This window comes from Streptomyces sp. B5E4 (assembly GCF_039871555.1).
Taxonomy (GTDB): domain Bacteria; phylum Actinomycetota; class Actinomycetes; order Streptomycetales; family Streptomycetaceae; genus Streptomyces.
Genome location: NZ_JBDPMI010000032.1, coordinates 1 through 97,293, shown reverse-complemented (window position 1 = coordinate 97,293; position 97,293 = coordinate 1). Strand labels below are relative to the sequence as shown.

The window sequence follows — 97,293 nt, the reverse complement described above, 5'->3', positions numbered from 1 at the left end:
CCCACCCGGGCCTGGGGAAGATCTGCTCGTGTTCCTTCTGATCCACCGACACGATCCGGCCATCGGTATCGAACACGATGCACCGGCTCGAAGTCGTCCCCTGATCGATAGCCGCAATGAACGGGCCTGCAGTGTGTGCGTCGGTCATGTCGCTCCGATACGTCGTTGGTCCGGCATGGGTCGAGGTGGGGCCCTGCGCCGTCCCGCCCGGCGGGCGGGCGGGACGTCCGGCTCAGGCGAAGACGGCTTGGTACAGGCCGCCGGCGGCGGCGCCGCCGATCAGCGGACCGACGACGGGGACCCACGCGTAGGCCCAGTCCGAGCCGCCCTTGTTGGGCAGCGGCAGGAGGGCGTGGACGATGCGCGGCCCGAGGTCGCGCGCGGGGTTGATGGCGTAACCCGTGGGGCCACCGAGCGAGAGGCCGATGCTGACGACCACCAGGGCGACGATCAGCACGCCGAGCGTGCCGAGCCCGTTGCCCTCGTCGTTGAGCCCCTGGGTGAGGATCGCGATGACCAGGACGAAGGTGCCGATGATCTCTGTCATGAGGTTCTGCACGGCGTTGCGGATCTCGGGGCCGGTGGAGAAGATGCCGAGCACCGGGCCCGCCCCCTTCTCATGGGCCTCGATCGCCTTCGCGTCCGCGTTCTCCAGGTGACCGATGACTTCCCTGTCGGTCAGGTGGTCGTGGAACTGGCCGTAGTAGGCCAGCCAGACGAACGCGGCACCGATCATGGCACCGAGCATCTCGGAGGCGAGGTAGAGCGGTACGTCGCCCCAGTCGGTGTCGCCCTTGATCGCAAGCCCGAGGGTCACCGCGGGGTTGAGGTGGGCGCCGGATACGCCGGCGACCGCGTAGGCACCGACCAGGACCGCGAGACCCCAGCCGAAGGCGATCGCGACCCAGCCCGCCTGATGTGCCTTGGACTTCTTGAAGGTGATGGCGGCGACCACGCCGCCACCGAGGACGATCAACAAGGCCGTCCCGAGCACCTCGCCGCTAAATATGTCCCAATTGGACGGGTCCATCCTGCGACTCCTTTGTCCTGGCTGGTCCGTACAAGGAATCCGCTCCGCGCATCACACCCTACGTCAAAATTATCGTTAGGTGTTCGACAATGCCGACCGGTGCACGGCAGTGTTCCGCCACGTCACAGGCGCGTCAAGGCCCGGTGGCGGGAAAACGGGGAATCGGCCAGTCGGAGGAGGCCCGCGCGGTCAGAAGCGCCCGGCGCCCAGGTCCCTGGCCACCGCACGGGCGCAGTCGCGCACCGCGGCCACCAGCTCGGGCCGCAGCTCGCCGCCGGGGCAGACGCGCTCCACCGCACCGGTGACGCCCACGGCGCCCACGGGCATGCCGCGGCGGTCGCGTACGGGGGCGGCGACGGCGGCGATGCCGTCCCAGGTCTCCTCGACGTCCGAGCCCCAGCCGCGGGCGCGGGTCAGCTCCAGGATCCCCTCGAAATCGGCCGCCTCGGTGACCGTGGCGGGCGTGAGCGCCTTGCGGTCGCTCTCCGCGGCCTCGGCGTGTGCCACCGGGTCCACGGCGCACAGGACCTTGCCCAGCGCCGTGCTGTGCAGCGGCAGCATGGCGCCTATCTCCAGCACCTGCCGGCTGTCGTCGGGCCGGAAGACGTGGTGGACGATGAGCACGCCCTGGTGGTGCAGCACGCCCAGGTGCACGCTCTCGCCGCTGGCCCGGGCCAGGTCGTCGGTCCAGGGCAGGGCGCGGGCGCGCAGCTCGTGCACGTCCAGGTAGCTGTTGCCCAGGCGCAGCAGCTCGGCGCCGAGCTGGTACCGCCCGGAGACCGGGTCCTGCTCGACGAAGCCCTCCTGCTGCAGCGTGCGCAGGATGCCGTGCGCCGTGCCCTTGGCCAGGCCCAGCGTCGAGGCGACGTCGGACAGGCCCAGGCGCCGCTCCCCTCCGGCCAGCAGGCGCAGCACCGCAGCCGCTCGCTCGAGCGACTGGATGTTCCGTGCCACGGAAGATCCTCCTCAACGAGACCGGCGGTTCGACAATGCTGAACAGTATCGGTCATTGTCCCGCCGCTAGGGGGTGGTCGGGGAAGACCCCGGACGTGCCGATCACGCCCGAGTCTGCCGGAAAACCGCGCAAACCTGCGCCGTCCGGGTCGTGGGACAGCCCGCGCCGTACCGGCTCCGGCCGATACCCTTGGCCCGTGCACCGGTCCCCGCGGGCCGCGCATAGCCGACAGCCGTCGCACACGAGGGAGTATCCCCATGGCCTCGCAGCCGTCCCAGCCCGCCGCCAGCCAGCAGACCCGCGCCGACGCACTGCGCGAGGCCCTCGCCACCCGCGTGGTGGTGGCCGACGGCGCCATGGGCACGATGCTCCAGGCGCAGGAGCCCACGCTGGACGACTTCCAGCAGCTCGAAGGCTGCAACGAGATCCTCAACGTCACCCGCCCCGACATCGTGCGCTCCGTGCACGACGAGTACTTCGCGGCCGGCGTCGACTGCGTGGAGACCAACACCTTCGGCGCCAACCACGCGGCCCTCGGCGAGTACGACATCGCCGACCGGATCTTCGAGCTCTCCGAGTCCGGCGTCCGCATCGCCCGCGAGTCCGCCGACGCGCACACCGCGGGCGACGGCAGGCAGCGCTGGGTCCTCGGCTCCATGGGCCCGGGCACCAAGCTGCCGACCCTCGGCCACATCGCGTACGACACACTGCGCGACGCCTACCAGCAGAACGCCGAGGGCATGATCGCCGGCGGCGCCGACGCGCTGCTCGTCGAGACCACCCAGGACCTGCTCCAGACCAAGTCCGCCGTCCTCGGCGCCCGCCGGGCGCTGGCCGCGACGGGCGTGGACCTGCCGCTGATCTGCTCGGTGACCGTCGAGACCACCGGCGCCATGCTGCTCGGCAGCGAGATCGGCGCCGCGCTCACCGCGCTGGAGCCGCTGGGCATCGACATGATCGGGCTGAACTGCGCCACCGGACCGGCCGAGATGAGCGAGCACCTGCGCTACCTCGCCCGGCACTCCCGGGTGCCGCTGTCCTGCATGCCCAACGCCGGCCTCCCCGTCCTCGGCAAGGACGGTGCCCACTACCCGCTGACCCCTGGCGAACTGGCCGACGCCCAGGAGACGTTCGTCCGCGAGTACGGGCTGTCCCTGGTCGGCGGCTGCTGCGGCACCACCCCGGAGCACCTGCGGCAGCTCACCGAGCGCGTACGGGACCTGCAGCCGGGCGGGCGCGAGCCCCGGCCGGAGCCGGGGGCCGCGTCGCTCTACCAGACGGTGCCGTTCCGGCAGGACACCTCGTACCTGGCGATCGGCGAGCGCACCAACGCCAACGGCTCGAAGAAGTTCCGCACCGCCATGCTCGAAGGCCGCTGGGACGACTGCGTGGAGATGGCCCGCGACCAGATCCGCGAGGGCGCCCACATGCTCGACCTGTGCGTCGACTATGTCGGCCGCGACGGCGCCGCCGACATGGCGGAGCTGGCGGGCCGGTTCGCCACTGCCTCCACGCTGCCCCTCGTGCTGGACTCCACCGAGGTCGACGTGATCCGCGCGGGCCTGGAGAAGCTCGGCGGCCGGGCCGTCATCAACTCCGTCAACTACGAGGACGGCGACGGCCCCGAGTCCCGCTTCGCCCGCGTCGCCACCCTCGCCCGCGAGCACGGCGCCGCCCTGATGGCGCTGACCATCGACGAGGAGGGCCAGGCCCGTACCGCCGAGCACAAGGTCGCCATCGCCGAGCGGCTCATCGACGACCTCACCGGCAACTGGGGCATCCACGAGTCCGACATCCTCATCGACTGCCTGACGTTCACCATCTGCACCGGCCAGGAGGAGTCCCGCGGCGACGGCCTCGCCACCATCGAGGCGATCCGCGAGCTCAAGCGCCGCCGCCCCGACGTGCAGACCACGCTCGGCCTGTCGAACATCTCCTTCGGTCTCAACCCGGCCGCCCGGGTCGTGCTCAACTCCGTCTTCCTCGACGAGTGCGTGAAGGCCGGCCTCGACTCGGCGATCGTGCACGCCAGCAAGATCCTGCCGATCGCCCGGCTGGAGGAGGAGCAGGTGCAGGTCTGCCTGGACCTCATCCACGACCGGCGCCGCCCGGCCGAGGGTGACGAGCCCGCGTACGATCCGCTGCAGCGCCTGCTGGAGCTGTTCGAGGGCGTCGACACCAGGTCGATGAAGGCCGGCAAGGCCGAGGAACTGGCCGCGCTGCCGCTGGAGGAGCGGCTGAAGCGGCGGATCATCGACGGCGAGAAGAACGGCCTGGAGGCCGACCTGGACGCGGCGCTCGCCGGGCGGCCGGCCCTGGAGATCGTCAACGAGACGCTGCTGGACGGCATGAAGGTCGTCGGCGAGCTGTTCGGCTCCGGGCAGATGCAGCTCCCGTTCGTGCTCCAGTCCGCCGAGGTGATGAAGACCGCGGTGGCCTATCTGGAGCCGCACATGGAGAAGGTCGAGGGCGACGAGGGCAGTTCCGGCAAGGGCACGATCGTGCTGGCCACCGTGCGCGGCGACGTCCACGACATCGGCAAGAACCTCGTCGACATCATCCTGTCCAACAACGGCTACAACGTGGTCAACCTCGGTATCAAGCAGCCCGTCTCGGCGATCCTGGAGGCCGCCGAGGAGCACGCGGCCGACGTGATCGGGATGTCCGGGCTGCTGGTGAAGTCCACGGTGATCATGAAGGAGAACCTGGAGGAGCTGAACCAGCGCCGGCTGGCCTCCCGGTACCCGGTGATCCTCGGCGGCGCCGCGCTCACCCGCGCGTACGTCGAGCAGGACCTGCACGAGGTCTACGAGGGCGAGGTCCGCTACGCCCGCGACGCCTTCGAGGGGCTGCGGCTCATGGACGCCCTCATCGGCGTCAAGCGCGGCGTCCCCGGCGCCGAGCTGCCCGAGCTGCGCCCCCGCCGGGTACGCGCGGCCACCCCCGCGCCCGCCGCCGACGACGAGGGCGCCTCCGCCCGCTCCGACGTGGCCACCGACAACCCCGTGCCCACCCCGCCGTTCTGGGGCACCCGGGTCGTCAAGGGCATCCAGCAGGCCGACTACGCCTCCTGGCTGGACGAGGGCGCGCTGTTCAAGGGCCAGTGGGGGCTGAAGGCGCCGCGCGGCGGCGGCCCGTCGTACGAGGACCTGGTCGCCACCGAGGGCCGGCCGCGGCTGCGCGGGCTGCTGGACCGGCTGCAGACCGGCAACCTGCTGGAGGCGGCCGTCGTCTACGGCTACTTCCCCTGCGTCTCCAAGGGCGACGACCTGATCGTCCTCGGCGACGACGGCGCCGAGCGCACCCGCTTCACCTTCCCGCGGCAGCGGCGCGGCCGGCGGCTGTGCCTGGCGGACTTCTTCCGTCCGGAGGACTCCGGCGAGACGGACGTCGTCGGCTTCCAGATCGTCACCGTCGGCTCGAAGATCGGCGAGGCCGCCGCCGAGCTGTTCGCCGCCGACTCCTACCGCGAGTACCTGGAGCTGCACGGGCTCTCCGTGCAGCTCGCCGAGGCGCTGGCGGAGTACTGGCACGCGCGGGTACGGGCCGAGTGGGGCTACGGCGGCGAGGACCCGGCGGAGATCGAGGACATGTTCGCGCTGAAGTACCGCGGCGCCCGGTTCTCGCTGGGCTACGGCGCGTGCCCGGACCTGGAGGACCGGGCGAAGATCGCCGACCTGCTGGGGCCCGAGCGGATCGGGGTGAAGCTCTCCGAGGAGTTCCAGCTCCACCCGGAGCAGTCCACGGACGCCATCGTCATCCACCACCCCGAGGCGAAGTACTTCAACGCCCGCTGAGCTCCGCCGGCGCCCGGCCCGTACCCGCACCTCCGGCACCGTCCGCAAAGCGCCCCGAACCCTCTTGCCGGGCGCTTTTCGGACAGTCGGCTTACACTGGTCGGTCCGGAACAGGCCGGTCGCTTCTGGCGGCCGGCCTTTGCGCCCCTTCGAGGAAGGTGAGCGGATGACCAGCAGCATCCCCGCTGAAGGCACCCGAACGGCCCAGGGCACCGCCCCGGCCCGGCGTGTGCGGTCCATCCGCGGTACGACCCCGCAGGCCGTACTGCTCGACATGGACGGCACCCTGGTCGACACCGAGGGTTTCTGGTGGGCCGCCGAGGTCTCGGTCTTCGCCGAGTTCGGCCACGAGCTGACCGAGGAGCAGCGCCAGGTCGTCGTGGGCGGCCCGATGTCGCGCAGCGCCGCGTTCCTCATCGCCACCACCGGCGCCGACATCGGCCTGGCCGAGCTGACCGTGCGCCTCAACACCCGCTTCGAGGAGCTGGTCGACGGCGACGTGCCGCTCATGCCCGGCGCCCGGCGGCTGCTGACCGAACTCGCCGCGCACGACGTGCCCACGGCCCTCGTCTCCGCCTCGCACCGGCGCATCATCGACCGGGTGCTGCGCTCGCTGGGCCACGAGTTCCACCTCTCCGTGGCCGGCGACGAGATCCCGCGTACGAAGCCGCACCCCGACCCGTATCTGCACGCCGCGGCCGCCCTCGGGGCCGACCCGCGGCGCTGCGCGGTGGTCGAGGACACCCTCACCGGCGTGACGGCGGCGGAGGCGGCCGGCTGCGCCGTCGTGGCGGTGCCGTCGGTGACGCCGATCGAGCCCGCGCCCGGACGGCACCTCGTGCGTTCCCTCACGGAAGTCGATCTCCCCTTTCTCCGCTCCGTAGTCGAGCGCCTCCAGTGAGAAAGCGGCGGGGAAACTCCGCGCAGTGGTTCATGTATTTTGCGTGACGAAAGCCGTTACCCCATTGCCGCTTCACGGCGCGGATTCATCGGGGTGAGCTTTCTCACGCGCACGGCTCTCGACAGGTGTACGCAACTGTGCTGAAGGGGTTCCGAGGGTCCCCCGGGGTGCCTCCCTGTGCCCGGTTTGGTTGGGGTTCGCGGTCATTGTTCCCTCGTCCGGTTATCGGAAGAGCGCCGGCCGTAATCGGCATGTGATTCCTTCTCAACTTCCCTGCCACCCGGCCCGGCTGGGTGCTCCGGCTAATCTCTCCGGGGACGCCTGAGGGAGAAAGTCGACCATGATTCGTAAGTCGTTGGTGCTGCCCGCGCTGCTGGGCGTGCTCGCTCCGGTCGTTGCCTCCTGCGGCGTGGTGGGCGACTCCGGCGGAGACGACGACGCGATCGTGGTGGGGACGACCGACAGGCTGGAGCTGACGAAGGAGAACCCCGCTCCCCTCGACCCCGCCACGGCGTACGACATCAACTCCTGGAACGTCCTGCAGAACACCTTCCAGACGCTGATGCGGATGCCGCGTACGGGCTCGGAGCCCGAGCCGGACGCCGCCGAGCAGTGCGTCTTCGCCGACCGGCTCAGCGAGCAGTACCGCTGCACGCTCCGCGACGGCCTCACGTTCACCAACGGGCACGACCTCACCGCCGCGGACGTCAAGTTCTCCGTCGAGCGGATGCTGAAGATCAAGAACCCCAACGGCCCGTTCCCGCTGCTCGCCAACGTCGACACGGTGGAGACCCCGGACGAACTGACCGTGGTCTTCCACCTCAAGTCGCCGGACGCGACGTTCCCCCTCAAGCTCGCCACCCCCGCCGCGGCCATCGTCGACAGCGAGGTCTACGAGAAGGACAAGCTCTACGAGGGCTTCGAGATCGCCGGCTCCGGTCCGTACAGCCTGAAGGTGGAGCACGACGACGACGTCGCCACCAAGGCCGTCTACACCGGCAACGGCGACTACCAGGGCGAGGTCGAGCCGCAGAACGACGCCGTCGAGGTCCGCTACTTCGACACCTCCAAGAGCATGGAGGACGCCATCGCCGGCGGCGACATCGACGTGATGGGCCGCAGCCTCAAGCCCGAGCAGATCAACCGCCTCGACGAGGGCGCCGACGGCGACGTCAGCCTCTTCGAGACGCCCGGCGCGGAGATCGCCTACCTCGTCTTCGACGTGCGGAACCCCACCGTGAAGGACCGGGCCGTACGCCAGGCGGCGGCCGAGGTGATCGACAGGACGAAGCTGGCGCGCGACGTCTACCAGCGCACCGTCGACCCGCTGTACGCGATGATCCCGCGCGGCATCGTCGGCCACAACACCGCGTTCCACGACGCCTACGGCGACCGTCCGGACGCCGAGGGCGCCCGCGAACTGCTGCGTGAGGCGGGCGTCGAGACGCCGGTCGAGCTGACCCTGAACTACTCCACCGACCACTACGGCGAGACGACGAAGGCAGAGTTCGAGGAGCTGCGCGACCAGCTCAACAGGTCCGGCCTCTTCGACGCCACCATCAAGGGCGACACCTGGGAGACGTACAAGAAGAACTACGCGGAGAACCGGTACGCCGTCTACGGCCTGCACTGGTATCCCGACTTCCCCGACCCCGACACGTTCACCGGGCCGTTCGTCGGCGAGGAGAACTTCACCTTCAACAACTACGACAGCTCCGTCATCGAGGACCTGATCCCGAGGACCCGCCAGGAGGCACAGCGGGAGCGCACGACGGACAGCTTCGAGCGGATACAGGACGTCCTCGCCACCGACGTCCCGTACCTCCCGCTCTGGCAGGGCAAGCAGTACATCGCGGCGCGAGACACCGTCACGGGGGCGGAGTGGGCGCTCAACTCGTCGTCGACGCTGCAGCTCTGGGAGCTGCGGCGCGGGCTGAGCGAGTAGGGGCCTCCGGCGGTGCCGCGCCGGGCAGAGAACCGACCCGAGTGAAGGAACCCACACACGTGAAGAAGGCTGTCCAGCGGCTCGCCCCACCCCTCGGCGCCGCCATGGCCACCGTACTGCTCGCTGCCGGCTGCGGCTCGGACTCCGGATCGGGGGCCGGCTCCGGCGACGCGGTCGTGATGGGGATGACCGACGAGGTCAGCGCCATCGATCCCGCCGCGGGCTACGACGTCGGCTCCTGGCTGGTGTTCAACAACGTCTTCCAGTCCCTGCTGAGCTTCCCCAAGGGGTCCACGGAGCCCGAGCCCGAGGCGGCGAAGGAGTGCACCTTCGAGGACGCCGACAGCCGCGTCTACACCTGCACACTGCAGGACGGGCTGAAGTTCTCGAACGGCTCGGAACTCACCTCCGAGGACGTGAAGTTCTCCTTCGAGCGCACCATCGGCATCGACGACCCCGCCGGCCCCGCCGTCATGCTCGACTCGATCGGCGGGATCGAGACGCCCGACGAGCTGACCGTGACGTTCCGGCTGGACTACCCCGACGCGACCTTCCCCATGAAGATCGCCTCCGGCGCCGGCTCGATCGTCGACAGCGAGTCCTACCCCAAGGACAAGCTCCGCGACGACGGCAAGGCCGTGGGCTCCGGCCCGTACAAGCTGGACTCGTACCAGGAGAAGAAGGAGGCCGAGTTCTCCGTCAACTCCGGCTACAAGGGCACCGCCAAGGTGCAGAACTCCGGGATGACGCTGAAGCTCTACGGCGACACCGGCGGCGACGAGAAGCTGAAGGAGGACCTGGAGAACGGCGACATCGACCTGGCCTACCGCGGCCTGGCGATGGAGGACATCGCCGAGCTGCAGGACCAGGCCGGCGCCGGCCAGAAGATCCAGCTCGTCGAGGGCACCAGCGCCGAGGTGCAGCACCTCGTGTTCAACATGGACGACCCGGTCGCCGGCAACCCCGCCGTGCGCAAGGCGTTCGCGTACCTCATCGACCGCAACGCGCTGGTCCGCGAGGTCTACGAGGGCACCGCCGAGGAGCTGTACTCGATCGTCCCGGCCGGCATCACCGGCCACAACACCGCCTTCTACGACACCTACGGCGACCGCCCCGACCCGTCCAGGGCCGAGCAGGTGCTGCGCGAGGCGGGCATCGACGAGAAGGTCCGCGTGACGCTGTACGCCACGCCCGAGCGCTACGGGCCCGGCACGGTGCCGTCCTTCGAGCTGATCGCCAAGCAGCTCAACGACAGCGGGCTGTTCGAGGCGGACGTGGAGTCCGTGCCGCTGGACGAGTTCGAGAAGGGCGTCGAGAAGGGCACGTACGGCGTCTACGTCAAGGGCTGGGTGCCGGACTACCCGGACCCCGACAACTTCACCGCGCCCTTCTTCGGCGAGGGCAACGTCCTGGCCAACAACTACGACCCGGGCCGGATCACCAGCGAGCTGATACCGGCGACCGCCGCGCAGTCGGAGCGTACGGCCACGGTGGACGCCTACGGCGAGCTGCAGGACATCGTCGCGGACCAGTTGCCCGTGATACCGCTGTGGCAGGGCAAGCAGTACGCGGCCGCACGGGAGAACATCCTCGGCCTGGAGTGGACGCTCGACGCCTCGACGGTCTTCCGCTTCTGGGAGATCTCGAAGGGCTCGGAGTGACCCGCCCGGCCTGACCCCGGGTACGCGACCGGGAGCCCCGCACGCGGCGGGGCTCCCGGCCCGCCGTTCAGGACCCGCCGGGGCGCACCAGCCCGCTCTCGTACGCGTACACCGCGGCCTGCACCCGGTCGCGCAGGCTCAGCTTGGTCAGCACATGGCCCACATGGGTCTTCACGGTCGTCTCGCTGACGAACAGGTCGGCGGCGATCTCCGCGTTCGACAGCCCGCGGGCGACCAGCTTCAACACCTCTACCTCGCGCTCGGTGAGCGTGTCCAGGGTGTCCGGCACGTCCTGCTCTCCCGTCGGCAGCTTGGTCGCGAACTTGTCGAGCAGCCGCTTGGTGATGCTCGGGGCCAGCATCGCGTCCCCGGCGGCCACCACGCGGATCGCCTGCACCAGCTCCCCGGCAGGCGCGTCCTTCAGCAGGAAGCCGCTGGCCCCGGCGCGCAGCGCCTCCACCACGTACTCGTCGAGGTCGAAGGTGGTCAGCACCAGCACCTTCGCGGGCCCGTCCCGGCCGGCGCCGGTGATCTGCCGGGTGGCCTCCACACCGTCCATGCGGGGCATCCGGATGTCCATCAGCACCACGTCCGGCTGGAGGGCGCGGACCTGGTCGAGCGCCTGCAGCCCGTCGCCGGCCTCGCCGACCACGGCGATGTCCTGCTCCGCCTCCAGGATCATGCGGAAGCCGGTGCGCAGCAACGGCTGGTCGTCGACGAGCAGGACGCGGATGGCCACAGGGTCTCCTCTGCCTCAAGCCGGACCGAACTGTCAGGCGGTGTCCATTCTGCCCTGCGTACCGTCCCCGCCCCCGGCCGGGCGGGGCTGCGGCAGGCCGAGATCGACGCCGGTCAGCGGATACGCGGGCGGGGTGCCGCCGAAGGCCGGGCAGGAGTCCTTGAAGTCGCACCAGCCGCACAGCCGGCCCGGCCGGGGCCGCCAGTCGCCGCTCTCCGTCGCCCGCCGGATCGCCTGCCACAGGGCGAGCACCTTGCGCTCGACGCCGCGCAGGTCGGCCTCGTCCGGGTCGTACGTCAGCACGTCGCCGCTGCCCAGGTAGACAAGCTGCAGCCGGCGCGGGACGCTGCCGCGCAGCCGCCACAGCACCAGCGCGTAGAACTTGATCTGGAAGAGGGCGTCCGCCGCGTACTCCGGCGGGGGCGCCTTTCCCGTCTTGTAGTCCACGACGCGGACCTCGCCCGTCGGGGCCACGTCCACCCGGTCGATGACGCCGCGCAGCTTCAGCCCGGAGGCCAGCACGGTCTCCACGAACAGCTCCCGCTCCGCGGGCTCCAGATGCGCCGGGTCCTCCAGCGTGAACCACCGCTCGACGAGCCGCTCGGCCCCGGCCAGCCACTCCGCCAGCCGCTCCGCGGCCCCGGCCGCGCCGGCCCCCCCGCCGTCCCCGGCCCCGGCCCCGTCACCGCTGCCGTCACCGTCCGTGAACAGCTCCGCCAGCTCCGGCCGGTCCGCGAGCAGCTGCTCCCACGCCGGCGCCACCAGCGCCCGCGCCCGCGGCGGCGTACGCTCGGCGGCAGGATCGTCGAAGAGCCTCTCCAGCACCGCGTGCACCAGAGTCCCGCGGGCGGCGGAGGCGCGCGGCTTCTCCGGCAGCCTGTCGATCACCCGGAAGCGGTACATCAGCGGGCAGGTCATGAAGTCCGCCGCGCGGGAGGGAGACAGCGCCTGGGGCGGCGCCGGGGCCCGTGGCGCGTCCGGGCCGCCGCCCCCCTCGGGCGGCGGCGGGACGGGGTCCGCGGGGTGGTTCCCGGTGTCGGTGCGGGTACTCATGGTGTACGACCCTAGGGCCCGGGACCGACATCCGGCGGCATACGATGCAGGCCGGACCGACAGGCAGGAAAACGGGCGCCGCGAGCGGGCAGGAGTGGAAGTCGTGAGCGAGGAGCGCAGGGGCGATCGGCCCGGCCGCGGCGGCGGCATCCTCATGGGCCGCCCCTTCGGCGTGCCCGTGTACGTCGCCCCGAGCTGGTTCCTCGTCGCCGCCCTCATCACCTGGGTCTTCGGCGGCCAGCTCGAACGGATCCTGCCCGAGCTGGGCGCCCTGCGGTACGTCATCGCGCTCTTCTTCGCCGTCGCGTTCTACGCCTCCGTGCTCGTCCACGAGCTGGCCCACACGCGCGTCGCCCTCCACTACAAGCTGCCCGTACGCCGCATCCAGCTGCAGTTCTTCGGCGGGGTCTCGGAGATCGAGAAGGAGTCCGAGACCCCCGGCCGCGAGTTCTGGCTCGCCTTCGCCGGGCCGCTGCTCTCCCTGGTGCTCGCCGGCGGCTTCTACGGCGCCCTCCAGCTCGTCGAGGAGGGCACCGTGCCGGCGGTGCTCCTGGCCGCGCTCACGATCTCCAACCTGATCGTCGCCATCTTCAACCTGCTGCCCGGCCTGCCGCTGGACGGCGGCCGGATGCTGCGCGCCGCGGTCTGGAAGGTCAGCGGCAAACCCATGACCGGCACGGTCGTCGCCGCCTGGGTCGGCCGTGCGCTGGCCGTGGCGACGCTCATCGGCCTCCCGCTGTTCACCCACTCCCGCGCCTCCGACCCCGGCAGCGTGGACACCGTCACCGACGCCCTGCTGGCGGCGATCCTCGCCGCGATCATCTGGACCGGCGCCGGCAACAGCCTGCGCATGGCCCGGCTGCGCGAGCGGCTGCCCGAGCTGCGCGCCCGCGCCCTCACCCGCCGGGCGGCCCCCGTCACCCCCGACACCCCGCTGTCCGAGGCGCTGCGGCGGGCCGACGCCGCCGGCGCCCGCGCCCTCGTCGTCGTCGACGGGCGCGGCCATCCCACCGGTGTCGTACGCGGCGCGGCCATCGCCCAGACCCCCGCCCACCGCCGCCCCTGGGTGGCCGTCAGCTCGCTCTCCCAGGACCTCACCGACGAGATGAAGCTCTCCGCCGAGCTGACCGGCGAACAACTGCTGGAGCACCTGCGCGAGAGCCCGCACAGCGAGTACCTCGTGCTGGAGGAGACCGGCCACATCTACGGGGTGCTCGCCACCGCCGACGTCGAGCGCGCCTTCGTCGCCGCCATGGCCCGGCCGCAGTCCTGACCACCCCCGGCCGGTAGGGTGAACGGCATGTCCGAGCCGACCGGTGCCGCGCGCCGCCGCGGACCCTTCCAGGTCGGGGACCAGGTACAGCTCACCGACCCCAAGGGCCGCCACTACACGTTCACGCTCGAAGCCGGGAAGTCCTTCCACACGCACAAGGGCTCCTTCCCGCACGACGAGCTGATCGACGCCCCCGAGGGAACCGTCGTGCGCACCACGGGCAACGTCCCGTATCTCGCGCTGCGCCCCCTGCTCCCCGACTACGTCCTGTCCATGCCGCGCGGAGCGGCCGTCGTCTATCCCAAGGACGCCGGCCAGATCCTGGCGTTCGCCGACGTCTTCCCCGGCGCCCGCGTGGTCGAGGCGGGCGTCGGCTCCGGGTCGCTGACCAGCTTCCTGCTGCGCGCCGTCGGCGACGGCGGCATGCTCCACTCGTACGAGCGCCGCGCGGACTTCGCCGACGTCGCCCGGCAGAACGTGGAGCGCTACTTCGGCGGCCCCCACCCCGCCTGGCAGCTCACCGTCGGCGACCTTCAGGACAACCTCTCCGACACCGACGTCGACCGCGTCATCCTGGACATGCTCGCGCCCTGGGAGTGCCTGGACGCGGTCGCCAAGGCCCTGGTGCCCGGCGGCATCGTCTGCGCGTACGTGGCCACCACCACCCAGCTCGCCCGCACCGTGGAGTCCATCCGCGAGCACGGCAACTTCAACGAGCCGCAGGCGTGGGAGACCATGCTGCGCAACTGGCACGTCGAGGGCCTGGCCGTACGCCCCGACCACCGCATGATCGGCCACACCGGCTTCCTGCTCACCGCCCGCCGGCTCGCCGACGGCGTCGAGCCGCCGCTGCGCCGCCGCCGGCCCGCGAAGGGGGCGTACGGGGAGGATTACACGGGCCCCGGCGGCCAGCGGGCCGCAGCGGGGGACTGAAGGGGCGCCGAAGCGGCAGGGGACGTTCCGCGGGGGGCCGGTGTGTGACACCATGCTGGCCTCCCCACGGCCCTCCCAGCCCTCCCAGGAGCCTCACCCGTGCAGCCTCTGCCCGGCGCCGACCTCCCGCACACGCACCCGCGCGCGGTGCACTGGATCGCCACCGCGGCCGCCATGGCCGCCGTCATCGCCCTCGCCGCGCTCATCAAGCCCCCCTCGGTCGCCGCCGGCAACGACGGCAAGGGCGATCACGGCGGCAGCCCCGCGCCCGGGCCCAACCCGAGCGCCGCCCACTATCCGGTGGACTGCGCCGGCACCGAGCCGGAGGTCTTCAAACAGGGCTCCGCGGACTTCGACGCCGACGGGCGCGCCGAGACCGTCGCCGTGGTGCGCTGCCGCGCCGCCGCCGGCTCCCCGCCCAGCGGGATGTACGTCGTGTCCGCCACCCGGCCCGGCCTGTCACCGCGCGTGACCGCAACCCTGCTCGATCCCGCCGAGGGCATGAGCGTCGGGGAATTCGCTGTCCGCGAAAACGAGATTTCGGCCACCCTCCTCGGCTACTCCTCGCCCGACGTCCCCCGCAGCAAGCCGGACAAGCAGCGCAACGTGACCTGGACGTGGGAGAACGGCCGCTTCGGCCTCACCGCCGAGCCCGTCCCCGGCACCCAGGTCTGACCCCGCCGCCGCACCCCCTCCCACATCGCCTTCCCGCCGGTTCCCGGAACCGGCGGGGGAGCAGTCGCCGTTCCGTTGCAATTCCAGGCACCCTTGGCGGGTGTTGAGCGTTGTAGACGAAACAAATGGCTGCTTTCCGATGTTGCTGGATGGGTATTTCCCTGGCGTGAGGACGGGCGCACGGGTGAAGATCGGATGCACCCCGACCGTCTTTGTGATCTAGGGGTTTCAAGTGGGACGCGGCCAGGTAGGGTCAGGAAGCGTCCAGCTCCCCTTGGAGGAGGTGAGGACCGTGGCAGCCCACGACGACGACACCAACCGCGGCATCCGGCCGGGTCGAGGGTCCGAAGACCCTGCCGGTCAGGTCGCCTACCTTGAGCAGGAGATCGCCGTCCTGCGACGAAAGCTCGCCGACTCGCCGCGTCACACGAGGATCCTCGAAGAACGCATCGTCGAGTTGCAGACCAACCTCGCCGGAGTGTCCGCGCAGAACGAGCGGCTGGCCAACACTCTCCGTGAGGCCCGGGACCAGATCGTCGCCCTGAAAGAAGAAGTCGACCGGCTGGCCCAGCCGCCCGCCGGCTTCGGAGTCTTCCTCCAGGGGAACGACGACAGCACGGCGGACATCTTCACCGGCGGCCGCAAGCTGCGGGTGAACGTCAGCCCCAGCGTGGAGCTCGACGAGCTGCGTCGCGGGCAGGAGCTGATGCTCAACGAGGCGCTGAACGTGGTCGAGGCCATGGAGTTCGAGCGCTCCGGGGACATCGTCACCCTGAAGGAGATCCTGGAGGACGGCGAGCGCGCCCTCGTGATGGGGCACACCGACGAGGAGAGGGTGGTACGGCTCGCCGAGCCACTGCTGCACACCACCATCCGCGCCGGCGACGCCCTGCTCCTGGAGCCCCGCTCCGGGTACGTCTACGAGGTCATCCCCAAGAGCGAGGTCGAAGAGCTGGTCCTCGAAGAGGTGCCGGACATCGACTACACCAAGATCGGCGGCCTGGGCAACCAGATCGAGCTGATCAGGGACGCCGTCGAGCTGCCGTACCTCTACCCCGACCTCTTCAAGGAACACGAGCTGCGGCCCCCCAAGGGCGTGCTCCTCTACGGTCCGCCCGGCTGCGGCAAGACGCTGATCGCCAAGGCGGTCGCGAATTCCCTTGCCAAGAAGGTCGCGGAGCACACCGGCCGCCCCGCCGGCAAGAGCTATTTCCTCAACATCAAGGGCCCCGAGCTGCTCAACAAGTACGTCGGCGAGACCGAGCGGCACATCCGCCTGGTCTTCCAGCGGGCCCGCGAGAAGGCCAGCGAGGGCACCCCCGTCATCGTCTTCTTCGACGAGATGGACTCGCTCTTCCGCACCCGCGGCTCCGGCGTCAGCTCGGACGTGGAGAACACCATCGTCCCGCAGCTGCTCTCGGAGATCGACGGCGTCGAGGGCCTGGAGAACGTCATCGTCATCGGCGCCTCCAACCGCGAGGACATGATCGACCCCGCGATCCTGCGCCCCGGCCGGCTCGACGTGAAGATCAAGATCGAGCGTCCGGACGCCGAGGCCGCCAAGGACATCTTCTCCAAGTACCTCACCCGGACGCTGCCGCTGCACGCCGAGGACATGTCGGAGCACGGCGAGTCCGCCGAGGCCACCGTGGACGCGATGATCCAGTCCGTCGTGGAGCAGATGTACGCCGAGTCCGAGGAGAACAGGTTCCTCGAAGTCACGTACGCCAACGGCGACAAGGAAGTCCTCTACTTCAAGGACTTCAACTCCGGCGCGATGATCGAGAACATCGTGGACCGTGCCAAGAAGATGGCCATCAAGGCCTTCCTCGACCACAACCAGAAGGGCCTTCGCGTCTCCCACCTCCTCGCCGCCTGTGTCGACGAGTTCAAGGAGAACGAGGACCTGCCCAACACGACCAACCCCGACGACTGGGCCCGTATCTCCGGAAAGAAGGGCGAGCGGATCGTGTTCATCCGCACCCTCGTCACCGGAAAGCAGGGCGCGGACACCGGCCGGTCGATCGACACGGTGGCCAACACCGGTCAGTACCTGTAAATGCGGCGATCCGGCTGCGGGGGGCACCAACACGGCCGCCCGCAGCCGGACACGTATTTCCACGGGTGCAAACCGACCGGAGCAAAGACTGTAATGATCTCCCCGCTGCCGCCAAGGCGTTCTAGGCTCTTCCGTACCGGCGCGCAGCGCAGCGCATCGCCGCCGCGGGGACCACACGTGCCGCAGACGCAGCGGCACTTGAGTTCCGTCCAGGGCCGCGGACGGTACCGGGCAAGGAGGGCCGCATGACCGTACGGCGAGTAATGGGCATCGAGACGGAGTACGGAATCTCCGTTCCGGGCCATCCCAACGCCAATGCCATGCTCACCTCGTCCCAAGTCGTCAACGCCTACGCGGCGGCGATGCACCGGGCGCGCCGCGCCCGCTGGGACTTCGAGGAGGAGAACCCGCTGCGGGACGCCCGCGGCTTCGACCTCGCCCGTGAGGCCGCCGACTCCAGCCAGTTGACCGACGAGGACATCGGCCTCGCCAACGTCATCCTCACCAACGGCGCCCGGCTCTACGTCGACCACGCCCACCCCGAGTACAGCGCCCCCGAGGTCACCAACCCCCGCGACGCCGTGCTCTGGGACAAGGCGGGCGAGCGCATCATGGCCGAAGCCGCGGACCGCGCGGCCCAACTGCCGGGTGCGCAGCCCATCCACCTCTACAAGAACAACACCGACAACAAGGGCGCGTCCTACGGCTGCCACGAGAACTACCTGATGAAGCGGGAAACCCCCTTCTCGGACATCGTGCGCCACCTGACGCCCTTCTTCGTCTCCCGCCAGGTCTTCACCGGCGCCGGCCGCGTCGGCATCGGCCAGGACGGCAACGAACACGGCTTCCAGATCAGCCAGCGCGCCGACTACTTCGAAGTCGAGGTCGGCCTGGAGACCACCCTCAAACGCCCCATCATCAACACCCGCGACGAGCCCCACGCGGACGCCGAGAAGTACCGCAGACTCCACGTCATCATCGGCGACGCGAACCTCTCGGAAATCTCCACCTACCTCAAGCTCGGCACCACCGCCCTGGTGCTGTCGATGATCGAGGACGACTTCATCGCGGTCGACCTGGCCGTCGAACAGCCCGTGCGCACGCTGCACCAGGTCTCCCACGACCCCACGCTGCGCCACCAGGTCGTGCTGCGCAGCGGCCGCACGCTCACGGCCGTACAGCTCCAGATGGAGTACTGCGAGCTGGCCCGCAAATACGTCGAGGAGCGCTTCGGCGGGGACGCGGACGACCAGACCCAGGACGTGCTCACCCGCTGGGAGGACACCCTCAACCGGCTGGAAGCCGACCCCATGAGCCTGTCCGGCGAGCTGGACTGGCTGGCCAAGCGGGAACTGCTGGAGGGCTACCGCCGCCGCGACGCCCTGGACTGGGACGCGGCCCGGCTCGGGCTGGTCGACCTGCAGTACGCCGACGTACGCCCCGAGAAGGGCCTGTACAACCGGCTGGCGGCCCGCGGCCGCCTCAAGCGGCTCCTGACCGAGGACGAGGTCCTCCGGGCCGTGAAGAACCCGCCGGAAGACACCAGGGCGTACTTCCGCGGCCGCTGTCTCGAACAGTACGCGGACGACGTCGCCGCCGCCTCCTGGGACTCGGTCATCTTCGACCTCCCCGGCCGCGACTCCCTGCAGCGGGTCCCCACGCTGGAACCCCTGCGGGGTACCCGCAACCACGTCAAGGAGCTGCTGGACCGCTGCCGCACGGCGGAGGAGCTGGTACGGGTCCTCTCGGGCGGCTGATCCGGGACGGACCGGGCTAACGGTGGCGCGGAGGGGAATCATCCGGGTGGCCTCCGAGCGTTGAGAGAGCACCGGGCCGATGTCGGGCCCAGCTTGTAGGGTCGGATCTTGCAGGGCGACGCAGTCAGGACCATCGGGCGACACCGAGCGGGGTGAGGGAAATGGCGACCAAGGACACCGGCGGTGGTCAGCAGAAGGCCACACGCTCCCAGGAAGAGGTCGAGGAGCAGGCGCAGGACGCCGAAGTCTCCGAGGACCTGAAGGAACGGCAGGAGAAGCTGTCGGAGGACGTGGACTCGGTTCTCGACGAGATCGACGACGTCCTGGAGGAGAACGCCGAGGACTTCGTGCGTTCCTTTGTGCAAAAGGGCGGCGAGTAGCCGTCCCGGGTGTCCGTCCGGGAAGCACCCGGGCGGACGCCCGGCAGCGGCACGGGTAAGGTCCGTGCCCAGCGCAAGTCACCGGCTCGGCCCGTGGGGGGCGGGCCGCCGTACCCCCGGAAGGATTCGCGTGGAAGCCAACATCCGTGGCGCAGGGCGACTGCCGGCCGCCTTCCTCACGCCGGGCTCGTCCTCGTTTATGGACTTCCTGGGCGAGCACGCTCCGGCGGTGCTGCCGGGGAACCGGGAGGTGCCGCCCGTGAAGGGTGCCGTCGAGGCGCCGCACGGCACCACCATCGTGGCCGTGACCTTCCCCGGCGGGGTCGTCCTCGCCGGTGACCGGCGGGCCACGATGGGCAACATGATCGCTCAGCGTGACATCGAGAAGGTCTTCCCCGCGGACGAGTACTCGGCCATCGGCATCGCCGGCACCGCGGGTGTCGCGGTCGAGATGGTGCGGCTCTTCCAGTTGGAGCTGGAGCACTTCGAGAAGGTCGAGGGCGCGCAGCTCTCCCTGGAGGGCAAGGCCAACCGGCTGTCCACGATGATCCGGTCCAACCTGGCCATGGCCATGCAGGGCCTGGCCGTGCTGCCGCTCTTCGCCGGGTGGGACCCGGCGCGGGAGAAGGGCCGCATCTTCTCCTACGACGTGACCGGCGGCCGGACCGAGGAGCGGGGCTTCGCCTCCGTGGGGTCCGGGTCGGTGTTCGCGCGCGGTGCGCTGAAGAAGCTGTTCACCGACGAACTGACGGAGGCGCAGGCCGCCACCGTCGTCGTCCAGGCGCTGTACGACGCGGCGGATGACGACTCCGCCACCGGCGGGCCGGACCTGACCCGCCGTATCTTCCCGATCGTCACGTCCATCACCGACGAGGGCTTCCGCAGGCTGCCCGATGCCGAGGTCTCCGAGATCGCCCGCTCGGTGGTCGACGGCCGGCTGGAGCAGCCCGACGGCCCGCGCGCGTCCGTGCTCTAGCGGGCACGCGGCCCCACGAGATTTCTCCACGAGCAGAGAGGGACGGATAAGCCGGTGTCGACACCGTTCTATGTCTCACCCCAGCAGGCCATGGCGGACCGCGCGGAGTACGCCCGCAAGGGCATCGCGCGCGGGCGCAGCGTGGTCGTGCTGCAGTACAGCGACGGCATCCTGTTCGTCGCCGAGAACCCGTCCCGGGCCCTGCACAAGGTCAGCGAGATCTACGACAGGATCGCCTTCGCCGCCGTCGGCAAGTACAACGAGTTCGAGAACCTCCGCATCGGCGGCGTCCGTTACGCCGATCTGCGCGGGTACACGTACGACCGCGAGGACGTCACCGCCCGCGGCCTCGCCAACGTCTACGCGCAGACTCTCGGCACGATCTTCTCCAGCGGCGCGGAGAAGCCGTACGAGGTGGAGCTGATCGTCGCGGAGGTGGGGGAGACCCCCGCCGACGACCAGATCTTCCGGCTGCCGCACGACGGTTCGATCGTCGATGAGCACGGTTCGGTCGCGGTCGGCGGCAATTCCGATCAGATCAGCAGCTTTCTCGACCAGCGGCACCGCGAGGGCATGACGCTGGCGGAGGGGCTGAAGCTGGCGGCGGAGTCGCTGGCGCGGGACAACAACGGCGGCGAGCGGGAGCTGACGTCCAAGCAGTTGGAGGTCGCGGTCCTCGACCGCAACCGGCCGCAGCAGCGGAAGTTCCGGCGGATCCTCGGCAGCCGGCTCTCCCGGCTGCTGGAGGAGGACGGCGACGGCCCGGCGGGTGCCTCCGGCGCGGAGGATGCCGGGGAACCGGCATCGGACGCGGACGGCGCGGGCACCGCGGACACCTCTGCGGAGGATCCGGGCGGCGGGACCGGCAAGAAGAAGAAGTAGAAGAAGCACCGGTACGGCATCGACCGGGCGGGCCCAGCGACGGGCCCGCCCGTCGTCCTGTCCGGGCCCGCCCCGATGGCCCTACGTGCCCGGGGCCGGGGCCGTCGAAGCGCGTACCGTCAGGCGGGCCGGGACCGTCGTGCCGCCCGCGCTGCGGCCCGCGAGGGCGTCGAGCAGCGCCGTCATGCCGGCCGCGCCGACGGTGTCCGCGGGCAGCCGCACGGTGGTCAGCTCCGGCTCGACGGCGGTGGCCAGCGCCAGATCGTCGAACCCCGTGACCGACACGTCGTAGGGCACCCGCAGCCCGAGGCGCCGCACGGCCTTGAGGGCGCCGGCCGCGAGCAGGTCGTCGTCACAGACCAGCGCCGTGGGCCGGTCCTTCGCCGGAGCCGTGAGCGCCCGCCGGGCAGCCGCCAGCCCGCCGGCGACGGACAACTCGGCGGGTTCGGTGCGCAGCCGGGCCCCGGGTCCGGCGGCGAGCGCGTCGGCCAGCGCACGGCCGCGGGTGGCGAAGGTCCAGGAGTCGATGGCGGCGGCGAGGTGGGTGATCCGCCGATGGCCCAGTTCCAGCAGATGCCGGGCGACCTGCCGCATGCCGTCGGCGACGTCGGCGTTGACGGTGGCGACGGCGCCGGCGTCGGCCGGGTCGCTGTCGAGCATGACGAGCGGGAGGCCGCCGCCGCGCAGCGCCCGTACGGCGTCGGTGGCCATGGAGGAGGCGATGACGCCGTCGACGGCGGTGTGGGCGGCGGCGAAGGGGTCGCGGGCGGGGCCGATGCCTTCGGGGGAGGGGTAGAGCACGACGCCGAAGTCGTGGGCGGCGGCGGCGCGTGCGGCGCCGGTGTGGACGCCGGCGAAGAACTCGTTGGTGAGCGCGGGGACGACGAGGAGCGCGGTGCGGGTGCCGCCGGTGCGCAGGGTGCGGGCGGCGGCGTTGGGGCGGTAGTCCAGCTCGCGGGCGGCGGCGCGGACGGCGTCTGCCTTGGCGGCGGAGACCCGGCCGCGCCACTTGTCGCCGAGGACGAGGGAGACGGCCGCCTGCGAGACGCCCGCGGCGCGGGCGACGTCGCGGCTGGTGACGCCGCTGCCGCGGCCCGCGGCCGGCCGCGGGGCCGCCTCGCCCGCCGCCGGCGGTCCGGTGCGCGCCGCGGCGCGCCTTCCGTCCTCGTGCGCGCCCCGCATCGTGCCTCCTCGTCGCGTTCCTGCGTACGGGGTCGACCCTCGCCCGTGTTACGTATAACCTACGGCGTTATACGTAACACTTCAGCGTCTCGGGAGGGGCCGTGCTGCGGGGATACGCCGAGTTGCTGCGCGTCAGACACGTGGGCAGGCTGCTCACCGGGACGCTCGTCGGGCGGCTGCCCAACGCCACCGCCGCGTTCGCCATCGTCCTGTTCGTCCGGGCCGAAGGCGGCTCGTACACCCTGGGCGGCATCCTCTCCGGCGGCTACGGCCTGGCCACCGCGGTCGGGCAGCCGCTGCTCGGCCGGGCCGTCGACCTGCACGGCCAGCCGCGCGTGCTGATGTCCAGCGCCCTGCTGTCCGCCGCCGGGATGGCCCTGTTCGCCCTCGTGGGCATCGATCCGCTGCCGCTGGCCTGCGTCGCCGTGCTGGTCGCCGGGCTGTTCACGCCGCCGCTGGAGGGAGCCCTGCGGGCGCTGTGGCCCAGCGTGCTCAAGCGCGACGACCGGGTGCACGGGGCGTACGCGCTGGACGCCGTGGCGCAGGAGGTGATGTTCGCCGTCGCGCCGCTGATCGTCACCCTGCTGGTCGCCACCGCCTCCGAGTCCGCCGCGCTGCTCGTCCTCAACGCCCTGGGCGTGCTGGGTGCCCTGGGGGTCGTCCTGTCGCCCCCGGCCCGCCGGTGGCGCTCCGAGCCGCGCGAGGCGCACTGGCTGGGTGCCCTGCGCGCCCCGGGGCTGCTGGTGATCCTGGGCGCCTTCTTCTTCGTCGGCGTCGCCCTCGGCGGTACGGCCGTCGCCTCCGTCGCGTACGCCGACGCCCGCGGCGACGACGCCATCGGCGGCTATCTCCTCTCCGCGCTCGGCGCCGGTGCCCTGGTCGGCGGCATCGTCTACGGCGCCCGGCAGTGGCCGGGCCGGGCCGAGCGGCGCCTGCAGTTGCTGCTGGCGGGCCTTGCGCTCGGCTATCTGCCGCTGATGCTCACGCCGGGCACCGCCGCCATGACGCTGCTCTCCGGCGTCGCGGGCCTCTTCCTCGCCCCCGCGCTCGCCTGTTCGTTCGTCGTCGTCGACCGGCACGCGCCGCGCGGCACCGCCACGGAGGCGTTCTCCTGGCTGGTCACGACCTTCGGATTCGGCGCCGCCGCGGGCACCGCGATCAGCGGTCCCGCGGTCGAGCACGGCGGCGAGACCGGCGGCTTCGCGGTCGTCGGCCTGGGCGGCGCGGCGGCGCTGCTGGTGCTGACCGGCTTCGTGCGGGTTCTGGCGGGCACCCGCCGCCCGGCCCGGCCGGTCGAAAAAGATCGAATCGGCGGAGCTGCACCCGGTTTCGAAACAGAGCGACAGGCGTAATGTTCAGTCATGGACCGCCGCATTTTCGGGCTTGAGAACGAGTACGGCGTCACGTGCACGTTCCGGGGACAGCGCCGCCTGTCCCCGGACGAGGTGGCGCGCTACCTCTTCCGCCGGGTCGTCTCCTGGGGCCGCAGCAGCAACGTCTTCCTGCGCAACGGTGCACGCCTGTACCTGGACGTCGGCTCGCACCCCGAATACGCAACTCCCGAATGTGACAACGTCATCGAGCTGGTCACCCACGACAAGGCGGGCGAGCGCATCCTCGAGGGCCTCCTCGTGGACGCCGAGCGCCGGCTCCACGAGGAGGGCATCGCCGGCGACGTCTACCTCTTCAAGAACAACACCGACTCCGCGGGCAACTCCTACGGCTGCCACGAGAACTATCTGGTGGCCCGGCACGGCGAGTTCTCGCGGCTCGCCGACATCCTCATCCCGTTCCTCGTCACCAGGCAGCTCATCTGCGGCGCCGGCAAGGTGCTGCAGACGCCGCGCGGCGCGGTCTACTGCGTCAGCCAGCGCGCGGAGCACATCTGGGAGGGCGTCAGCTCCGCCACGACGCGCTCCCGGCCCATCATCAACACGCGCGACGAGCCGCACGCCGACGCCGAGCGCTACCGCCGGCTGCACGTCATCGTCGGCGACTCCAACATGTCCGAGACGACCATGCTGCTCAAGGTCGGTGCCACCGACCTCGTCCTGCGCATGATCGAGGCCGGCACGGTGATGCGCGACCTGACCCTGGAGAACCCGATCCGGGCCATCCGCGAGGTCAGCCACGACATGACCGGGCAGCGCAAGGTGCGCCTCGCCAGCGGGCGGGAGGCGTCCGCGCTGGAGGTGCAGCAGGAGTACTACGAGAAGGCCGTGGACTTCTGCGAGCGCCGCGGCATCCGCACCGGCATCGTCGAGCGCGTCCTGGAGCTGTGGGGACGCACCCTGGAGGCGATCCGCTCCCAGGACCTCGCCAAGGTCGGCACGGAGATCGACTGGGTGATGAAGCACCAGCTCATCGAGCGCTACCGGGCGAAGAACAACATCACCCTCTCCCACCCCCGGATCGCGCAGATAGACCTCGCGTACCACGACATCCACCGCCGCCGCGGGCTGTACTACCTGCTGGAGAAGCGGGGCCAGGCCGCCCGGGTCTGCAACGACCTGAAGATCTTCGAGGCCAAGTCGGTCCCGCCGCAGACCACCCGGGCCAGGCTGCGCGGCGACTTCATCCGCCGGGCGCAGGAGCAGCGCCGCGACTTCACGGTGGACTGGGTGCATCTGAAGCTGAACGACCAGGCGCAGCGGACCGTCCTGTGCAAGGACCCGTTCCGCTCCGTGGACGACCGGGTCGAAAAGCTGATCGCCGGAATGTAGGCGGGACGCGCGGTGGGTACGGGACGGATGTGATGACGGGGATCCGGGCGCCAAGGCCGTAGAGTGGCCGAAGCTGCCCGGACCCCCTACACGAGTTGGACCCCATGACACATCGCAGATTGACCCGCATGGGTGCGGCGCTCGTCGTGCCCGCCCTGCTGTTCGCCGCGGCCTGTGGCTCCGAGGACTCCTCCGACTCGGACAACGGGGGCAAGACCGGCGCCGTGACCAAGGTCACGGGGGCCTTCGGCGAGGAGCCGAAGTTCGACGTCCCGGACGACGCGAAGGCGTCCGGCGAGACCGTCGTCAAGGTCCTCAGTGAAGGCGACGGCGCCAAGGTCGGCAAGGGCGACCAGGTCCGGCTGGACTTCGCCGGCAAGACCATGAAGGACGACCAGGACCTGGGCAGCACCTGGGCGCAGCCCGCCGCGGGGGGCGGCGGCCAGCAGGCCGGCGGCGCCGTGCACCAGCAGCTCATGGGCAAGGTCGGCGAGCCGAACCAGTCGCTGCCGCCGGACGTGCTCGACTCCGTCGAGGGCCACACCGTGGGCAGCCGCCTGCTGGTCGAGGGCACCGCGGGCGCGCTCGTCGGCGAGAACCTGAACCCGGAGTCGGGTATCAAGAAGAGCGACGGTCTGGTCTGGGTCATCGACGTCGCCGGTGCCGGGAAGGTCGACGCCAAGGCCGAGCTGAAGGGCGAGTCCGCCGAGCCCCGCGAGGGCATGCCGGAGATCGAGGTGCCCGCGGGCAAGGCCGCGAAGATCACCGTCCCGGACGGCGTGGACGCCCCGAAGGACCTGCAGGAGCAGGTCCTCATCAAGGGCAAGGGCCCCGAGGTCGAGGCCGGCCAGGGGCTCGTCGCCCAGTACACCGGCTACGCCTGGGAGGACGGCAAGAAGTTCGACGCCTCCTGGGACAACGCCGGCGCGGCCACCTTCCAGATCGGCACCGGCTCGGTCGTCCAGGGCTGGGACAAGGCGCTCGTCGGCAAGAAGGTCGGCGACCGGGTGCTCGTGGTCATCCCGCCGGACCTGGGCTACGGCAAGTCCAAGGGCCACGAGCTGGAGAAGAAGACGCTCGTCTTCGTCGTCGACATCCTCGGCACGGTCTGACCTGCGGCCCGCGCGGCGGGATCGAGTCCGGGGGGCGCCGGGTCATGCGACTCGGGTGCGGAGCGCCGGTTCCGGTGCCGTCGGGCGCGCGCCCCCGGCCGGGACATGGCGACGGCCACCGGGATCCCGGATCCGGACGGTCCGGCGCGCCGCGCCTTCCGGGGAGGCGGCGGCACCGCCGCCCCGGGGTGTCTGCAAGACTTGCCGCCCAGTCATCGTCCACTCATGCGCAAGGAGTGTTCTTCCGTGAGCATCGACAAGCCCGAGGTCGACTTCCCCGAGGGCCCGCCGCCGGCCGACCTGGAGGTCCAGGACCTGTGGGAGGGCGATGGACCCGTTGCGAAGGCCGGTGACACCGTCTCCGTCCACTACGTCGGGGTCGCCTTCTCCAGCGGCGAGGAGTTCGACGCCAGCTGGAACCGCGGCAAGCCGCTGCAGTTCCAGCTCGGTGCCGGCCAGGTCATCCCCGGCTGGGACCAGGGCGTGGCCGGTATGAAGGTCGGCGGCCGGCGCCGGCTGACCATCCCGCCCCACCTGGCCTACGGCGAGGCCGGCGCCGGCGGCGGCCGGATCAAGCCGGGCGAGACGCTGATCTTCGTCTGCGACCTGGTCGCGGTCTGACGGCACCGTTCGCACGCAGCAGAGCGCAAGGCCCTCGTCGTACGGCGAGGGCCTTCGCTTTGGCCGCCGGGCCCAGGCGGAGTACGGTCGTCATCTGCGAACACCGGCGACACGTGCGGTGAGACGGACGCCGGGGCAGCGCGCGCTGCCCCGGACGCGCAATAAGGAGACCCCCTCGATGGCGATCGCCAAGGCGGAGCGGCTGATGTGCCTGGCGCTGTGCCTGCTGGGCACCGGGCGCCCGCTCAGCAAGCGTGAGCTGCGCACGTCCATCGAGGCGTACGTGGAAGCCTTCGGACCCGGCCGCGGGACCGCGTTCGGCTCCGACACCTCCGGCGAGGACGCCTTCAACCGGATGTTCGAGCGCGACAAGGACGACCTGCGCGAGCTGGGCATGGTGATCGACACCGTCGAGGGCCTGGACGGCGAGCCGGGCTATCTGGCCCGCCGGGACAACAACCGGCTGCCGCCCGTCACGCTGGACGCCGAAGAGGCCGCCGCCCTCGGAGTGGCCGCGAAAGTCTGGCAGCAGGCCCGGCTCGCGGGCGCGGCCAGTGGTGCGCTGCAGAAGCTGCGCGCCGCCGGGATGCCGCTCGCCGGGGCCGCCGACGATCCCGAGGCGGGCGCGGTCGAGCAGGTCAGCGCCCTGGAGCCGCGGATTCCGGTGCGGGAGGCGGCGTTCGAGCCGCTGATGCTCGCCTGCCGCGACCGCCGGCCCGTCGTCTTTCCGTACCGCAAGGCCAATGCGGCCCGTCCGGAGGAGCGGCACGTCGAGCCGTGGCAATTGGAGTGCTGGCGGGGCCACTGGTATCTCGTCGGCCACGACCGCGGCCGCGACGCCGAACGCGTCTTCCGGCTCTCGCGCATCACCGGCCGGGTCCGCAACCGGGGCCGCGGCTTCACCGCCGAGGTGCCGGACCGGGTGACCGTACGCGAGACCGTCGAGCGCTGGGCCGGCGAGAGCGCCGACCGCTCGGCCCTGATCCGGCTGCGCGCCGGCGCCGGCTATCCGCTGCGCGCCCGCGCGTACGGCATCCGCGAGGCCGTGCGGCCCGGCTGGGACGAGCTGGAGATCCCGTACGGGCACGGACTGGACGCCTGGCTGGTGGAGTTCGGTCCCGACGTGGTGGTCCTGGAGCCCGCCGAGCTGCGGGCCGACGTCATCGACCGGCTGCGTGCCGTGGCCAAGGGCTGAGGGGGAGCGGGGGAGCAGTGGCCAGTGCCATCGACCAGACCCGGCGGATGCTGTCGCTGGTGACGTATCTGCGGGAGCGCAACGGGGCGTACCTGTCGGACGTCGCCCGCGCCTTCGGCGTCACCGAGGACGAGCTGATCTCCGACCTGGACGTGCTGCCCATGTGCGGGACGAGCTTCCGCGGCGGCGACCTGCTGGACATCGACACCGACGGCGAGCGCATCTGGTTCCACAATCCCGAGTCCACCGGCACCGGCGAGCCGCTGCGACTGGCCGCGGACGAGGCCACCGCCCTGCTGGTGGCGGCCCGGGCCGTGGCCACTTTGCCGGGGCTGCGGGCCGGTGACCGGCAGGCGCTGCTGCGGGCCACCGCCAAGCTGGAGGCCGCGGCCGGCGAGTCGGCGGCGGCCAGCTCCAGCCTCTCGGTGACGTTCGAGTCCGAGGGCGGGGTCTTCGCCGAGGTGGACCGGGCGATCTCCGAGCGGCGCCGGCTGTGGCTGCGGTACTACTCGCCGTCCCGCGACGAGCTGACCGAGCGGGAGATCGACCCCATCCGGCTCGTCTCCGTCGGGCACACCTACGTGGAGGCGTGGTGCCGGCTGTCGGAGGCGCGGCGTACGTTCCGGCTGGACCGGGTCGCCGAGATCCGGATCCTCGACGCCCCCGCCGACCCGCCGCCCGTCGAGCTGCGCGACCTGTCCGAGGGCATCGTCCAGCCGTCCGCGGAGGACCCCGAGGTCGTCATCGAGGTGAGCCCCGGCGGCCGTTGGGTCGCCGAGTACTACCCGCACGACAGCGCGGAGGAGCTGCCCGACGGGGGGCTGCGGATCTCGCTGCGCGCCCCGGACCCGGCGTCGCTGCGCCGGCTGGCGCTGCGGCTGGGGCGGGACGGGCGGATCGTCGCGCCGGGCGATCTGGCGGACAGCGCGCGCGACGCGGCGGTCAAGGCGCTTGCCGCGTACGACGTTTAGCAAAAAACTTCGCCATTCCGGCATAGGGGGCATACCGCGCGAATCGGTGAAGAACCTCACCGGATGCCGGTGTCGTCCGGGACCGCCGCGGCGGCTAGGCTTCGCCCATGCTGTGGCCCATGACCGCCGTCGCGCTCGGCTTCCTCGGGCTCGTCGCCCTCGCCGTTCCCGCCCTTCGCGTCGGCCTCGAAGTGCGCCGGCTCGCCCGCCGACTGGACGACGCGGCGCAGCAGATCAGCCGCGCGACGCGGGATCTGGAACGCTCGGCGGCGGACGTCGCCCGGCGGGCGGGCTCGACACGTGACCTCCCCGGATCGGATTTCGGGAGGTAGGCTGCAGATCGCGGCTCCGATGCGAGGCGGGGGCCACGATTGGTGTACGCCGGGGGATTGCCCGGAGTTCACCCCCGCGGGTTACGATCGATCACGCCCAAACCCACGCAGCCTCGGTGAGAAGGTAGACGCATATGTTCGGACGGCTCGGCCCTACCGAGATCATCCTGATCCTCCTCGTCGTCATCCTGCTGTTCGGCGCGAAGAAGCTTCCGGACATGGCCCGTTCGCTGGGCAAGTCGGCCCGCATCCTCAAGAGCGAGGCCAAGGCCATGAAGAGCGAGGGCAAGACCGACGAGGCCGCTCCCGCGGACCCGCCGCAGCCCGCGCCCAAGACCATCCAGGCCGCCCCCGGCGACGTGACCAGCTCCCGCCCGGTCAGCGAGCCGCAGGTGAACGACCAGCAGCCGCAGGCGCAGCAGCAGTCGCAGTCGCAGCGCTGACGAATCCGCAGGGGCACTCCCGCGGCCGGAGACGGCCTCGCGGCACGAGATGAGGACGTGGGTTGCTAAGCGTTGCCCGCCGTAAGGAGCGCAAGGAGCGCGAGGACAGGGACCCCGAGGGGCGCATGCCGCTCGCGGAGCACTTGAGGGAGCTTCGCGACCGGCTCGTCAAAGCCGTCGGGGCCATCCTCGTCGTCTGCATCGTCGCGCTCTTCTTCTATCAGGACATCGTCGACTTCCTGATGGACCCGGTGCTCGAATCCGTCGGCTGCCCGGACGACCTGAAGGCGTCGGACATCGGGAAGAAGGAGGACTGCGCCTCCTTCACGGTCAACGGCCTCATCTCTCCGTTCACCATCATGCTGAAGGTCTCCTTCATGACCGGCATGGTGCTCTCGACGCCGATCTGGCTGTACCAGCTGTGGGCCTTCCTCGCCCCCGGGCTGCACCAGAACGAGAAGAAGTACTCGCTCGGGTTCGTCGCCGCGGGCGTGCCGCTCTTCCTCGGCGGCGCCTACTTCGCGTACAAGATCCTGCCGACCACGGCCGAGGTGCTGCTGGAGTTCACCCCGGAGAACGCCACCAACCTGCTGCCGCTGCCGGAGTTCATCGACCTGCTGACCCGCATGGTCGTGGTCTTCGGGCTCGCCTTCGAGCTGCCGCTCGTGCTGGTGATGCTCAACATGGGCGGGGCGGTCACCGGGCGCCGCATGCTCGGCTGGTGGCGGGCCATGATCTTCGGCATCGTCGCCTTCGGCGCCGTCGCCACCCCCAGCACCGACCCGATCGGCATGTTCGCCCTGGCCGGCCCGGTGATCGTGCTGTACTTCCTGGCGACCGGGTTCTCCCTGCTCAACGACCGCCGCCGGGCCCGTATCGCGGCCCGTGGCCCGGCGGACGACGAGGCGTCCGACCTCGACCTCACCCCCGAGGACGTGGGCGACGTGGAGTCCGTCAGCGCCTCGGCGTCGCTGCCGGAGCAGTCCACCGGCGAGGCCGACAGCTCCGGCGGTGCCGGGAGCGGGGACAGCACGCCCCGCAGAAATGGTTACGACGACGCCACCTGACCGCTAGGGTCACGCGGGTGACCAGCGATATCACCGTGTTCGTCAACCCCACCGCGGGCCGCGGCCGGGGCGCCGCCGCCGCTCCCGTCGTCAGCGAGGCGCTGCGGGACGCCGGCTACGAGGTGACCACCGTCCAGGGCCGCGACGCCGCCTCCGCGCTCACCGGCGCCCGCGAGGCCGTCGCCGCGGGCACCGGGGCGCTCATATCGGTCGGCGGCGACGGCATGGCCGCCCTCGCCCTGCAGGCCGTGGCCGGCACCGAGGTGCCCGTGGGCGTCGTGGCCGTGGGCACCGGCAACGACTTCGCCCGCGCCACCGGGCTGCCCGTGCGCGACCCGGCCGCCGCGGCGGAGGTCGTCGTCGGCGCGCTGGAGTCCGGCAGCACCCGGGCGATCGACCTGGGCAAGGCGGGGGACACGTACTTCGGCACCGTGCTGGCCTCCGGCTTCGACTCCCGCGTCAACGACCGCGGCAACCGGATGAGCTGGCCGCCCGGCCGGTTCAAGTACGACGTGGCGATGGTCGCCGAGCTGGCGTCCTTCCGCCCGATCCCGTACAAGATGCGGCTCGACGACGGTCCCGAGACCGAGATCGAGGCGACGCTGGTCGCCGTCGGCAACGGCCCGTCGTACGGCGGCGGCATGCGGATCTGCCACGAGGCGCGGATGGACGACGGGCTCTTCGACATCACCGTCGTCGGCCGGTGCAGCCGGCGCACGCTGCTGCGGGTCTTCCCGCGGGTCTACAAGGGCACCCACCTGACCCATCCGGCGGTCACCGTGCACCGGGCCGCGCGGGTGTCACTGAGTGCCGCGGACGTCACCGGGTACGCGGACGGGGAGCCGCTGGGGCCGCTTCCGCTGACGGCGGAGTGCGTGCCGGGGGCGGCCCGGGTACTGGCGTGCTGAGCCGTCCCACCGGCGCGGACGCGCTCCCGGGCACGGCCGCCGCCGTCCGGCTGACCTGGGGCGGTCCGTAAAGATCGGGTGCGCTGTCGGTGGTGCCCGGTAGGCTCGTACTCACGATGACCGACGAGCACATCCCTCCCGCCGAGGCGTACGCGGCACACCGCCGCCGGGCCGCCGAGGAAGCCACCGCACTCGGCTCCTTCCGCGGGCTGTACGAGTTCGCGCTCGACCCCTTCCAGCTCGACGCCTGCCGGGCCCTGGAGGACGGCCGCGGTGTCCTGGTCGCGGCGCCGACCGGCTCCGGCAAGACGGTCGTCGGCGAGTTCGCCGTGCACCTCGCGCTGGAGCAGGGCCGCAAGTGCTTCTACACCACGCCGATCAAGGCGCTGTCGAACCAGAAGTACGGCGACCTCGTCCGGCGCTACGGCCCGGCCAACGTCGGCCTGCTGACCGGCGACAACACCATCAACTCCGACGCCCCGGTGATCGTCATGACCACCGAGGTCCTGCGGAACATGCTGTATGCGGGCTCCCAGACCCTCCTGGGCCTGGGCTACGTGGTCATGGACGAGGTGCACTACCTGTCCGACCGCTTCCGCGGTGCGGTCTGGGAAGAGGTGATCATCCACCTTCCGGAGTCCGTCACCCTGGTCTCCCTGTCGGCGACGGTCTCCAACGCCGAGGAGTTCGGCTCCTGGCTCGACACCGTGCGCGGCGACACCGCCGTCATCGTCTCCGAGCACCGCCCCGTGCCGCTGTGGCAGCACGTGATGGCCGGACGCCGGATGTACGACCTGTTCGAGGAGCGCACCGCCGCCGGCGGCCGGCAGGAGCCCGCGAAGGCGGTCAATCCCGACCTGCTCCGGCTGGCCCGGCAGGAGTACTCCCGCCCGTCGGGCCCGCGCGACCGCCGCCGCGCCCGGGGCCGCGAGGCCGACCGCGAGCGCGAGCGCCGCTCCCGCACCCGGGTCTGGACGCCCAGCCGCGTCGAGGTCATCGAGCGGCTGGACGCCGAGGCGCTGCTGCCGGCGATCACCTTCATCTTCAGCCGCGCCGGCTGCGAGGGCGCCGTACAGCAGTGCCTCCACGCGGGCCTCAGGCTCAACGACGAGGAAGAGCGCGCCGCGGTCCGCGAGATCGCCGAGTCGCGCACGGTGGCGATCCCCCGCGAGGACCTGCACGTGCTGGGCTACTTCGACTGGCTGGAGGCCCTGGAGCGGGGCATCGCCGCGCACCACGCGGGGATGCTGCCGACGTTCAAGGAGGTCGTCGAGGAGCTGTTCGCCAAGGGCCTGGTCAAGGCGGTGTTCGCGACCGAGACGCTGGCCCTGGGCATCAACATGCCGGCTCGCTCCGTGGTGCTGGAGAAGCTGGTGAAGTGGAACGGCGAGACCCACGCCGACGTCACGCCGGGCGAGTTCACGCAGTTGACCGGCCGCGCGGGGCGCCGCGGCATCGACGTCGAGGGCCACGCGGTGGTGCTCTGGCAGCGCGGCATGAGCCCGGAGTACGTCGCGGGCCTGGCCGGCACCCGTACGTACCCGCTGCGCTCCTCCTTCCGCCCCTCGTACAACATGGCGGTCAACCTCGTCGCCCAGTTCGGCCGGCACCGCACGCGCGAGCTGCTGGAGATGTCCTTCGCGCAGTTCCAGGCGGACAAGTCGGTCGTCGGCATCTCCCGCCAGGTGCAGAAGAACGAGGAGGGCCTGTCCGGCTACCGCGAGGCGATGACCTGCCACCTCGGCGACTTCGAGGAGTACGCGCGGCTGCGCCGCGACCTGAAGGACCGCGAGACGGAGCTGGCCCGCGAGGGCGCCGTGCAGCGCCGCGCCGCGGCCGCGGGCTCGCTGGAGAAGCTGCGCCCCGGCGACGTGATCCACGTGCCCACCGGCAAGTTCGCCGGACTCGCCCTCGTCCTGGACCCCGGCACGCCCGCCGGCCGGACCAACGGCCACCGCGGCCTGGAGCACCACGACGGCCCCCGCCCGCTGGTGCTCACCGCCGCCCGGCAGGTCAAGCGGCTGGCGGCGATGGACTTCCCGGTGCCGGTGGAGCCGCTGGAGCGGATGCGCATCCCCAAGTCGTTCAACCCCAGGAGCCCGCAGTCCCGCCGCGATCTGGCCTCTGCCCTGCGCACCAAGGCCGGGCACCTGGAGCCGCGGCGGCATCGCAAGGAGCGCGCCCCCGCCGCCGACGACGCCGAGATCGCCCGGCTGCGCAAGGCGATCCGCGCCCACCCCTGCCACGGCTGCGACGCGCGCGAGGACCACGCCCGCTGGGCCGAGCGGTACCACCGGCTGCTGCGCGACACCCACCAGCTGGAGCGCCGCATCGAGGGCCGGACGAACACCATCGCCCGCACCTTCGACCGGGTCTACGCACTGCTCACCGAGCTGGGCTACATCGCCGAGCAGCGCGGCGGCGAGCAGGTCACCGCGGACGGCCGCCGCCTGGCCCGGCTCTACGGCGAGCTGGACCTGCTGGCCTCCGAGTGCCTGCGCGAGGGCGTCTGGGAGGGCCTGGGCCCCGCCGAGCTGGCCGCCTGCGCCTCAGCGCTGGTCTACGAGGCCCGGCAGTCCGACGACGCGATCCCGCCGAAGCTCCCCGGCGGCGGCGCCAAGCGGGCCCTGGGCGAGATGGTGCGCATCTGGGGCCGGCTCGACGCCCTGGAGGAGGACCACCGCATCAGCCAGACCGAGGGCGTCGGCCAGCGCGAGCCGGACCTCGGCTTCGCCTGGGCCGCGTACCAGTGGGCGTCCGGGCGCAGCCTGGACGAGGTGCTGCGGGAGGCGGACATGCCGCCGGGCGACTTCGTGCGCTGGTGCAAGCAGCTGATCGACGTGCTGGGGCAGCTGTCCGGCGCGGCCGACCCGGAGAGCACGGTCGCGGGCAGCGCCCGCAAGGCGGTCGACAAGCTGCTGCGCGGCGTCGTGGCGTACACCTCGGTGGGCTGAGGCCGCCCCGGGACGCGGGCCGAGGCCGCCCCCGCGCGGGCACTACCCTTCCCGGGTGATCACCTACGACGATCTGACGCCCCCGGAGCGGGAGTTGTGGGCCGCGTTCCCCGAAGGCCGCCCGGTGGACCTGCGCGTCGGCGACGCGGCCCGGGACGACCCCGCCGGCGGTGCGGGCTGGGGCCCGGAGCGTACGGTACGGGCCGCGGTCCTCGCCGCGCTGCTGCTGGGCGCCCACCCGCCGCAGCCCGGCGCCATAGCCGCGCTGCGGCTGGCCGGGGCGCGGATCACCGGAGGGCTGGACCTGACCGGGGCGGAGACCGCCCACCGGCTGCGGCTGGAGCACTGCTTCCTGCACGAGGAGGTCGTCCTCACCTCGGCGACCACCGCGAGCGTGCACCTCGACGACAGCGTGCTGCCGAGCGTCGACGCCCGGCTCGCCCGCATCGAGGGCGTGCTGTCGGTGCGGCGCAGCCGCGTCGCCGGCGTCCTGCTCGCCACCAACGCCCGGATCAGCGGCGAACTCCTCCTGCATGGCGCCCGGTTGACCGGCGAGAACGGCTGGTCGGTCTTCGCCGGCGGGCTGGAGGTCGACGGGGCGGTCTTCTGCACCCACGGCTTCACCGGCGGCGGCGGGATACGGCTCATCGGCGCCCGCCTGTCCGGCGGGCTCTTCCTCGACGGCGCGCGGATCGGCGCGGCGGACGGCCTCGCGCTCGTCCTCGACCACGCCGAGATCACCACCGTCCGGCTCACCGACGGCTTCGCCGCCGCGGGCCGCCTGGAGCTACGCGGCACGCACATAGCCGACCTGCTCACCTTCGACGCCGCGCGGCTCGGCGACTGCACCGGCGTGGACTGCGCCCGGATGCAGGCCGCCGACTTCCGCTTCACGCCCGCCGTCCGGCCCGCCGGGCCGGTCTCGCTCGACGGCACGCAGGTGGCCACGCTCCACGACGACCTGCGCGGCTGGCCCGCGACCGTCCTCCTCGACGGCTTCACGTACGGCTCCATCCAGTCGGCGGACGCGGCCGGGAAGGACTCCGTACCCCGCAGGCTCGACTGGATCCGCCGCGGCGCGGGCTACGCCCCGCAGCCGTACGAGCAGCTCGCGGCCTGGTACCGGCAGATCGGCCACGTCGACGACGCCCGGCGCGTCCTCCTGGCCAAACAGCGCGCCCGCCGCCGAACCCTGCGCCCCGCCGGCCGCGTCTGGAGCCTGCTGCTCGACGGGACCGTCGGCTTCGGCTACCGCCCCTGGCTCGCCGGGCTGTGGCTGGCCGCGCTCACGCTGCTCGGCAGCCTGGTCTTCGCGGCGGGCGACGACCGGCCGGTGCGCGAGGGCGAGGGGCCGGACTTCCACCCCGTCGTCTACGCCCTCGACCTGCTGATCCCCGTCGGCGGCCTCGGCCAGCGCGACTTCTGGTACATGGCGGGCGGGGCGGCGCAGATCCTCTCCTACGTCCTCGTCGCCACCGGCTGGCTGCTGACCACGGCGCTGGTGGCCGGGATGACGCGGACCCTGGAGCGGACGTAGCGGCCCAGCCCGCCGCGCCGGTCCGTGACCGGGTGACACCGCTGCCCCGAACGTACGAGGAGCGCGAGGTGGTGCGCCGCCCGACCTCCGCGGGCGGTAGCGGCGGTCACGGCGGGGGCTGCGGCCATCGCCAGGGAGTCCACCGCTAAGGACCAGGACCGCCGCCGCTGGGCTGGCCCCGGCTCCCTATTCGCGATACATCTCATCTTGACGGGCTCGCGATACTCACGATATGTTCGGCCACGAGTATACGGTGTCGGGTATAAGGGGAGGGGTCGTGCCCGCGAAGCGGCGGAAGTTGAGCAACCCGCTGGCCCTGGCCGTGCTGGCCTTCCTCGCCGAGCGGTCGATGCACCCGTACGAGATCGCCCAACTGCTACGGCAGCGCGGCAAGGAAGAGAGCATCAAGATCAACTTCGGCTCTCTCTACACCGTCGTGCAGAACCTGGAGAAGCACGGCTTCGTCACCGCCGCCGGTGTGCAGAAGCAGGGGAACCGGCCGGAACGCACCGTCTACGCCCTCACCGACGCCGGCCGCACGGAGATGCACGACTGGCTCACCGAGATCGTCGCCGCCCCCCGCCGGGAGTACACGCACTTCGAGGCCGCCCTCTCCCTGATCGGCGTGCTGCCCCCGGACGAGGCGGTCGAGGCGCTGCAGACCCGGCTCGCGCGGCAGGAGATCCTGGCGGCGGGGCTGCGCGGTGCGCTGGTGAAGCTGTACGAGACGCTGCCGCGCGTCTTCGTCATCGAGACCGAGTACCAGGCGCACATGCTGGAGGCCGAGGCCGCGTGGCTGCGCGGCCTGCTGGCGGAGCTGGCGGACGGCTCTCTCAGCGGCGTCGCGGAGTGGCGCGCCTGGCACGAGACCGGCGAGATGCCGGCCGAATGGCAGGACCCGGAGGAGGAGTTGCCCGGCGGCGCGGGTGGGAAGCCCGGCGCCGCGCAGGAGACGTACGACGCGAGGAAGGGCCCCTAGCGGCCCGGAGAAGTGCGTCCCGGCGGGCTGCGCCAACAGCCCGCCGGGACGGACCCCGAACATCCGGACCTGCGCGAGAGCAGGCGCCAGGCGTCGAGGTGCGGCACACCCCAGGATAGCCAGGCTCCGCTTTCGCCGATCGTCCGGCAGCACCCACGCACACCGTGCGAGAGCGGAGTTCGCCATGCCCACAAGAGGGACGCTCGCCGTCGAGGCGCGCGAGCTGACCAAGAGCTATCCCCACGGCGTCACGGCCCTGGACGGCATGTCCCTGGCCGTCGCGGCCGGTACGGTCTTCGGGCTGCTCGGCCCGAACGGCGCCGGCAAGTCCACCACCGTCAAGATCCTCACCACCCTGGCCAGGCCCGACGGCGGCACCGCCGCCGTCGCGGGACACGACGTGCTGCGCCGCCCTGGCCGGGTCCGGCGCGCGATCGGTGTCGTGGCGCAGAAGTCGGGCGCCGACCCGATGGCCACCGGACGCGAGAACCTGCTGCTGCAGGGCCGGTTGTACGGGCTGCGCGGCGCCCCGCTCGGCCGCCGCGCCGACGAACTGCTGGCGCGCTTCGACCTGGCCGATGCCGCCGGCCGCCTCGTGCGCGGCTACTCCGGCGGCATGCAGCGGCGCCTCGACGTGGCGCTGGGCCTGGTGCACCGGCCCGAGGTGCTGTTCCTGGACGAGCCGACGACGGGCCTGGACCCCGAGGCCCGTACCGCCCTGTGGGAGGAGATCGCCCGGCTCGCCGGCGGCGAGGGGCTGACCATCGTGCTGACCACGCACTACCTGGAGGAGGCTGACAAGCTCGCCGAGCGCGTCGCCATCGTCGACCGCGGGCGGGTGGTCGCCGAGGGCACACCGGACGGGCTGAAGGGCGAACTGCGCGGCGATGCCGTGCACGTCGAACTCGCCCGCGCGCCGGGGGAGGTGGAGGCGGGCCTGCTGCGGGCGGCGCTCACCGAGTTCGCGCGCGTACGCGAGGTGGTGCTCGACGGGCGCCGGCTGAGCGCCCGGGCGGCGGACGGCGCCGCCGCCGTGCCACTGGTGCTGAGTGCGCTGGAGCGCCAGGGCGCGGAGGCGGCCGCGGTCACCGTCGCCCGGCCTTCGCTGGACGACGTGTACCTGCGGTACGCGGGACGCCGGTTCGCCGACGCGGACAGCGCGGGCGCGCCCGGCGCCGCGCCGGCCCCGGCCGCCGCGACCGCCGCGGGAGGTGCGCGATGAGCACCCTGGCCGCCCACACCTGGTACATGACGCAGCGTCAACTGACCGCGTTCCTGCGGCAGCCGGCGTATCTGCTGATCACCCTCGTCCAGCCGGTCATCTGGCTCTTCCTCTTCGGCAACCTGTTCCGCGAGATCACCGAACTGCCGGGCTTCGGCACCGGCTCGTACCTGGACTACCTGATCCCCGGCGTGGTGGTGATGACCGCGCTCGGCTCCAGCATGTGGGCCGGCATGGGCACGCTGGAGGAGATCGAGCGCGGCACCCTCAACCGGTTCCTGACCACCCCGGTCAGCCGCGGGGCGCTGATGAACGCCAACGTCGTCAACAACGGCCTCAGCGTGCTCGTGCAGTCGGTCGTGATCGTCCTGCTCGGGCTGATCGCCGGCGCCGACTACGCGGGCGGGATCGCCGGGCTGCTCGTGCTGGTGGCCGCCGCGATCCTGCTGGGCACGGTGTTCGGGGCGATGTCCAACGCGATCGGCATGGTGGTGCGGCAGCGTGAGTCGATCATCGGCATCAACACGTTCCTGCTGCTGCCGCTGACCTTCCTGTCCTCGGCGTTCATGGCGCCGGCGCTGATGCCCTCGTGGATGCGGCACATCGCCGACGCCAACCCTGTCGACTGGGCGGTGGTGGCCGGCCGGGGCGCGCTGTCGGCGGACCCCGACTGGGGCGAGGTGCTGGTGCGGTGCGGCGCGCTGCTGGCGGTGGCGGTGGCGGCGGTGTGGCTGTCGACCCGTACGTTCCGCACGTACCAGCGATCGGTCTGAGGCGTCCGCCCGCGGGCCTCAGGGTGCGGAGCCGGCGGCCGGCTCCGCACCCTCCTGTTCGCGCTCGACGGCCTCGTTCCACTGCTTCTTCGAGGACTGCCAGCCGTCCTCGTCGTGACCGAGCCGCCAGTAACCGGAGATCGACAACTGCTCGCGCCGCAACCCCCGTTCCAGCCGCAGATGCCGGCGCAGTTCCTTGACCATCCCCGCCTCGCCGTGCACGAAGGCCTGCGCCGGGCCCGGCGGGAACTCCAGCGCCTTCACCGCCTCGACCAGGGCCCGGCCCACCGGCCGGCCGTCGCGGTACAGCCAGGTGACGGCCCCCTCGGGGGCCGCCAGCGGCTGCCGTTCTGCCGCGTCCGCGACCTCGATCAGCACGTGCGCGACGGCACCGTCGGGCACGCGCTCCAGCGAGGCGGCGATGGCCGGCAGCGCGCTCTCGTCGCCCGCCAGCAGATGCCAGGCGGCGGCCGGGCCGGGCGCGTACGCGCCGCCGGGGCCGAGGAAGCGCACCACCTCGCCCGGCCGCGCGCGCAGCGCCCAGGGGCCGGCCACGCCGGCCGCGCCGTGCACGACGAAGTCCAGCGTCAGCTCGCGGGCCTTGGCGTCCCAGGTGCGCACGGTGTACGTGCGCATCAGGGGCCAGTGATCGCGCGGCAGGTCGCGGCGGATGGCGTCCAGGTCGTACGGCTCGGGGTACGCCGCGCCCGGCGCGGGGAAGAGGAGCTTGACGTAGTGGTCGGTCCACTCGCCCGCCGTGAAGCCGGGCAACTCCTCGCCGCCCAGGACCACGCGCACCATGTGCGGGGTGAGTTGCTCGGTGCGCACCACGCGGGCGGTGTGGACCTGGCGCTTCCGGCCGGCGGGGCGGTCTGCCACGTGAACCTCCGGGACGAGAGGAAGTTAGGGTTACCTAACCTAACACCCCGGCCGTCGGTCCGTGGCCGGAAACCCCGGCGCCCGGCCCGCCCTGCGGCGCCGGCGTCAGCCGCGCAGCGTCGTCAGCAGCCGCTCCAGCGAGCCCCCGAGCCCCCACTGCTTCGCCAGCGCCGCCAGCCGCTCCGGGTCCCGCGGCGTCCGCGGCAGCTCCGGGTCGTACGCCGGCAGCGGCACGTCGGCCGCGACCCGCACCACCTTCGGCGCCACTTCGACGTACGGCCGCGCCTCGGTCAGCCGGCGCCGCTGCGCCGGGGTGAGCCGCGAGGCGGGGTCGTCGACGGCGGCCATGATGCCGGCGAGGTCGCCGTACGCGTCGAGGAGCTTGGCCGCGGTCTTCTCGCCGATGCCGGGCACGCCCGGCAGGCCGTCGCTGGGATCGCCGCGCAGCAGGGCGAGGTCGGCGTAGCCGGAGCCGTCGACTCCGTACTTCTCGCGCAGCGCCGCGCCGTCCATGACGGTGGCGTTGCCGACGCCCTTGACGGGGTATACCACCCGTACCCCCCGGGCGTCGTCGATGAGTTGGAAGAGATCGCGGTCGCCGGTGACGACGTCCACGGGCCCGGCCGCCTGTGCGGTCAGGGTGCCGATCACGTCGTCCGCCTCGTACGGGGCCACCCCCACCCGCGCGATGCCGAGTGCGTCCAGCACCTCCTCGATGACCGGCACCTGCGGCGTCAGGGTGTCCGGAACCACCTCCTCGTCCGCCTCCTCGCCGGGGTGCTCCTCGGCGACGCGGTGCGCCTTGTACGAGGGGATGAGATCCACTCGCCACTGCGGCCGCCAGTCGGCGTCCATGCAGGCCACGAGGTCGTCGGGGCGGTGGTCCGCGACGAGCCGGGAGATGAAGTCGAGCAGCCCCCGCACGGCGTTCACGGGGGTCCCGTCGGGGGCCGTGACCGATTCCGGTACGCCGAAGTACGCGCGGAAGTAGAGGCTGGCCGAGTCGAGCAGCATCAGGCGTCGGGTCATGCCCTGATGATGCCGTATGCACCGCGACCAAACGCGATCGGGATGTGAACTGGGTCACGCAATGGTTTGGACATCGGGATCCTGGGCAGCGGCGGAAGTGGAGTGAACCGATGGTCTATACACGAACAATTCGGAAGCATCCGGGCAGAACCCGCATCACTCCACGACCTGCCGACGGGGGAGGCAGGTCGATTTTTCCGTTCGAAGCGTGAGGTGTATGTGAGCAGGCTCCAGGCGGAGCACCTGTACAAGGTGTTCGGCAAACGGCCAGAAGACGCGGTCGCCAGGCTGGAAGCTGGCGAGGACCGTGAAAAACTTCGCAAGAAGGGTACGACAGCGGCGGTGGTGGACGCCTCCTTCACCGTGGAGTCGGGCGAGATATTCGTGGTCATGGGCCTCTCCGGGTCCGGCAAGTCCACGTTGCTGCGCATGCTCAACGGGCTGCTCGACGCCACGTCCGGCCGGGTGCTCTTCGACGGCCAGGACCTGACGTCGCTGACCGACCGCGAGCTGCGCGCGGTGCGCTCCACGAAGATCAGCATGGTCTTCCAGCACTTCGCGCTCTTCCCGCACCGCAGCGTTCTGGAGAACGCCGCCTACGGTCTCGAGGTGCAGGGCATACCCCGGGAGGAGCGCGAGCAGCGCGCCACCGAGGCCCTGGAGCTGACCGGTCTGAAGGGCTGGGAGCACCACTGGCCCGACGAGCTGTCCGGCGGCATGAAGCAGCGCGTGGGCCTGGCCCGCGCCCTGGCCACCGACGCCGACCTGCTGCTCATGGACGAGTCCTTCAGCGCGCTGGACCCGCTGATCCGGCGGGACATGCAGGACCAGCTCATCGAGCTGCAGTCCAAGCTGAAGAAGACCATCGTCTTCATCACCCACGACCTCAACGAGGCCATGCGCCTGGGCGACCGGATCGCCGTCATGCGCGACGGCCGCATCGTCCAGATAGGCAGCCCCGAGGACATCCTCGTCCGGCCCGCCGACGACTACGTACGCCGCTTCGTCGAGGACGTCGACCGCACCCGGGTGCTCACCGCCGGCTCCATCATGGAGGAGCCGCAGGACGGCCTCTCCCCGAAGGAGCTGCGCGCCGCCGCACCCGTCAGCGTCACCGAGGACACCCCCGTCGCCGAGCTGTTCGGCCCGTTCGCGACCGGCGACGACGCCGTGGGCGTCACCGACGCCGACGGCGACCTCGTCGGCCTCGTGGAGCGCGGCCGGCTGCTGTCCATCCTCGGCGACCAGCCCGCGGGCGACGACGAGGGCGAGAAGGTGATCGCCGGTGCCTGAGATCGACTTCGGGTCCCGGGTCGAGTCGGTCGTCGACTGGCTCAAGGACCACCTCGGCTGGCTCTTCGACTTCATCGACACGGTCCTCACCGGCATGTACGACGGCGTCAACGCCGTCCTCGACGCGCCGGAACCGCTCGTCATGGCCGGCATCTTCGCCGTGATCGCCTTCTGGCTGCGCGGCCCGCTGCCCGCGGTGCTCGCGTTCGCGGGATTCGCCGTCATCGATTCGGTGCAACTGTGGCCCGAGGCCATGGAAACCCTGTCGATGGTGCTGGTCGCCACCGCGATCACCGTGGTGATCGCCGTGCCGCTGGGCATCTGGGCGGCCCGTAACAAGGTCGTCAGCACCGCCGTCAGGCCGATGCTCGACTTCATGCAGACGATGCCCGCGTTCGTCTACCTGATCCCGGGCGTCATCTTCTTCTCCATCGGCATCACCCCGGGCATCATCGCGACCATCGTGTTCGCCATGCCGCCCGGCGTGCGCATGACCGAGCTGGGCATCCGGCAGGTCGACGCGGAACTGGTCGAGGCCGCCGAGGCGTTCGGCACCAAGCCCGCCGACACGCTGCGCCGCGTGCAGCTTCCGCTGGCGCTGCCGACGATCATGGCCGGCGTCAACCAGGTCATCATGCTCGCGCTGTCCATGGTCGTCATCGCCGGCATGGTCGGCGGCGGCGGCCTCGGCGAGGTCGTCTACAACGCCGTCACCCGCGTCGCCATCGGCACCGGCTTCGAGAGCGGCCTCGTCGTCGTCATCCTCGCCATGTACCTGGACCGGATGACCAGCGCGCTCAACCAGCGCGTCTCGCCGCTCGGCCGGCGCGCCCTCGCCAAGACCGCGGCCGCGGTCGACCGGTGGAAGTTCCTGCACTACAAGCCCACCACCGCGATCGCCACCGTCGGCATCGTCGTGCTGGCGCTGCTCGCCGGCGGCCTGAACCTGGCCGAATCCGACGACGACGAGGGCACCCCGCAGGCCGCCGCCGCGTCCACGGACGTCGGCGAGGGCCGGCAGATCGACATCGGTTACATCCCCTGGGACGAGGGCATCGCCTCCACCTTCCTGTGGAAGGAGGTGCTGGAGCAGCGCGGCTTCGAGGCCGAGGCCAAGCAGCTCGACCCGGGCCCGCTCTTCACCGCCGTCTCCGAGGGCCAGGTCGACTTCCAGACCGACGCCTGGCTGCCCGTGACCCACGAGCAGTACTGGGAGCAGTTCGGCGACAAGATGGAGGACATGGGCTCCTGGTACGGGCCGACGAGCCTGGAGCTGTCCGTTCCGTCGTACATGAAGGACATCAAGTCCCTGGAGGATCTGAAGGATCACAAGGGCGAGTTCGACGGGAAGATCATCGGCATCGAGGCCAGCGCCGGGATGATGGGGATCCTCAAGGACAAGGTCGTGGGCGAGTACGGCCTGGAGGACTGGGAGGTCGTCTCCTCGTCCACCTCCTCGATGCTCGCGGAGCTGGAGCGTGCCTACCAGGCCGAGGAGCCGGTGGTCGTCACGCTGTGGTCGCCGCACTGGGCGTACAGCAAGTACGACATGACCAAGCTGGCGGACCCGAAGAAGGCGTGGGGCTCCGGTGACGACGTGCACACCACCGCGCGCAAGGGCTTCGCGAAGGACGAGCCCGTCGTCGCCGAGTGGCTGCGCGACTTCACCATGAAGGAGAAGGAGCTCACCAGCCTGGAGGAGACGATCGTCGACGCCGGGGAGGGCAACGAGCAGCAGGCCGTCCGCGACTGGCTGGAGCAGAACGAGGGCTACGTCGACAAGATGGCCCCGCTGCCCGACGCCGGCAGCGGCGGCGGCACCCAGGGCAAGGACGCGGGCAAGACCGTGAACCTCGGCTACTTCCCGTGGGACGAGGCCATCGCGTCCACGTACCTGTGGCAGAACGTGCTGGAGGACCGCGGCTACAAGACCAACGTCAAGCAGCTCGACCCCGGCCCGCTCTACACCGCGCTCGCCGAGGGCCAGATGGACGTGCAGTTCGACGCCTGGCTACCGGTGACGCACGAGCAGTACTGGGAGAGATTCGGTGACGACCTCACCGACGTCGGCTCCTGGTACGGGCCGACGACCCTGGAGCTGTCCGTTCCGTCGTACATGAAGGACATCAAGTCCCTGGAGGATCTGAAGGATCACAAGGGCGAGTTCGACGGGAAGATCATCGGCATCGAGGCCAGCGCCGGGATGATGGGGATCCTCCAGGACAAGGTCGTGGGCGAGTACGGGCTGGAGGACTGGGAGGTCGTCTCCTCGTCCACCTCCTCGATGCTGGCCGAGCTGGAGCGGGCGTACGACAAGAAGGAGCCCATCGTCGTCACGCTCTGGTCGCCGCACTGGGCCTACGGCAAGTGGGACCTCACCAAGCTGGAGGACCCGAAGAAGGCCTGGGGCGAGGGCGACGACATCCACACCGTGGCCAAGAAGGACTTCGCCGAGGACTTCCCCGAGTTCCACGGGTGGCTGAAGGACTTCACGCTCTCGGAGGAGGAGCTGTCCTCGCTGGAGGTCGAGATCCAGAACGGCGGCGACGGCAAGGAGAAGGAGTCCGCCCGCAAGTGGCTGGACGACAACCCGGAGGTCATCGACAGGATCGCACCGCTGTCCTGACCGGCGGTCGTACGACGGGCGCCTCGCCGTCCCCCTGCGCGGGGGCGGCGGGGCGCCCGCCCTTTTCTCCGGCTACGCCGCGCGCAGCGCCGCGCCCAGCACCTCGGGCGCGGCGGCCAACGACGGCCCGTACCACGTCAGATGCCGCCCGCTCACCGGCGCCGCCGCCATCGCCGGGAACGCCTCCGGGCCGTCGTCCGCCGCGAACGCGTACGGCTCGTCCGGCAGCACCACCAGCTCCGCGCCGCTCTCGTGCAGCTCCGCGAGCGGCACCCGCGGATACCGCTCCGGATGCCCCGCGTAGACGTTCGCCACCCCGAGCCGCGCCAGCAGGTCCCCGGCGAACGTCTCCCGGCCCAGCACCATCCACGGCCGCCGCCACACCGGCACCACCGCCCGCCGCGCCCGGCCGGCCGGCCGTACGTCCCGCCACGCCGCCTCGGCGGCGGCCAGCCACTCCGGCCTCGCCGCGGCCCCGCACGCCGTCAGCACCCGCGCCAGCTCCGCGAACGCCTGCTCCAGCGTGCGGACTTCGGTGACCAGCACCTGGAGACCGGCCGCCCGCAGCGCGGCGAGGTCCGGCGCGCGGTTCTCCTCCTCGTTCGCGACGACCAGGTCGGGCGCCAGCGCCACGATCCGCTCGACGTCCGGGTTCTTCGTCCCCCGCACCCGTACGACGTCGAGCCCGGCCGGGTGGCCGCACCAGTCGGTGGCGCCGACGAGGACGCCGGGCGCCGAGACCGCGACCGCCTCGGTCAGCGAGGGAACCAGGGACACCACACGCCTGCCTGCCATGTCCTCAGGCTACGGCGACGGGCCGCCGGCGGGCCGGGGCCGCGAGGAGGTCGCCGCGGGCCACCGCCGCCGCCGTCCGCACCGCGGCCGTCAGCCAGGCCGCCACCAGCAGCCCGTACAGCAGCACCGCCAGCCCGCGGAACGCCACGAGCCCCGTGTGCTCCGCCAGGCTTGCCGCGCCCGTCACGCACGTGCCCACCGGGAACGTGAACGCCCACCAGGTCAGCGCGAACGGCATGCCGCGCCGCGCGGCCCGTACGACCAGCGCCCCCGCCACCGCGAGCCACAGCAGCGCGAAACCCAGCACCGGCACCCCGTACAGCGTCGCGAACGCCTCCGGCACCGCCGCCGAGCCGTCCGCCAGCGCTCCCGCGGCGGTCGTCGACTGCCCCAGCGGCCCCAGCACGAGGAACAGCGCGGGGGTCAGCGCGAGCGGCAGCGGCCCCCGCTCCACCAGCCGGGCGAAGACCAGCGGCAGCATCAGCAGCGTCGCCAGCAGGCTCATCCCGAACATCGCGAAGCAGCCCAGCGTCAGCGACTCCCGCCACTGCCCCGCGGGCAGCCGCGGGGCCAGCGCCGGGCCGGTCGCGGCCGACACCATCGGGGCCACCACCGGCAGCAGCCACACGGGCGAGGCGTCGCCGGGCCGCACCCGGTGGCGTACGACCATCAGATACGGCACGGCCACGGCCGCCACCAGCCCCACCGCGGTACCCGCCAGCCACAGCCCGGCGTGCACGGCGAACGCCGCGTCGCCGCCCGTCACCCGCGCCCCCACGGCGGTCGTCGCGGCGCCGACCGCGAGCAGGGCCATCGACAGGCAGCCGTAGAACGGCGCGACCGCCGGATCGGCGAGGTGTTCGCGGGCGCGGTCGGCGTGCCGGGCCCAGTGCGCGGCGCGGGCGGCGAGGAGCGCGGCGAGAAGGACGGCGGCCAGTGCCCAGACCGGGACCAGCGCGGCGGCCGGCAGGCCGACGGCCGAGCCGGCGGTGGCGACGATGGCGGTGCCCATGACGCCGGCGTACCAGTGGGGGCCGAGGTCGCGGGTGGAGAGCTTGTGCCGTGCGCGGGTGGTGGGGTGGGGGCGTACGAGGGTGGTGGCGGCCATGGCGTCAGCCTCGTCGGGACCGCGGGCGGCCGGTAGGACCCGATCTTCTATCGGCTCATAAGCTGGGCTGATGAGTGAGTACGAGGCCGTGGGCGCCCCGGAGCCGTCGCTGGCCCGCCGGGTGCCGGACCTGGCGGCGCTGGAACTGCTGCTCGCCGTCGCGCGGCTGGGCAGCCTCGGGCGGGCGGCGAGGGCACTCGGCGTGAGCCAGCCCGCGGCCAGCGCGCGCATCCGGTCCATGGAGCGGCAGCTCGGCGTCGCGCTCGTGCACCGCTCACCGGCCGGGTCGCGGCTCACGGAGGCGGGGGGCGTGGTGACGGAGTGGGCCCGGCGGGTGGTGGAGGCGGCGGAGGCGTTCGACGCGGGCGCGGCGGCGCTGCGCGGGCGGCGGGACTCGCGGCTGCGGGTGGCGGCGAGCCTCACGGTCGCGGAGTACCTGCTGCCGGGATGGCTGGTCGCGCTGCGCGCGGCGCGGCCGGAGACGGCGGTGTCGCTGCAGGCCGGGAACTCGGTGGCGGTGGCGTCGCAGGTCCGGTCGGGGGCGGCGGACCTGGGGTTCGTGGAGGGCTCGGGGGTGCCGTCGGGGCTGGACGGGGCGGTGATCGGCCACGACCGGCTGCTGGTGGTGGTGGCGCCGTCGCATCCGTGGGCGCGGCGCAGGCGGGGGTTGGGGCCGGCGGAGCTGGCGGGGGCGGCGCTGGTCCTGCGGGAACAGGGCTCGGGCACGCGGCAGGTGCTGGACGAGGCGCTGGCCCCGTACGGCGGACTGGGGGAGCCGCTGCTGGAGCTGGCGTCGACGACGGCGGTGAAGTCGGCGGCGGTCACGGGGGCGGGGCCCGCGGTGCTGTCGGAGCTGGCGGTGGCGGAGGAGGTGGCGACGCGACGTCTGGTGGCGGTGGAGGTGACGGGCCTGACCCTGACCCGGGCCCTCCGCGCGGTATGGCCCAGCGGCCAGAGCCCCACGGGCCCGGCCCGGGACCTGCTGTCCCTGACGAGAGCGGGCAAGGGCCCGTAGCCGGCGCGGGTGGGGGTGCGCCACCCTGTCGGGCCTCTGAAGGCCCGGCACCCGCCTCCCACGCCCGCGGGGCTCCGCACCCCCTGCGGGAGCCGCGGCGCTGGGCTACCCTCGTTCCCACCTGTCTTGATCGTCGAGGCGTCGAGTGGACGCGGGGAGTGCGTGGTGTCAGCAGACGACCAGTCCTTCATACCCGGCGTCTCCGTCGAGCAGCCCACGTCCGCCCGTGTCTACGGCTGGCTTCTCGGCGGCAAGGACAACTACGCCGTCGACCGGGAGTTCGCGCTCAAGCAGCTCAAGGAGTTCCCCGCCGGGCTCGACATCACCCGTGAGAACCGGCTGTTCCTCTACCGCGCCGTGCGCTGGCTCGTCGAGGAAGCCGGGATCCGGCAGTTTCTCGACATGGGCTGCGGGCTGCCCACGGAGAACAACGTCCACCAGGTCGCCCAGCGCTTCGCCCCCGACGCCCGCGTCGTCTACGTCGACAACGACCCCATCGTCCTCGCCCACGGCCGCGCGCTGCTCGCCGAGGACGCCTCCACCATCGTCGTCGACGGCGACCTGCGCGATCCCGCCACCATCCTCGACGACCCGCTCGTCACCCGGCTCATCGACTTCGACGAGCCCCTCGCCGTGCTCTACCTGTCGGTCATGCACCACGTGCCCGACGCCGACGACCCCGTCGGCGTCCTGGGCGCCGTGCTCGACCGCGCACGGCCCGGCAGTTGCGTGTGCCTGTCGCAGGTGGTCACCGACGACCCCGCCACCAGCGCCGCGATGACCGAGAGCGTCCGTGCCAAGGGCATCCCGTGGCAGACCAGGACGCCCGCCGAGGTCGACGCCCTCGTCCGGGGGCTGGAGCCGGTCGAGCCCGGTCTCGTGGACCTCGTCGACTGGCGGCCCGACCGGTTCCAGCCGCCGCTGGCCCCCGTCGACCCGGCTCTCCGGCCGTACCTCGGCACCACGAAGCACGCCAAACCCGTCTACGAGTACGGCGGCATCGTCCGTAAGCCCGCGGGCTGAGCCGCTGAGGCCGCCGAGCCGGTCAGCCCGCCGCCTCCACCAGCCCCCGCAGCACCCGCGCGTCCTCGCCCATCTCCGGGTGCCACTGGACCCCCAGCGCGAAGCTCCCCGCGTCCGGCAGCTCCAGCGCCTCCACCACGCCGTCGGCGGCGTACGCCGACGCGATCACGCCGGTGCCCAGCTCCGCCACCGCCTGGTGGTGGTACGCCGGGACCGTCACCGCCTCCGGCAGCAGCGAGGCGAGCCGCGTGCCCGGGACCGGTTTGATCTCGTGGGCGCCGAAGACGCCGGGGCGTTCGCGGTGGCCCTCCATGTGCTGGCTCAGCGTGCCGCCGCGGACGACGTTCATCAACTGCGCCCCGCGGCAGACCCCCAGCAGCGGCACTTCCGCCGCCAGGGCCGCCTCGATCAGGGCCAGTTCCCACTCGTCCCGCTCGCGTGACGTCGGGGTGACCGGGTCCGTGCGGGCGTCCGCCTCGGCGCCGTAGCGGGCCGGGTCCAGATCCGGGCCGCCCGCGATGATCAGGCCGTCGAGGCGGCGCAGGGTTTGGGCCGCGTGGGCCGGGGTGTCCGGGGGGAGCAGCGCCGGGAGGCCGCCGGCGCGCTGGGTGAGGCGGTGGTAGCCGGCGGGCAGCAGGGCCGCGGGCAGTCGCCACTGCCCCCACCGGGCCTCGTCGACGAGGTAGGTGGAAATGCCGATCAGGGGCCGGTCCATCACTTCTCCCTCGCGGTGGGGCGTTCGAGTTCCGCTTCCGCCTCCGCCAGCGCCGCGAACTCCTCCTCGGGCGCCGCCGCGACCAGACGGTGCCGACTGTAGAGGGCGAAATATCCCAGGGCCACCGCGTACACGCAGCCCGCGATCATCGCCGCCCACTTGTCCACCAGGAACGTCGCCACCAGCGCCGACAGCGCGAGCACGAACGCCACCGAGGACGTCGCCGCCCCGCCCGGCGTGCGGTACGGGCGGTGCAGCCCCGGCTCGCGGCGGCGCAGCACGATGTGCGAGAGCGCCATCAGCGCGTACGAGATGGTGGCCCCGAACACCGCGACGTTCAGCATCCGCGCCCCGTTCCCGCTCCCGGCCGCCAGCGCGAAGCCGATCGCGCCGGGGACCAGCAGGCCCAGGTACGGGGCCTTGCGGCGGGAGGTCAGGGACAGGACGCGGGGGAGGTAGCCGGCCCGGGAGAGCGCGAAGAGCTGGCGCGAGCCGGCGTAGATGAGGGAGAAGAACGAGGCGACGAGCCCGGCGAGGCCCGCGTAGTTGACGAACCGGCTGAGCGCGGTCGCCTCGCCGTCCGGTTGCAGCGCCTCCACCAGCGGGTTGCCCGCGTCCTGGACGGCGGCGGACCCGCGGGCGCCGGCGGCGGCGATGAAGGTGACGACGGCGAGCAGCAGCAGCACGCCCATCGCCCAGGCCATCGCGCGCGGCAGCGTACGGGACGGGTCCCTGGTCTCCTCGGCGGCCAGCGGCACGCCCTCGACGCCCAGGAAGAACCACATCCCGAACGGGAACGCCGCCCAGATGCCCAGGATCCCGAACGGCAGCCAGGAGTTGGCGCCGAGGGCGTCTTCGTCGACGGGGATGTCGTTCAGCGAGCCGGCGCTGAACTCCGTGAGGGCGCCGATGGCGAAGATGAGCAGCGCCGCGACCGCGACGGCGGTCACGACGAGGCTGAAGCGCAGCGCCTCGCCGACGCCCCACAGGTGGATGCCGAGGAAGATGACGAAGCAGGCGAGGTAGACGGGCCAGCCCGAGGTGAGCCCGAACAGCTCCAGCGACTCGACGTAGTCGCCGATGAAGATGACGATCGCGGCCGGTGCGAGGACGTACTCGATGAGGATGGCCGTGCCGGTCATGAACCCGCCCCAGGGGCCCAGCGCCTTGCGCGCGAAGCCGTAGCCGCCGCCCGCCGTGGGCAGCACGGAGGCCAGCTCGGCGAGGGCGAAGACCAGGCAGGTGTACATCAGGCCCATGAGCAGCGCGGCGATGGCCAGGCCGCCGAAACCGCCCTCCGCCAGGCCGAAGTTCCAGCCGGAGAAGTCGCCGGAGACGACGTACGCCACGCCGAGGCCGGTGAGCAGCAGCGGTCCGGCGCTGCCGGCGCGCAGCGCGCGGCGCTGGAGGTAGGCGTCGTCCGCGGCGGCGTGCGGGGCGGGACCGGAGCCGGCGGGGGCGCCGGAACCGCCTTCGGGGGCGGCGCGGGGGCCGGGCGGTGCGGTGCGGGACTCGGTGCCTTCGCTCATGGTGCCGCTCCTGCCTCAACGGACGGTGGTACGCGGTAATGGTGTGGCCCCCATACCTTTGCGGCGCCGAGGTGACGAGCGCAAGCCCCGTGCATGAAGGTCCTGTTACGCCGCCCCGCCCGCGGCGGGCGCTCAGCCCAGGAAGCCGCGCAGCAGCGCCGCCGTGCCGGCGCAGTGCTCGCGCATCATCTCGCGGGCGGCGTCCGGATCGCCGTCGAGCACCGCCCCGACGAGCGCGGCGTGCTGCGCCTGGCTGTGCTCCAGGTTCCGCACCAGCAGCGGGATGCAGTCCAGCAGGTCGTTGACGGTGGCCCGGACGGCGGCGTACTGCGCCGCGAGCCGCGGTGAGCCCGCGAGTTCGGCCAGGGTCAGGTGCAGCAGGGTGTCCAGCCGCCGGTAGTCGCCCAGCGGTGCGTCCTGGGTGGCCTCCAGGGCGGCGCGCAGCCGCGTCCGCTGCCCGGCCGTCATCTCGGTGCCGGCGCACAACTCGGCGGCGCCCGTCTCCAGCACCTCGCGGAAGCGGAGCACGTCCTCCAGGTCCGTACGCTCCGTGCGCCGGCGCAACTCCTCCTGCGCGTCCCGGCGCGCGGGGGTGCGCTCCCGTACGAACGTGCCCCCGTAGCGCCCCCGGCGGCTCTCCACCAGGCCCTCGTCCGCCAGCACCTTCAGCACGTCCCGCAGCGTCACCCGGCTGATCCGCAGCCGCTCGGCCAACTCCCGCTCCGCGGGCAGCCGCTCGCCCGGCGGCACCAGGCCCAGGCGCAGCACCTGGAGTATCTGCTCCAGCGCCTCCTCGAAGCCGTTGCCCGCCCGCACCGGGCGCAGTACGGTCCGCAGCCCGTCGCCGGCCGCCGCGTTGGTGAACGCTCTCATCCCGACCCCGCTCTCCCGACCCGCTGCCTCTGCCTACTTCCCAACCAAAGGTATCCACGCATACCTTAAGACGTCCGCAGAAGAGGAGACCGATCCGTGACCGACTCCGATCGCACCCCCGCGCTGCCCGTGCCCGAGCTGCGCCGGCTCGTCGACGCCGGTGAGCTCGACACCGTAGTCCTGGCCTTCACGGACATGCAGGGCAGGCTGCAGGGCAAGCGCTTCGCCGCCCCCTTCTTCCTCGACGAGGTGCTGGCGCACGGCACCGAGGGCTGCAACTACCTGCTGGCCGTGGACGCCGACATGAACACCGTCGAGGGCTACGAGATGTCGTCCTGGGAGCGCGGCTACGGCGACTTCGCCATGCACCCCGACCTCGCCACCCTGCGCCGTGTCCCCTGGCACCCCGGCACCGCCATGGTCACCGCCGACCTCGCCTGGCACGACGGCGCGCCCGTCACCGCCTCGCCGCGGCAGGTGCTGCGGCGCCAGCTCGACCGGCTCGCCGAGCGCGGCTGGACCGCGTACGCGGGCACGGAGCTGGAGTTCATGGTCTTCAAGGACACCTACGAGCAGGCGTGGAACAGCGCGTACCGGGACCTGACCCCCGCGAACCAGTACAACGTCGACTACTCCGTCCTCGGCACCGGCCGCGTCGAGCCCCTGCTGCGCCGCATCCGCAACGAGATGGCCGCCGCCGGTATGACGGTGGAGTCCGCCAAGGGCGAGTGCAACCTCGGCCAGCACGAGATCGCCTTCCGCTACGACGACGCGCTGACCACCTGCGACCAGCACAGCATCTACAAGACCGGCGCCAAGGAGATCGCCGCCCAGGAGGGCACGGCGCTGACCTTCATGGCCAAGTACGACGAGCGCGAGGGCAATTCCTGCCACATCCATCTGTCCGTACGCGACGCCGACGGTGCCCCCGTCTTCGCCGCCCCCGGCGGGTCCGATGCCCCGGAAGACGGCGGCGACGCCCCGTACGGGATGTCCGAGACCATGCGGCACTTCGTCGCCGGACAGCTCGCCTGCCTGCCCGAGCTGACCCTCCTCTACGCCCCGAACATCAACTCCTACAAGCGCTTCCGCCCCGGCTCCTTCGCCCCCACCGCCGTCGCCTGGGGCCCCGACAACCGCACCTGCGCCATCCGCGTCGTCGGTCACGGCGGCTCCCTGCGGCTGGAGAACCGGCTGCCGGGCGGCGACGTCAACCCCTACCTCGCCGTCGCCGGGATGATCGCCGCCGGGCTGCACGGCGTCGAGCGGAAGCTCGAACTCCCCGAAGCCTGCACCGGCAACGCCTACACCGGCGACGCCGCGCACGTCCCCGCCACCCTCCGGGACGCCGCCGAGCTGTGGAGCGACAGCACGCTGGCCCGGGAGGCGTTCGGCGAGGACGTCGTACGCCACTACCGCAACATGGCGCGGGTCGAGCAGGAGGCGTACGACACCGCCGTCACCGACTGGGAACGCTTCCGGTCCTTCGAGCGCATGTGAGGTCGAACTTGGCAGCACCGGCACCCGCAACCCCGGCACCGCCCGACACGCCGCACGAGCACATCGTCGTCAACCCCGCCACCGAGGAGGCCGTCGCCACCGTCCCGGCCGCGGGCCCCGCCGAGGTCGCCGCCGCGGTCGGCCGCGCCGCCGAGGCCCAGCAGGGCTGGGCCGCCCTCGCCCCCGGCGACCGCGCCCGGCTGCTGCGCCGCTTCGCCGCCGAGGTCGATGCCCGGAGCGAGGAGCTGGCCCGGCTGGAGGTCACCGAGGCCGGGCACCCGGTGGCCGCCGCCCGCTGGGAGGCGGGCAACGTACGCGACCTCCTCGACTACGCCGCCGGGGGAGTGGAGCGCCTCACCGGCAGCCAGATCCCGGTGGCCGGCGGGCTGAACGTCACCTTCGCCGAGCCGCTCGGCGTGGTCGGGGTCATCGCCCCGTGGAACTTCCCCCTGCCCATCGCCGCCTGGGGCACCGCACCCGCGCTCGCCGCCGGCAACGCCGTCGTGCTCAAGCCCGCCGAGACCACCCCGCTGACCGCGCTGCGGCTCGCCGAGCTGGCTCTCGAAGCGGGCCTGCCGGAGGGGCTGTTCCAGGTCGTGCCGGGCGCCGGACCGGTCGCGGGCGCCGCGCTCGTCGACCACCCGGACGTGGCGAAGATCGTGTTCACCGGCTCCACCGCCGTCGGCAAGCGCATCGCCGCGCGCTGCGCGGAGCAGGTCAAGCGCGTCACCCTCGAACTCGGCGGCAAGAGCCCGAACATCGTCTTCGCCGACGCCGACCTGGAGCGCGCGGCGGCCGCCGCCCCCGCCTCGTTCCTCGACAACACCGGCCAGGACTGCTGCGCGCGCAGCCGCATCCTCGTCCAGCGCAGCGTGTACGACCGCTTCCTCGCCCTGCTGGAGCCCGCCGTCCACGCCTTCACCGCCGGCGACCCGGCCGACCCCGGCACGCAGATGGGTCCGCTGATCTCCGCCGCGCACCGCGAACGGGTCCGCGGCCACGTCCCCGAGTCCCGCCCCGCCGCCATCCGCGGCACCGTCCCCGCGGGACCCGGGTACTGGTACCCGGCCACGGTCCTGACCGACGCGCCGCCCGACGACCCGGTCAGCCGCGAGGAGGTCTTCGGCCCCGTCGCCGTCGTCCACCCCTTCGACGACGAGGCCGAGGCCCTACGCCTCGCCAACGCCGGCCCGTACGGCCTGGCCGGCTCGCTGTGGACCCGCGACACCGCCCGCGCCGTCCGCGTCTCGCGCGCCGTGGCCGCCGGGAACCTCTCGGTCAACTCGCACAGCAGCGTGCGCTACTGGACGCCCTTCGGCGGCTTCAAGCAGTCCGGCCTCGGCCGCGAGCTGGGCCCGGACGCGCTCGCGTCGTTCACCGAGACCAAGAACGTCTTCATCAGTACCGAGGAGTGAGCACGTTGACCGACTTGACCGACGAGACCGCAGTCTGCCGCCGGCTGCCCGGCCGCACCGCCGTCGTCACCGGAGCCGCCAGCGGCATCGGCCTGGCCACCGCCCGCCGGCTCGCGGCGGAGGGCGCGCACGTCGTCTGCGCCGACGTCGACGAGACCGCGGGCAAGGCGGCGGCCGAGGCCACCGGCGGCCTGTTCGTCCGCACCGACGTCACGGTCCAGGAGGATGTCGAGGCGCTGTTCCGGGCCGCGTACGACACGTACGGCTCGGTCGACGTCGCGTTCAACAACGCCGGCATCTCGCCGCCCGAGGACGACTCCATCCTGCTCACCGGCATCGACGCCTGGCGCCGCGTGCAGGAGGTCAACCTCACCTCCGTCTACCTGTGCTGCAAGGCCGCCATCCCGTACATGCAGCGCCAGCGCCGCGGCTCGATCGTCAACACCGCCTCGTTCGTGGCCGTCATGGGCGCCGCCACCTCCCAGATCAGCTACACCGCCTCCAAGGGCGGCGTGCTGGCCATGTCCCGCGAGCTGGGCGTGCAGTTCGCCCGCGAGGGCATCCGCGTCAACGCGCTGTGCCCGGGGCCGGTCAACACCCCGCTGCTCCAGGAGCTGTTCGCCAAGGACCCCGAGCGCGCGGCCCGGCGGCTGGTGCACATCCCCGCGGGCCGCTTCGCGGAGGCGGAGGAGATCGCCGCCGCGGTGGCGTTCCTGGCGAGCGACGACGCGTCGTTCGTCAACGCCGCGGAGTTCCTGGTCGACGGCGGCATCGCGGGCGCGTACGTCACGCCGCTGTAGGCGCGGGCCGGACCTGGAGGGGCCTAGAGGAACGTACGGCCCTCGCCGCGGTACGTCGGGACGGTCTCCGTGACGCGCTCGCCCTCGATCAGGTGCAGCGCGTCGAACCGCTCGCACAGCTCGCCCGCCTTGGCGTGCCGGAACCACACCCGGTCGCCGATCAGCAGGTCGTCGGCGGGCGGGCCGAGCAGCGGCGTCTGCACCTCGCCGGCGCCCTCCTGCTTGTCGTAGCGCAGGCCCTCCGGCAGGTACGGCGTGGGCGGCCGGTCGGAGCCGGCCGGGCCCGAGGCGGGGTAGCCGCCGCCGAGGACGGTGACGACGCCGACGCCGGGGCGGCGGACGACGGGCAGCGCGAAGACGGCGGCGGGGCGGCCGGCGAACGCGGTGTAGTGGTCGAAGAGCCGCGGCTGGTACAGCCCCGAGCCGGCGGCGATCTCGGTGACCGCGTCCTCGGCGGCGGTGTGCTGCACGCTGCCCGTACCGCCGCCGTTGACGAACTCCAGGTCCGCCAGCCGCCGCACCGCCGCCACCGCCTCCGCCCGGCGCTCGGCGAGCTGCCGTCGGGCCACCGCCTGCATCAGCCGTATCCCGCGGGACGTGAGCGGCCACCCGGGAACGTCGTCCCCGACGCCGGCCACGTGCCCCTCGTACGCCATCAGCCCCACCAGCCGGAAGCCCGGCCGCCGCACCACCTCGCGGGCCACCGCCGCCAGCGCCGCCGCACCGGACAGCGGCGAGCGGCGGGCGCCGACGCGCAGCCGGCCGCCGAGCAGCCGCAGCGAGGTGTCCAGTTCCAGACAGACGCGCACCTCCTCGCGCCCGCGCCCCCGCGCCGCGTCGACGAGGTCCAACTGCGCCGGGTCGTCCACCATCACCGTCACCGCGGCGGCCAACTTCGGGTCGCCGGTCAGCTCGGCGAAGCCGGCGCGGTCCGCGGACGGGTACGCCAGCAGCACGTCGGAGAAGCCGGAGCGCGCCAGCCACAGCGACTCGGCGAGCGTGAACGACATGACTCCGGCGAAGCCCGGCTCGGCGAGCACCCGCTCCAGCAGCGCCCGGCAGCGCACCGACTTGCTCGCCACCCGGACCGGCTTGCCCCCGGCCCTGCGCACCAGATCGGCCGCGTTGGCGTCGAACGCCTCGGTGTCGACGGCGGCGAAGGGGGCGTCGAGGTGGGCGGTGGCCCGGTCGTAGCGGGCGCGCAGGGCCGCGTGGTCCGGGCGGGCGGCGGTGTGGTCCGGCATGAGGGAAGCCTGCCACCGCGTGGCCGGGAGACGGTAGTGGGTACGGACAGGATGAGGCATTCGGGCGGCGCACCGTCCGTCGCGGGAGCCCAGTAGAGTGTCGCGAGCGCCTGTCGGCAGGTCATCCGGGGGCTACTCACAGGAGGGGAGTGAGGGGGCTGTTGAGCACTGACGCAGAGCAGACTCCCGCGGCCCCGCCGTCGCCGGAAAGCCCGCCCGCGGCGAAGCCGCGGGAGAGCGCGGAGCCCGTACGGGCAGTGCCGCCGCAGGCGGGCACGGAGCCCTCGCGACCTGCGCAGGACAAGAGCGGCTCCGGCACCGCGGTACGCGCAGCCGGGACCGCGCCGGCCGCCGATCCCGTACGGCCACCGCGGCCCGCGCCGGCGGCCGAACCCCCGCCGCCCGCCGCCGAGTCCGCCGCCACCGCGCACCCCTCGCCGTCCGAGGACGCCTCCTCGGCCGGGACCCGGCCGCCGCAGCACCCGCCGCGGCCGTACGCCCCGCCCGTGCCCGCCGCCCCTCCCAAGCTCGTAGGCGCCCCGCTGCACATGGCATCCGTGCTCCCCTCCGACATCCCCCGCCCCGAGCCGGAGCCGCCCGCCGAACGGCGCTCCGTCGCGCGCACCGTGGCCGCCGCCGTCGCGCTCGTCACCGGCGCCGGCCTCGTCGTGGGCGCCGCCACCGGCAGCCTGCTCAGCGACGGGCCGAGCGCGCAGGCCAGCCCCGGGGCGTACGAGGTGGCCCGCGACCTGTGGCACGCCACCCCGGTCGACACCCTCTTCCCGCCCCGCCTCGAAGGCGACGGCGCGGGCCCCGGCGGCGCCGACCGCGTCTGGGTGCGCGTGGCCGTCGCCCCGCCCGCGGACTGCAAGCAGGGCCTCGACGGGGCGCTGGCGCGGGAGTTGCGCCGGGTCGGCTGCGAGAAGCTGCTGCGCGCCACGTACGCCGACGCCACCCGCAGCAGCGTCACGACCGTCGGACTGGTCTTCACCACGGCCGGTGCCGCGAAGATGGGCCGCTTCGAGGACCGCTTCGACGACAGGGGACTGGCCGCGCGGGCGGACATGCTGCCGCGCGCGTACGGCACGGAGACCGGCCCCGCCGCCGGCTTCGGCACCGAACAGCGCGCGACCTGGACCGTACGGGTGCTCTCCGACGCCCCCGTCGTCCTCTACGCCGTCACCGGCTTCGCCGACGGCCGCGCCGTCACCGAACCACAGCCCGCCAACGAGGCCGTCCACCCCGACGCCACCACCGCGCCCGCGCAGGCCGGCCTCGGCCACGACGCCGAGGGCATCGCCGACCGCGTCGAGCGCGGCCTGCGCAAGACCTCCGCCAGGGCGACGGAGTCCCCGCGGTGACCCGCCCGTTCCCGCCGCGCCGCCGCGCCGTCGCGCTCCTCGCCGCGCTGGCCGCCACCGCGCTGCTCGGCGCCACCGCCGCCCCCGCGCACGCGGACGGCCTCCAGGACCTGCAGTGGGGCCTGGACGACGTCCGCGCCCCCGAGGCGTGGAACACCACCCGCGGCGAGGGCGTCACCGTCGCCGTACTCGACACCGGCGTCGACGCCTCCCACCCCGACCTCACCGGACAGGTGCTGGACGGCAAGGACCTCGTCGGCTTCGGCGCCCGTCGCGGCGACGACTCCTGGGCCCGGCACGGCACCGCCATGGCCGGCATCATCGCCGCGCACGGCCACGGCGCCGCCGAGGGCGTCACGGGCGTCGCGCCGGACGCCAAGATCCTGCCGGTGCGGGTCATCCTGGAGGACGGCGACGCCCAGCGCGGCAAGGCCCGCGAGACCCGCGGCAGCGCGCTCGCCGACGGCATCCGCTGGGCCGTCGACAACGGCGCCGACGTCATCAACCTCTCCCTCGGCGACGACAGCAAGTCCGCCCACCCCGAGCCCGGCGAGGACGCCGCCGTGCAGTACGCGCTGCGCAAGGGCGTGACCGTGGTGTCGTCCGCCGGCAACAGCGGCGAGAAGGGCGACCGCATCTCGTACCCCGCGGCCTACCCCGGCGTCATCGCCGTCACCGCCGTCGACCGGACGGGAGCGCGGGCGGACTTCTCCACCAGGCACTGGTACGCCACCGTCGCCGCCCCCGGTGTCGACGTCGCCATCGCCGACCCCGACCGCACCTACTACGAGGGCTGGGGCACCAGCGCCGCCGCCGCGTTCGTCTCCGGCGTCACCGCCCTGGTCCGCGCCGCCAACCCCGACCTGACCCCCTGGCAGATCCGCGACCTGCTGCGGGACACCGCGCAGGACCCGCCCGAGGGCGGCCGCAGCGACGAGCTGGGCGCCGGCCGGGTGGACGCGGCGGCCGCGGTCGCGGCGGCGCGGGAGCTGACGGCGGCACCGCAGGAGCCGAAGTCGGCCGCCTACGACGAGAAGCGCTTCGGCTCGGCGCCCGCGCTGGTCGCCGAAGAGGACGAGGGGCCCAACGGCCTGGCGCTCGCCGCGGGCGTCATAGGCGTGGGGCTGATCGCGGGCGCGTGGTTCCTGTGGCGCGGCCCGCGAGCGCGCGCGGCCGGCATCTGGCGCGGCCCCGAGCCCCCGCCCTTCGCGCCGCCGCCGGCCGGGCCGCCGCGGTCGGCGCCCCCGCCCGGCGCCGCAGGACCGCGCCCGCAGGGCGGCGACGGGCCACCGCTAGGCTCGTCGGGTGTCGCTGAAGAACATCCCTGACCCCGGCTTCGCCACCGACGACGGCTCCGCGGACCCCCGCCTCACCGCCGCCCTCACCGCGTACGCCGACGCCCCCGACGACCCCGCGGCCGGGGACCGGGTGCTCGCCGCCCTCGCCGGCACGCGGGTGCTGGTCCCCGTCGTCGCCCTCCTCGGCGAAGCGGAGGAGGGGCCCGACGGCCTGCGGCGCGACAAGACCAGCGACATGGCCGTGCCCACCCTCGAAGTGCCCGGCGGCCGGCGTGCCCTGCCCGCCTTCACCTCCACCGCCGCCCTCGCCCGCTGGGACCCCGCCGCCCGCCCTGTGGCCGTACCGGTGCCCCAGGCCGTACGGGCCGCCGTCGCCGAGCGCGCCGACACCGTCGTCCTGGACGTCGCCGGACCCGTGCCGTACGAGCTGACCGGACCGGCGCTCCTCGCCGCCGCCGAGGGCCGCGGCAGCACCGACCCGCTGGCCGACCCGGGCGTCGTCGCGGCCGTGACCGCCGTGGTCTCCGGTGTCGCCGGGGTACGTGCCGCGTCCCTGGCCCGCGCCGGCGGGGCGGACGGCACCCTGGCCCTCGTGCCCGCCCCCGGCACCGCCCCCGCCGACGTCGCCCGCGCCGTCGCCGGGGCGCTGGCCGCCGACACCACCCTGCGGGCCCGGCTGGTCCGCGGCCTGGACCTGGCCCTGCTGCCGCCGGACACCCCGCTCCCGGGCGCCCCGCTGCCGCTGCGCCGGGCCGGGTAGCCCTCCGTACCCGGCCCCGGACCGCGGGACCGGCGCTGGTTAGGGTGGCCTCCGGTCCCGTACGAGGAAGTGAGCCCCCATGAGCGACACCGGCCCCGGCGCCGACGCAGGACCCGACTTCGACGCGATGACCCGCGACATCGCCGAGGTCCCCGCCGTGGAGGTGATCACGACGGTGGCGGTGCACCTGATGAGCGCCGCCGCGGTCAAGCTCGGGCTCGCCGAGGACGGGGCCGCGCACAAGGACCTGGACGAGGCCCGCAAGCTGATCACCGCGCTCGCCGGGCTGGTCACCGCGGGCGCCGCGGAGGTCGGCTCGTACCACGCGGCCCCGCTGCGCGACGGGCTGAAGTCGCTGCAGCTCGCCTTCCGCGAGGCGTCCGAGCACCCGGACGAGCCGGGCAAAGGACCGGGTGAGGCGTACACGGGTCCGGTCTTCGGCTGACCGCCGCCGCGGGCGCGGCACGGATGTGCCGGGTCTCTGCGCGCACTGGTATGCTGGACAGCGACCGGCCGGACGCACCATGCAGGAAAGAGGAGCGACCGGCCCGCAAGTGGAGGCTCCGATCTCCCACCCCCGGCCCCAGGCCGGCGGGTCACCGGTCCCCAGCGCCCCGCGGCTCGCTCTGCGGCGGTGCTCCCCGGCAGGAGCCACGCATTTGCGTCCCGTCCGGGGCTTTTTTCGTGCCCGCGGCGGATGGTCGGCAGACAGAACGTAACGCGGTTGCCCGCCAGGCAGTCGCGTGGTGGAAATGAGGAGGCCACATCAGCGCCGAGCCCCGCATCAACGACCGGATTCGCGTCCCCGAGGTGCGACTTGTCGGCCCCAGCGGCGAGCAGGTGGGCATCGTCCCGCTCGCCAAGGCCCTGGAGCTTGCCCAGGAGTACGACCTCGACCTGGTCGAGGTGGCGGCCACCGCCCGTCCTCCGGTGTGCAAGCTGATGGACTACGGGAAGTTCAAGTACGAGTCGGCCATGAAGGCCCGTGAGGCGCGCAAGAACCAGGCGCACACGGTCATCAAGGAGATGAAGCTCCGGCCGAAGATCGACCCGCACGACTACGACACCAAGAAGGGTCACGTCGAGCGGTTTCTCAAGCAGGGTGACAAGGTCAAGATCACGATCATGTTCCGTGGCCGTGAGCAGTCCCGTCCCGAGCTGGGCCGGCGGCTGCTGCAGCGCCTCGCGGAGGACGTGCAGGAGCTGGGCTTCGTGGAGTCCACCCCCAAGCAGGACGGCCGCAACATGATCATGGTCCTCGGTCCGCACAAGAAGAAGACCGAGGCGATGGCCGAAGCCCGGGAGGCCCAGGCCGCCCGCAAGGCGGAGCGCAGGGGCGACGACACCGCCGCTCCGGCGGAGCGCGCCGAGGCCTGATCGCGGACCCGGCCCCGGGTCCGGAGACGTAGGACGAAGTCAGTCTGACGCTTTCGCATGCCCTTTTACGGGGTGGCGGCAGGCGCCGAAGACGAGGAGTGAACGGCGAGATGCCGAAGAACAAGACCCACAGTGGTTCCAAGAAGCGCTTCCGCGTGACCGGCTCCGGCAAGGTGCTGCGTCAGCGTGCCAACCGGCGCCACTACCTGGAGCACAAGCCGTCGACTCTGACCCGGCGCCTCGCCGGCACGGTCGAGCTGTCCAAGGCCGACGCCAAGAAGGTCAAGAAGCTTCTCGGCAGGTGAGTCACCGCCCTGCACCGGCAGGGCGCAGGACTCAAGAGACCGGGACCCAGCCGTTCCGGGTCGCGCAGCCGACGCGACCCAGCCCCAAGGAGTGAACAAGTGGCACGCGTCAAGCGGGCAGTCAACGCCCAGAAGAAGCGCCGGGCGATCCTCGAGCAGGCCAGCGGTTACCGCGGCCAGCGCTCCCGCCTCTACCGTAAGGCGAAGGAGCAGGTCACCCACTCCCTCGTCTACAACTACAACGACCGCAAGAAGCGCAAGGGCGACTTCCGTCAGCTCTGGATCCAGCGGATCAACGCCGCTGCCCGCGCCAACGGCATCACCTACAACCGCTTCATCCAGGGCCTGAAGGCCGCGGGCGTCGAGGTGGACCGCAAGATGCTGGCCGAGCTGGCCGTGAACGACGCCGGCGCCTTCGCCACGCTCGTCGAGGTGGCGCAGAAGGCGCTGCCCAGCGACGTCAACGCGCCGAAGACCGCCGCCTGAGCGCCGCACTCGCACGGTACGTATCAAGGACCCGCAGGCCCGCCGGCCTGCGGGTTCTGTCTTCAGCGCGGTCCTTACCGCCGTCAAGAACCTGCTGTACGAAAGGTCTCCCCGCCGCCCATGGGCACCCCCGAGCCGATCTCGCCGCGCTCCGCCCGCGTCACCGCCGCCCGCAAGCTGCTCCGGCGTGCCGGGCGGGCCAAGGAGCGCAGATTTCTCGCCGAGGGGCCGCAGGCCGTCCGGGAGGCGGTGGCGTACGGTGCCGGTGCGGCCGGCGGCGCCGGGCCGGTGCTGGTCGAGCTGTTCGTCACCCCCGACGCCGCCGAACGGCACACGGAGATCGTCGAGGCGGCCCGGAGCGCCGGGGTGCGTGTGCACGCCGCCGCCGAGGAGGTCGTCGCCGGGCTCTCGCAGACCGTGACGCCACAGGGGCTCGTCGGCGTCTGCCGGTTCCTCGACGTGCCCCTCGCCGACGTCGTCGCCGCCCGCCCCCGGCTGGTGGCCGTCCTGGCCCACGTCCGCGACCCCGGCAACGCCGGCACCGTGCTGCGCTGCGCGGACGCCGCGGGGGCCGACGCCGTGGTGCTGACAGACGCCTCCGTGGACCCGTACAACCCCAAGGCCGTACGGGCCTCCGCCGGCAGCGTCTTCCACCTGCCCGTCGTCACCGGCGTGCCGGCCGAGCACGCCGCCGCCGAACTGCGCGCCGCCGGCGTGCGGCTCCTGGCAGCAGACGGGGCGGGGGAGCGGGACCTCGACGACGAACTGGACGACGGCGGCCTCGCCGCCCCCACCGGCTGGATCTTCGGCAACGAGGCGTGGGGGCTGCCCGCCGGGACCAGGGCGCTCGCCGACGCCGTCGTGCGCGTGCCGATCCACGGCCGCGCCGAGAGCCTGAACCTCGCCACCGCCGCCGCCGTGTGCCTCTACGCCTCGGCCCGGGCGCACCGCCCGATCGGCGGGTGCCGTCCCGTCAGCTCCGCCCGGTAAGGTGACCGCTCTAAGTCCGCGAGTCGACCGTACGGGCAGGCCAACGCCCGGTCTGCGGGAGGGGGTTCATGGGGTGGAGAGTGCAGATGACGGGCCCGAGGCCAAGGACCTCGGCTGTGCGCCCGACGATCTGCCGGACGGCCTCGTCGTGGCCGACGAGCGCGGCATCGTGGTGCGCTTCAACGCCGCCGCCGCCCGGATCACCGCCCTGGAGCCGGCCGCCGTCCTCGGCCGCCCGCTGACCGAGGCGCTGCCCCTGGAGGATCTGAAGGGCCGCCGCTGGTGGCGGCTGACGGACCCGTACGGGGGCCTGGCCATCCGCACCGGACACCCGGAGCGCAACCTGCTGCTGCCCGGCAACCGCGAGGTGCTGGTCGCCGCCCGCTACGTACGCGACGGGCGCGCGGGCCCGGTGCGCAAGCTCGTCGTCACCCTGCGCGGCACGGAGGCCCGGCGGCGCAGCGAGCGCAGCCACGCGGAGCTGATCGCCACCGTCGCGCACGAGCTGCGCTCGCCGCTGACCTCCGTGAAGGGCTTCACCGCCACGCTGCTGGCGAAGTGGGAGCGGTTCACCGACGACCAGAAGCGGCTGATGCTGGAGACCGTCCACGCCGACGCCAACCGCGTCACCCGGCTCATCGCCGAGCTGCTGGACATCTCCCGCATCGACTCCGGCCGGCTGGAGGTGCGCAAGCAGCGCGTCGACGTGGTCGCCGCGGTGCACAGGCACGTGGAGGCGCAGACCACCGCGGGCCAGGACCCGGCGCGCTTTCGTACCCTGGTGCCGCGGGAGCTGCCCGATCTGTGGGCCGACCCGGACAAGGTCGACCAGGTGCTGGGCAACCTGCTGGAAAATGCCGTGCGGCACGGCGAGGGACTTGTCACCATCGAGGTGGCACCCGCCACCCTCAACCACGGCAGGGAAGGCACCCAGGTCACCGTGAGCGACGAAGGCCCCGGCATCCCGGAGGAGTCGATGAGCCGCGTCTTCACCCGCTTCTGGCGGGGCAGCAAGCGCGGCGGCACCGGCCTGGGGCTGTACATCGTCAAGGGCATCGTGGAGGCCCACGGCGGGATCATCACGGTCGGCCGCGCCCCCGGCGGCGGCGCCCGCTTCCGATTTACCCTGCCCGTCGGCGCCCCGGCCCACCTCGCCTGAGCGGCGGCCGGCCCGCCCACGGGCCACACCCACGGGCTTCACCCACGTCCACGCGCCCGTAGACTCGACCCCCGGCCCTTCGGCGACCTCGCTCGCCGACCCCGCCGCGGCCGCCGGGTCGGGGCGCAGCCAGCCAATCGGAAGTACGGGAAGAGATGTCGGCACCGAACAAGTCGTACGACCCTGTCGAGGTCGAGGCACTGAAACCGGAAGAGATCGACCGGGTGCGCGACGAGGCGCTGGCCGCCATCGCCGCGGCCGGCGACCTCGCAGAGCTCCACGAGGTGAAGATCGCCCACGCCGGCGACCGCTCGCCGCTGGCGCTGGCCAACCGCGAGATCGGCGCCCTGCCGCCGCACGCCAAGGCGGACGCGGGCAAGCGCGTGGGCCGGGCCCGCGGCGAGGTGGGCCAGGCCCTCAAGCGGCGGCAGGAGGAGCTGGAGGCGGAGCGCGACGCCCGGGTGCTGGTCGAGGAGGCGGTGGACGTCACGCTGCCGTACGACCGCTCGCCCGCCGGCGCCCGGCACCCGCTGACCACGCTCTCCGAGCGCATCGAGGACATCTTCACGGCGATGAGCTGGGAGGTGGCCGAGGGCCCCGAGGTCGAGGCGGAGTGGTTCAACTTCGACGCGCTCAACATCGCACCCGACCACCCCGCGCGCAGCGAGCAGGACACCTTCTTCGTACGCGGCCCGCAGCCCGAAGGCGCGGGGGAGCGGCAGGGCGACGACGAGTCCGGCGTCGTGCTGCGTACCCACACCTCGCCCGTGCAGATCCGCTCCATGCTCGACCGCGAGCCGCCGGTCTACGTGATCTGCCCCGGCCGCGTCTACCGCACGGACGAGCTGGACGCCACCCACACCCCCGTCTTCATGCAGGTCGAGGGGCTGGCGGTGGACGAGGGCCTGACGATGGCCGACCTCAAGGGCACCCTCGACCACATGGTCTCCGCGCTCTTCGGCGAAGGCATGCGGACCCGGCTGCGCCCGGACCACTTCCCGTTCACCGAGCCGTCCGCCGAGATGGACATGGTCTGCTTCGTCTGCCGCGGCGAGTCCGTCGGCAACCCGGACCGGCCCTGCCGCACCTGCGGCTCCGAGGGCTGGATCGAACTGGGCGGCTGCGGCATGGTCAACCCGAAGGTGCTGGTCGCCTGCGGTATCGACCCGGAGCGCTACAGCGGGTTCGCGTTCGGGTTCGGGATCGAGCGGATGCTGATGTTCCGCCACAACGTCGAGGACATGCGAGACATGGTCGAGGGTGACGTGCGCTTCACCAGGCCGTTCGGGATGGAGATCTGATGCGAGTCCCGCTTTCGTGGCTGCGGGAGTACGTCGACCTGCCGGCCGGCGAGACCGGCCGCGCCGTCCAGGCCCGGCTGATCAGCGCAGGCCTGGAGGTCGAGACCGTCGAGCGGCTCGGTGCGGGCCTGACGGGCCCGCTGGTCGTCGGCCGGGTGCTGGCGATCGAGGAGCTGACGGAGTTCAAGAAGCCGATCCGCTACTGCCAGGTCGATGTCGGCGACGCCAACGGTACGGGCGACCCGCAGAACATCATCTGCGGGGCGAGCAACTTCGCCGTCGGCGACAAGGTCGTCGTCATCCTGCCCGGCGGCGAGCTGCCCGGCGGCTTCAAGATCGGCGCCCGCAAGACGTACGGCAAGGTCTCCGAGGGCATGATCTGCTCGGTGCGCGAGCTGGGCATCGGCGACGACCACGACGGCATCCTCGTGCTGCCGCCGGAGTACGAGCCGGGCACCGACGCGATCGCGCTGCTGGAGCTGAACGACGAGGTCCTTCACATCGCGGTCAACCCCGACCGCGGCTACGCGCTGTCCCTGCGCGGCGTCGCCCGCGAGACCGCCATCGCCTACGGCCTGCCGCTGCGCGACCCGGCGCTGCTCGACGTCCCGTCGCCGAACGACTACGGCTACGAGGTCAAGGTCGACGACCTGCGCGGCTGTGACCGGTTCACCGCCCGCGTCGTCACCGGCGTCGACCCCGAGGCCCGCTCGCCGATCTGGCTGCAGCGCCGGCTGCAGAAGGCCGGCATGCGCCCGATCTCGCTCGCCGTGGACGTCACCAACTACGTGATGCTGGAGACCGGCCAGCCGCTGCACGCCTACGACCGCGACCGGCTCGACGGCCCCCTCGGCGTCCGCCGCGCGGCCCCCGGCGAGAAGCTCACCACCCTCGACGGCGTCGAGCGCACCCTCCACCCGGAGGACCTGCTGATCACCGACGACCGCGGCCCCATCGGGCTGGCCGGGGTGATGGGCGGCGCCGACACCGAGATCGCCGAGGCCGAGGTACGCGACCACCTGCTCGGCACCGTGGCGGGCACCACCGACATCGTCATCGAGGCCGCGCACTTCGACCCCGTCTCCATCGCCCGCACCTCACGCCGCCACCGCCTCACCTCCGAGGCGTCGCGCCGCTTCGAGCGCGGCGTCGACCCCGAGGCCGGCCCCGCCGCGGCGCAGCGCACGGTGGATCTGCTGGTGCTGCTGGCCGGCGGCTCCGCCGAGGCGGGCGTGACCGTGGTCACCGCGCCCCGCGGGCCGCGTACCGTACGGATGCGGGCCGACCACCCGGACCGGGTGGCGGGCGTGACGTACGGGCGCGAGACCGTCGTGCGGCGGCTGCAGGAGGTCGGCTGCGACGTCTACGGCGCCGACGAGCTGACCGTCACCGTGCCGACCTGGCGTCCCGACCTGGTCTCGCCGAACGACCTCGCCGAGGAGGTCATCCGGCTCGAAGGCTACGAGAACCTGCCGTCCACGCTGCCCCGGCCGCCCGCCGGCCGCGGTCTGACCGGCCGGCAGCGGCTGCACCGCAGGGTCGGCCGGGCGCTGGCCGGCGCCGGCTACGTCGAGGTGCTGAACTACCCGTTCCTCGGCGAGGCGGCGCTCGACGCCCTCGGCCTGGAGCCGGACGACGCCCGCCGCCGTACGGCCACCCTCGTCAACCCGCTCAGCGACGAGGAGCCGGCGCTGCGCACCACGCTGCTGCCGGGGCTGCTCGCCGCCCTGCGCCGCAACCACGGCCGCGGCGCCGCGGACCTGGCGCTCTTCGAGACCGGCCTGGTCTTCCGGCCCTCCGGCTACGAGACCGCGCCGGTGCGGCTGCCCGTCGACCGGCGACCCACCGACGAGGAGATCGCCGGGCTCGACGCCGCCCTGCCCAAGCAGCCGCGCCGCGCCGCCGTGGTCCTGGCCGGCGCGCGTGAGCGGGCCGGCTGGTGGGGCCCGGGCCGCCCGGCGGACTGGGCGGACGCGGTGGAGGCGGCCCGTACCGTGGCCCGGGAGGCGGGCGTGGAGCTGGCGGCGGAGGCCGACCGGCACGCGCCGTGGCACCCCGGCCGGTGCGCCGCGCTGTACGCGGTCGTGGACGGCGAGCGGCGGGTCGTCGGCCACGCCGGCGAGCTGCACCCGCGGGTGGTCAAGGCGCTGCAGTTGCCGGAGCGCACCTGCGCGATGGAGGTCTCGCTCGACCTGCTGGAGATCGCCGGCGGCGGTCCGCTGCCGGCGCCGCGCATCTCCACGTACCCGGTGGCGACGCAGGACGTGGCGCTGGTCGTGGCCGCGGACGTGCCGGCGGCGAGGGTCGCCGAGGCGCTGCGCGCGGGCGCGGGGGAGCTGCTGGAGTCGGTGCGGCTGTTCGACGTCTTCACCGGCGAGCAGGTGGGCGAGGGCCGCAAGTCGCTCGCCTACGCGCTGCGCTTCCGCGCCGCCGACCGCACGCTGACCGCCGAGGAGGCGGGGGCCGCCCGGGACGCCGCGGTGGCCAGGGCCGCCGAGGAGGCGGGCGCGGTGCTGCGCGGGGCGTGACCCCGAAGAGCGGTACGGGGCCGGCCGCCGGCCCCGTACCGTCGTACGGTGCAGGCGCCCGGCTGGGTGGCCACCGCCCTGGCCGCATGAGTTCGGCGTGTGGTCCCGCCCGCCTGGTTGAAGCTGAACTCGTAGCATGGCGTGAAGAGTTGAACCTCGCACACCAGGCTGCACACGGACCCCTCGCTCGGCAGATGGTGGAAATGTCCGAATCTTCATTTGTTGCTCAGAACGGCTTCCCCTCTCGATAAACACCCAGGTCAGCGAGACTGCTCCCCGCGCACGCGGGGATGGACCCACGTCGTGGCGAACCTGGGTGCAAGGCGACATCTGCTCCCCGCGCACGCGGGGATGGACCCATCAAGGAGCAGCATCAGCAGCTCTACCAGGACTGCTCCCCGCGCACGCGGGGATGGACCCCGGGAGAACCTTTCCATGATGGCGCCGCCGGACTGCTCCCCGCGCACGCGGGGATGGACCCGTCTTCTCGATCATCCCGTCAGCGGCCCGGCGCTGCTCCCCGCGCACGCGGGGATGGACCCTGCTGACGTGCACGGGGACGCCGTTCCGGCTGCTGCTCCCCGCGCACGCGGGGATGGACCCCTCACGCAGCGGGACGCCATGCTGGGGCAGATCTGCTCCCCGCGCACGCGGGGATGGACCCCCGAGGTCGGCCAACGCACGCCACAAGGCGGACTGCTCCCCGCGCACGCGGGGATGGACCCCCCCCGCGCCCCGGCCCTTCGTCGAACACATCACTGCTCCCCGCGCACGCGGGGATGGACCCGCCAGCGTGTTCCACGACCGGCCCGTGGACTGCTGCTCCCCGCGCACGCGGGGATGGACCCGAAGCGCTCTCGTACCTGCGCACGAACCGCAGCTGCTCCCCGCGCACGCGGGGATGGACCCCGGTCGGCCCGATAATCGTCACGTGCTCCCCGCTGCTCCCCGCGCACGCGGGGATGGACCCGGCTCGAAGGTTCACCCGACGTGCACGGACCGCTGCTCCCCGCGCACGCGGGGATGGACCCGCGCCGCCGTGCCGGCCATCACCGAAGCGCCACTGCTCCCCGCGCACGCGGGGATGGACCCGCGCGAAACCCCCGCCGGATCTGTCACGACGGCTGCTCCCCGCGCACGCTGGGGATGGACCCGGGAACGGGTAGCGCGGGCGGTGGACGATGTCCTGCTCCCCGCGCACGCGGGGATGGACCCAAGTGGCGGTGACGCACTGCGCCGTCTTGTCCTGCTCCCCGCGCACGCGGGGATGGACCCCTCCCTGACCCCGAGCGGAAGTTGACCATGCCTCTGCTCCCCGCGCACGCGGGGATGGACCCGTGCCGGCGGCGTTGCAGAAGCTCGCCGAGCTCTGCTCCCCGCGCACGCGGGGATGGACCCGGGTCCGGGTCCGGGTCCGGGTCCTCGTGCTCCTGCTCCCCGCGCACGCGGGGATGGACCCTGCGCGCAGCGCTCACCGCGGCGAGTGCGGCGCTGCTCCCCGCGCACGCGGGGATGGACCCGCCGAGCACGCCGAGGTGACCATCCAGGCCATCTGCTCCCCGCGCACGCGGGGATGGACCCTACCGGCACGACCCGGGCCGCAAGGCGAAGTACTGCTCCCCGCGCACGCGGGGATGGACCCTTCCCCAGCTTCGTGTCCGCGTAGGCGCGGTCCTGCTCCCCGCGCACGCGGGGATGGACCCTCCGCATTCCGAGTCGGGAAGATGCTAATTCCCTGCTCCCCGCGCACGCGGGGATGGACCCGCGCCGGGTTCGAGCCCTTGGCTACCGTCTCCCTGCTCCCCGCGCACGCGGGGATGGACCCACGGAGGGGGCGCGGTGCGTCCCTCGAACCGGCTGCTCCCCGCGCACGCGGGGATGGACCCTTGCCACGGATTCCGTGGTGTTCTTCCCTTCCCTGCTCCCCGCGCACGCGGGGATGGACCCGGTAAGGGCACCATCGAACGCACGATCAGCCGCTGCTCCCCGCGCACGCGGGGATGGACCCGGGGCGGCGACCATGGCCTCCGTGAGGCCGGTCTGCTCCCCGCGCACGCGGGGATGGACCCCGCACCAAGCCGCGTCCGCACGGCAGCCGACGCTGCTCCCCGCGCACGCGGGGATGGACCCCTGACGGGCCCGGCGCAGCAGGGCAAGAGCAACTGCTCCCCGCGCACGCGGGGATGGACCCAGGTCGTGCAGCCGCTGGCGTTGGTCGTCGCTCTGCTCCCCGCGCACGCGGGGATGGACCCAAGGTTCGTGTGACCCTCAAGGGTGGCAAGGGCTGCTCCCCGCGCACGCGGGGATGGACCCGCTTGAGGCAGCGTTCGGCGCGGGCCATCGTCTGCTCCCCGCGCACGCGGGGATGGACCCCACGCCAGCGCTTCGATCGCCTGGACGAAGAGCTGCTCCCCGCGCACGCGGGGATGGACCCCCGCCCCCCAGGAGGTCCCCCACCCCACCCTCTGCTTCCCGCGCACGCGGGGATGGCCCCAACTCCGACCGCACCGCACGCGTCTACGAAAACTGTTCCCCGCGCACGCGGGGATGGACCCCTGGCGGTGGCGATGGACCCGGCGGGGAACGTCTGCTCCCCGTGCACGCGGGGATGAACTCGTCGGCACCGGTGACGATCCGCAGCGGGCCGGAGCCGGAATGGTGCTCTGTGCTGACACCACAACGACCCCCGCTGCGTGGCGAGGGCCGGTCGCTCGGAGTCTGCTTTTAGGGGGCTCAGGCGGGGAACTCCCCGCCCTTGACGGCGGCGACGAATGAAGCCCAGCCATCCGCCGAGAAGATGAGCGCCGGACCGCCCGGGTCCTTCGAGTCCCGCACCGGCGTGATGCCGGGGAAGCTGTCGGAGACCTCAACGCAGTTCCCGTCGCCCCCGTTGCTGTAGCTGCTTTTGCGCCACCGCGCGGCGCCGAGGTTGGCGGTACTCATGATGCCGTGTCCTCCATGATGGTTCTGATGAAGTCGAGCGAGTCTGGCGGCGGAAGGGCCGCGTCTCGCAACTGATCGTATGACAGCCGGTATTGGGCCACCTCTTTCGCGTCCTCCACCAGGTCCCCCGACTTGTTGCCTTCCAGGTAGGCAACGCCCACCCCATCCGACTGCCACAGCAGCGACAGCGAACCGCCCATGAGGTCGTGGACGCCTGCCGTGAAGGGGAGGACCTGGATCACGGTGGAAGGCTGCTCGGCGGACTCCAGGAGGTGGGCAAGCTGTCCAGCCCACACCTTCGCGTCTGCGGTTTGCCGCCTGAGCGTGGACTCGTCCAGGATCACGCGGAGGCTCGGGGGCGGCTCCCGCCGCAGCAGTTCCTGGCGGCTGAGTCGCAAGGTCACCTGTTCCTCCAACCAGTCCGGCTCCCCGTGGTTTGGAGATGACGACAGGACGGCGCGCGCGTAGTCCTCGGTCTGGAGGAGTCCGGGGAACGTGGTCATGTACTTGTGCATGATCACCGCCCCCTCCTCGTACCGGATGAACAACTTGTACCTGTTCACGATGACGCTGTTCCGCGCGGACTTCCAGAGCTTCACCAGCAATCCGTCAGTCCCGTAGTAACTGTCCAGATCTTCCATGACTAGGCGCTTTGAAATTCGATCGCCATTTTCGAGACGATTCAAGTAGCTTCGTTCGTATCCAGTATCTTCTGCGAGCTGAGCTAGAGATTTACCCGTTTTCTTCCTCAGCGTGACAAGTGCGTGAGCCAACACCTCGCGTGCGTCTTGCTTCTCCCGGTCTGTGTCCTCGCGTACCTGTTCTGCCATGCCGGCTCCCGCTGTTGCCTGCCGCTGCGACAACGCCCGGCGGGGCGTCAAGTCGCTCATTCACGGTGATGGTTGGGATACGCAGAGTAGTACCCGGCAGGGAGCCGGGGACACCCGAGAGACCCCCGCGGAGATTCGATATGACGACGGCAGGCAGCCAGGCAGCAGATGGACAGCCCCCCGAACTGTCTCCTTGGGCTCCAGCGGCAGGCGGGGAGTCGCCTGAGCCCTCAACGACGACGCCCCGGGGGCAACTGCGGAGGGAATCAAGGGTTTACGGCGGCGGACCAGGAGGGCCAGCGTCTGCCGCTTCACCCGCAGAACCGCATGGCTCCGGGCGCGAGGAGGTCGAAGGGGAGACGAACACCGGCCACGGCACGGCTCCCGCCCGTAACGAGGCAGAGGCCGTGACCATGTACGCGCGCATGTTCGCCCGGAGTGCCGCCTCGGTCGGCAAGGCGCGCGACTTCGCCGCAACCGTGGTTGGCATGGGCGACCGTACCGACGACATCCGCGTGTGCGTCTCCGAACTCGCGACCAACGCGCTCCAGCACACGCCCGTCGGCCGCCGCTTTCTCGTACGGATCATCTGCGATGAGGGTGTCGTGCGTATCGAGGTGCACGACGCCAACGGCGGCACTCCGCGCCTGTGTACGCCCGCGGATACCGAAGAACGCGGGCGTGGCCTGATGCTCGTCTCCGCGTTCGCTGACGATTGGGGAGTGTCTGACCGCTCCGGCCCCGGCAAGCTCGTGTGGGCGGCGTTCAAGATCCAGGCCGCTGCGGAGGCGTCGTGTTAACGGCCCGTGCCGGGGTGTCGGGCCCCGGGTTCATAGCGAGGCTGTGCGCCGCAAACTGGCTCGACGTGGCGAGGCTGCCCCGGTGGCGCGGCTGCTATCGGGCACCCCGTGCCGTTGCCCTCGGGCTTCATGGCACCAGTTCCTCTGGCAACGTATCTGCTCACAGCCCCGCAGCCCGACCCGCCCGCCCCAGGGGGTACGCCACGGGGTTCGCCGCCGTACGCGGCGCCGCCCGGCCCCGAGGAGGGCCACGCCCGGCAACCGACGCTTGCGCGGTGAGCCGGGCCGCGGGGAGCCGCACCGTGCAGGCAGCCGCCGCCGGCGGACCGGCGCTCCGGCATCCCGCCCGAAAGCGGCACCGGCTATACCGCGGTACGCCCCGCGAACCCGGCTCCGCCAGGGCCCGCGCCGGTGCACCTGGTGTCGTGTGGGCACCCCCCGGGCCACCCCGTCGCTTGATCGTGCGGGCCTGCGTCCGGCGGTCAAGGGCGTCCCCTCCGCTTCGCTGTGGGAACGTCGCCTCGCGATGGGGCTTCGCCCCACCCTTGACCCCGGACTCCGGCCCGTGGACAGACCGGCAGCTATGAGGTGGCCCGAGGGAGCGGGCACCCAGGACCGAGACTACGGATGCAGAGCCCGGACGACGGGGGGCGAGTGCCGAGGCCGGGCCCGCCCTGATCGCGGATGCGCCCCGCGGCGGGCGCCGGGACGCCGGTGGTTCGCGGGCCGGCCGAAGGGCGGGGGTATCCGTCGGAGCCGGGCCTGGCCCCGAACGCGGGCGGACACGGCGCCGGGGAGGCGGCCCGGCGCCCGGGCGCGGGCACCGCGGGCGGTCGCTACGAGGGCCGGGAGGCGCTCAGGCGGGTACCGCGGCACGCCGATACACGAAAGTTGAGGCACGTGGGCGATTCGCCCTTTGCGAAGAGTGTTACCGCGGGTTCGGCACCTTCTCGTGCGCCCGGGCCCGCAGGGAGGGCGACCCGCACCCCCGACCCGGGCACGTGCTGCCGCGGGCGAAAGTCGGGGCCCGTGGGCGATTTGCGCCGCTTTACGGAGGGGGTTACCGCCGATACCGCCCACCAACGCGCACCCGCACGGACGTTGCGCACGCGTCGCGCGCCGGGACGTCGGCCTTCGGGACGGTCGGGGCGGGATGCGAGGGCCCAACCGCCGATCGCTCCGAACCATCGCCGACGATTCCCGAAGCCGGCCGCCAGGCGGAGGCCGGCGGCTTTCGAGGTGGGCCCCAATGCTCCAACCCACGTCGCGGCAGCACACCCACGACCACCCCCCCTCCCCGGCCCCGCCCCCGCAGGACCCGGCCCACCCAACGCACCCACCCGGCAACGGCACGCCTCTCCACGGCACCGCGCCCGCCGACACGCGGGCCCCGCCCGGAACCGCAGCCCGGCCACGACCGGCGCCCGCCCAACCCCCGGCGGGTCGCCACGGCGCGGCGGCGCGGCGGCCTTCGCCGGTCCCGGCCTGCCCGCCACCCGGCGACCTACGGGAGCCGGCGAACAACGTCGCGATCTGCCTGCTCCGGGCGCTCCAACGGCCACACCGCGCGGCGGGACGCCATCTCGGCCCGCCTGCCCCGTCGGCCCCGCAGTGGGCCGCGTCCCGCGTGGCGATGTGGCCGGTCGGGGGATGACTCCGCAGGTCGCAGCACCGAGTTGTGAGTCGCGCACGACCGCGGAGAGCACCCTGCTGGGTGGTGGCCTCCTCCGCCTGCGGGCGAGGAACCGCTTCCCGCGCGTGGGGATGGATCCCCGCGGGGGCGAAGGCGCGCCGGTTCTGACTGCTTCTGCTGAGGGCGCTTGCATGGCTGGCGTGACGGCGACGTCGGTTGCATCGTCTATATCTCAATAGTTGTGTACTGAATGCTGATGGGTCATCATATTGCCGTGCGCGTTGCTCGCTGGAGCGCACGGGACCTATCGGAGCTGAACTGAGGTGAAGGCGTGGATCTGTTGGCCGTAATGATGGTGCTGTGTGCATCACTCGTGTGGTCGATCAAGCGGGTGAGCTTATCCGTACGATGTGATGGCTGTGGGAAGGCGAGGGGGCTTCGGCTCGTGCTCCGGCGGCGGTGAGTCAACATCCGGGGGTACGGCAGTCGCGTCACTGAGCTACTGCACAGGACGCGACTGCCCGACTCGACATCCCCGCGTGCGCGGGGAGCACCGAGAAGCCATGTCCCAATAGGGACCATCCCCGCCTGTGCGGGGAGCAGGGGGCTGTCAACAGGGCTTCTCTGCCTGCCAGGGAGCAGGTGGTGACAGGATAAGGGCGAAAGACTCAGGGCGCCTGCCGCCCCCGGCTCGTTCGCTCAGCGGGCGTAGCGGCGGCGTTTGGCGGTGGTACTCCACCCCTGGCGCGGTGGCCGATCCGCGGCGGTGGGCTGTGCGGTGGGGCGGCGGATGAGCGTGACGCCCTCGTGGTCCTCGGGCTGCCACTGGTGGTCGAGGGACTCGAAGGTGTAGCCCTGCTCGGTGTCGGTGGTGTACGTCAGCAGGGCGCGGCCCTCGTGCGCGTGCTCTTCCACCGCTGCCCAGAGCGCGCTCCGGATACGGGCCGAAGGACTGCCGACGAAGACGCCGGGGGAGACTTCGAGCAGCCAGCGAGTGAGGAAGCCCCGCAGCCCGACGGGGCAGTTGGAGAGGACGATCACCGTCACCAGATCAGCCCTTCGCCGAGGTTCCTGCCGGACTCCACTTCTTCGCCGCGGTCGGACTGGAGCGTGACCCGGTCGTGCTGCGGGGCGTCGCCCTCCTCGGCGGAGTCGGCCGTCGACCCGGGGGTGAGCAGTGTCTTCACGTCGTGGACGCAGCGCTCCAGCAGTCCGGTGGCGTGGACGCGGTCGCGTAGCGCGCGGCGCACGCGCGGGCCGATGTCCTCCTCGCTCTCCGCGGCTGCCTCGAAGGCGACCGGGATGCCGATCTCCGTCTTGTAGAGGTCCGCGATGTCCAGGGCGAAGGACAGCTCATGTCCGGAGTGAACGAAGCCCAGCCCTGGGATGCAGCCCAGCGCCGCGACCACGCTCTGCGCGATGCCGTACATGCACTGCCCGGCGGCTGTGACGGCCTGGTTCGGGGCGTCGCCGGATGCGAAGTCGCCCTGGACGTAGCGGCGTCCGCGCCAGCGGATGCCGGTGCGGGCCGCCTCGGCGCGGTAGCACGACTTGACGCGGTCGCCCTCCTTGCCGAGCAGCTCGCGGCGGCTGCGGCCGGCCGGGTCGTCGTCGGGGAAGCGGAGCGCGTACATCGAGCGGGCGACCTCCAGCCGCGTCCGCGGGTTGGCCCAGAGCCGCGCCTGGGCCTCGGCCAGGGCGGCGGAGCGGGAGAGCGCCCGGCCACCGGCGTAGTAGCGCACGCCGTGCTCTCCGACCCACACGATGCCGACGCCGCTCTCGCCCAGCAGCCGGACCGCCTGTTGGGAGATCTTCGTGCCCGGTCCGAGCAGCAGCGTGCCGATGGTCGCGGACGGGAGGTGGCGTACACCATCGCCGTCGGCGGCGGTGATCGCATTGTCGACGCAGTGGATGACGGCGCGCTCCAGGTAGACGAAGGACAACCGGTCGCCGATCCGGGTGAGTTCGCGTGGTGAGGAGGCGCCGCGCCTGCTGACGGTGGTCATCGGCTACTCCTGCGGTGCCAGGGTGAGCAGTCCGCAGCCGTACGCTTTGCCCCGGCCGATGCCCTGGGTGAGGGCGTTCCGCAGGGCCGCGGGGTCGGTGACCTCCAGTCGGCCGCTGAAGACGGTGGTGACCAGGGTGACCGGGCCGCCGCGCGAGCCGTTTCCCTTCCGGCCTGCGGGAGGCGCCGGGTCGCCGGGGCGTTTACGGAAGGAGAGGTCGCGGCGGCCGTGGACGACCACGGCGTACCGGTACAGCGGATCCTCACCTTCCGGCGCCACGCCCGGTAGCAGCTCGAAGCCGTGCCTCGCCTGCTGTTTCAGCAGCCAGCCGAGCTGGTGGCGCGGGGAGACGTGCGCCGTGCGCTTGGTCGGCTCCCCGTCCTTGCGGCGGATGCAGTGCACCGGATTGGCGGTCAGCCGGAACGACCAGCGGTCGCCCTTGGCCAGGCGTCGCAGGAACGGCTGGTAGTGCCGGGTCTCCCAGCCGGGGGCACCGGGCTCGGCCAGCGCGGGCCAGCCGGCCTGCTCCACCAGGCCCGTGAGGTCGGGACGGTCAGGGCCGACGAGGTAGACCTGCACGTCGGTACGGTCTCCGTGGTCCAGGCGCCAGAGGATGCGGGGCCGGGCTTCGGGGTCGGCAGGCAGGCCGGGGAAACCGGCGAGCAGCGCCGCGTGCAGGCGCTGCGGTGAGGACAGCAGGTAGCGGGCTCCGGGGCGGGCGGGGTTGATGCGGAAGCGCGTGAGGTACATCAGTCGCTCTCCAGCAGTGGCATCGGGTCGTGCTCCGGGACCTCGACCGGCCGCGGTACGGCGTCGTGCCGCACCGACCGGCGGGCGTACCGGCGGTGGCGCGGATCGAAGCTGAGCGGCTGGTCGGCCACGACGTCACCGGGTGGGTCGTCGGGTGTGGAGTCCAGCAGCACGGGAAGCTGGTCGGGGGCGGTGCGGGTGGTCTGCTTCCGATACCAGGCCGAGGCGAGCCACGGGTGCTTCAGCAACGCCCCCTCCAGCCCTGTGTCGTGCCGGATGCCCAGGTCGAGCCGTCGTGCGGGTGGGCAGGCGCGGCGGCCGAGGAACGGCAGGAAGTGCGGCGCACGCACTGCCGCGTGCAGCCTCTCGATCAGCGCCCGTTCGCCCTCGACCGCGGCCAGGAACACCGCGTCGGCGAGGTAGAAGCGCTCGGTGACCGGCATCGCCTTGCCGCTGGCCTGGTGATGCGCCGTGTGGAAGTCCCGCACGCGCGTACCTGGTTGATCGACGCGTACACCAAAGCGCAGCGCGGCGAGATCCGACAGATCGGCGGTACGGGGGCGGCCCTGGGCGGCGGCGAGCAGCCCGAGCACCCCGCTCTTGGTCGGCGCCGACTCCGTGGACCGCCGGGGGAAGCGCGAGGCGGCGCCCCAGGACTGGAGCGGGCCGGCGAGCTGGAGCAGCAGGACACTCACTGCCTGCCGCCCTGTCGCTCCGTGACCGCCGCGCCGACGCTCGCCACCAACTCGTCCAGGGTGACCCTGGTGCCGGCCTCGGCGAGCTTGGCGGTGTTGCGACCGGCGAGGACCACCCAGGTCGCCAGGGCCTCCTCGTTGAACTCCTGCTCCACAACGGCGATCTGTTCGGCCAGACGCTCGCTGGCCTGCCGGACGTGGCCTCTGCCCGACTCGGCCATCGTCGGCTCCTCGAACGCCCCCACGAAGTTGACCGGTCGGCTGTCGCGCAGCTTGACCACCACGGCGTCCGGAGGGGTGTGGTGGGCGAAGGTGTTGATCTTGCCGGTGGGCAAGGAGGAGACGAAGCCGCGGACGAACGCTTCGACCGCCCGGCGCACCGGCGTGGCCCCGTCGGCGTCCTCGTCCAAACCCTGGCCGAGGTTGTCAGCCAACCGGTCGACGTCCAGGGCGGCGTAGCGGTACAGCGTCGCGGAGTTGAACTCCACGGTGCCGATCATCCCGGCGCCGGTCTCGTCCGTCTTGTTCTCGTCGTCCACCGCCGTGTAGTAGTCCGACTCGTTCTCCACCGCGTGGACGCTGAGGGCGTGCGCGACCTGGGCGGCGGCGTCCACATTGATGTCGGCTCCGTCGGCGACCATCCGGCCGAAGAGGGCGATGTCGACGGAGTGGCGGGTGTCGGCGATCTCCCTGGCGCGCTCCTTGTTCTCCTTGGTCTTGAGGAACCCGCCGATGTCCGGACGGCCCTCGAGCGCCAGCTCTGCCAGCCCGCGCCGCTGCCGGGCGCTGAGGAACATCAGGTACTTGGACTCGGGCGGCAGCGGCACCGCCTCCTCGGCCTCCTCGGCGGCCTTGGCGGCCTTGGTGGAATCCTTGTTCTTCTTGGGCTTCTTGCGCTCGGGTACGGCAAGGCTGGCACCGGTACCCGCCTCCACCACGGCCTTGGCCAGCTCCCATGACTCCTCGGGGGTGACCTCCGGCTGAAGCTCCCGGATCGTCTCGCCGATCAGCTCGGCGACCTTCTTCGTGCGCACGCCCAGCTCGGCCGGGTCCAGCAACTGCCGGAACTCTGTACGGGTAGCGCGCTTCCACGCCTGGCTGGAGACCCGGGAACGGCGCACCCCGCCGTAGACGGCGGACTTGGGTGTGCCGGTGTCGTCCCGGTTCAGGTTGCTCGGCGGGACCGTCTGGAGAACGTGGATGTCAACGATCGTACGGCTCACGGGTGTTCCTCACTGTCATGCCCGGTGGCGGGTGAACCGCCTTCGTTGGTGGGATGCGCGCCCTCGGCGTCTTTGCGCGGACGCCAGGAGTGGAAGTCACGGCCCCACTCCCGGCGGACGGCCAGGCGCCGGGTGGGATCGAGGATCCGCTCGATCTGGTCAGCGAGCCGGCCGTAGTCCAGCGGCTCGCCCGCGCGGCGCAGCAGCAGGATCAACTCCCGCAGCCGGTAGGCCAGCACGTTCGCCGACGTGGCCCCGGCGGCCCGGACGAAACGACGGCGCAGCGGCTCGTCGATCTCGCCTTGCGGCATCAACGCGCGAACGGCGCCGCCGAGCTGCGGGCCGATAACGTGCATCCGGCTGGCCCGCTGGGACTGCTGGTGCAGTGCGTACAAGGTGACTGCCAGGTGAACGGCGGTGGGTCCGTGCTCACTGCCGCGCACCCGCCCCTCCGGCGTGTAGAGCGCATCCATGTCGATCAGGCCGAACAGCTCCGGGACCTCCTCCGGTGCCTTCCCCGCGCCGCGCCGGAGCTGGGCGAGCCGGGCAACGGCCCACGGCTCATCGTTCGACACATAGCCGCGCTGGATCGGCTCCAGGCACGCCCGTACCGTACGGCCGGCGAGCCCCGGTTCGTACGCGTCCCACCGCGCTGTAGTGGGCGTGGGGCTGCTGGTGGTCATGGCGCGGGCTCCTCTGGTCGGCTTGGTGAGGGGGAATCGCCAGCGGGGCCGGGTGGGGGGCCGTCGTCCTCCGGCGCCAGCACGCGCTTGCGCAGTTCGCTGCGGAATCCGCGTTCCACGCTCGCGGAGTTCAACCAGTACGTGCCGCCCTTCGCGGTCGGCCGCACGCGGCCTTCCCAGGCGGCCTCGCCGGCGGACTCGACCAGCTCCGAGCCGAGCGCGCGCACCCGGTCGTGCGCGGTGCGGCGCCAGCTCTCCAGCCGTTCCCCGGTAGCCGCGCCGGACCTGAGCGCTGCCAGCCACTGGAGGAAGGGGCCCTCCAACTCGCCGAAGCCCCGGTCGCGGGCCTCCGCCCGCGGCGTCGCCTGCTCGGCGCCCGCGGCCTCGGCGAGCCCCGCGGCGAGGTTGCCCAGCAGCCAGACCGCGGTCTCGGCGAGTTGCACGGCCCGTACCGCCGTGTCCCGCAGCCTGCTGCCCCGCTGCGAGAGCAGTGCCACGGACAGGCTCAGGCTGTCGTCCACCACATCGGCGACCACCGATTGCTGGGTGCCGTACTCGCAGCCCAGCAGCCGCACCCTCAGCAGGTGGTCCAGGCCCAGCACGGCACCTTCTTCCGCCATGCGACCCAGCCACTCCAGTACACGAGGGGTGAGGCCCGGTGCCGCGCCCCGGTCGGCGGCACGCTGCGCTGCTTCGGGCGGATAGCCGGTGATCAGCGAGGCCAGACCCCGCCAGGCGGCGCGGGCCGGATCATGGGTGCGCGGGAGGTAGACCGGGCTGGTCCGCAGCTTCTTCTCCTGCTGCGCGCTGCGCCGCCAGCCGGTCATCGGCTCGCAGCCGTGCATGTCCCGATAGGGAAGCGGGTCCCCGTAGGCGAGCACCACGCCGTACGCTTCACGGCCGTCATGGTGCAGCCGCACCCGCCTGGCGGGCCAGGTGTACAGGCCGCGTGGCCCGTACGGCCCGGCTTCGGGCTCGGGCAACGGAGCTGCCCCGAGCGGCTGCGGGCGGCGCCAGACGGGCTGGTCCTCGTCATCGTGCCGCAGCAGGTCGTCGTCCTCGCGGGGGATCAGGTTCATCAGGAGCGTCTCGCGCAGGGTGTCCCCCTCCGCGAGGACGCCGCCGAGCATCCCAACCGATCCGACGCCCTGCGGATAGACCTTGCCCGCCTTGAGCCGCGGGTCACCCACGGCGCCGGTTTTGATGCCCGAGACGTCCCAGGCGTGTGCGTGAACCACCCAGCGGGCCGCCTCGGCGAAGGACAACCGCTGTGCGCCGTGCGCCCGCATGCTGAGGAAGCGGTCGTTGTTGGGGACGTCCGCGACGATCCGGTCCAGGCAGAAGACCTCGTCCTTTGCTGTCCGCAGGTCCGCCACCTGGAAGAAGGGGCGCTCCCGGTGCAGCAGGTCGAACCGCTCCCGATGCTCTGACAGGTACGCCACCACCTGCTCGGCCGGGAAGCCCTCCGGACCTGCCTGCCACAGCTCCGCCCACGCGTCCCGCGTCGGCGGTCCACCTTCCAGTGCGTCGTACAGCACCGCCAGCAGCAGCCGGACCAGGGCGAACTCCTGGGTGGGCAGGTCGCCCGGAATCCGCCGGATGTCGTCGGCTCGCTCGAACACCTCGGTCAGCGACACATCCTTCTCCACGCCGTCGCGCAGCAGCACCGGCAGCCACGGCTGTGTGGTCAGGTCGAAGGAGGGCACAGTATCGGCGTCGCGGACCGGTTCCTGGGCGTCAGGAGACACGGGTCACCTCAAGACCGTCGTCGGGCGAGTAGCGCAGTGCGAAGCCTGCCAGAGAGCACTGACACCCCTCGTCCAGCGCCAGGATCAGCTCCCCGGCCAGCCAGTGGCAGTCGCGTCCCTGCCAGGCGCCGATGTACAGCTCCTCCAGTTCCGCCACCGCACGGTCCGCGGTCGCATGGCTGAAGTGGCGCGGCAGCCGCAACGCGCTGGCCGCGACCACCCGGGCGCGGTGCGGATCCGGCGGGGCGTCGGTGGACAGCTCCAGCCCGCCGCGGCGCCGCCCGCGTTCGTCCGGAGGCAGCCACGGGAGAGTGCGCAGCATTCCGTCGGCGGTGCGCTGCACGACGAGTACCTCCAAGTTGTCCTCGGTATCGCGTACCTGCTGCCGCCCGGCCGGGCTGTCATCCGCGTCACCTACACCGGCGTCGATCCAGCCCAGCAGGGACCGCCCCGGCGTCTTGGGAGCGGCGAGCCGGTAGGTCCTGGCCTTCTTCTTCTGCTGGACCCGCCGTGCCTCGTCGGACTTCTCCGCTGTTGCCAGGGTGTCCTGCCAGCCCGCCGGCCCCACGGGGGCCGTGCCGTACGCGTCCTGCACCAACGGGGAGATATCCGTCGGGAGCCGTACCGGGCGACCGCCGTCTGCCAGGTGCGGCCGGAGCACCGCCGCGGCGCGCAGCAGCGGCCATGCCCCGTACACTGCCGCCGATCCGCGGACTGGGACGGGAGGCGGCCCGTCAGGGGCCGTCCACTGCCCGTCCCGGTCGTCCGGCTCGACGCCGGTGACCAGGCAGCGGGCGGTCCGTAGCCGCGGCGGACGCTCTCGCTCGTGGCGGTGCAGACGTCCCATCCGCTGGAGGACGAGGTCCACAGGGGCAAGGTCGGTGACCAGGAGGTCGAAGTCCACGTCCAGCGACTGCTCGGCGACCTGGCTGGCCACCACGATGTGCGCGGTCTGAGGCCGCCGTCCAGAGCAGGTCTCCGGCGGCCCGAAGCGCTCGCGAAGGTCGGTGTCCTTGGCGGCGCGGTCCAGGTCCACGAAGCGCGCGTGAGCGACCGTCACCGCCTCCGCGCCGAAGCGCGCCCGCAGGACGGCCGCGGTATCCCGCACCCGGTCCACCGTGTTGCGGACGATCAAAGCGCAACCGCCACCGTCGAGTTCACCGGCCAAACGTTCGGCGAGAACCTCCGGGCTGTCCGCCAACGCCTCGACCGCCACCTGCGTAGCGCGTCCGGAGGCCACCGGCGCGCGTTCAACCGCCCTACCGCCCGGTGAGACGGCGGTAAGCAGCGGGTACGCCTGCGTGGAGTCGTCCGGCCGAAGCGGCTCCTGATACGCCTGCGCGCCCGCGTACGCGCGGGCCAGCTCTCGGCGACGCGCCGCAGGGAGCGTCGCCGAGAGCACCACGACCGGCACCCGGTAGGCGCCCAGCCAGGCCAGTGCTCCGTCGAGATAGGTATCCATGTACGCGTCGTACGCGTGCGCCTCATCGATCACGACCACCTTTCCGGCCAGCGTGAGGTGACGCAGGGCGAGATGGCGGGACTTCAGCGCGCCGAAGAGGAGCTGGTCGATCGTGCCCGCGACGAAGGAGGAGAGCATCCCCTTCTTCCGGCCGCGCAGCCATTGATGTGCCACCAGTTCAGCGGTGTGCACGACGTGTCCGTCGACGCGATGCGATCCCCTCGTCCGTGGGTCGTCCGTCTCCACGGCCAACGGGCAGGAAGGAGCGCCCATCAGCGAGGTGTAGTGCGGATTGAGCGCGGACTTGGCATGTGCCAGGAACACGGAGTGCGCGCCACGCTCCCGGTCCTCATCCGGCAGCCGGCCCAGCCAGTCCCGGAGTCGGGGGAACATCGCATCACCCGTCGCCCTGGTCGGCAGAGCGAAGAAGCACCCGCCCGCGCCTGATCGCGCGGCGAACACCTCCGCCACCGCCAGCGCCCCCTCCGTCTTCCCCTCGCCCATCGGCGCCTCGACGATCAGCAGACCCGGCTCGGGCAGTTCGCGAGCCAGCTCCACCGCCGCGGCCTGCACCGGGCGCACCTGCGCACCGGCAGGGAGGGCGAACCGGCTGCCATAGTGGTCGTCAGCCTCTGTCGGCGGGTCCACCGCCCGCCAGGGAGCAGGGAGTTCGAGCCCGCGCCAGGCCGCCTCGAGCCGCTCGGCGGAGGTCTGCCCTTGCGCGTCGGGGAAGTAGGGGAAGAGATCGGCGTTGCTCGCAATCCAGTCCGCCACGATCACCGTCGCCGACACCAGCACCTGAACGGTCTGGGGAAGCCGTACGTCCCTCCAGGCCGACAGCCGGTCCCGAACCCCGCACGCCACGGCAGCGGCGTCCAGCAATTCTGCCTGGACGCCCCGCCACACAGCCTCGGACGCCCCGCGCGTGCGTAACAGTTCGCTCCTGCCACGCAGTTGTCTGACCTGTCCGGCGTCCGGAGGCACGCCGTGGTGCCCGCCGACGACCACGGTGAACTGCCCGCGTGCGTCCTTCGCGAACTCGCCGCGCGCCTCCAGCCACTCGTCCAAGAGGATCTGCCCGGCCAGGCCGTGCGGTGCCGCGCTGCGCTCGGTAAGCAGACGGCGGGTCGGCATCACCAGCCCGTGGTCATGCATGACGGCGGCGAGATCCTCCACCTGGCAGGCGAAGGCCGGCGTGGCTTTGCCAATGTCGTGCACCGTTGCCAGCCACACGGCCACAAGCCGCGCATCTGCCTCCCCACCCGGCAGAGCCTCGGCCACAGACCGCCGTACCCGACGGGGCATCCAGTCGTCCCAGAGCCGCCCGGCCACGGCACCGCTGTCCGCCATATGTCGCCACAGCGGCAACCATGCACCGCTCCTGCCGCCCTCGCGCTGGTCGGATTTCGCCCACACTGCTCGGGCGGGCGAGGACAATTGCTCACCGATACGTGCCGCATCCGGCGGCCTGCCGTTCATGCCGTGCATTAGACCCCGTGACGAGATGATGCATAGCGTCGTTGAGTGATTCTGTCTGTTAATTCATGCTAGTGATTGACATTTTGTAGTTTTGCTCGTTCGCAACTGTTGCTCCCCTCCCACCGCCCGACAGCCACTAGCTAGCTCTTCTGGCTTACCCGGGCAGGAGCCCCCATGGACGTACGCTGAGTTGCACCTGAGGCGATGCATGCTGTCCGGTTAGACCGAATGGTGGAAATGTCCGAATCTCCGTTGATTGCTCAGAAGGGCCCCACCTTCCGGTAAACACCCAGGTCAGTAAGACTGCTCCCCGCGCACGCGGGGATGGACCCAGCACGTCCATGGCGCTGGTGACCGCGCTGCGCTGCTCCCCGCGCACGCGGGGATGGACCCAGCGCGTCGGGTTGGAACACGCTGCCGTCGGCCTGCTCCCCGCGCACGCGGGGATGGACCCGTGGGGGAGTAGGTGAAGAACTCCTTGTTGAGGAACTGCTCCCCGCGCACGCGGGGATGGACCCGCCGTGTGGGGCTACCTGTCCAGCATCCTTGACTGCTCCCCGCGCACGCGGGGATGGACCCATCTGGCCGGCCTCACCAACAAGGAAGAGCCGCTGCTCCCCGCGCACGCGGGGATGGACCCGAGCCAGCCGTGAAGCGCAGCATGGGACGCCTCTGCTCCCCGCGCACGCGGGGATGGACCCGGCGTGACCGATCTCGACGTCGGCGGGTACTGCTGCTCCCCGCGCACGCGGGGATGGACCCCGTGGATCGAAAGCCACCTTGAGCCGCTGCACCTGCTCCCCGCGCACGCGGGGATGGACCCGCCCTTGTCGGCCATCTACTTGCCGATCATCTCTGCTCCCCGCGCACGCGGGGATGGACCCGACGGACGACCTCCTGCAAGAGGAGGTAGCGCCTGCTCCCCGCGCACGCGGGGATGGACCCACGAACGCTCTCCCGATCGTCGTGGCCTGGGACTGCTCCCCGCGCACGCGGGGATGGACCCGCTCCGTAGCAGACCAGTAGCCCCCGGTAGCCCTGCTCCCCGCGCACGCGGGGATGGACCCGGCGACATCCAGCTCTACACGCACACCGCCGGGCTGCTCCCCGCGCACGCGGGGATGGAGCCTGGGGTACCCCCTGGTCTCCAGGGGGTGGATCGATCCGATCCAAGACTGGCGGCCGTGAGCCGGCCGCCAGTCTGCGGTAGCTCCGTAGGGAGTCCTGTAGTACGAACCAACTAGTAGGAGTAGAACCCGGCGCCCGACTTGCGGCCCAGCCTGCCCGCTTCGACCATCCGCGCCAGCAGCGGCGGCGTCGCGTACGACGGCTCCTTGTACTCGGCGTACATCGAGTCGGCCACCGAGGCGATGATGTCGAGGCCGATGAGGTCCGAGAGCTTCAGCGGACCCATCGGGTGGGCGCAGCCCAGCTCCATCCCGTTGTCGATGTCCTCGCGCGTCGCGATGCCGGACTCGAACATCCGGACCGCGGAGAGGAGATACGGGATCAGCAGCGCGTTGACGACGAACCCGGAGCGGTCCTGGGCCCGGATGGCGTGCTTGCCGAGCACGTCGCGGGCCAGCGCCTCGGTCCGCTTGAGCGTCTCGTCGCTGGTCGTCAGCGCCGGGATCAGCTCGACGAGGCGCTGGACGGGCGCGGGGTTGAAGAAGTGCATCCCGATGACCTGCTCGGGCCGCGAGGTGGCGACGGCGAGTTTGATCAGCGGGATGGAGGAGGTGTTGGAGGCGAGGACGGCGTCCGGGCGGGTGACGACCTGGTCGAGGATCTGGAAGATTTCGGTCTTGACCTGTTCGTTTTCCACCACCGCCTCGATCACGAGGTCGCTGTCCGCAAGCTCTCCGAGATCGGTCGTGAAGCTCAGCGCGGCCAGCGCCTCGTCCCGCTCCAGCTCGGTGATCTTGCCGCGCTCCGCTGCCTTGGCGAGGGAGTTGGTGACGCGGGTACGGCCCAGTTCGAGGGCGTCCCCGGTGGTCTCGGCGACGACGACCTGAAGGCCGGAGCGGGCACACACCTCGGCGATGCCCGAGCCCATCTGGCCGGATCCGACCACTCCGACGCGTTCGATGTCGGTCAATGTCTCTCCTCGTCCCTCGTCCTGCCGTGTGGGCAACCCTTTTGGACCCCTGACGTTACCCGCGTAGCGCATGGCTCTTGTCCCCGGGTGAGGCAGGACGCGAGGATGTGCCGCAACTGACGAGTGGTTCAGACCACTTGGCGCAGTCGGATTCCTGTTCTCGGCGATTCGGAGGATCCAGATGGGGAGCAGCACTCCCGGCAGACGGCACCACCTCAGCCGGCGCCGGTTCGGCGCCGCGGCGGTGGGCGCCCTGTCCGCGGTGACCGTGGCGGGCGACGCCATGGCGGCCCCTGCCGGCGCGGCGGGGCGTGGCCACGGCCGCCCGGCCGGGCAGATGCGCGGTTCGTGGGTGGCGACGGTGGCGAACATCGACTGGCCGGTCCGGCAGGGCCTGAGCGCGGCCGAGCAGCAGCGTCAGTTGCTGGCCCGGCTCGATGAGGCGGCGGACCGGCGGATGAACACCGTCGTCTTCCAGGCCCGGCCGACGGCGGACGCGATGTGGCCGTCGCCGCACGAGCCGTGGTCGGAGTGGCTCTCCGGGACCCAGGGCGCCGACCCGGGCTGGGACCCGCTCGGCTTCGCGGTGCGCGAGGCCCACCGGCGCGGTCTCGAGCTGCACGCCTGGTTCAACCCCTACCGGGTGCGCAACGACGCGCTCGCGGAGAAGCTGGTGCCCGGGCACCCGGCGAACCGGCACCCCGAGTGGGTCATCCCCTACGGCGGCAAGATCTACTACGACCCGGGGGTGCCGGAGGTCCGCCGCTTCGTCCAGCGCTGCATCCTCGACGCCGTACGCCGCTACGACATCGACGCCGTGCACTTCGACGACTACTTCTACCCGTACCCGGTCGCGGGCCAGGAGTTCGCCGACGAGCAGACGTACCGGACGTACGGCGGCGCGTTCGCGAACAAGGCCGACTGGCGGCGCAACAACGTCGACCTGCTCATCGCGGAGCTGGGCCGGGCCATCAAGCGGACGAAGCCGAACGTGCAGTTCGGCGTCAGCCCGTTCGCGGTCTGGCGGAACGCGGCCACCGACCCCGAGGGCTCCGACACCCAGGCGGGCACGCAGACGTACGACAACCTCTACGCCGACACCCGCAAGTGGGTGCGCGAGCGCTGGATCGACTACATCGTCCCGCAGGTGTACTGGAACATCGGCTTCGCGGTCGCCGACTACGCCAAGATCGTGCCCTGGTGGAACGACGTGGTCGCGGGTACCGGCGTCAACCTCTACATCGGCGAGGCGCTGTACAAGGTCGGCGCCGCCGGCCAGCCCGCGGCCTGGTTCGACCCGGCGGAGCTCTCCCGGCACCTGACGTTCTGCCAGGACTACCCGGAGGTCCAGGGCAACATGTACTTCTCCGCGAAGCTGCTGCCCCAGGACCCGCTGGGTGCGGTCAGCAGGCTCGTCGCCGACCACTACGGCACGCCGGCCCCGCCGCCGCGCTGCTGACGGCCGCGCGCCGGCCCCCGTCGTCCCGGCCGCACCGCCACCCGCGGCCGCGGGCGTCAGCCCTGCCCGGACTCCCGGTCCCGATGCCGGACCACGGAGTCCGGGCCGGGTGACACCAGTGCCTCGTGGCCGTCCTCGAACCGCACCCGGTAGGGCGGTGCGCCGGCCGCGCCCATGACTTCGACGATCTCCGCCGTCCGGTCCTCCTGACCGACGACTCGGCCGTGCACACACAGCTTGTCGCCCACTTCAGCCTGCATCGGGTCGACCTCCCTGTCCGGCTCGTCCCCAAATGATGGGGTCCGTGACGGCCAGTTTAGGCGCGCCTGCCGCGCTTGGCTCCCGGAGGATTCCGGTGTACGGGCCACGCACCGCGTGTCAGGCTCTGCCCATGGCTCACGTTCCCGCCCCGTACGAGGTCTCCACCGACCCCGCCCGGCTCGATCGGGCGCTCGTCCACCGCTGGCTGTCCACCGACGCCTACTGGGCGCTCGGCCGCAGCCGCGCGCAGCAGGACACCGCGATCGACCACTCCCTGAACTTCGGCGTCTACGCCCCGGCAGGCGATCCCGGCGGCGATCCCGGCGGCGGCCTCCGCGCCGGCGGCGGGCAGGTCGCGTACGCCCGCGTCGTCACCGACCGTGCCACCTTCGCCTGGCTCTGCGACGTCTACGTGGCCCGCGAGGCCCGCGGCGCCGGCGTCGGCAGCGGCCTGGTGGCCGCCGTCCGCGACCACCTCGCGCCGTACCGGCTGCGCCGCGTCCTGCTGGCGACCGGCGACGCCCACGGGGTCTACGCGAGGTTCGGCTTCGCGCCGCTGGCGGATCCGAGCCAGTGGATGGCTCTGGGCACAGCCTGACAGCGCTCTTACCATCGCCGCATGAACGTTCGTCTCACGTTGCTCGCCGCGGCCCGCAATTCCTCGCGGCTCGCGGAGCGCTTCGACGACGACCGGCCGCTGGACGCGGCCGGCTGGGTGGCGGCCGAGCGCGCCGTTCCGGTGTTCTCCCCGCTGGCCGCGGCCGAGTTGCGGTACTGCTCGCCCACGCAGCGCTCCCGCGAGACCGGGCGGGTGCTCGGCCTCGCGCCGCTGGCCCAACTCGCGCTGCGCGACTGCGACATGGGCCGGTGGCGGGGCCGCACGCTGGAGGAGGTGATGGCGACCGAGCCGCGCGACGTGGACGCCTGGCTCGCGGATCCGCACGCCGCGCCGCACGGCGGCGAGCCGCTGATCGCCTTCATCCAGCGGATAGGGGGCTGGCTGGACACCCGCCCGGTGGACGACGGCACCCACGTGCTCGCCGTCACCGAGCCCTCGATCATCCGCGCCGCGCTGGTCTACGCGCTGAAGGCGCCGCCCGCCTCGTACTGGCACATCGACGTGATGCCGCTCTCGGCGATCAGCCTGACGGGGCGCCCCGGGCGGTGGAGTCTGCACGTCGACAGCTGGGCGTGAGCGCCGGGGTGAGTGGACTGCGGAGCGTGGCGGGCGGATGATGTCGGGGCCATTGCCAACTCCCTACGGGTAGGTAAGTCTACTGCCAAGTAGGTAGCCGCAGTACCGGGTGCGAGGAGCGAGACGCGATGAGCTCGTACGACGTGATCGTGATCGGTTCCGGCTTCGGTGGCTCGGTGGCCGCCCTGCGCCTGACCGAGAAGGGATACAAGGTCGGCGTGCTGGAGGCCGGGCGCAGATTCGCCCGCGAGCAACTGCCCAAGAACTCCTGGCGGCTGCGCGACTACCTGTGGGCCCCCGCCCTCGGCCTCTACGGCATCCAGCGCATCCACCTCCTCAGCAACGTCATGGTGCTCGCCGGCGCCGGCGTCGGCGGCGGTTCCCTCAACTACGCCAACACCCTCTACGTGCCTCCGCCCGCCTTCTTCCGGGACCGGCAGTGGGGCCACATCACCGACTGGCAGGAGGAACTGACCCCGTACTACGACCAGGCGCAGCGGATGCTCGGCGTCCGGGAGAACCCCACGACCACCGAGGCGGACACGTACCTCAAGGCCACCGCCGAGCGCATGGGCGTCGGCGACTCCTTCCGGCTCACCCCCGTCGGCGTCTTCTACGGCGACGGGCGCGACGCCGGCGGCGGGCCCGAGGCGGCTCCCGGGGAGACGGTGCCCGACCCGTACTTCGGCGGCGCGGGCCCGGAGCGCGCCGCGTGCCTGCAGTGCGGCTCGTGCATGACCGGCTGCCGCTACGGCGCGAAGAACACCCTGACGGAGAACTACCTCCACCTCGCCGAGCGGCGCGGCGCCGTCATCCACCCGCTCACCACCGTCGTCGACGTGCACGAGGCCGCCGGCGGCGGCTACGAGGTGACCACGGTGGCGACGAACAAGCGCCGCCGCGGCAAGCGCGAGGTGCTGCGCTGCGCCCACGTCGTGGTCGCGGCGGGCACGTACGGCACGCAGACCCTGCTGCACCGCATGAAGACCACCGGCCGGCTGCCCGGGCTCTCCCCGCGCCTCGGCGAGCTGACCCGCACCAACTCCGAGGCCCTGGTCGGCGCGGTGACCTTCCCGCGCACGTACCGCAAGAAGCGCGGCGCGGGCGAGCCGGACTTCACCAAGGGCGTGGCCATCACCTCCTCGATCCACCCCAACGCCACCACGCACATCGAGAACGTGCGCTACGGCAAGGGCTCCAACGCGATGGCGCTGCTGTGCGTCCCGCAGTTCAAGCCCACGGGCAGGCTGCCCAAGGCGCTGCGCGTGCTGGGCGCGTATCTGCGGCACCCGGTGCTGGTCGCGCGGACCGCCACGACGTACCGGTGGTCCGAGCGGACGATCATCGGGCTTGTCATGCAGACCCACGACAACTCGCTGACCACATACCTGAAGGACAAGGGCCTCGGCAAGGGGCTGCTCACGGCCCGGCAGGGCCACGGGGCGCCCAACCCGGTGCACCTCCCCGAGGGCGCGGAGGCGGCGCGGCTGCTCGCCGAGCAGATCGGCGGCCAGCCGGGCACGAACCTCGGCGAGCTGATGGGCACCCCGCTGACCGCGCACTTCCTCGGCGGCTGCCCGATCGGCGAGGACGCGGAGCAGGGCGTCATCGACCCGTACCACCGGCTGTACGGCCACCCCGGGATCTCCGTGGTGGACGGCTCGGCGGTCTCCGCGAACCTCGGCGTGAACCCGTCGCTGACGATCACGGCGCAGGCCGAGCGGGCGATGGCGCTGTGGCCCAACAAGGGCGAGGAGGACCCCCGCCCCGCCCAGGACCGCCCGTACACCCGCGTCCCCCCGGTCGCCCCCCGGCACCCGGCGGTCCCGGCGGGCGCGTTCGGCGCCCTGCTGCTACCGGTCCCGGAGGTCCCCCCGAAGCCCCAGGGCTGAGACGCCGCGCCCCGGGCGGCGTCTCAGCACGCCCGGACGACGGCTTCCCCCCGGGAACACCGTCCCAGCCCCGGCCGCACCCGCCCCGGCCCGGGGTGCCGGTGGATATTCTTTGCATAGCTCTGCCGTCGTCCGTATAGTCATGCCGTGACGAGGAGGAGCGGATGACCGTACGGGTGGCAGTGGCCGGGGCGAGCGGGTACGCGGGCGGGGAGCTGCTGCGGGTGCTGCTGGGGCATCCCGGGGTCGAGATCGGGGCGCTTACGGCCCACGCCAACGCCGGCCTCCCCCTCGGCGACATACAGCCCCACCTTGCGCCGCTCGCCGGCCGCGAGCTGGCCGAGACCTCGGCCGCGGTGCTCGCCGGGCACGACGTCGTGTTCCTCGCGCTGCCCCACGGGCAGTCCGCCGCCGTCGCCGCGGCGCTCGGCGACGACGTGCTCGTCGTCGACTGCGGTGCCGACCACCGGCTCGCCGACGCCGCCGACTGGGAGCGGTTCTACGGCACGCCGCACGCCGGCACCTGGCCGTACGGGCTGCCCGAGCTGCCCGGGCACCGCGAAGCGCTCCACGGGGTCCGGCGCATCGCGGTGCCCGGGTGCTACCCGACCGCGGTCTGTCTCGGCCTGTTCCCCGCGTACGCCGCCGGGCTCGCCGAGCCGGAGGCCGTCGTCGTCGCCGCCTCCGGCACCTCCGGTGCGGGCAAGGCGCTCAAGCCGCACCTGCTGGGCAGCGAGGTGATGGGCTCCATGAGCCCGTACGGCGTCGGCGGCGGGCACCGGCACACGCCGGAGATCGGCCAGAACCTCAGCGCCGTCGCGGGGGAGCCGGTCACGGTCTCCTTCACCCCGACCCTCGCCCCGATGCCCCGCGGCATCCTCGCCACCAGCACCGCGCGGGCCCGGCCCGGCACGACGGCGGAGGCGGTGCGCGCCGCGTACGAGAAGGCGTACCAGGACGAGCCGTTCGTCCGTCTGCTGCCGCCGGGGCAGTGGCCCGCCACCGGCGCGGTCACCGGCTCCAACACCGCGCTGCTGCAGGTCGCGTACGACGGCGGCGCCCGGCGCATCATCGCGATCAGCGCCGTCGACAACCTCACCAAGGGCACCGCGGGCGGCGCGGTGCAGAGCATGAACATCGCCCTCGGACTCCCCGAGGAGCTGGGGCTTTCTACGACAGGAGTGGCACCTTGAGCGTCACGGCAGCCAAAGGGTTCACGGCGGCGGGCATCGCCGCCGGGATCAAGGAGAACGGCAACCCGGACCTGGCCCTCGTGGTCAACGAGGGGCCGCGCCGAGCCGCCGCAGGCGTCTTCACCGCCAACCGCGTCAAGGCCGCCCCGGTCGTCTGGTCCGAGCAGGTGATCAAGGGTGGCGAGGTGTCCGCGGTCGTCCTCAACTCCGGCGGCGCCAACGCCTGCACCGGACCCCGCGGCTTCCAGGACACCCACGCCACCGCCGAGCGCGTCGCCGAGGTACTCGGCCACAGCGCCGCGGAGGTCGCCGTGGCGTCCACCGGGCTGATCGGCACGCTGCTGCCGATGGACAAGCTGCTGCCCGGCGTCGAGCTGGCCGCGGCTCAGCTGTCCGCGCACGGCGGCGAGAAGGCCGCCATCGCCATCAAGACCACGGACACCGTGCACAAGACCGCGGTCGTCACCGCCGGCGGCGACGACGGCGCGGCCTGGACCGTGGGCGGCATGGCCAAGGGCGCCGGCATGCTCGCGCCCGGGCTGGCGACCATGCTCGTGGTCCTCACCACCGACGCCGACGTGTCCGCCGCCGACCTGGACGCCGCGCTGCGCGCCGCGACCCGTACCACCTTCGACCGCGTCGACTCCGACGGCGCCATGTCCACCAACGACACGGTGCTGCTGCTGGCCTCCGGCGCGAGCGGAGTCCGGCCGGCGCAGGCGGAGTTCGCCGAGGCGGTACGGGCCGTCTGCGACAGCCTCGGGCGGCAGCTCATCGCCGACGCCGAGGGCGCCAGCAAGGAGATCAAGGTCGAGGTCGTGGGCGCCGCCAGCGAGGACGACGCCGTGGAGGTCGGCCGCTCCATCGCTCGCAACAACCTCCTCAAGTGCGCCATCCACGGCGAGGACCCCAACTGGGGCCGGGTGCTGGCCGCGATCGGCACCACCTCCGCCGTCTTCGAGCCGGACCGGCTGAACGTCGCGATCAACGGCGTGTGGGTGTGCAAGAACGGCTCGTTCGGCGAGGACCGCGACCTGGTCGACATGCGCTACCGCGAGGTCCACGTCGTGGCGGACCTCGCGGCGGGCGGCGCGGAAGCGGTGATCTGGACCAACGACCTGACCGCGGACTACGTCCACGAGAACAGCGCGTACAGCTCATGACGACGACCTCCGCGGCCCCCGCGGCACCGGCCACCCCCACCCGCAGGCACACCGCCCTGCCCAAGGCCCGCACCCTCATCGAGGCGCTGCCCTGGCTGACCCGCCACCACGGCAAGGTGGTGGTGGTCAAGTTCGGCGGCAACGCGATGGTCGACGACGACCTCAAGCGCGCCTTCGCCCAGGACGTCGTCTTCCTGCGGCACGCCGGGCTGCGGCCCGTCGTCGTCCACGGCGGCGGCCCGCAGATCAGCGCGCAGCTCGACCGGCACGGCCTGGTCAGCGAGTTCCGCGCCGGGCTGCGGGTGACGACGCCGGAGGCGATGGCCGTCGTGCGGATGGTGCTCGCCGGGCAGGTGCAGCGCGAGCTGGTCGGGCTGCTCAACGAGCACGGCCCCTTCGCCGTCGGCCTGACCGGCGAGGACGCGCACACCATCACCGCCACCCGGCACCGCCCGCTGGTCGACGGCGAGCCGGTCGACATCGGCCGGGTCGGCGAGGTCACCGACATCGACACCGGCGCGATAGAGGCGCTGCTCGCGGACGGCCGCATCCCGGTCGTCTCCTCCGTCGCCCGCTCCGCCGACGAGGCCGACGCGGCCGGCGAGGTCTTCAACGTCAACGCCGACACCGCCGCCGCCGCGCTGGCCGCCGCGCTCGGTGCGGAGACCCTGATGGTCCTCACCGACGTCGAGGGCCTGTACGAGAACTGGCCGGACAGCGACGAGGTCATCAGCCGGCTCACCGCCGGCGAGCTGGAGCGGCTGCTGCCCGACCTGGCCAGCGGCATGGTCCCGAAGATGGAGGGCTGCCTGTACGCGGTGCGCCACGGCGTGCACACCGCGCGGGTCATCGACGGCCGGGTGCCGCACTCCATCCTGCTGGAGATCTTCACGGACGAGGGCATCGGCACGATGGTCGTGCCGGACGCGGAAAGGTCTGCGACATGAGCGGCGGCATGAGCGGCAACGCGGAGCTGACCGAGCGCTGGCAGGGCGCGCTGATGGACAACTACGGCACCCCGCGCCTGCCCCTGGTCCGCGGGGCGGGCGCGAAGCTGTGGGACGCCGACGGCAACGAGTACCTGGACTTCGTCGGCGGCATCGCCGTTACCTCCCTCGGCACCGCCCACCCGGCCGTCGTCGAGGCCGTGTCGAAGCAGATCGCCACGCTGGCGCACGTCTCCAACCTGTACGCCGCCGAGCCCCCGGTGGCGCTCGCCGAGCGGCTGCTCGAACTCGCCGGCCGGCCCGGCCGGGTGTTCTTCGCCAACTCCGGCGCGGAGGCGGTGGAGGCCGCGTTCAAGATCGGCCGGCTGACGGGCCGTACGCACATGGTGGGCACCGAGGGCGGCTTCCACGGGCGCACCATGGGCGCCCTGGCGCTGACCGGACAGCCCGGCAAGCAGGAGGGCTTCGGCCCGCTGCCGGGCGAGGTCACGCATGTGCCGTACGGGGACGCGGAGGCGCTGCGCGCCGCGGTGACCGAGGAGACCGCGCTCGTGATCGTCGAGCCGGTGCAGGGCGAGAACGGCGTCGTCGTACCGCCGGACGGCTATCTCGCCGCCGCCCGTGAGATCACCAGGGCCGCCGGCGCGCTGCTGGTCCTGGACGAGGTGCAGACGGGCATCGGGCGTACGGGTCACTGGTTCGCCGCGCAGGCGCAGGGCGTGGAGGCGGACGTCGTCACCCTCGCCAAGGGCCTCGGCGGCGGCCTGCCGATCGGCGCCACGCTGGCCTTCGGGCCCGCCGCCCGCCTCTTCACCCCCGGAAGGCACGGCTCCACCTTCGGCGGCAACCCGGTCGCCTGCGCCGCCGCCCTGGCGGTGCTGGACGTGATCGCGGCCGACGGGCTGCTGGCGCAGGTCAAGCGGGTGGGGGAGCGGCTGCGGGACGGAATCGGCCGACTCGGGCACCCGCTGGTCGACCATGTGCGAGGCGCGGGCCTGCTGCTCGGTATGGTGCTCACCGAGGCCGTCGCGCCGCAGGTGCAACAGACGGCCCAGGCAGCGGGATTCCTGGTCAACGCGGTGGCGCCGGACGTGATCCGGCTCGCCCCGCCGCTGATCCTCGGCGAGGCGGAGGCGGACGCCCTGCTTGCCGCGCTGCCGGCCGTGCTCGACGCGGCGGGTCCCGCAGCCTAGCCCCGACGAGCCGGAGAGTGACATGTCCGAGGAGCACAACGGTCCCGCAGTGCCGCACACGCGCACGGCACGCCACCGCAGGATCGTCGACATCCTGAACCGGCAGCCGGTCCGCTCGCAGAGTCAACTGGCCAAGCTCCTCGCCGACGACGGCCTGACGGTGACGCAGGCGACGCTCTCCCGGGACCTCGACGAACTGGGCGCGGTCAAGATCCGCAACACCGGCGGCGAGCTGATCTACGCGGTCCCCTCCGAGGGCGGCTTCCGCACCCCGCAGGTGCCGCTGGGCGAGTCGGCGAAGGAGGAGCGCATGGCCCGCCTCGCCGGTGAACTGCTCATCTCCGCCGAGGCGTCCGCGAACATCGTCGTGCTGCGCACCCCGCCGGGCGCGGCGCAGTTCCTCGCCTCGGCGATCGACGCGGCGGAGCTGACGGCGATCCTCGGCACGATCGCCGGCGACGACACCCTCATGGTCATCAGCCGCGACCCGGCCGGCGGCCAGTCACTCGCGGACCACCTGCTGAAACTGGCCGAACGCGAACGCTGACGCGATACCCGCGCCGAAGGCGCGCTGAGCGGCGCCGCCGGTGTGGGTGGGTGTGCGGTTGTGTGGCCGGGCGGGGCGCGGGGCGGAGCCTTCGTAGCGGCCGAGGTCGGCGCGGGTGGTGGGGGCGCAGCCCTGCGGGGTACGGGGTGCGGAGCCTCCGGGTCGTTCTGCGGGTCCGCGGAGTCGGTGGGACGGGGGTGCGGTCTTCGAGGCATGTCCGCGCCGGTGGTGTCGGGAGCGGGGTAGACGGGCGCGGCCCTGGCGGATTGCGCTCGGGGCCCCGGCGCGGCCGCAGGTGGCGCGGGCGGCGGCATCCGGGCGCAGCCCTTCGCGGAATCCGTGGCGGAGCCCCCGGCAGGGGCCGCGCCTAAGGTGCGGGGACCGGGGGCTGCTGGGCGGAGCCCTCGGGTCGGCCCGCCCGGGGAGTGCGGGCGCAGCCCGCAGCGGAGTCACGGGGACGGAGTCCGCGGCGGAGGTGCGGGCGGGGTGTGAGGGCGCAGCCTCTGCGGGGGTGCGGGGGCGGAGCCCCCGGAAGTCCGCGCCGGTGGCACGGGTCGGGGGATCCGGGGTGCGCCTCTTCGCGGGGGTGCTGTCTCGAATACACAGCTGACGCAGCCGACGACGGTAGAGGTGTAGATCTCGGTGGGCG

The 97,293-nt window shown here is 72.5% G+C and carries 81 protein-coding genes and 2 CRISPR repeat arrays; of the genes, 55 read left to right on the top strand and 26 right to left on the bottom strand.

From position 1 onward, the window contains the following. From ABGA99_RS30410 to ABGA99_RS30400, 3 genes are all read right to left on the bottom strand, one after another. Window positions 1–148: FGGY family carbohydrate kinase (locus ABGA99_RS30410; RefSeq protein WP_347580886.1), on the bottom strand; the 148-nt coding region annotated here is incomplete at its 3' end. Between the two features lie 84 nt (window positions 149–232). Continuing rightward, entirely contained in the window at window positions 233–1,030 is a 798-nt protein-coding gene (locus ABGA99_RS30405) for an MIP/aquaporin family protein (RefSeq protein WP_347580878.1), read from the bottom strand. Between the two features lie 189 nt (window positions 1,031–1,219). Next, window positions 1,220–1,984, bottom strand: coding sequence for an IclR family transcriptional regulator (locus ABGA99_RS30400; RefSeq protein WP_347580877.1), 765 nt, complete (start codon window positions 1,982–1,984; stop codon window positions 1,220–1,222). Window positions 1,985–2,242: 258 nt separating this feature from the next. Here ABGA99_RS30400 and metH point away from each other — a divergent pair, with 258 nt between their 5' ends. From metH to ABGA99_RS30380, 4 genes are all read left to right on the top strand, one after another. Continuing rightward, entirely contained in the window at window positions 2,243–5,782 is a 3,540-nt protein-coding gene (gene metH, locus ABGA99_RS30395) for a methionine synthase (RefSeq protein ID WP_347580876.1), read from the top strand. A gap of 166 nt (window positions 5,783–5,948) precedes the next feature. Further along, complete coding sequence (locus ABGA99_RS30390; protein WP_347580875.1) at window positions 5,949–6,683, top strand: HAD family phosphatase; 735 nt, start codon at window positions 5,949–5,951, stop codon at window positions 6,681–6,683. Window positions 6,684–7,023: 340 nt separating this feature from the next. Beyond that, window positions 7,024–8,628 carry an ABC transporter substrate-binding protein gene (locus tag ABGA99_RS30385; RefSeq protein ID WP_347580874.1) on the top strand — a complete coding sequence of 535 codons (1,605 nt, stop codon included), beginning with the start codon at window positions 7,024–7,026 and terminating at the stop codon, window positions 8,626–8,628. Window positions 8,629–8,687: 59 nt separating this feature from the next. Further along, the gene (locus ABGA99_RS30380) at window positions 8,688–10,289 is read left to right on the top strand and encodes an ABC transporter substrate-binding protein (RefSeq protein WP_347580873.1); all 1,602 of its coding nucleotides are present in this window, start codon (window positions 8,688–8,690) and stop codon (window positions 10,287–10,289) included. Window positions 10,290–10,356: 67 nt separating this feature from the next. Here ABGA99_RS30380 and ABGA99_RS30375 read toward each other — a convergent pair whose 3' ends face one another. Continuing rightward, window positions 10,357–11,028: a response regulator transcription factor gene (locus ABGA99_RS30375; RefSeq protein WP_018836882.1), complete on the bottom strand. Its 672-nt coding sequence runs from the start codon at window positions 11,026–11,028 to the stop codon at window positions 10,357–10,359. A 33-nt stretch (window positions 11,029–11,061) separates the two neighbouring features. Beyond that, window positions 11,062–12,081 (bottom strand): PD-(D/E)XK nuclease family protein, encoded by a 1,020-nt coding sequence (locus ABGA99_RS30370; protein ID WP_347583869.1) that lies wholly within the window; start codon window positions 12,079–12,081, stop codon window positions 11,062–11,064. Window positions 12,082–12,235: 154 nt separating this feature from the next. On the opposite strand from ABGA99_RS30370, the gene ABGA99_RS30365 reads away from it, so the two are divergent. From ABGA99_RS30365 to prcA, 8 genes are all read left to right on the top strand, one after another. Continuing rightward, complete coding sequence (locus ABGA99_RS30365) at window positions 12,236–13,354, top strand: site-2 protease family protein (RefSeq protein WP_347580885.1); 1,119 nt, start codon at window positions 12,236–12,238, stop codon at window positions 13,352–13,354. Between the two features lie 27 nt (window positions 13,355–13,381). Next, complete coding sequence (locus ABGA99_RS30360; protein WP_347580871.1) at window positions 13,382–14,287, top strand: tRNA (adenine-N1)-methyltransferase; 906 nt, start codon at window positions 13,382–13,384, stop codon at window positions 14,285–14,287. Between the two features lie 99 nt (window positions 14,288–14,386). Further along, window positions 14,387–14,962, top strand: coding sequence for a hypothetical protein (locus tag ABGA99_RS30355; protein ID WP_347580870.1), 576 nt, complete (start codon window positions 14,387–14,389; stop codon window positions 14,960–14,962). 292 nt (window positions 14,963–15,254) lie between these two features. Next, window positions 15,255–17,021, top strand: a complete 1,767-nt coding sequence (gene arc / locus ABGA99_RS30350) for a proteasome ATPase (RefSeq protein WP_347580869.1) — start codon at window positions 15,255–15,257, stop codon at window positions 17,019–17,021. Window positions 17,022–17,266: 245 nt separating this feature from the next. Next, on the top strand, window positions 17,267–18,778 hold the full coding sequence (gene dop / locus ABGA99_RS30345) for a depupylase/deamidase Dop (RefSeq protein WP_347580868.1): 1,512 nt from the start codon (window positions 17,267–17,269) through the stop codon (window positions 18,776–18,778). Between the two features lie 161 nt (window positions 18,779–18,939). Next, window positions 18,940–19,158, top strand: a complete 219-nt coding sequence (locus ABGA99_RS30340; protein ID WP_018836875.1) for a ubiquitin-like protein Pup — start codon at window positions 18,940–18,942, stop codon at window positions 19,156–19,158. 130 nt (window positions 19,159–19,288) lie between these two features. Continuing rightward, entirely contained in the window at window positions 19,289–20,134 is an 846-nt protein-coding gene (gene prcB / locus ABGA99_RS30335) for a proteasome subunit beta (RefSeq protein ID WP_347583868.1), read from the top strand. A 54-nt stretch (window positions 20,135–20,188) separates the two neighbouring features. Next, window positions 20,189–21,016, top strand: coding sequence for a proteasome subunit alpha (gene prcA / locus ABGA99_RS30330; protein ID WP_347580866.1), 828 nt, complete (start codon window positions 20,189–20,191; stop codon window positions 21,014–21,016). An 81-nt stretch (window positions 21,017–21,097) separates the two neighbouring features. On the opposite strand, the gene ABGA99_RS30325 is transcribed toward prcA, so the two are convergent. After that, window positions 21,098–22,198: a LacI family DNA-binding transcriptional regulator gene (locus ABGA99_RS30325; RefSeq protein WP_347580865.1), complete on the bottom strand. Its 1,101-nt coding sequence runs from the start codon at window positions 22,196–22,198 to the stop codon at window positions 21,098–21,100. A gap of 101 nt (window positions 22,199–22,299) precedes the next feature. Here ABGA99_RS30325 and ABGA99_RS30320 point away from each other — a divergent pair, with 101 nt between their 5' ends. The 15 genes from ABGA99_RS30320 to ABGA99_RS30250 all read left to right on the top strand — a co-directional run bounded on the left by ABGA99_RS30320 (window position 22,300) and on the right by ABGA99_RS30250 (window position 39,035). Further along, on the top strand, window positions 22,300–23,550 hold the full coding sequence (locus ABGA99_RS30320) for an MFS transporter (RefSeq protein ID WP_347580864.1): 1,251 nt from the start codon (window positions 22,300–22,302) through the stop codon (window positions 23,548–23,550). Between the two features lie 9 nt (window positions 23,551–23,559). Beyond that, a complete protein-coding gene (gene pafA, locus ABGA99_RS30315) occupies window positions 23,560–24,921 on the top strand; it encodes a Pup--protein ligase (protein WP_347580863.1) in 1,362 nt (453 codons plus the stop codon). Between the two features lie 128 nt (window positions 24,922–25,049). Continuing rightward, entirely contained in the window at window positions 25,050–26,033 is a 984-nt protein-coding gene (locus tag ABGA99_RS30310; RefSeq protein WP_347580862.1) for an FKBP-type peptidyl-prolyl cis-trans isomerase, read from the top strand. Window positions 26,034–26,279: 246 nt separating this feature from the next. Beyond that, window positions 26,280–26,654 carry an FKBP-type peptidyl-prolyl cis-trans isomerase gene (locus tag ABGA99_RS30305; protein WP_047014842.1) on the top strand — a complete coding sequence of 125 codons (375 nt, stop codon included), beginning with the start codon at window positions 26,280–26,282 and terminating at the stop codon, window positions 26,652–26,654. 178 nt (window positions 26,655–26,832) lie between these two features. After that, complete coding sequence (locus tag ABGA99_RS30300) at window positions 26,833–27,849, top strand: WYL domain-containing protein (RefSeq protein WP_347580861.1); 1,017 nt, start codon at window positions 26,833–26,835, stop codon at window positions 27,847–27,849. A gap of 47 nt (window positions 27,850–27,896) precedes the next feature. Beyond that, on the top strand, window positions 27,897–28,820 hold the full coding sequence (locus ABGA99_RS30295) for a WYL domain-containing protein (RefSeq protein WP_347580884.1): 924 nt from the start codon (window positions 27,897–27,899) through the stop codon (window positions 28,818–28,820). A 107-nt stretch (window positions 28,821–28,927) separates the two neighbouring features. After that, entirely contained in the window at window positions 28,928–29,152 is a 225-nt protein-coding gene (locus ABGA99_RS30290) for a hypothetical protein (protein ID WP_347580860.1), read from the top strand. Between the two features lie 134 nt (window positions 29,153–29,286). Continuing rightward, complete coding sequence (tatA, locus tag ABGA99_RS30285) at window positions 29,287–29,595, top strand: Sec-independent protein translocase subunit TatA (protein ID WP_347580859.1); 309 nt, start codon at window positions 29,287–29,289, stop codon at window positions 29,593–29,595. 125 nt (window positions 29,596–29,720) lie between these two features. Continuing rightward, complete coding sequence (gene tatC, locus ABGA99_RS30280) at window positions 29,721–30,662, top strand: twin-arginine translocase subunit TatC (protein ID WP_347580883.1); 942 nt, start codon at window positions 29,721–29,723, stop codon at window positions 30,660–30,662. Between the two features lie 17 nt (window positions 30,663–30,679). Further along, window positions 30,680–31,570, top strand: a complete 891-nt coding sequence (locus tag ABGA99_RS30275) for a diacylglycerol kinase (protein ID WP_347580858.1) — start codon at window positions 30,680–30,682, stop codon at window positions 31,568–31,570. Window positions 31,571–31,686: 116 nt separating this feature from the next. Continuing rightward, complete coding sequence (locus ABGA99_RS30270; protein WP_347580857.1) at window positions 31,687–34,524, top strand: DEAD/DEAH box helicase; 2,838 nt, start codon at window positions 31,687–31,689, stop codon at window positions 34,522–34,524. 55 nt (window positions 34,525–34,579) lie between these two features. Then, entirely contained in the window at window positions 34,580–36,061 is a 1,482-nt protein-coding gene (locus tag ABGA99_RS30265; protein ID WP_347580856.1) for an oxidoreductase, read from the top strand. 277 nt (window positions 36,062–36,338) lie between these two features. Continuing rightward, a complete protein-coding gene (locus tag ABGA99_RS30260) occupies window positions 36,339–37,040 on the top strand; it encodes a PadR family transcriptional regulator (protein WP_347580855.1) in 702 nt (233 codons plus the stop codon). 184 nt (window positions 37,041–37,224) lie between these two features. Beyond that, a complete protein-coding gene (locus tag ABGA99_RS30255; RefSeq protein WP_347580854.1) occupies window positions 37,225–38,262 on the top strand; it encodes an ATP-binding cassette domain-containing protein in 1,038 nt (345 codons plus the stop codon). After that, window positions 38,259–39,035, top strand: coding sequence for an ABC transporter permease (locus ABGA99_RS30250; RefSeq protein WP_347580853.1), 777 nt, complete (start codon window positions 38,259–38,261; stop codon window positions 39,033–39,035). Before ABGA99_RS30255 ends, ABGA99_RS30250 begins: the two co-directional genes overlap by 4 nt. 18 nt (window positions 39,036–39,053) lie before the next feature. Here ABGA99_RS30250 and ABGA99_RS30245 read toward each other — a convergent pair whose 3' ends face one another. Both ABGA99_RS30245 and ABGA99_RS30240 read right to left on the bottom strand, forming a co-directional pair. After that, window positions 39,054–39,914, bottom strand: coding sequence for a siderophore-interacting protein (locus tag ABGA99_RS30245; RefSeq protein ID WP_347580852.1), 861 nt, complete (start codon window positions 39,912–39,914; stop codon window positions 39,054–39,056). A 105-nt stretch (window positions 39,915–40,019) separates the two neighbouring features. After that, a complete protein-coding gene (locus ABGA99_RS30240; protein ID WP_347580882.1) occupies window positions 40,020–40,928 on the bottom strand; it encodes a 5'-3' exonuclease in 909 nt (302 codons plus the stop codon). 234 nt (window positions 40,929–41,162) lie between these two features. Between ABGA99_RS30240 and ABGA99_RS30235 the strand changes: the two genes are divergently transcribed. Together ABGA99_RS30235 and ABGA99_RS30230 are read left to right on the top strand one after the other, a co-directional pair. Next, window positions 41,163–42,236: a betaine/proline/choline family ABC transporter ATP-binding protein gene (locus ABGA99_RS30235; RefSeq protein ID WP_347580851.1), complete on the top strand. Its 1,074-nt coding sequence runs from the start codon at window positions 41,163–41,165 to the stop codon at window positions 42,234–42,236. Further along, window positions 42,229–44,862, top strand: coding sequence for an ABC transporter permease/substrate binding protein (locus tag ABGA99_RS30230; protein ID WP_347583867.1), 2,634 nt, complete (start codon window positions 42,229–42,231; stop codon window positions 44,860–44,862). Before ABGA99_RS30235 ends, ABGA99_RS30230 begins: the two co-directional genes overlap by 8 nt. A 72-nt stretch (window positions 44,863–44,934) precedes the next feature. Here the strand turns inward: ABGA99_RS30230 and ABGA99_RS30225 are convergent, their stop codons facing one another. Both ABGA99_RS30225 and ABGA99_RS30220 read right to left on the bottom strand, forming a co-directional pair. Continuing rightward, window positions 44,935–45,657, bottom strand: a complete 723-nt coding sequence (locus ABGA99_RS30225) for a helical backbone metal receptor (RefSeq protein WP_347580849.1) — start codon at window positions 45,655–45,657, stop codon at window positions 44,935–44,937. Window positions 45,658–45,661: 4 nt separating this feature from the next. Continuing rightward, complete coding sequence (locus tag ABGA99_RS30220) at window positions 45,662–46,765, bottom strand: TDT family transporter (protein ID WP_347580848.1); 1,104 nt, start codon at window positions 46,763–46,765, stop codon at window positions 45,662–45,664. A gap of 70 nt (window positions 46,766–46,835) precedes the next feature. Here ABGA99_RS30220 and ABGA99_RS30215 point away from each other — a divergent pair, with 70 nt between their 5' ends. Then, window positions 46,836–47,780, top strand: a complete 945-nt coding sequence (locus ABGA99_RS30215; protein ID WP_347583866.1) for a LysR family transcriptional regulator — start codon at window positions 46,836–46,838, stop codon at window positions 47,778–47,780. A gap of 165 nt (window positions 47,781–47,945) precedes the next feature. After that, window positions 47,946–48,803, top strand: a complete 858-nt coding sequence (locus tag ABGA99_RS30210; RefSeq protein ID WP_347580846.1) for an SAM-dependent methyltransferase — start codon at window positions 47,946–47,948, stop codon at window positions 48,801–48,803. A gap of 22 nt (window positions 48,804–48,825) precedes the next feature. Here ABGA99_RS30210 and ABGA99_RS30205 read toward each other — a convergent pair whose 3' ends face one another. The 3 genes from ABGA99_RS30205 to ABGA99_RS30195 form a co-directional block, all read right to left on the bottom strand. Then, the gene (locus ABGA99_RS30205; RefSeq protein ID WP_347580845.1) at window positions 48,826–49,518 is read right to left on the bottom strand and encodes a gamma-glutamyl-gamma-aminobutyrate hydrolase family protein; all 693 of its coding nucleotides are present in this window, start codon (window positions 49,516–49,518) and stop codon (window positions 48,826–48,828) included. Continuing rightward, on the bottom strand, window positions 49,518–51,047 hold the full coding sequence (eat, locus tag ABGA99_RS30200; protein WP_347580844.1) for an ethanolamine permease: 1,530 nt from the start codon (window positions 51,045–51,047) through the stop codon (window positions 49,518–49,520). The genes ABGA99_RS30205 and eat overlap by 1 nt, the downstream gene beginning before the upstream one ends. A gap of 132 nt (window positions 51,048–51,179) precedes the next feature. Beyond that, window positions 51,180–51,920: an FCD domain-containing protein gene (locus ABGA99_RS30195; protein WP_347580843.1), complete on the bottom strand. Its 741-nt coding sequence runs from the start codon at window positions 51,918–51,920 to the stop codon at window positions 51,180–51,182. Between the two features lie 96 nt (window positions 51,921–52,016). Here ABGA99_RS30195 and ABGA99_RS30190 point away from each other — a divergent pair, with 96 nt between their 5' ends. Genes ABGA99_RS30190 through ABGA99_RS30180 form a run of 3 tightly spaced genes read left to right on the top strand, consistent with a single transcriptional unit; the run spans window position 52,017 to window position 55,635 of the window. Beyond that, window positions 52,017–53,420: a glutamine synthetase family protein gene (locus ABGA99_RS30190; RefSeq protein ID WP_347580842.1), complete on the top strand. Its 1,404-nt coding sequence runs from the start codon at window positions 52,017–52,019 to the stop codon at window positions 53,418–53,420. A gap of 8 nt (window positions 53,421–53,428) precedes the next feature. Continuing rightward, entirely contained in the window at window positions 53,429–54,835 is a 1,407-nt protein-coding gene (locus tag ABGA99_RS30185; RefSeq protein ID WP_347580841.1) for an aldehyde dehydrogenase family protein, read from the top strand. 14 nt (window positions 54,836–54,849) lie between these two features. Continuing rightward, on the top strand, window positions 54,850–55,635 hold the full coding sequence (locus ABGA99_RS30180) for a 3-oxoacyl-ACP reductase (protein ID WP_347580881.1): 786 nt from the start codon (window positions 54,850–54,852) through the stop codon (window positions 55,633–55,635). A gap of 23 nt (window positions 55,636–55,658) precedes the next feature. On the opposite strand, the gene ABGA99_RS30175 is transcribed toward ABGA99_RS30180, so the two are convergent. Further along, window positions 55,659–56,879: an alanine racemase gene (locus tag ABGA99_RS30175; protein ID WP_347580840.1), complete on the bottom strand. Its 1,221-nt coding sequence runs from the start codon at window positions 56,877–56,879 to the stop codon at window positions 55,659–55,661. 161 nt (window positions 56,880–57,040) lie between these two features. On the opposite strand from ABGA99_RS30175, the gene ABGA99_RS30170 reads away from it, so the two are divergent. From ABGA99_RS30170 to pheT, 11 genes are all read left to right on the top strand, one after another. After that, window positions 57,041–58,240: a hypothetical protein gene (locus ABGA99_RS30170; protein ID WP_347583865.1), complete on the top strand. Its 1,200-nt coding sequence runs from the start codon at window positions 57,041–57,043 to the stop codon at window positions 58,238–58,240. Further along, window positions 58,237–59,568: a type VII secretion-associated serine protease mycosin gene (gene mycP / locus ABGA99_RS30165; RefSeq protein ID WP_347583864.1), complete on the top strand. Its 1,332-nt coding sequence runs from the start codon at window positions 58,237–58,239 to the stop codon at window positions 59,566–59,568. The genes ABGA99_RS30170 and mycP overlap by 4 nt, the downstream gene beginning before the upstream one ends. After that, the gene (locus ABGA99_RS30160) at window positions 59,546–60,298 is read left to right on the top strand and encodes an SseB family protein (RefSeq protein ID WP_347580837.1); all 753 of its coding nucleotides are present in this window, start codon (window positions 59,546–59,548) and stop codon (window positions 60,296–60,298) included. Before mycP ends, ABGA99_RS30160 begins: the two co-directional genes overlap by 23 nt. Before the next feature lie 79 nt (window positions 60,299–60,377). After that, entirely contained in the window at window positions 60,378–60,743 is a 366-nt protein-coding gene (locus ABGA99_RS30155) for a DUF1844 domain-containing protein (RefSeq protein WP_347583863.1), read from the top strand. Window positions 60,744–61,063: 320 nt separating this feature from the next. Further along, window positions 61,064–61,675, top strand: a complete 612-nt coding sequence (infC, locus tag ABGA99_RS30150; RefSeq protein ID WP_347580880.1) for a translation initiation factor IF-3 — start codon at window positions 61,064–61,066, stop codon at window positions 61,673–61,675. Between the two features lie 110 nt (window positions 61,676–61,785). Next, complete coding sequence (gene rpmI, locus ABGA99_RS30145) at window positions 61,786–61,980, top strand: 50S ribosomal protein L35 (protein ID WP_018852864.1); 195 nt, start codon at window positions 61,786–61,788, stop codon at window positions 61,978–61,980. A gap of 99 nt (window positions 61,981–62,079) precedes the next feature. Continuing rightward, window positions 62,080–62,466: a 50S ribosomal protein L20 gene (gene rplT, locus ABGA99_RS30140; protein WP_347580835.1), complete on the top strand. Its 387-nt coding sequence runs from the start codon at window positions 62,080–62,082 to the stop codon at window positions 62,464–62,466. A 120-nt stretch (window positions 62,467–62,586) separates the two neighbouring features. Further along, window positions 62,587–63,456, top strand: coding sequence for an RNA methyltransferase (locus ABGA99_RS30135; RefSeq protein ID WP_347580834.1), 870 nt, complete (start codon window positions 62,587–62,589; stop codon window positions 63,454–63,456). 73 nt (window positions 63,457–63,529) lie between these two features. Further along, on the top strand, window positions 63,530–64,615 hold the full coding sequence (locus ABGA99_RS30130) for an ATP-binding protein (protein WP_347580833.1): 1,086 nt from the start codon (window positions 63,530–63,532) through the stop codon (window positions 64,613–64,615). Between the two features lie 155 nt (window positions 64,616–64,770). Beyond that, a complete protein-coding gene (gene pheS / locus ABGA99_RS30125; RefSeq protein ID WP_347580832.1) occupies window positions 64,771–65,916 on the top strand; it encodes a phenylalanine--tRNA ligase subunit alpha in 1,146 nt (381 codons plus the stop codon). Beyond that, a complete protein-coding gene (pheT, locus tag ABGA99_RS30120) occupies window positions 65,916–68,444 on the top strand; it encodes a phenylalanine--tRNA ligase subunit beta (protein WP_347583862.1) in 2,529 nt (842 codons plus the stop codon). The genes pheS and pheT overlap by 1 nt, the downstream gene beginning before the upstream one ends. A gap of 269 nt (window positions 68,445–68,713) precedes the next feature. After that, a CRISPR array of direct repeats spans window positions 68,714–71,060; the repeat unit is 29 nt; unit sequence CTGCTCCCCGCGCACGCGGGGATGGACCC. 117 nt (window positions 71,061–71,177) lie between these two features. Here pheT and ABGA99_RS30115 read toward each other — a convergent pair. Next, window positions 71,178–71,387, bottom strand: a complete 210-nt coding sequence (locus ABGA99_RS30115; RefSeq protein ID WP_347583861.1) for a DUF397 domain-containing protein — start codon at window positions 71,385–71,387, stop codon at window positions 71,178–71,180. Continuing rightward, window positions 71,384–72,277 carry a helix-turn-helix transcriptional regulator gene (locus ABGA99_RS30110; protein ID WP_347583860.1) on the bottom strand — a complete coding sequence of 298 codons (894 nt, stop codon included), beginning with the start codon at window positions 72,275–72,277 and terminating at the stop codon, window positions 71,384–71,386. Before ABGA99_RS30110 ends, ABGA99_RS30115 begins: the two co-directional genes overlap by 4 nt. 347 nt (window positions 72,278–72,624) lie before the next feature. Between ABGA99_RS30110 and ABGA99_RS30105 the strand changes: the two genes are divergently transcribed. Further along, entirely contained in the window at window positions 72,625–73,017 is a 393-nt protein-coding gene (locus ABGA99_RS30105) for an ATP-binding protein (protein WP_347583859.1), read from the top strand. 2,332 nt (window positions 73,018–75,349) lie between these two features. On the opposite strand, the gene cas2e is transcribed toward ABGA99_RS30105, so the two are convergent. From cas2e to ABGA99_RS30060, 9 genes are all read right to left on the bottom strand, one after another. Next, entirely contained in the window at window positions 75,350–75,697 is a 348-nt protein-coding gene (cas2e, locus tag ABGA99_RS30100; RefSeq protein ID WP_347583858.1) for a type I-E CRISPR-associated endoribonuclease Cas2e, read from the bottom strand. After that, a complete protein-coding gene (gene cas1e / locus ABGA99_RS30095) occupies window positions 75,694–76,656 on the bottom strand; it encodes a type I-E CRISPR-associated endonuclease Cas1e (protein ID WP_347583857.1) in 963 nt (320 codons plus the stop codon). Before cas1e ends, cas2e begins: the two co-directional genes overlap by 4 nt. Window positions 76,657–76,659: 3 nt before the next feature. Continuing rightward, the gene (gene cas6e / locus ABGA99_RS30090) at window positions 76,660–77,406 is read right to left on the bottom strand and encodes a type I-E CRISPR-associated protein Cas6/Cse3/CasE (RefSeq protein WP_347583856.1); all 747 of its coding nucleotides are present in this window, start codon (window positions 77,404–77,406) and stop codon (window positions 76,660–76,662) included. After that, window positions 77,406–78,101, bottom strand: a complete 696-nt coding sequence (gene cas5e / locus ABGA99_RS30085) for a type I-E CRISPR-associated protein Cas5/CasD (RefSeq protein WP_347583855.1) — start codon at window positions 78,099–78,101, stop codon at window positions 77,406–77,408. The genes cas6e and cas5e overlap by 1 nt, the downstream gene beginning before the upstream one ends. Further along, complete coding sequence (gene cas7e / locus ABGA99_RS30080) at window positions 78,098–79,324, bottom strand: type I-E CRISPR-associated protein Cas7/Cse4/CasC (RefSeq protein WP_347583854.1); 1,227 nt, start codon at window positions 79,322–79,324, stop codon at window positions 78,098–78,100. Before cas7e ends, cas5e begins: the two co-directional genes overlap by 4 nt. Further along, window positions 79,321–80,007 (bottom strand): type I-E CRISPR-associated protein Cse2/CasB, encoded by a 687-nt coding sequence (gene casB / locus ABGA99_RS30075; RefSeq protein ID WP_347583853.1) that lies wholly within the window; start codon window positions 80,005–80,007, stop codon window positions 79,321–79,323. Before casB ends, cas7e begins: the two co-directional genes overlap by 4 nt. After that, a complete protein-coding gene (casA, locus tag ABGA99_RS30070) occupies window positions 80,004–81,755 on the bottom strand; it encodes a type I-E CRISPR-associated protein Cse1/CasA (RefSeq protein ID WP_347583852.1) in 1,752 nt (583 codons plus the stop codon). The genes casB and casA overlap by 4 nt, the downstream gene beginning before the upstream one ends. Further along, window positions 81,745–84,696, bottom strand: coding sequence for a CRISPR-associated helicase Cas3' (gene cas3 / locus ABGA99_RS30065; protein ID WP_347583851.1), 2,952 nt, complete (start codon window positions 84,694–84,696; stop codon window positions 81,745–81,747). The genes casA and cas3 overlap by 11 nt, the downstream gene beginning before the upstream one ends. 303 nt (window positions 84,697–84,999) lie before the next feature. Next, a CRISPR array of direct repeats spans window positions 85,000–85,825; the repeat unit is 29 nt; unit sequence CTGCTCCCCGCGCACGCGGGGATGGACCC. 111 nt (window positions 85,826–85,936) lie between these two features. Continuing rightward, complete coding sequence (locus ABGA99_RS30060) at window positions 85,937–86,794, bottom strand: 3-hydroxybutyryl-CoA dehydrogenase (protein ID WP_347580830.1); 858 nt, start codon at window positions 86,792–86,794, stop codon at window positions 85,937–85,939. A gap of 244 nt (window positions 86,795–87,038) precedes the next feature. Here ABGA99_RS30060 and ABGA99_RS30055 point away from each other — a divergent pair, with 244 nt between their 5' ends. Further along, window positions 87,039–88,253 carry a family 10 glycosylhydrolase gene (locus ABGA99_RS30055; protein WP_347583870.1) on the top strand — a complete coding sequence of 405 codons (1,215 nt, stop codon included), beginning with the start codon at window positions 87,039–87,041 and terminating at the stop codon, window positions 88,251–88,253. A gap of 56 nt (window positions 88,254–88,309) precedes the next feature. Here ABGA99_RS30055 and ABGA99_RS30050 read toward each other — a convergent pair whose 3' ends face one another. Further along, window positions 88,310–88,513 (bottom strand): DUF1918 domain-containing protein, encoded by a 204-nt coding sequence (locus ABGA99_RS30050; protein ID WP_026276305.1) that lies wholly within the window; start codon window positions 88,511–88,513, stop codon window positions 88,310–88,312. 131 nt (window positions 88,514–88,644) lie between these two features. Here ABGA99_RS30050 and ABGA99_RS30045 point away from each other — a divergent pair, with 131 nt between their 5' ends. The 8 genes from ABGA99_RS30045 to ABGA99_RS30010 all read left to right on the top strand — a co-directional run bounded on the left by ABGA99_RS30045 (window position 88,645) and on the right by ABGA99_RS30010 (window position 96,644). Then, window positions 88,645–89,112: a GNAT family N-acetyltransferase gene (locus ABGA99_RS30045; protein ID WP_347583850.1), complete on the top strand. Its 468-nt coding sequence runs from the start codon at window positions 88,645–88,647 to the stop codon at window positions 89,110–89,112. A 21-nt stretch (window positions 89,113–89,133) separates the two neighbouring features. Next, the gene (locus ABGA99_RS30040) at window positions 89,134–89,709 is read left to right on the top strand and encodes a histidine phosphatase family protein (protein ID WP_347580828.1); all 576 of its coding nucleotides are present in this window, start codon (window positions 89,134–89,136) and stop codon (window positions 89,707–89,709) included. A gap of 128 nt (window positions 89,710–89,837) precedes the next feature. Then, a complete protein-coding gene (locus tag ABGA99_RS30035) occupies window positions 89,838–91,601 on the top strand; it encodes a GMC family oxidoreductase (protein ID WP_347583849.1) in 1,764 nt (587 codons plus the stop codon). A 164-nt stretch (window positions 91,602–91,765) separates the two neighbouring features. Continuing rightward, entirely contained in the window at window positions 91,766–92,794 is a 1,029-nt protein-coding gene (gene argC / locus ABGA99_RS30030; RefSeq protein WP_347580826.1) for an N-acetyl-gamma-glutamyl-phosphate reductase, read from the top strand. After that, complete coding sequence (gene argJ / locus ABGA99_RS30025; RefSeq protein WP_347580825.1) at window positions 92,791–93,957, top strand: bifunctional glutamate N-acetyltransferase/amino-acid acetyltransferase ArgJ; 1,167 nt, start codon at window positions 92,791–92,793, stop codon at window positions 93,955–93,957. The genes argC and argJ overlap by 4 nt, the downstream gene beginning before the upstream one ends. After that, complete coding sequence (argB, locus tag ABGA99_RS30020; RefSeq protein ID WP_347580824.1) at window positions 93,954–94,904, top strand: acetylglutamate kinase; 951 nt, start codon at window positions 93,954–93,956, stop codon at window positions 94,902–94,904. The genes argJ and argB overlap by 4 nt, the downstream gene beginning before the upstream one ends. Then, the gene (locus ABGA99_RS30015) at window positions 94,901–96,097 is read left to right on the top strand and encodes an acetylornithine transaminase (RefSeq protein WP_347580823.1); all 1,197 of its coding nucleotides are present in this window, start codon (window positions 94,901–94,903) and stop codon (window positions 96,095–96,097) included. The genes argB and ABGA99_RS30015 overlap by 4 nt, the downstream gene beginning before the upstream one ends. Before the next feature lie 22 nt (window positions 96,098–96,119). After that, window positions 96,120–96,644 carry an arginine repressor gene (locus ABGA99_RS30010; RefSeq protein ID WP_347580822.1) on the top strand — a complete coding sequence of 175 codons (525 nt, stop codon included), beginning with the start codon at window positions 96,120–96,122 and terminating at the stop codon, window positions 96,642–96,644. Window positions 96,645–97,293 lie beyond the last annotated feature (649 nt).

Bases quoted from the DNA above. Each gene is read 5' to 3' on its own strand.
- ABGA99_RS30270 (WP_347580857.1), top strand. From the start codon at position 31,687: ATGACCGACGAGCACATCCCTCCCGCCGAGGCGTACGCGGCACACCGC.
- dop (WP_347580868.1), top strand. From the start codon at position 17,267: ATGACCGTACGGCGAGTAATGGGCATCGAGACGGAGTACGGAATCTCC.
- ABGA99_RS30360 (WP_347580871.1), top strand. From the start codon at position 13,382: ATGTCCGAGCCGACCGGTGCCGCGCGCCGCCGCGGACCCTTCCAGGTC.
- ABGA99_RS30035 (WP_347583849.1), top strand. From the start codon at position 89,838: ATGAGCTCGTACGACGTGATCGTGATCGGTTCCGGCTTCGGTGGCTCG.
- ABGA99_RS30300 (WP_347580861.1), top strand. From the start codon at position 26,833: ATGGCGATCGCCAAGGCGGAGCGGCTGATGTGCCTGGCGCTGTGCCTG.
- ABGA99_RS30050 (WP_026276305.1), bottom strand. From the start codon at position 88,513: ATGCAGGCTGAAGTGGGCGACAAGCTGTGTGTGCACGGCCGAGTCGTC.
- ABGA99_RS30295 (WP_347580884.1), top strand. From the start codon at position 27,897: ATGCTGTCGCTGGTGACGTATCTGCGGGAGCGCAACGGGGCGTACCTG.
- casB (WP_347583853.1), bottom strand. From the start codon at position 80,007: ATGACCACCAGCAGCCCCACGCCCACTACAGCGCGGTGGGACGCGTAC.
- ABGA99_RS30365 (WP_347580885.1), top strand. From the start codon at position 12,236: ATGGGCCGCCCCTTCGGCGTGCCCGTGTACGTCGCCCCGAGCTGGTTC.
- tatC (WP_347580883.1), top strand. From the start codon at position 29,721: ATGCCGCTCGCGGAGCACTTGAGGGAGCTTCGCGACCGGCTCGTCAAA.
- ABGA99_RS30015 (WP_347580823.1), top strand. From the start codon at position 94,901: ATGAGCGGCGGCATGAGCGGCAACGCGGAGCTGACCGAGCGCTGGCAG.
- tatA (WP_347580859.1), top strand. From the start codon at position 29,287: ATGTTCGGACGGCTCGGCCCTACCGAGATCATCCTGATCCTCCTCGTC.
- cas1e (WP_347583857.1), bottom strand. From the start codon at position 76,656: ATGACCACCGTCAGCAGGCGCGGCGCCTCCTCACCACGCGAACTCACC.
- ABGA99_RS30135 (WP_347580834.1), top strand. From the start codon at position 62,587: ATGGGCACCCCCGAGCCGATCTCGCCGCGCTCCGCCCGCGTCACCGCC.
- ABGA99_RS30405 (WP_347580878.1), bottom strand. From the start codon at position 1,030: ATGGACCCGTCCAATTGGGACATATTTAGCGGCGAGGTGCTCGGGACG.
- ABGA99_RS30255 (WP_347580854.1), top strand. From the start codon at position 37,225: ATGCCCACAAGAGGGACGCTCGCCGTCGAGGCGCGCGAGCTGACCAAG.
- rpmI (WP_018852864.1), top strand. From the start codon at position 61,786: ATGCCGAAGAACAAGACCCACAGTGGTTCCAAGAAGCGCTTCCGCGTG.
- ABGA99_RS30240 (WP_347580882.1), bottom strand. From the start codon at position 40,928: ATGCTGCTCGACTCGGCCAGCCTCTACTTCCGCGCGTACTTCGGCGTA.
- metH (WP_347580876.1), top strand. From the start codon at position 2,243: ATGGCCTCGCAGCCGTCCCAGCCCGCCGCCAGCCAGCAGACCCGCGCC.
- pheT (WP_347583862.1), top strand. From the start codon at position 65,916: ATGCGAGTCCCGCTTTCGTGGCTGCGGGAGTACGTCGACCTGCCGGCC.
- ABGA99_RS30220 (WP_347580848.1), bottom strand. From the start codon at position 46,765: ATGGCCGCCACCACCCTCGTACGCCCCCACCCCACCACCCGCGCACGG.
- ABGA99_RS30215 (WP_347583866.1), top strand. From the start codon at position 46,836: ATGAGTGAGTACGAGGCCGTGGGCGCCCCGGAGCCGTCGCTGGCCCGC.
- ABGA99_RS30175 (WP_347580840.1), bottom strand. From the start codon at position 56,879: ATGCCGGACCACACCGCCGCCCGCCCGGACCACGCGGCCCTGCGCGCC.
- ABGA99_RS30340 (WP_018836875.1), top strand. From the start codon at position 18,940: ATGGCGACCAAGGACACCGGCGGTGGTCAGCAGAAGGCCACACGCTCC.
- ABGA99_RS30110 (WP_347583860.1), bottom strand. From the start codon at position 72,277: ATGAGCGACTTGACGCCCCGCCGGGCGTTGTCGCAGCGGCAGGCAACA.
- ABGA99_RS30310 (WP_347580862.1), top strand. From the start codon at position 25,050: ATGGGTGCGGCGCTCGTCGTGCCCGCCCTGCTGTTCGCCGCGGCCTGT.
- eat (WP_347580844.1), bottom strand. From the start codon at position 51,047: ATGAGCGAAGGCACCGAGTCCCGCACCGCACCGCCCGGCCCCCGCGCC.
- ABGA99_RS30045 (WP_347583850.1), top strand. From the start codon at position 88,645: ATGGCTCACGTTCCCGCCCCGTACGAGGTCTCCACCGACCCCGCCCGG.
- argB (WP_347580824.1), top strand. From the start codon at position 93,954: ATGACGACGACCTCCGCGGCCCCCGCGGCACCGGCCACCCCCACCCGC.
- ABGA99_RS30325 (WP_347580865.1), bottom strand. From the start codon at position 22,198: ATGCGGGGCGCGCACGAGGACGGAAGGCGCGCCGCGGCGCGCACCGGA.
- pafA (WP_347580863.1), top strand. From the start codon at position 23,560: ATGGACCGCCGCATTTTCGGGCTTGAGAACGAGTACGGCGTCACGTGC.
- ABGA99_RS30370 (WP_347583869.1), bottom strand. From the start codon at position 12,081: ATGAGTACCCGCACCGACACCGGGAACCACCCCGCGGACCCCGTCCCG.
- ABGA99_RS30195 (WP_347580843.1), bottom strand. From the start codon at position 51,920: ATGAGAGCGTTCACCAACGCGGCGGCCGGCGACGGGCTGCGGACCGTA.
- cas3 (WP_347583851.1), bottom strand. From the start codon at position 84,696: ATGAACGGCAGGCCGCCGGATGCGGCACGTATCGGTGAGCAATTGTCC.
- argC (WP_347580826.1), top strand. From the start codon at position 91,766: ATGACCGTACGGGTGGCAGTGGCCGGGGCGAGCGGGTACGCGGGCGGG.
- ABGA99_RS30250 (WP_347580853.1), top strand. From the start codon at position 38,259: ATGAGCACCCTGGCCGCCCACACCTGGTACATGACGCAGCGTCAACTG.
- ABGA99_RS30040 (WP_347580828.1), top strand. From the start codon at position 89,134: ATGAACGTTCGTCTCACGTTGCTCGCCGCGGCCCGCAATTCCTCGCGG.
- ABGA99_RS30390 (WP_347580875.1), top strand. From the start codon at position 5,949: ATGACCAGCAGCATCCCCGCTGAAGGCACCCGAACGGCCCAGGGCACC.
- ABGA99_RS30115 (WP_347583861.1), bottom strand. From the start codon at position 71,387: ATGAGTACCGCCAACCTCGGCGCCGCGCGGTGGCGCAAAAGCAGCTAC.
- ABGA99_RS30290 (WP_347580860.1), top strand. From the start codon at position 28,928: ATGCTGTGGCCCATGACCGCCGTCGCGCTCGGCTTCCTCGGGCTCGTC.
- pheS (WP_347580832.1), top strand. From the start codon at position 64,771: ATGTCGGCACCGAACAAGTCGTACGACCCTGTCGAGGTCGAGGCACTG.
- ABGA99_RS30010 (WP_347580822.1), top strand. From the start codon at position 96,120: ATGTCCGAGGAGCACAACGGTCCCGCAGTGCCGCACACGCGCACGGCA.
- ABGA99_RS30225 (WP_347580849.1), bottom strand. From the start codon at position 45,657: ATGGCAGGCAGGCGTGTGGTGTCCCTGGTTCCCTCGCTGACCGAGGCG.
- ABGA99_RS30155 (WP_347583863.1), top strand. From the start codon at position 60,378: ATGAGCGACACCGGCCCCGGCGCCGACGCAGGACCCGACTTCGACGCG.
- ABGA99_RS30385 (WP_347580874.1), top strand. From the start codon at position 7,024: ATGATTCGTAAGTCGTTGGTGCTGCCCGCGCTGCTGGGCGTGCTCGCT.
- cas6e (WP_347583856.1), bottom strand. From the start codon at position 77,406: ATGTACCTCACGCGCTTCCGCATCAACCCCGCCCGCCCCGGAGCCCGC.
- ABGA99_RS30205 (WP_347580845.1), bottom strand. From the start codon at position 49,518: ATGGACCGGCCCCTGATCGGCATTTCCACCTACCTCGTCGACGAGGCC.